The sequence below is a fragment of the Pseudomonas sp. NFPP07 genome, from assembly GCF_900115645.1.
Taxonomy (GTDB): domain Bacteria; phylum Pseudomonadota; class Gammaproteobacteria; order Pseudomonadales; family Pseudomonadaceae; genus Aquipseudomonas; species Aquipseudomonas chlororaphis.
In genome coordinates, this window is sequence record NZ_FOXG01000004.1 from 303,114 (window position 1) to 385,897 (window position 82,784).

Here is an 82,784-nt window from a genome sequence, read left to right on the forward strand (position 1 = left end):
CCGGTCTACGCGCCGACTACGAAGAAGCGGTGCGCCGCGGCATGGGCGATGAGGTCAGCCTGCTGGACAAGCAACAGCTGCGCGAGGTGCTGGACAGCCCGCTGTACCACGGCGCGATCAAGAACACCCGCAACCTGCACCTGCATCCGCTGAACCTGTGCATTGGCGAAGCCCGCGCCGCCGAGAGCCTCGGCGCGCTGATCTTCGAACACAGCGAGGTGCTGCAGATTGTCCACGGCGAGCGCCCGGCGGTGATCACCGCCCAGGGCCGCATCGACGCCAGGCAGGTGCTGCTGGCCGGCGACGTCTACCACAAGCTGGAGCCGAAACAGCTCAAGGGCAAGATCTTCCCGGCCATGGGCGGCATCGTCACCACCGCGCCCCTGGGCGACCTGGCCAAGCGCCTCAACCCCCAGGACCTGGCGGTCTACGACTGCCGCTTCGTGCTCGACTATTACCGCATGACCGCCGACGGCCGCCTGCTGTTCGGCGGCGGCGCCAACTACAGCGGCAAGGATTCGCGGGACATCGCCGGCGAATTGCGCCCCTGCATCGAACGCACCTTCCCGGCGCTCAAGGGCGTGGCCATTGACTTCCAGTGGAGCTGCGCCATGGGCATCGTGATCAACCGCATCCCGCAGCTGGGCAAGCTCTCGGACAACGTCTGGTACTGCCAGGGCTACTCCGGCCACGGCATCGCCACCAGCCACATCATGGGCGAGATCATGGCCCAGGCCATCACCGGGCATCTCGAGCACTACGACACCTTCGCCGCCTGCCAGCACATCCGCGTGCCCTTCGGCGACCAGCTGGGCAACCCGATGCTGGCGGCGGGCATGTGGTACTACCAGATGCTCGAACGGTTGCGCTAAGGCCTCGTACTCCTCGCTTCTGTAGGAGCGAAGCTTGCTCGCGATGGCGCCCTCAAGACCGCCATCGCCAGCAAGCCTTTCGCCCGCGGAACCTGCCCGGTAGCGATCTGTAACCATTGAAAATCGTCGACCCTGGAATCGGGTAGTACGCTTGCGCGGCACCCTGAATGCTCAGTGCCAGAACCGACCGGGCACTCCTACTCAAGCGCACGCCCAAGCGGGTGCCAGGGCAACACATAAACCGGCCTTCGTGGCCCTCCAGTTTCAATGAACAAGGATCGCTCAAGCATGAAATTCGCCTACACCATTTTCTATGTCCCGGATGTCAGCACCTCGCTGGCTTTCTTCAATCGCGCCTTCGGCCTGCCCACCCGTTTCCTCCATGAATCCGGTACCTATGGCGAACTGGAAACCGGCGCCACCACCCTCGCTTTCGCCGCCCATGAACTGGGCGAGATGAACTTCAGCGGCGGTCACGTCGAGGCCCATAGCTCGGCCAGGCCGCTGGGCATGGAGATTGGTCTGGTCTGCGAAGACGTGCACGCAGCCCATCAAAAGGCGCTGGATGCCGGCGCCAGCGAACTTAGCGCGCCCAGCGAAAAACCCTGGGGGCAGACCGTGTCCTACGTGCGTTGCCCCGACGGCCTGCTGGTGGAGTTGTGCACGGCGGTGCAGTCCTAGACCCCTCGACCCGCCTTGCTCGCGATGGCCTCCTTGAGATCGCCATCGCCGGCAAGCCAAGGCGGGTCAGGCGGGGGTGCGCGGCAAGGCGCGTTTGTGGGCGGTGCGGTGGTAGGCGGTTTCGATCAGATGGCGCACGGCATCGGACACCGGCTCGCCCATCAGGTAGGCGTCGATCTCGGCGTAGCTGCAGCCATAAGCCGTTTCGTCCAGCTTGCCCGGCGCCAGTTCTTCAAGGTCCGCCGTGGGGGCCTTGTGCACCAGGTGCCCGGGAGCGCCAAGCGCCTCGGCCAGCGCGCGCACCTGGGTCTTGGTCAGGCCCGACAGCGGAGCCAGGTCGCAGGCACCGTCGCCGTACTTGGTGAAAAACCCCATCAGGGCCTCGGCCCCGTGGTCGGTCCCCACCACCAGGCCGTTGCTGAAGTTGGCGACCGCATACTGCGCCAGCATCCGCGCCCGCGCCTTGACGTTGCTCTTGGCGAAGTCGGTCAGTTCGGCCGACGGCCGCAAGCCATCGATCCGCACCTGGTTCATCAGACCGTCGACACTCTCGGCAATGTTGCAGGTGCTGACCGAGTCCGGGCGGATAAAGTCCAGGGAGGCCTGGGCATCGCTTTCGTCAGCCTGGCTTTTATAGGGCAGGCGCATGGCGATGAAGCGGGTGTCGTGCCCTGCCCCGCGCATCTGCTCCACCGCCAACTGGCACAGGCGGCCAGCGGTCAGGGAATCGACGCCACCGCTGATGCCCAACACCAGGGCCTGGCCGCCGGACTCGCGCAACACCTGCTGGATGAAGTCCACGCGCCGGATGATTTCCGCGGCTTCGTCTCCGCGCGCCAGTTGCCGATCGATGCCCAGCTCCCGGGCAATTCGTTCTTGGGTTTGGCTGCTCATATCAGGCCTCCAGGGGCGAGTTACTGAGGTTGACGTTGAACACCTGCGCCGCGTACCTGAGGAACGACGGGTCTTCGCAGACGTTCTTGATCGGGTCATCGGAAAACTTCACCACCGGTTCGCCATGCACTCGCACCAGCTTCATCACAATGCTCAGCGGCTCGACGTCTTCGACGTCGCAGGCCAGGCTGGTGCCCATGCCGAAACCGAACCGGGCCTGGCCACGCACATGGCGCAGGATCGGCAGGCATTTCTCGAAGTTCAGGCCGTCGGAGAACATCAGGTCCTTGGTCCGTGGGTCGATGCCCAGTTCCCGGTAGCGGGCCAGGACCTTGTCGGCCCAGGCAATCGGGTCCCCGGAATCCTGGCGCAGGCCGTCGTAGAGCTTGGCGAAGTACAGGTCGAAGTCCTTGAGGAAGAAGTCGGTGCTGATGCAGTCGGTCAGGGCAATGCCCAGGCGTCCGCGGTATTCGTGCACCCAGTTTTCCAGGGCCGAGTTCTGGCTCTCGCGCAGCCGTCCCAGTTGCTGGTGCACCATCAGCCACTGGTGGGCCATGGTGCCGATCAGCGGCAGGTCGAACTCATAGGCCAAGTGGGCGTTGCTGGTGCCGACGAAGACCCCGGGGAAGTCGCTGCGCATGATCTTCACCACCTCGCGCTGGGCCTTGAACGACAGACGCCGACGCGTAGAGAAGTCCGAGACCCGCAGCTCGGCGAGCTCTTCGCGGCTGGCGTTTTTCTCCAGCCATTCGAATTTCCGATAGAGCCGGCGGGTGACGTCCGCAAGCTCCACCTCCGGATACCTGTCGCGGTTGCGCAACTCACTGACCATGGCCAGCACCGGCTGCTCGAACATGATGCAGTGCAACATCGGGCCGCGGACGCGGATGCTCAGTTGGCCATCGACCGCCGCCACGTGGATGTAGCGCAGGTTGAAACGGAACAGGCCGAGAAACTGCTCGAAGTCCGGGGTCAGGTACTCGCGAAAACGCTTGTTGAACAGAAAGCGCTGTTCGCCTTCGCGCATCTGCAGACTGGCGAGCTTTTCCAGTTCCTGGCGGATCTGCGGGATCAGATGCACCAGGGACTCTCTGGAGCGGACGATGAACTGGTATTCCACATCGACATTGGGGTGCTGGTGCAGCACCGCCTGCATCATGGTGAAGGTGTAGTAGTCGGTGTCCAGCAGGCTCTGGATCACGCCATTGTTACGGTCAAATGCACTTTCCATGGTGACTCCTCAGGCACTGGCCAATCTGGCGGTTTCTTCGCGGGTCGCGGCCACCGCGATACCCGCTTGTTGCATCTCGTCGATCGCCTGGGTGGCGCCCTCTGCGCTGATGGCGCGGCATGCCGGCAGATGGATGATCACCTTGAAGCCGGCGGCGGCCAGTTGCAGGGCGGTGGTCTTGACACAGAAATCCAGGGCCAGGCCGCCGACGATGACCCGTTGCACACCCTGGCTGTCGAGGTATTCGATGACCCCGGTGGACAGCTTGCCGTGCAGGTCGTGGTAGCAGGCGCCGTAGGGGTGCAGGTCCGGCTCCACGCCCTTCCACACGAAGTAGTCGTAGTCATAGGGCGTCGGCAATTCGTCCAGCAGGGCGAACCCTTCGGTGCCCGGTACGCAGTGGCTGACCCAGGTCAGGTCGGCATGCTCCAGGCCGGTGGGCTGGAGCATCTGCCCGGGCTCGGCCACCACCCAGGGGGCCTGGGGGCTGTGGGCGTCCTTGCTGCCGATGCGCAGGCTGGCCAGGGTCGCCATGAAATTCAGCTCGCCACCGATGCGGTCGCCCTCGGCCACGGGCAGTTCGTCCGGGCACAGCGGGGTAAAGCTCTTTTGTGCATCGACATCGAAGGAAGCGGTCTTCATCGTTTGGCTGTTCATGCTGGTCTTCTCCTTTGCATGGGACTTAAAGTACATGTCATGTACTTTAAAGACAACCCCCTTTGACTCCGTTTTTTATTTCACCGATCCGAACCAAACAATATAAATAGCGCATGACATGCCGATTCCCTGCGCACACAAGCAATGATAAGGTACACGTCATGTACCAATAAGGAGATGCAGATGTTTGAACTGGCCCTCTATGGCGGTGCCTTCAACCCGCCCCACGCCGGTCACGCCCGGGTCATGCTTGAAGCCGCCCGCCACGCCCGGCGCGTGCTGGTGGTCCCCAGCTTTCGCCATCCGGACGGCAAGCGCATGGCCGACTTCGAGCAACGGGTGGACTGGTTGCAGGCCATCACCCGGCACCTGCAACCCGAGTGCCCAGCCGAACTGGCAGTGAGCCGCCTGGAGCAGCGACTGGGCCTGGCCGATCCCGCCCCGGTCTACAGCTACACCCTGCTGCAACGGCTGGCGGACGACCTGGCTCTGGACGGCAAGCGCATTGCCTTGGTGGTGGGTGAGGACGTGGCGCGCCAGTTGCCCGGGTTCCATCGCGGCGAGGAGCTGCTGCAGCGCTTCTCCATCCTGCGGATCGAAGAACAACCGGGGGTGCGCAGCAGCGTGTTGCGCCAATGCCTGGCCCGCGGCGAAACACCGCCAAGCCAATGGCTGGCACCGGGCATGAATCCGCTAAACTACGGCCTCTACGCCGTCCACGGAAGTTGATATGCCCGACCGCCCCCTCTCCCCCAGCGCCTACCTGCACACCATCGACCTGTGCCTGCTGCGCTATAACCGCGAACGCTCCGAGCTGGAAATCCTCCTCCATCAACGCGACGGCGAGCCCTTCGCCGGGCACTGGGCCCTGCCGGGCATCGTGGTCAACGGCGATGTCGAGGACCGCAGCCTGAATGATGCGGTGCAGCGGCTGCGGCGCTCCAGCAAGGTGGACATGCCCCTGGCCTGGCTGGAGCAGGTGGGCACGGTCGGCGACGCCTTTCGCGACCCGCGCTGCTGGTCGTCCTCGACCTTCTACCTGGGGATCGTCAGCGAGCCGGTGGAACCCGGCCCGCAGCAGGGTTTCTTTACCCTCGGCGACGTGGCCAGCGGCAGCTTCAAGCTGCCCTTCGACCACAACAGCCTGGTGGCCCAGGTGCACGAGCGGCTGTTTTCCAAATCCCTGTACAGCAGCCTGCCGTTGATGTTTCTCGGCAGCGAATTCAGCGCCCCCGAAGCGGTGAACATCTTCTCCCTGGTGCTGCAACGGCCAGTGCTCAAGACCAGCATCCGCCAGCGCCTGTTGAAGATGAGCGAAGCCGGTTACCTGCGCGAAACCGGACGCAAGAAAAGCGGCGACGGCGGCCGGCCGCAAGCCACAGTGGAAAATCTCAAGCCCGCCGAGCTGTACCTGTTCGATCGCTGTTTTCTGGAGTGATACCCCCCATGAGTTCCATCGCCGACAACCAGTGCCTGCTGGAAACCCCGTATTTCAAGGTGGTCCGTGAGCAGGGCTACTTCATCATCAAGGAACCCCGGGCGGTGAACGGCGTGGTGGCCGTGCCGACCCTGGCCGATGGCCGGCTGATGCTGGTCAACCTCAAGCGGCGGGCCATCGGCGGCCAGTCCATCGAGTTTCCCCGCGGCGCCATCGATGCCGGGGAAAGTGCCGTTGACGCCGCGGCCCGCGAATTGCTGGAGGAAACCGGCTGGCAGGCGTCGCACGTTCGCGAACTGGGCCTGCTGCACAGCAACACGTCGCTGATCGCCAGCGCGGTGGCGGTGTGCCAGGTGCAGATTGCCGAGCAACAGGCCGCCGCCACCGATGGTGAAGTGGACCATCTGCTGTGGGTCAGTCGCCAGGAATTGATGACGCTGATTGCCACCGGCCGGATCACCGACGGCCACACCCTGTCGGCGGCGATGATGCTGCTGGCCAGCGAGTCGGCCTAACGCCAGCCAGCCCTGCTGCCGGTCCTCCGGCACCAGGGCATCGGGCATCAAGTCCTCCTCTCACGCTCTTGCGCTGCTGCCCCGCGCGGGCACAACCCCCGCCCGACCCTATGCATCCCGGAATCTGTTCTAGGCTTGGACCTCTGGCGACTATTGATTTAGAGCCATCGAGCAAGTGGAAACACATGGAAATGACTTTCAAGGAGAAACCCCATGTCTGCGATTCCTTCCAGAACCAACCGCTCTCCCCTGCGCATGAACAAGGATGTCACCGCGCTGATTCCGGACTTCCCCTTTCACTACGCCGACTTTCTGCAGAAAGCACAGGGCAGCCCCTTGGGCCATGTCGCCCCGGAGAACTACGGGAAACAGGTGCTGATCGTCGGTGCCGGCGTCGCCGGCCTGGTCGCCGCCTATGAGGCCATGCGCATGGGCCTGCACCCGGTGGTGGTCGAAGCCTCGGAGCGCATCGGCGGGCGGCTCTACTCCAAGGTCCAGGGCGACCCCGAAAACCCAGGCGACCAGGTGCTCTGCGAACTGGGCGCGATGCGCTTTCCGGTGTCCGGCAAGGCGCTGTTCCACTACTTCCGAAAGGTCGGCATGACCGAAAACTCGGCGGACTTTCCCAACCCGGGCACCGCCGCGGCGATTAGCACCGTGGTCGATTACCGCGGGGAAAAAACCTATTACGAAGTGGACGGCAACCCGGACTTTCCAAAACCACCGGAATACACCGACCTGGAAAACCAGTTCTTCGATAAATTCCTGGAAACCTACGATTTCACCGCCATGGAAAAGGCCATGACTGAAGGCTCCATCAGTCAACAGACGATCAAGAAGCTGTGGAACGCCATCATCAACCCCACGACCGGCACCAGCGGCGACGATGTCAGCTTCTACGCCGCGCTCCTGGAAAACTCCGGCTGGAGCAAGGCCGATATCGACCTGTTCGGCCAGATCGGCTTCGGCACCGGCGGCTGGAACACCGACTACCCGAACAGCATCCTTGAACTGCTGCGCGTGCTGTACACCGGCCTGGACGCCGACCACCAACTGATGTTCGACGGCTCTTCCAGCCTGCCGCAACGGCTCTGGTCGAAGACCCCGCAAGAGCTGGGCGACACGATGAAGCATTGGTCCGCGGGAACCACGGTCGAAACCCTGGCCCGCGAGGTATTCACCGACCCGTTCCACCAGGAGGTTCGACACATCGAACGCCAGCGGGATGGCTCCTTCCTCGTCTCCATCACCGACACCCGCAACCAAAAAACCCAGCAACGCTACTTCCCCAGCGTCATCTACACCCCGCATGTGCGGATCCTCGACAAACTGCGCTACTCGGGGAACCCACGAAGCCTTCCCGCCATGAACAGCCTGCTGCCCATCGATACCTGGGAAGCCATCATGTACACCCACTACATGCAGTCGGCGAAGATTTTCGCCGCCACCCGGCGCCCGTTCTGGAACGACCCGGTGGCAGAGGGCGAGCAACGCAAGATGAGCATCACCCTGTCCGACCGGCTGACCCGCGGCACCTATCTGGTGGACTACTCGGCCAGCAAGGGCGACTACAAAGGCAGCGGGATCTTCCTGTCCTACACCTGGAACGACGATGCCCTGAAGTTCCTCGGCGACCGCCCCGCGCCGCTGCCGCAGCATGTCGATCTGTGTACCAACCTGCTGGACAACCTCTACCCGCAGATCAACCTCAACGAGCAATACAGCACGGTCGATGCGTTCGTGGAGCACAACTGGGAGGACCAGCCGCTGTACCTGGGCGCCTTCAAGATGAACCTGCCGGGGCAGTACGAGTATCAGCGGCGGATCTTTTCCCAGTTCATGAGCGACGTCGGCACGGACAATCCCGACCGTTTCATCCTGGCCGGCGATGACGTGTCCTGGACCGCTGGCTGGGCCGAAGGCGCGGTCACCACCGCGATCAACGCGGTGAACAAGCTGGCGGTGTGTTTTGGCAGCGGCAGCCTGCCGGGCAACCCGGGGCCGGTGGAATCCTGGGACAGCCTCAAGCCTGTCGAACTGGCTTGACCGAACCTGCGTGAACCCCGACCCCGTCGCTGCCAGACCGGCACGACGGGGTCTTTGCTTGATGGCCCGACGCCGATCAGCGCCCCCACTTCTCCAAGGCGAATTCGACGAAGCTGCGCAGCTTGGGCAGGCGGTAACGGTCCTGGGCGTACAGCAGGTGCATCGCTCGCAAGGGCAATTGATAGTCCTGCAACACAGGCACCAGCCGCCCCTGTTGCAGGTCCTCCTCCACCAGGGCATCGGGCATCATCACCACCCCCAGGCCACCCCGCGCCGCGCGGTGCAGGCCGGATGAAGTGTTGGTCAGCAGCGAACCGGACACCGGGATCAGTACGTCCCCCTCGGGTCCGCGCAGTGGCCACTGGGTGGCGGTGGAGCTCCACTCGTCGCCGGCCGGATAGGCGAACGCCAGGCAATTGTGGTGCTGCAGGTCCTCCGGGACTTGCGGCGTGCCGCAGCGCTCCAGGTAATCCGGCGCGGCGCAGATGGTCAGGGTGTAGTCCTCCAGGGGCCGGGCGATCAGCGACGTGGTGTCCAGGTTGCCCAGGCGAAAAGCCACGTCGAAGGCACCATCGATCAAATCGAAGCGCTGGTTGGCCAGGGTCAGTTCCACCTTGACCTGCGGGCAGCGCTGCTGGAATTCGCTCAACGCCGGCGCCAGGCGCTCGGTGCCGAAGGTCAGCGGCGCGGTGATGCGCAGGGTGCCGGACGGCTCGCCCTGGACCTGTTCCGCCATGCGCTCGGAGTCCGCCACCAGCCCCAGCACCGCCAGGCAACGCTGGTAATACTCGGCACCGAACTCGGTCAGGCGCTGGCGCCTTGTGGTGCGGCTGAGCAGGCTGACCCCGAGGCGCTGCTCCAACGCCCGCAGGTGATTGCCGACCATGGTGGTGGACAGGCCGCACTCACGGGCGGCAGCGGTCATGTTCCCCGCCTCCACCACCTTCACGTACACCGTCATCGCCTGGAACAGATCCATTATCAACCCTGACTTGAAGATGATTAAAGAATTGACGAGTTTATCTAGCCAGGGTGGCTAACGATACTGCCAGCACACCACACTCGATGGAGCTACCCGTCATGACCGCCACCTGCCTGATGAGCACCTATCAACCGCTGCCCCTGAGCTTCACCCACGGCCTGGGCACCCGCCTCTGGGACCAGGCGGGCCGCGAATACCTGGATGCGGTGGCCGGCGTGGCGGTGACGGGCATCGGCCATTCCCACCCCAAGCTGGTCAGCGTCATCCGCGAACAGGCCGGCCTGCTGCTGCACACCTCCAACCTGTACAGCATCGATTGGCAACAGCGGCTGGCGCAGCGGCTGACCCAGCTGGCCGGCATGGACCGGGCGTTCTTCAACAACTCCGGCGCCGAAGCCAACGAAACCGCGCTGAAGCTGGCACGGCTGCACGGCTGGCACAAAGGCATCGAGCGGCCGCTGGTGATTGTCATGGAGAACGCCTTCCACGGCCGTACCCTGGGCACCCTGGCGGCCAGCGACGGACCGGCGGTGCGCCTGGGCCTGAACGCACTGCCCGGGGATTTCCTCAAGCTGCCCTTCGGCGACCTGGCCGCCCTGGAGCGGGCCGCGCAAGCCCACGGCCCGCGTATCGCCGCGGTGCTGATGGAACCGATCCAGGGCGAAAGCGGCATCCGCCTGGCCCCGCCCGGCTACCTGAAGGCCGTGCGCGAGCTGTGCAGCCGGCGCAACTGGCTGCTGATGCTCGACGAGATCCAGACCGGCATCGGCCGCACCGGCCAGTGGTTCGCCTGCCAGCACGAGGGTGTAGTCCCGGATGTGATGACCCTGGCCAAGGGCCTGGGCAACGGCATCCCCATCGGCGCCTGCCTGGCCCGGGGCAAGGCCGCGCAGCTGTTCACCCCCGGCAGCCACGGCAGCACCTTCGGCGGCAACCCGCTGGCCTGTCGGGTGGCCTGCACCGTGCTGGAGATCATCGAGGAACAAGGCCTGCTGGCCAACGCCAGGCGCCAGGGCGAACGCCTGTTGCAACGCTTGCGGGTGGAGTTGGCGGATCACCCGCAGGTCCTGCAGGTGCGCGGCCTGGGCTTGATGATCGGCATTGAGCTCAAAGCCCCGCAGCGCGAGCTGGCGCTACGGGCGGCGCAGGATCACGGACTGCTGATCAACGTGACCCGGGGCACCACCATCCGCCTGCTGCCAGCGCTGATCATCGATGAACGGGAAGTCGAGATGATAGTGCGCGGGGTCAGCCGGACACTGCAAAGCACTGAAGGTGATGGCGGTGCAGCAAAAGAGGCAGAAATGCTGGCAGTGTCGTGACCGATGCCTGATGGTCAGCTGAACTCAGGCGAGGTGAGTTAGAACGCCATCGCGAGCAAGCTCGCGCCTACAGGAGCCCGTATGTTTCTGCAGGAGCGAGCTTGCTCGCGATGCGCTATCAGGAAACGGTGATGGCCAGACTCAGTCGTCCAGCGGCTTGGGTGGTGCCGCAGGCTTGCCCGATTTGGCGGCCTTGCCGGCGTGGGCTGCCTTGACTTCCGAGACCGGCGCTAACGTCGGCGCAACGGCTTCCTTTTCCGCCGCCGGCAGTTGGTCGATGGTGCTGAAGACTTCCTTGAGTTCGATGGCCCCGGAATGCTCGAGCTTCTTCTCGCCGTCCTTGCCCACCAGGATCACCTTGGTCTGCGCCCCGGCGCCGAGCTTCAGGCTGCGGATCAACGCCATGGTCGATTGCGGGTCCAGGTCCTTGCCGTCGCGCTGGCCGATGGTGTTGATCACCGTGTAGAGCACCATGTTGCGTTCGCTGAAGGCCTGGCGGTTGGCCGGCTCCTCGAGGGACTTCTTCAGCGCCACCAGGGTCGGGTCCACGGTGCTGGGAGCGATGACGATCAGTGGGCGCGCCTTGCCCTGATCCTGGGCCAGAGGGCCTTCGTTGTCGGCCGCCATTGCGGGGCCGACGACAGCGAGCAGCGTTGCGAGGGTCAATGACCGAATGAACATGCGTCTCTCCTTTGGGTATCCACGTCCTAATGATTGCGCATCAGGGGAAAAGGTCCAGACCCGGACTCAAATTCTGACATTTTATTGAGCCTTTCCCCTGGTTCGAGGCGTAGCAACGAGCGCTGCGTACTCTCGTCCTCGCCACTACAGATCGACACTCTCATAAACGCCAGTGATAACCGAACCCTCTTGTTCGGCATGATCGACCCGCCTTGGCGCCCATGACAACCGGCATGGCCTATGCCGTTCTGGCATGGGCCCATACGAATTCGTCATCATTTTCGCCGCGGCGGCGTGATAGCCTTCATGGCGGCCATAACAAGAGCGCCCGCCTGGCTTTTTCCATCCGGTGCGGCGTCACCCGCCGTTTCATACCTGCTTGCTTCGTCTTCATCTGCCCAGGTTTTCGCAGCGAACCTTTGACACAGGCGCGCTGGACAACCGATTGCATTTTTGACTCGACGCTATCGTCGGCATCTCTTTTACCTCCTTCCGGGAGTTCGTATGTCCAGGCTGTCTCATCAAGATTTACGCCGTAGTTTTCGCGAGTTGATCGCTTCAGACTCCTGCTTTCACACCGCCTCCGTCTTCGACCCGATGTCGGCGCGGATCGCCGCCGACCTGGGTTTCGAAGTGGGCATTCTTGGCGGCTCCGTCGCCTCGCTGCAGGTGCTGGCCGCGCCTGACTTCGCCCTGATCACCCTGAGCGAATTCGCCGAGCAGGCCACCCGCATCGGCCGCGTCGCCCAGTTGCCGGTGATCGCCGACGCCGACCATGGCTACGGCAACGCCCTCAACGTGATGCGCACCGTGGTCGAACTGGAGCGCGCCGGCGTCGCCGCCCTGACCATCGAAGACACCCTGCTGCCGGCCCAGTTCGGGCGCAAGTCCACCGACCTGATCTCGGTCGCCGAAGGCGTGGGCAAGATCCGCGCGGCCCTGGAAGCGCGGGTCGACCCGGAACTGGCGATCATCGCCCGGACCAACGCGGCGATCCTGCCGATCCAGGAAATCATCAGCCGCACCCAGCAATACGAGCGTGCCGGCGCCGACGGCATCTGCATGGTCGGGATCAAGGATTTCGAGCAGCTGGAGCAGATCTCCGAGCACCTGTCGGTCCCCTTGATGCTGGTGACCTACGGCAACCCGGCGCTGCGCGACGATGCGCGCCTGGCGCAACTGGGCGCGAAGATCATCGTCGACGGCCACGCGGCGTACTTCGCGGCGATCAAGGCCACCTACGACTGCCTGCGCGAACAGCGGCAGATCTTCACCCAGGCCTCGGACCTCAGCGCCACCGAGCTGGCCCACACCTACACCCAGCCCGAGGAGTACATCGTCTGGGCCAAAGAGTTCATGAGCGTCAAAGAGTGAGCCGCTAGCTCACCCGCCTTTGCGATCACCGAGGACCCGAGGTCCTGGGTGGTCGAAAGCCGCTTCGCTCCTCATCTCGCCAGCGCCCCGCCCAGTTACCTATTCCCCGCCTTGTTCAACGCCTCATCGACACTGTCGAGGATCTGCCCGATGGTCCAGGGTTTACGGATGAACGACACCGGATAGCGGATGCCGGAACTCTGCGGCGTCTCATAGCCGGACATCACCAGCACCGGCATTTCCGGCCAGCACTCGCGCACCCGATTGGCCAGGCCCGCGCCGTTCAGGGTGCCCGGCATATTGATATCGGTCAGCAGCAAACGCACCTGGTCCGGGTGGCTTTCCAGGAACTGCAGCGCCTCATCCGCGCGGAGCATGGCCTGGGTGGCGAAGCCCTCGTCCTGCAGGATCTCGCAGAGAAACTCCAGGATCATCGGCTCGTCCTCGACCACTAACAGCAGGCGACAAGGCTGGCCTGGATTGACAGATGAAACCGGGCTCATGTGGATGCCGCTCCCTGACTGCGTACACAACCCTGGCGCGATTACGCCATTTAGAGTTATGAGCAGCGCCTGGCCGATAAATTCACTCGGCCTGCCGAGGTGCTGGGCAAGACCGTGCAGGCACCGTCGGTTGCGCCGGCGGCAACGGGATCGCCGCCAGGGGCGCCTCGCTCCCACACCTGCCCCAAAGCCGCTCTGCGCACCCGCCAAGAGCCCCGCTAGCCACCCTGAGTAACATCGATCACCCTGACGTCCATCTTCCCTGAGTTGTTCCGGTAGAAGCCGGGCACGTCGTTGGCGCAGAACTGCAGGCGCCCCGGTGGCAGGTCCGACCAGACGTCGTCGCCGCGCCCGAGCAGGCGCCAGGGCGACTTGCCCTTCGGGCCCCTGGTCCGCACCAGCAGCGCCATCCAGGCCGCCTCGGGCAAGCGCTTGGCCCAGCCGAAGCCCTCGCGGATGCCGCCCGGGTGCGCCACGCCCTCGGGCCCGGTCGGCGGGTCCGTGGCATCGGCCCACTGGCCTTCCACCAGGAAACGGTAGCGATGCCCGACTTCGATTTCGAACTCACTGGCAACACAGGACTGGTCAGCCGGCACCTCGATGGGGCGGATCGGCGAAGGAATGCTCATGGTTGCCTCCGGCCAATGCTGCTGGCCAGGTCCAGCTGGCGCCGCCGTTGCGCCCGCTCGGCGATGGGTTGCGACAACACCAGGGCTTGCCGCGCTCCGCCTTGCCCGAGGATCCGCGCCAGGGTCGCGCGAACCGTGGTTTCGTCGTTGTCGAAATCGCCGTGGTGACGGGCCCCGGAGGCATTCTGACTGCCCATCGGCAAGTCGTTGGGCGCGCGTACCCAATCGGCGTTCGGGGCATTGGAGAACAGCTGCGCCAGATCGCTTTCGCCGGTGACGAACCGCTCCATGCCGAGGATCGGCTCACCGTCGGGTCGAATCAACGGTATGCGTACCTTGTCCTCGAAGGCATCGGAGACCAGGTACAGCAAGGACTTGTTGTAGATATGCGCGCAATGGTCGTCACGTTCGGCCTGGTCGGTCAGGGTGAACAGGCCGAACTTCTGGATGCGCTTGTCGCGAATCGGCGCCAAATAAGTCTCGCGAAACAGCTTGACGGTGCAGGCCGGCGCCCACAGGTGGCAACTGGCGATCTTCACCTCCAGCCCCTTCAACTGGCTGCGCGCCATCGGCCCGCCGTTCATCTCACCCTTGGATACCAGGTACTGCACCATCGGCGCCAGCAGGATGCTGCCCGCGCTGTGCCCGACGATGTGGATCTCCACCCCCTGGGCAGCCAGGCGCGCCAGGGCCCTGGCCACCACCCGCGCCCCGCCGTTGGCATTGACCATGGCACGCAGGCCGTTTTCCTTCATTTCGTCCCACTCGGCCTTGCCGGTCAGCAGCCGGGCAATGGGCTCCAGCGCATCGTCCAGGCGGTCGAGCATGAAGTCCTTGGTCGCGTCCAGCACCCCTTCGGAGCGCCGGCGCCGGGCAGCATCGGCTAGCATGTTGCCCAGGGTGCTCCAGTAATCGGTCTTCCAGATGAACGCCAGCGGATAACACTCGGCCTGCAACATGGCCGCGCGGTAGCCGGCCACGGTTTCGATGGCCCCGGCCTGCGCCACCAGGCCGCCGTGGGCATACACCACGATGCGTTTTTTCGCCCAGCCGGCGGTGATGCGCGGGAAGTCCACGGCGAATATTTCCTCGACGCTGGCCGCGGTGGTCGCCAGGTCGCCACGCGGGTCGAAGGCGCCGTCGTTGCCCAGGCTGATGACATGCGGGCGAATCTCCCGCAGGGTCTCGCTGGACGAAGCCGCCGCCACCGCCTTGGCCTGCGATGCCGCCTGCAGCGACACGCGCAGGGTGATCGGCGCGCCGAGCCGAGCGACCCAGGCATCCGCGCCGTTGGCCAGCCAGTCGTCGTAGCGCAGGTGGGCAAACCCCTCATACCCCCACGTCTCGCCCCAGGAATTCTGAATCCAGAAACCGTCCTGGTCATAGGCGACGATCGCGAAGGCATGGCCGCCGAGAATGTTCGCCGAGGGCTGGATATGGCCATCCCCACCGACCGCATGCCAGCCCTCGTGCACGCTGGCGCTGGCGTACAGTACACCGACTTCGGCAATCGCCGCGTGCATGGCGACGATGTCGGTATGGTTGACCCGGAAGTACGCCCCCAGCGGACGCAGCGCCGCCTCCTCGGCCAGCACCTGGGTCAGGGTCGTGGCCTGGTTATTGGCCTGCCACCGCGGTGCCGGGCACACCCCGTGCTTGTACCAGCCCTTCATCGCCCCGCGACAACTGGAACCTTCGTCCACCTCGCCGGCCCATTCGTCATAACGACGGGCCAGGTCGTACAACATGTGCGGGCTGACGAGCGTGGCGTCGGACTGATAGCGACGGGTGCGCAGCAGGTAATGCGCCACCGTCGCCAGGCCATAACCGGTGCAGGCGTTTTCCTGGCCCTGGTCGAGTACCGGTACTCTGGTCTTGCGGTAGTCGCTGAGTTCGCGGCGTACCGGGACTTCCACCAGGGTCGGGATATACATGGTGTCGCGAAAATCCAGGCCGTCCGGTCGCACGTTCAGGACCCGCACAGGGGCCGTGGCGGCCTTGCGGCGGGCGATCTTCTTGCCAGCCCTGGCGGCCGTTGCGGCGGTTTTTTTCGTGGTTTTTTTCTCGGCTTTTTGGGCTGTAGCCGCAGCCTTGCCCTTTTTGACCGCGGACCGGTCGGATGCAGATGCCATGCTCACGCGCTCCCGATGTCGTGACGAGACTGGCACTGCCAGCGCCTGGTTGCGCTCCCCAGCCCTATGGGTGACTGGGCTGAGCATAGCCAAGGGCGATGCACGCCGCTTTCGCTTCGGACCACCAGCTGTGAGAAAGTAGCGTGGCGGACGCGCCGCACGTTCCGGTGGTCCCGTTTGCCTTCGCGTGGTGAAGCCCGGGAGAATGTTTTTCCCGGCGTCCCGCCCGCCGCTCACTATTCTTAAGCCATGGGCCCGCATGGGCCGGTGGTCTCGCTTTCAAGGAATCCAGAATGCATTCAAGACACGTCATCAACGCTTCGGTCAGCCCCAAAGGCAGCCTGGAGACTTTGTCCCAACGTGAAGTGCAACAACTCAGCGAAGCCGGTTCCGGCAGCATCTATGCCCTGTTCCGCCAGTGCGCCCTGGCCATCCTCAACACCGGCGCCCACGTCGATAACGCCAAGACCATCCTCGACGCCTACAAGGATTTCGAAGTCCGCATCCACCAGCAGGACCGCGGCGTGCGCCTGGAACTGCTGAACGCCCCGGCCGATGCCTTCGTCGATGGCGAGATGATCGCCAGCACCCGGGAAATGCTGTTCAGCGCCCTGCGCGACATCGTCTACACCGAAAGCGAACTGGCCAGCCAGCGTATCGACCTGGAAAGCTCCCAGGGCATCACCGACTACGTCTTCCACCTGCTGCGCAATGCCCGCACCCTGCGTCCGGGCGTGGAACCGAAGATGGTGGTGTGCTGGGGCGGCCACTCGATCAGCACCGAGGAATACCAGTACACCAAGAAGGTCGGCCATGAGCTGGGCCTGCGCAAACTGGACGTCTGCACCGGCTGCGGCCCGGGCGTGATGAAAGGCCCGATGAAGGGCGCGACCATCGCCCATGCCAAGCAGCGCATGAGCGGCAGCCGTTACCTGGGCCTCACCGAGCCGGGCATCATCGCCGCCGAGGCGCCGAACCCGATCGTCAACGAACTGGTGATCCTGCCGGACATCGAGAAGCGCCTGGAAGCCTTCGTCCGCGTCGGCCACGGCATCATCATCTTCCCGGGCGGCGCCGGTACCGCCGAGGAGTTCCTGTACCTGCTGGGCATCCTCATGCACCCGGACAACCGCGAGCTGCCGTTCCCGGTGATCCTCACCGGGCCGAAAAGTGCCGCGCCGTACCTGGAGCAACTGCACGCCTTCGTCGGCGCGACCCTGGGCGACGCGGCCCACAGCCTGTACCAGATCATCATCGACGACCCGGCCGAGGTCGCCCGGCAGATGACCGAGGGGCTCAAGGAGGTCAAGCAGTTCCGCCGCGAACGCAACGACGCCTTCCACTTCAACTGGCTGCTGAAAATCGACGAAGGCTTCCAGCGTCCGTTCGACCCGACCCACGCCAACATGGCCAGCCTGCAACTGGACCGTGCACTGCCGTCCCACGAGCTGGCGGCCAACCTGCGTCGCGCGTTCTCCGGCATCGTCGCCGGCAACGTCAAGGACAAGGGCATCCGCCTGATCGAGAAGCACGGCCCGTACGAAATCCACGGCGACACGGCGATCATGCAGCCGCTGGATCACCTGCTCAAATCCTTCGTCCAGCAGCACCGGATGAAACTGCCGGGCGGCGCGGCCTACGTGCCGTGCTACCGGGTCGTCAGCTGACAACCCGTTGACCATAGCCCCCGGCGCAATGCCGGGGGCTGCTGGCTGCCCCACAGAAAACGCCCGGCCAGCGGCCACCGCGAGCGCCCGGGGAACTCCCGGGCAGTGCCGCGCATCCTAGATTGTGTAGTACTTCCTTTTCGCTTCACGCTGTCGGAGGACGCCCCCATGCGCCGCCTATTACTCGTTTCTTCGTTGTTGCTCTGTCTGCCCGCAGGTTCAGCCATGGCCCGTGTCGATGCGGGTGATGTCGCCACCTCCGCAGGGGTTTCCGCCTCACTGTACTCGACCTTCAAGGACGACAAGATGGTGATTCCCGCCCGTGACGACGCCTCCAGCTTCGTCGCCAGCGGCGGCGCCATCCGTGGCGTCTACCTGGAGTCGGTGCTGCAGAAAATCCGTCAGGAAAACCCAGGCCTCAACGCCAGCGATGAAGAACTGGCCAGGGCGATCCTCACTCAACAGGCGCAGCCCGCCGGGCACTGACGGCCGAAGCCGTCCTGCGCTCCGCGACCGGGACGTCGCGGAGCCTTATCCCCTCATCCCGCCTGAACCGCCGCGGCGGCGCTGGCGCGGCTGAACAGATCGCGACCGATGGCCCGGGCCGTGCGCAGATGCAGCGCCGGATCCTGGCTTTCCGATTCCAGCAGCAGCTCCGAGGTCAGCACCCGCGCCCCGCAGTAGTCGAAGATCCCGTGGTCGATCTGGGTCTTCATCGCCGTCTCGTAGCCGTGGCGCCCATAGGTGCCGGCATCGGCCCCACCGACGCCGAGCAGATGCACCCGCAGAGACCCGAGTTTCTTCTCAAAGCGATTGGCTTCGAGGTTGAAATCGAACGCCCAGCCGTTGGCGAACACCCGGTCGATCCAACCCTTGAGCAGCGCCGGCATCGACCACCAGTACACCGGATAGACCAGCACCAGCGCATCGGCGCGGTCGATGCGCGCCTGCTCGGCCAGCACATCGGCCGGCGGCAATTCCTGCCGGCGATGGACCGCGTGGTCGGCGGCGTTGAAACACGGGTCGAACGCCTCGGCGAACAGGTCGGCGATCTCGAACGAGTGGGACGGCCCAAGCCCCTGGGCAACCTGGGCCGCCAGGCTGTGGCTGAGGGAGCGGGGATCATGGTGGGCGACAACGATAAGCGCATGCATGGCGAAGACTCCTGCCGATGGAGGCAAATTGGATTGAGGGCGGCAACCAAGCCCTATATACTTTTGGTAAGTTTGGTATATAAGCATGTCAAGCACCCCCTCCGAGGCTTCACCCCCCCGTCGCCGCCTGTCCCGCGAAGAGCGCCTGCAACAGTTGCTGGAAGTGGCCTGGCAATTGATCGGCGCGGAAGGCACCGAAGCCCTGACCCTGGGCCGCCTCGCCGAACAGGCCGGGGTGACCAAGCCGGTGGTCTATGACCATTTCGTCACCCGCGCTGGATTGCTGGCGGCGCTGTACCAGGACTTCGATGCCCGCCAGACATTGCTGATGGACGCCGCCCTGGACCGCAGCGAAGCAACCCTGGCCAGCCGCGCAGCGGTCATCGCTGGCTCTTATGTCGACTGCGTCCTGACCCAGGGCCGCGAGATCCCGGGGGTGATCGCCGCGCTGGCCAGTTCGCCGGAACTGGCGCGGATCAAGGAGGAATACGAGCTGATCTTCCTGGAAAAATGCCGCGCCGCCCTCGCCCCCTTCGCGGCGCCCGGGACCATAGCCACGGCTGGCCTGCGGGCGATGCTCGGGGCCGCCGAAGCGCTGTCCCATGCCGCGGCCACCGGAGAAATCAGCCGCGAGCAGGCCCGCGACGAGCTGTTCGACAGCATCGTCGCCATGGTCGAGCGCAGTGCCCGGCGTGGCGCCGGCCCGGTCTAACCGGCTTCGCCTGCCACCGCCACGGCAGGTTTCATCGAGCCGAACCACCAGGTGACCAGAGCGCACAGGGCCATGACGCCGCAGGTGCCGACAAACACCGTGCGCATGCCGAAGTGCCCACCGAGAAAGCCCCCGGCCAGGGGGCCGAGCACCTGCCCGACGTACTGGCTGGAGGTCGAGTAGCCGAGCATCCGCCCGGCGATGTTTTCCGGCACCGAATGGCGAATGATGCTGGAGATGCAAGGCAACAGCCCGCCCAACGCCAGGCCCATGAGAAAGCGCAGCAGCACCAGTTGCCAGGGCGCGCTGACCAGCGCCTGGGGAATCAGCAGCAGTGCCGCGGCGGCCAGGCACACAGTCAGCACCCGCCAGTGGCCGATACGGTCGGCCAGCTTGCCCAGCTGCGACGCGGAAATAATGCTGCCCAGGGCCGCGGCGGACATCACCAGCCCCGCCATCAGGGTGACCTTTTCCGCCCGCAGTTCCTGCAGATACACGGTGATGATCGGCTCGATGGACATGGTCGCGAACATCAGCAGGCAGGCCACCGCGAACATGCTCAATACCGTTTTTTTGTCCGCTACGGACGCCCAGGAGTTGTCCGGCGCCTGTCCCTTTTGCGTGGCCGGGCGCGGCTCGCGCGGCGCCTCCTTCAGCAGAAAGGTGGTGGCCAGGAAGGTCACGAAGATCACCGCCCCGGCGATGAAGAAGGTGTTGCGGATGCCGATCAACGGCGGCAGCAGGCCACCCACCAGCGGCCCGGCCAGGCTGCCGGCCATGATCCCCGAAGACAGCACGCCCAGGGCCCAGCCGGAGCGCGCCTTGGGGGTTTGCGTGGCGACCAGGATGGTTGCCCCCGAGGCATAGCCGCCGAGCAAGCCCGCCAGCAGGCGCAACAGCACCAACTGCCAGACGTTCTCCGCCAGGCCGATCAGCGACATGGCCACGGCCATGCCGAGGCTGGCACGGATCAGCATCAGCTTGCGCCCATAGCGGTCACCCAGGCGGCCCCACAAGGGCGCGGTGATCGCTGCCGACAGGAAGGTCGCGCCAAACGCCACGCCGGACCACTGGACGATGGCTGCCGGGTCGCTGACCCCCAGTTGCTCGACGTACAACGGCAGGAACGGCAGCAGCAGGGTCATCGCGACAATGGTGGTGAACGCCCCCAGGGCGCACACCGCGAGGTTGCGCTGCCAGTGGCGTTCGGCGGGAGACGGCGGCTGCGGGGTGGACATTGGGGCGCTCCATCGGTCAGGGACGGGGCCACGCTACAGGCTCGAATTCGATAAATAAAATTCATGTTTTTTATGCAGTGGATTCCTTTTAGGAATCCGTGCAACACCTATGGTGATGTCGCGAGCCTGATGGATTCAGTCGCGCTTCCAGCGCTTGCGGGCATGCAGGTACGCCGCGAGGTCGCCGTAACCCAGCTGGGCCGCCATCTGGGCGCGGCTCTCGCCGAGAAACTCCAGTTGCTGCTCCAGCTCGGCGCGGACCTGATCGAGCAACTGGCGAAAGGTCATGCCCTGCTCCTCCAGGCGCCGACGCAAGGTGCGCGGGCTCTGGTACAGCGCCTCGGCCTGGTTCTCCAGGCTCGGCACCACGCCACGGGCCAGGCTGTCGCGCATGCTGGCCGCGACCTTGCCGGTCCAGCCGGCCAGTTGCAGGCGCTGGGCCAGGCGGCGGTCCAGCTCGCTGCGCAACAACGCCTGCATGCCGGCGTGGCGCGTCAGCAGCGGCAGGCGCAAGGTGGCCTGGTCGTAGTACAGGCAGTTGTGCGGGCAGTCGAATTCGAGGTTATCGCCGAACCACTGGCGATATTCCTCGTGGTAAGCCGGTCGCGGATGGCTGAAGCAGGCGCGTACCGGTCGCACAGCTTGCCCGGTGCCGTGGCGGATCTGGGTCAGGGCCATGACGCAGTAGTGCTCGACCACGTAGCGGGTCAGCCTCGCGGGCGCGTCGATGCACAGTTCGACGCCGAGCAGCTCGCCGTCGCTGACCAGCTTCAGGCTGTCCATGTCCGAGGCCAGCGCGGCGTAGTCGGCCCAGCATTGCATGGCGCCGCGCACGTCCGGGCAGTACAGGCAGATGTAGGCCAGTACGTGCAGGTCCTGGGGGGTGAATTCGCCGAACAGATGCAGACCGATGGCCGGGTCGCGCTCCGCCGCCAGACGCCACAACTGTTCCAGTTCCAGCAGGTTGTAATCCTGGCGGTCGCCCCGGGTCTGGCGTTGCAGGACCCGTTCCAGCACCCGGCCGAGCTGGCCCCGGTGAAAACGACGGACCGGCTGATTGGCCTCTTCGCCAGTGTTTTTGTCCAGTTCGCGCATAGGGTCCGGGCGGCTCTTGGTTTCTTATTGTTCGGGCAATGCCCATGTCGGGCCTGACTCGAGATTGCCATGAATACAACAATGCTCGCCAACAATCCAATCCTGGTCGTGGCCGGGATTTTCCTCGGTTTCATCCTCCTGGAAATCGCCTGTACCTGCTTTCGCCAACCCAAGGGTCAGCGTCGCGATGTGCTGATCGAGATCATCGGTTCGTCGCTATTGCTGGGCCTCACCTTCCCCCTGGTGATGTTCCTCAGCACCCTGCTGCTCGATACCTTCGCGCCGTCCCTGAAGAACAGCCTGGGCGACTTGCACTGGGTGGCGGGCGCGGCGCTGTTCCTGCTGCTCGATGACATGACCCAGTACTGGTGGCATCGCCTGACCCACCGCCTGCCGTTCCTCTACGCGCTGCACCGCGCGCACCATTCGGCGCCGTACATGAGCATCCGCATCGTCTACCGCAACAACAGCTTCTATTACCTGCTGATGCCGGGCATCTGGCTCTCCGGCGTGCTCATCTACCTGGGCCTGGCGCCGGTCTACTACGGCTACCTGATCGTCAAGATGACGGTGATCTTCGCCGCCCACAGCAGCGTCGCCTGGGACGACAGGCTCTATCGCATCCCCGCCCTGCGCCCGCTGATGTGGCTGCTGGAGCGGACTATCTCGACCCCTTCCACCCACTCCGCCCACCACGGCCTGAACGCCCATGACGGGGTGACCCACTACAAGGGCAATTTCGGCAATCTGCTGTTCTTCTGGGATGTGCTGTTCGGCACCGCGAAAATCACCCGCCGCCGCCCCACCGCCTATGGCATCGAAGATTTGCGTCCCATCAGCTGGCAGCAGGAACTGTTCTGGCCGCTGGTGCGCTCGCCCAAACCCGCGGCGCGTTCCGAAAAAACCACGCAGGAGGTGGCGCAATGAGCCTGCATATCGTGCTGATCGCCGGCTCCAGCCAGCCCGACAGCCAGTCGGCCAAGGTTGCCCATTACCTGGGCCAACGCCTGCGCCAACTGAAACTCTGCGAGCAGGTCACGCTGCTCGACCTCGGGCGCTCGCCCTTGCCGCTCTGGCCAAGCCCGGACTCGAACAGCGCCTGGAGCCAGTACTCGGCCAGCTTGCTGCAGGCCGACGCGCTGGTGGTGGTGACGCCGGAGTGGAACGGCATGGCCTGCCCGGCCATCAAGAACTTCTTCGTGTATGCCGGCCACACCGAGCTGGGGCACAAGCCGGCGTTGCTGGTCGGGGTCTCGGCCGGCGTGGGCGGCGCCTACCCGCTCGCCGAGCTGCGGGCCTCCAGCTACAAGAACTGCCGGATCTGCTACCTGCCGGAACAGCTGATCGTTCGTCAGGTGGAAGGCGTATTCAATGCGCATTCCGAGCCCACGCCTGAAGAACGCCACCTGCGCGCCCGCGCCGACTGGAGCCTGGAAGTCCTGGCCGAATACGCCGGCGCGCTGAAGCACCTGCGCTCGCGCATCGATATCCGCGCCGTGCCCTTCGCCAACGGAATGTAGCCACGCAACACAGGAAGTGACCGCTCCGGCGAGGCGCCCTGCCTCCCCGGCGCCGTGAAGAAATTCGCTTTCGCCAGGGCCCTTCCCCGCCAAACTGTGGCTACAGTCTTAGGAGCCGTCACGGGCTTGGGCGCCCTGCTGCACGCGGGCAAGTCCATGAGCGGCCTGACAAAGACACGGGCAAGGGTGAACCTTATCGCCGCCTGCCCGGTCGATAGATGCAATCTGGCCAGGTTTGGCGATCAGCCCCCGTTTCTTCCAATGGGGCGTCGCACGGCTGGTTTCATTTCCTGGAGAACGCCCGTGATAACGACCCGACACATCGCCAGTCTCAAAGCCTGGGGCGCCCATGGTTTCACCGCGACCGGCGTGGTCACGGCCTTTCTAGCCACCCTGGCGCTGTTCGACAACCAGCCCAAGGCCTGCCTGCTGTGGCTGGGCGTGGCGCTGATCGTCGATGGGGTCGACGGCTCGCTGGCGCGCAAGGTCAATGTGCAGTCGGTGCTGCCGCATTTCGACGGCTCGGTGCTGGACCTGGTGATCGACTACCTGACCTATGTGTTCATCCCGGCGCTGTTCATCTATCGCTACATCCCGCTGCCGGACTACAGCGCGCTGCTGGCGACCTCGGTGATCCTGGTGTCGTCGCTGTTCTGCTTCTGCAACGTCAACATGAAGAGCAAGGACAACTATTTCGTCGGCTTTCCCGCGGCCTGGAACGTGGTGGCGCTGGCGCTGTACATCCTTGCCCCGACACCCTGGCTAAGCCTGTCGAGCATCGTGGTCCTGGCGCTGCTGACCCTGACCCGGATGAAATTCCTGCACCCCTTCCGCGTGCGCCGCTTCATGCCGGTGAACATCGCGGTGACCGCCATCTGGCTGCTGTGCAGCCTATCGCTGGTGATCAACCATCCCTACAATGGCCCGTGGGTGATGGGCTTGTGGCTGGCCATGTCGGCGTACTTCCTGGGCATCTGCATCTGGCGCACCGCGCTGGGCTGGTTCGACCGCGCGCGAACCTGAACCCCTGCTGTATCCCTGACCGCAACGAGACTCGACATGCTCTACCGCTTCGCCGCTGACGCCCTGGTATCGCTGCACCTGGCCTTTATCCTGTTCGTACTCTTCGGCGGCCTGCTGGTGCTCAAGTGGCCGCGCCTGGCCTGGCTGCACCTGCCCGCCGCGACCTGGGGCGTGGCGGTCGAAGTTTTCCACCTGCCCTGCCCGCTGACCGAGTGGGAAAACCGCCTGCGCCACGGTGCCGGCCAGCAGGGGTATGGCGACGGTTTCATCGAACACTACCTGATCCCGCTGATCTACCCGGCCGGGCTGACGCCGCAGATCCAGCTGGGCCTCGGCGCGCTGGTGCTGCTGATCAACGTCCTGGTCTACGGGCGCCTGTTGTGGCGGCGCCGGCAGCCTTGAAAAAACCGACGGCGTGGCTGGCGAATCCCGCGCCACAGCCTGCCCCGTCTGTGTATATTTCCAGGCAACCCCATGGGCAACGGCGATCCGCGATCGCTTCGAGTGGAGTCCATAGATGCCCGATTTCCAGATCCGCCAGCCCTGCCCTCCCGGCGCCTGCGATTGCGAGCGCGAGCGCCTGCTGCAAACCCCTGGCACCGACCTGCGCATCCTCGGCCTGACCCGCCAGGAAGAAAAGCGCCTGCTCGAGCGGCTGGAAAACCTGCAAAGCCTGAGCGACCTCGAACACATGCAGCGGCGGATGTACGAACTGCTGGGCATCCGCGTACAGATCGCCCCCAGTTTCAACGAAGTGCGCAGCATGCGCGGCATCGCCATCCAGCTCGACGAGCTGCCGGGCCTGTGCCGCAAGACCCGCCAGTCGATCCCCGCCGCGATCCGCCGCGGCCTGGAAAAGAACCCGGAAATCGCCTACCGCCTGCTCGACGCCCACGACCTGTTGCGCGACGCCTGAACTGGAATGTTCCCTATGAAACCCGCCGTCACGGCCAGCCCCTTGATCGTTATCAGCGACACCATCGACAGCACCTTCGAAACCCTGCTCGGCCAAGGCCTCGCCGCCTTCAACGAGCAGATGACCGGCTACAACGATCGCCAGCCGCTGGCCGTGGAACTCAAGGACCCGGAGACCGGCCAGGTCCTGGGCGGCATCAGCGGGCGCACCTCCCTGGGCCTGCTGTTCATCGACCTGTTCTACCTGCCCGACAGCCTGCGCGGCGCGGGCCTCGGCGCCCGACTGCTGCAAGCCTGCGAAGACGAAGGCCGGCGCCGCGGCTGCCGCTCGGCCGTGCTCTACACCCTGAGCTTCCAGGCGCCGTCGTTCTATGAAAAACACGGCTGGCAACGCTTCGGCGAGGTCGCCTGCGATCCCGAAGGCAGCAGCCGGGTCTTTATGAGCAAGGCCTTGTAGGCGGCCAGGGCTGCCTAGGCCCGCGCTGGCCACGCCGCCGAACGCCTGCCCCATCGCGTTAGCGTTCTTCGCGCGCAAGCTGCGCTCCTACAGAAGCGCAAGCTTCGGCACTCGCCTACGAATCAACTCGCACCGGCCTGGAACTTCTTGCGGTACGCCGCCGGCAGCAGGCCGACCCGTTGCTGGAACAGCCGGCGAAACGAGTTGCTGTCTTCGTAGCCCACCTTGTAGGTGATGCTGTCCAGGGTCATGCGCGTGGATTCCAGCAGCTCCTTGGCCTTTTCCAGGCGCAGGGTCTGCAGATAGGCCAGGGGCGTGTAGCCGGTGGCCTCCTTGAAGCGGCGCTTGAAGTTCCGCACGCCAAAGCCGAAGCGCCGGGCCGTGTCGTCGATCAGCAGCGGCTGGTCGAAGTGTTCCTCCAGCCAGTCCTGCACCCGCAGGATCTCGCCATCGCCATGGCTCTTGGGCAACGACCACATGACATAGACCGACTGCTCGCTGCGCACCTTGTCGATCAGCAGGTACTTGCCGCACTTCTGCGCCAGCTCCAGGGAGGCGAAACGCCGCACCAAATGCAGCAGCAGGTCCATGGCCGCGCTCGCGCCGCCGCTGGTGATCAGGCGATCGTCCTCGCAGAGAAGCTGCCCCTCATCCAGCTCGACCCCGGCATAACGCCGCCGGAACAGCTCGGCAAAAGCCCAGTGGGTGGTGGCGCGGGCGCCCTTCAATAGGCCGGCTTCAGCCAGCAGGAAGGTGGCGGTGCACATCGAGGCCAGCACCGCGCCTTGGGCATGCTGTTGCCGCAACCAGGGCCCATGCCTGGCAAATGCCGGCAAGGCTTCCTTCAAGGTGAAGAGAAAACCGGGGATCAGCACCAGGTCGGTCCGGGCGATCTCGGCCACCGAACGCTGCACCCGCAGCGCCTGCCCGCCCCAGGCGCTGACATCGGCGCCATCGAGCGAAGCGACCACCACCTCGAACGGCGCGCTGGCGCTGTCGGCGAACAGGTTGGCGGCGCTCAGCACTTCCAGGGCCAGGGTGGCGCTGGCGGCGGAACAGTGATCGGCCAGGAGCAAGGTGACGTGCATAGTGGATTCCGTTGCGCTTTTCGCATGAAAAATGTCATTTGCGCACCTAGCTTAGCCGATCCCCCTTGCCTAAAGTGCGGCCATCCTTTCAATCATCGGTGTACTCATGAATCTCTGGTTCCGCATGCTGCTCATGCTGTTTCGTCGTCCGTGGCGCAAGCCGGTCGAAGGCCTGGCCACCACCGTCGTGCGCATGCGCGTCTGGCCGCTCGACCTCGACCTCAACCGCCATGTCACCAATGGCCGCTACTTCACCCTGGCCGACCTCGGGCGCATGGACTTCGTCCTGCGCAGCGGCGCCTATCGCGTGGCCCTGCGCCATAGGGCCGTGCCGATCGTTGGCGATGTGTGGGGCAAGTTCCGCCGTGAACTGAAGCTGTTCGAAGCCTTCGAGATCCATAGCCGGATCCTCGGCTGGGACGAGAAATGGAGCTTTATGGAACACCGCTTCGTGAGCAAAGGCCGGGTGATCGGCGTGGTGGTGATGCGCGGGCTGTTCCGCTCGGCCAAAGGCACCATCGCCCCCGGCGAGTTCGTCCACGAACTGGGCATAGACATCTCGCCCGAGTTGCCACAGTGGCTGCAAGACTGGTCGCAAAGCTGCGACGACATGAGCGTTCAGTTGCGCGCCGAGGAAGATCCAGCGCGTTAAGGCGGTTCGCTGAAACAACAACGCCATTGCCGACCCAGGTCGACAATGGCGTTGTTGCGCGACAGCCAGCGCTTGAGCGAGCGCGACGCCGAGGCACCGCGCCCGCCCGCCACTCAGTGCGGGGCGCGAGGGATGGTCTTGAGCAGGTCTTCGGGGCTGATATGGCCGACCACGCTGCCCGGTTGCGGCATGTTGAGGATGTGGCCTTTCATCTTGCCGATGATGTGCATCTCGCACGGTTTGCAGTCGAACTTCAGGGTCAGCACTTCGTCACCGTGAATCAGCTGCATCGGCGCCACCTTGGTGCGCACGCCGGTGACCCCCTTGGCCTGTTTCGGGCACAGGTTGAAGGAGAAACGCAGGCAGTGCTTGGTGATCATCACCGGCACTTCGCCGGCCTCTTCGTGGGCCTCGTAGGCCGCATCGATCAGCTTCACCCCATGGCGGTGATAGAAATCGCGGGCCTTCTGGTTGTAGACGTTGGCCAGGAACGACAGATGCGATTCCGGGTACACCGGTGGCGGCGTGGTCTCGGCCTTGCGGCTGCCACGCGGGTGAGCGGCGATCCGCGCGGCGGTCAAGGCTTCGATCACTTCACGGCGCAAGGCCTTGAGCTGCGAGTTGGGGATGAAGAATGCCTGCGGCGCATCGAGCTTGATGTCGATAGCGTGGTACTGCGTGGTGCCGAGCTGGCCGAGCAGGTCGCGCAGCTGCTCCAGCGCCTGTTCCGGCTTGTTGGCGACGCCGAACGGGCCGTTCAGGGTCACGCTGGCGCTGATGCCTTCTTCGCTGGTCGCGGTCACTTTCAGCTGTTCTTCGCGCAGGCGCGCGACCCAGCTCAGGGCCACGCGGCGCTCGGACGAAGTCTTCTGCAGGGCCTGCTGCCAGTTGTGATCGAGGTTTCGGTTCAGCGGGTGGTTCGGCCGCAGCTTGTACAGGCCTTCCGGCATCTCGTTGGGCTCGACGCGATAGCGATAGCGCTTCTCGCCGTCCTCTTCGAACTCGCCCTTGGGCTCGGCGATGTTGGCGCGGAAACCCACCACTTCGCGCTTGACCAGCACGTTGAGGCCGTCGCCGTTGGACAGCGGCTCATGGGTCACCACGTGCAGGTCGCGCTTGGCGACCTTCTCGACCACGCCCACCGGCAAGCCGGTAAAGGTCGGCGAGTCGAAGGCGCCAATGTCGATCTTGCGATCGGTGACGAAATAATCGGTGCTGCCGCGGTGGAAAGTCTTTTCCGGGTCGGGCAGGAAGAAGTGCGCGGTGCGGCCGCTGGAAGCGCGGGCCAGGTCGATCCGGTCTTCGAGCACGTCGTCCAGGCGCTGGCGGTAGTAGGCGGTGATGTTCTTCACATAGCCCATGTCCTTGTAGCGCCCTTCGATCTTGAACGAACGCACGCCGGCTTCCACCAGGGCGCGGATGTTGGCGCTCTGGTTGTTGTCCTTCATCGACAGCAGGTGCTTCTCGTAGGCGATCACCCCGCCCTTTTCGTCCTTGAGGGTGTACGGCAGGCGGCAGGCCTGGGAGCAGTCGCCACGGTTGGCGCTGCGGCCGGTCTGCGCATGGGAGATGTTGCACTGGCCGGAGAAGGCCACGCACAGCGCGCCGTGGATGAAGAACTCGATCGCCGCGTCGGTCTCGTCGGCGATGGCGCGGATTTCCTGCAGGTTCAGCTCGCGGGCCAGGACCAGTTGCGAGAAGCCGGCCTGGTCGAGGAACTTGGCCCGGGCCAGGGTGCGGATATCGGTCTGGGTGCTGGCGTGCAGCTCGATCGGCGGAATGTCCAGCTCCATCACGCCCAGGTCCTGGACGATCAACGCATCGACGCCCGCGTCGTACAGCTGGTGGATCAGCTTGCGCGCCGGCTCCAGCTCGTTGTCGTGGAGGATGGTGTTGATGGTGGTGAAGATCCGCGCGTGGTAACGGCGGGCGAACTCCACCAGCTCGGCGATTTCGCTCACTTCGTTGCAGGCGTTGTGGCGCGCGCCGAAGCTCGGGCCGCCGATGTACACGGCGTCGGCGCCGTGCAGGATGGCCTCGCGGGCGATGGCGACATCGCGGGCAGGGCTGAGCAATTCCAGGTGATGCTTGGGCAAGGACATATTTTTTTAGTCAGGCTCGTCGAGGCGCGCATTGTAGCGGCGAAACGCCTGACCGGCACCCGTGTACTGCCCGGTGGCGCCCACTCGCCGAGCGGCACCACCGGATAACGCCGCAAACTCAGCCCTTGGCCGCCATCGCGGTGACTTCCACACGCATGCCTTCGACCGCCAGGGACGCCACGCCAACGGCGGCGCGCACCGGCCAGGGCTTGGCGAAGAAGCGCTGGTAGACCTCGTTGAACGCCGCGCGCTCGGCCATGTCGGTGAGGTAGATGGTCAGGTGCAGGACCCGGTCCATGGAGCTGCCGGCCTTTTCCAGGGCCACCTTGAGCGCCTGCAGGGTGCACTCGCTCTGCGCAGTGATGTCGCCCAGCTCCAGGCTGCCGTCGGCACGGGTGGGGATCTGGGTGGAGACCAGGATGCCGGCGAAACCGGCAACGTCGGAAGAGATGGAGTCCGCGTCGGGATCGGGAATGAAATCGATATCGTGATTGGCCATGGGGCTCTCTTGTTCGAGGGGATAAAGGGCGCCAGTTTACAGCCCCGGCGCCGGGTCGTGCGGGAATCGGCGGGAAAACCCGGCCCGCCCTCCTCGCCCGCTGGCAGCCTGTAACACTCCAGGGCGAGGGCGACGCTGCTGCCCGACTATTATCCCTGTCAGGCATTTATCGCCGACAGGCCCTCGATATCCTGCTGGCCATTCGCGCATCAATACGGAGAACAAACCCATGAAGATCGTCATCACCAGCGTGGTCGTCGACGACCAGGCCAAGGCCCTGGCCTTCTACCGGGATGTGCTGGGTTTTCAGCTCAAGCACGACATCGCCATGGGCGAGCATCGCTGGCTGACGCTGACCTCGCCCGGCGACCCCGACGGCGTCGAATTGCTGCTGGAGCCCGACGCCCACCCGGCCGCCAAGCCATTCACCTCGGCGCTCAAGCAGGACGGCATCCCCTTCACTTTCTTCGGGGTCGAGGATGTGCACGCCGAATATGCCCGGCTGAGCGCCCTGGGCGTGCAGTTCACCCGGCCGCCGACGGTCGCCGGCCCGGTGACCCTCGCGGTCTTCGACGACACCTGCGGCAACCTGATCCAGATCGTCCAGCAAAACTGAACAGCCCCAGCGCGGCGAGCTGAAAACAAACGGGTCCTCTCCCTTGCGGGAGAGGACGGGTGAAGACCTTCAGGTGTGGTGAATATCCCGGTCCTTGGTTTCCGGCAGGAACAAGGTGCCCAGGATCGCCGTCATCACCGCGATGACGATCGGGTACCAGAGCCCGTAGTAGATGTCCCCGGTGGCCGCCACCATGGCGAACGCCACCGTCGGCAGGAAGCCGCCGAACCAGCCGTTGCCGATGTGATATGGCAGCGACATCGAGGTGTAGCGGATGCGCGCCGGGAACAGCTCCACCAGCCAGGCGGCGATCGGGCCGTAGACCATGGTCACGTAGATCACCAGCAGGGTCAGCAATGCCAGCACCGCCGGGTAGTTGGTCTTGGCCGGGTCGGCCTTCTCGGGGTAGCCGGCGTCCTTGAGGGCGCTGCCCAGGGTGGCGACGAAGGCATCGTTCTGCGCCTTGAAGTCGGCGGCCGGCATGCCGGTGCCTTCGAAGCTCGGCAGCACCTTGTCGCCGATCCGGATCCGCGCCACGGCGCCGGGCTCGGCCTTCTCGTTCGCGTAAGGGATGGCTTTCTTTGCCAGCACGCTCTTGGCCAGGTCGCAGGAACTGGTGAATTTGGCCTTGCCCACCGGGTCGAACTGGAACGAGCACTGGCTAGGATCGGCGATCACCGTGACCGGGTTGCGCTCCTGGGCGCTGAACACCTCGGGGTTACCGTATTCGGTCAGCGCCTTGAAGATCGGAAAGTAGGTCAGCGCCGCGAGGACACAGCCGGCCATGATGATGCCCTTGCGACCGATGCGGTCCGACAGGCTGCCGAACAGGATGAAGAACGGCGTGCCGATCAGCAGCGAGCCGGCGATCAGCAGGTTGGCGGTCTGCGGGTCGATCTTGAGCGTCTGCAGCAGGAAGAACAGCGCGTAGAACTGCCCGGTGTACCAGACCACCGCCTGGCCGGCGGTGCCGCCGAGCAGCGCCATGATCACGATCTTGAGGTTGTCCCAGCGGGCGAAGGACTCGGTCAGCGGCGCCTTGGACGACTTGCCTTCGGCCTTCATCTTCTGGAACACCGGCGACTCGCTCAGCTGCAGGCGGATGTACACCGAGACGATCAGCAGCAGGATCGACAGCAGGAAGGGAATCCGCCAGCCCCAGGCCTCGAAGGCTTCGGTGCCGAGAATCGTGCGGCAGGCGAGGATCACCAGCAGCGACAGGAACAGGCCCAGGGTCGCCGTGGTCTGGATCCACGACGTGAAGTAGCCGCGCTTGCCCTTGGGGGCATGCTCGGCCACATAGGTCGCCGCCCCGCCGTACTCACCGCCCAGGGCCAGGCCCTGCAGCAAGCGCAGGCTGATCAGGATGATCGGCGCCGCCACGCCGATGGTCGTATAGCTGGGCAGCAGCCCGACCACGGCGGTGGAGACACCCATGATCACAATGGTGATGAGAAAGGTGTGCTTGCGCCCGATCATGTCGCCCAGGCGGCCGAACACGATCGCGCCGAACGGTCGCACGGCAAAGCCCGCGGCGAATGCCAGGAGGGCGAAGATGAAGGAGGTGGTTTCGTTGACGCCAGCAAAGAAGTGCTTGGCGATGATCGCGGCGAGAGAGCCGTAGAGGTAAAAGTCGTACCACTCGAATACGGTGCCCAGGGACGAGGCGAAAATGACCTTGCGTTCCTCCCTGGTGATCCCGCGGTTGGGCGCGCTGCCCGTGGTTGTACTGTCGATTGCCGGCATGAGGGTTCTCCGTCTTGTTCTTGTTATAGGCCGGAGTGCCTTACTACCCTTGCCGCACCCAGGCCCTGGGCTGATGTCATCGAACTGAAGCTCATTGAACAGATGTTCACCGAACTGATGTCACCGAACTGAAGCTCATCGAACTACGGATTGCACAAAGCATGGAAACAGACTGACGGCCTCGCATCGCTGCCAGGTTTCCCTGAAGCATAATCAGCTTCACGCAGATATCCACTCGCCCGCTGCCTAAGGGCCCCCCTGCCACGCCGCCGCCAATCATCACGGCCGTCGATCATTCAAATCATGAAAGCGGATTTTTCATTTTCCGCCGATGCCTTCAGAATGGCGCCACCTTCAATACCGTCGGACAAGTACGTCATGAATATCAATTTTGCGGTCGCCTGCATGATCGTGGTTTCCTTTGCCATCGCCCTGTTCCACACCTGATCGGCAGCCCCGCTCGACATAGCCCCGGCCATCGGCACGGGTGCCGGCCACTGACTTGCCGCGTTCCCCACGCGGCATTTGTGTTTAAAATGCCCGCCCTTTTATTGCCGGCCCTCCTTCGATGAACCCCGACGCCCTCTCCATCCTGCACCACCACCTGCTGACAGCCCTGGCCTGCGCTCCGGCGGAAACCCGGCGCCTGTTCCATGGCCGCGGGCGTTGCTGGCCAGGGCTGGAGCAACTGACCGTGGACTGGCTGCAGGGCGTGGTGCTGGTGGCGCTGTTCAAGGAGCCAGAGCCGCAGCAGTTGGAGGCGCTCAAGCAGTTGCTGCTGGCACTCAGCACCTCGCCCGAGTGGCAGGCCTGTGGCGCCCATACCCTGCTGCTGCAACACCGTTATCAGCTGCAAAGCCCGGTGGACTGGCTGGTGGGCGAACCTATCGAGGAATGGACCCTGGTCGAGGAAGGCCTGCGCTATCGGGTGGACCTGGGCCAGAAGCAGAACAACGGCCTGTTTCTCGACATGCGCTACGGTCGCAACTGGGTGCGCGCCAATGCCCGGGGCAAGCGCGTGCTGAACCTGTTCGCCTACACCTGCGGCTTCTCGGTGGCGGCCATCGAAGGCGGCGCGACCCATGTGGTCAACCTCGACATGTCGCGCGCGGCCCTGAGCCGTGGCCGCGACAATCACCGGCTCAACGGCCACGACCTGGGCCGGGTGAGCTTTCTCGGCCACGACCTGTTCAAGTCCTGGAGCAAAGTGAAAAGCGGCGGCCCCTACGACCTGGTGATCATCGACCCGCCGTCCTTCCAGAAAGGCAGCTTCCTGCTGACCAAGGACTACGCCCGGGTGCTGCGGCGCCTGCCGGAATTGCTCACCGCCGACGGCTGCGTGCTGGCCTGCATGAACGACCCGGCCGTCGGCTCGGACTTCCTGATCGACGGCGTCACCCGCGAGGCCCCGGGCCTGCGCTTCGAGCAACGCCTGGACAACCCGCCGGAGTTTCCCGATAGCGATATCGAGAGCGGCTTGAAGGCCCTGGTCTTCCGCCGGGTCGAATAAGCCCGCGGCGGTTCAGGCCGGGCTTGCCGCAGGTCCGCCCTCGCAATCCACCGCCCCAGGCCCTGGGGGCGCGTCATGATGAATGCGCGGATGCCAGGTCATAAAGCCCGGCACCTCCCGCTGCCGTCACACCGGCGCCTGCACCACCTCGATGCCCAGGCGCCGGTAGTCCTCGATGCTGCCCGAGGCCAGGTGCTGCTCGGTGATCAGCGTATGCAGGCGATTGCATGGCGCCACGGCGAAGGGTTCCACCGCGCCGAGCTTGTCGGCGGTGGTCACCGCGATGACCTGGGACGCGCTGTCGAGCAAGGCCTGCTTCACCGGTACCTCATCGAAGTGCAGCGAGGTGATGCCGACCTCCGGGTGAATCGCGCACACCCCGGTGAACAGCAGGTCGGCGCGGATGCCCTGGATCAGGCGTACCGCCTCATGGCCGCCGGAAGACAGGGTCGCCGGGTTGAGCCGGCCGCCGGCGAGAATCACCTGGCTGCGCGGGTATTCGGCCAGGGCGACGGCGATCAGCGGCGAAGCGGTGACCGCGGTGATGCCGATATCGGCAGGTAGCGACTGGGCGATCAGCAGCGTGGTCGAGCCCGAGTCGAACATCACGATCTGCCCTTCCTGCACCCGCTGCGCGCCGAGCCTGGCCAGGTGGCGCTTGACCTCGCTGCTTTCGCCCAGGCGGGTGAACACATCCTTGCCGGTGTCCTTGGGTCGTGGCAGCGCGCCGCCGTGCACCCGTTGCAGCAGCCCGGCATCGGCCAGTTCCGCCAGGTCGCGGCGGATGGTGTCCTCGGAGACCGCGAAATGCTGGCCCAGCTCGGACGCCATGACCTTGCCGTCGCGTTCGAGCAGCAACAGGATCTTCTGCCGGCGCACATGGGGCAGTTCGGCGATGGAATGCTGGTTTTGCATGGTTATGCCTGCTTTTGCGTGTTTATGCGAGATTAGCCAAGGCTTTGCCCAAACACAACGCCGGCCCTGCGCATTGGCCGCCCGGGCCCAGGCTTGCTTTACTGAGGCAACCGGGGCGAATTCGTCCCGCCCACCAGTCATGTGGCACCCGGACGCCCATGAGTGAGGAGATAACGCGCGATGCAACGTCTCAGTGCCAAAGACTTCGCCCCCGAGCTGCTTGAGCTCTACGACTACTACGCCCACGGCAAGATCAGCCGCCGCGAGTTTCTCGACCGGGCGGCGGCCTTCACCCTGGTCGGGCTGACCGCCAGCGCCACCCTCGCCGCCCTGACGCCGAACTACGCCCTGGCCGAACAGGTGTCATTCACCGACCCGGCGATCGTCGCCGAATACATCACCTACCCCTCGCCCAAGGGCCACGAGCAGGTCCGGGGTTATCTGGTGCGCCCGGCGAAAGCCGAAGGCAAGTTGCCGGCGGTGGTGGTGGCCCATGAAAACCGCGGGCTCAACCCCTATATCGAGGACGTTGCGCGACGCCTGGCCAAGGCCGGTTTCCTCGCCCTGGCCCCCGACGGCCTGACCTCCCTCGGCGGCTACCCCGGCAACGACGACAAGGGCCGCGAGCTGCAACTGAAGATCAATCCGGAAAAGCTGATGAACGACTTTTTCGCCGCCGTCGAATGGCTGCTCGAGCACGACGCCAGCACCGGCAAGGTCGGCATCACCGGCTTTTGTTATGGCGGTGGCGTGGCCAATGCCGCAGCCGTGGCCTACCCGGAACTGGCGGCGGCCGTGCCCTTCTACGGGCGCCAGCCGGACAGCGCGGAAGTCGAGCGGATCCAGGCGCCGCTGTTGCTGCACTACGCCGAACTGGACACCCGCATCAACGAAGGCTGGCCGGCCTACGAGCAGGCGCTGAAAGCCGCGGGCAAGACCTACGAGGCCTACATCTACCCCGGGGTGAACCACGGTTTTCACAACGACTCGACCCCGCGCTACGACGAGGCGGCGGCCACCCTGGCCTGGGACCGGACGCTGGCGTGGTTCCACAAGTACCTGGTCCAGGCCAGCGGCTGACAGCGGTTTGCAGGCGACGGCGCGAGGGCGCCGTCGCTTGTGCTCGGCGGCTCAGCCCTTGTTCAGCAACGCGGTGGCGATCACCGTGCCCATGGGCGTCGGTTGCGGGTCGTTCTGGTGCGCGACCGCGTTCACCGCCCAGTCCTCCAACTGCACCCGGCCCTTCTGGAAGATCATCATGTGGGTCGAACCACCGAACTCGAAATGCCCGATCTCGGTGCCACGGGTGATGTTCACCGGTGCCGCGCCTTCGTCGACGATGAACGGCGGCTCGATCACGCAGGTCGAGACCTCGACCATGCCGATGCAGATCAGCGCGACATAACCGCAGGTCGGGTGCTCGAAGACAAAGATCGCCCGGGCGGCGACATGCCCCAGGTACGGCTGCGACTCGGTGCCCTCCCAGGTGCCCTCGCCTTCGCCCTGGGCCGGACGCTGGGCAAAGTAAGTGCCCGGCTGCACCCAGGAGCGCACCAGCTTGCCATCGAGCGGGGCGTTCCAGCGGTGATAGTGGGTCGCCGACAGGAAGCCCTGGTAAGCCTGCCCACCCTGGAACGGCGCGGCCCACTGCTCCTGGCCGCCGAACAGATCGAGTAGCGAGTAATTGACGTCCTTGATCCAGAACTCGGTCTCGAACGCCACATCGTTTTCGTACTGCCAGGGCGTGGTCTCGCAGCCGATATCGATCTGGGTCAGCGGGTTGCCCTGGAACGGCCGCGCGCCGGGCACGAACCTGCGGATGAAAAACGCGTTCCAGGAATCGAAGCCGTAGCCGGGCAGGTTCGGGTCATGCTCCATCTGCTTCCAGACCCCGGCCTCATGGGCCGCCGCGGAGATCCACGAGCCCTCTTTTTCCGGGTCGTTGATGTCCAGCTTGTCGAGGGAAGCGCTGCTCTTGAGGAAGGCGTTCCAGGCATTGAGCACCTTCTTGAACTGCTGGTTGAAGGTCGTGTCATGGAACAGCGCGACACCCGCCTCGGTGCCCATCGACACCGCCAGGAAAGCGTTCATCGGCGTGCCGACCTGGGCCGTGGTGTTGAACGACGAGGAGGTGCTGATGATCTCGTTGAGAATCTCGAAGAAGCTGTCGTAGCCGGCGATCCACAGCGCATCGCCGTCCGAGTCCTTGATCTGCTCCTTGGTCGCCTCGTCCAGGGTCGCCACGTAGGCGTTCGACTGTTCGATCATCGAGTTGACCCACATGCGGTACACGCTGTTGTGGGTGACCCAGGTCTTGAACTCGATGATTTCCGCGCGCATCGGGGTCAGGGTGCCGGCCTTTTTCTTCTCGGCGATCAGGTTGCGCAGCGGCACCAGGAACTTGGCCGTGGCCCATACCCGGTTGGGCACCCAGAAGCCCATCTGGATCGGCCCGGCGTTGGCCAGCGTCAGGCGTTCGGCGCCGGTGCTTTCCAGGCGTGCCTGGCGCGACGGCTGTTTGGGGTTGTTGAGCTGTTTGTCGTACTGAGTCATGTCTTTACTCCTTTAAAGAGGCGGCGCCCGGGCTGCGATGGCCCGGGCGCGACCAGACCGCGATGAGGTACTGGCCAGCAAACGACTGCTCCAACAGGCGTTCATGTCAGGGGGGCGACAAGGGTTTTGTACGGGGTTGAACGACACTCCGTGTCCTTCTCGCAATGCCGGTCCCGGGCAGAATGCGGCGGCCGAACGGCCATCTACAGGCGCGACTTGCCTGGACAAGTAAAGCTGCTCTGGCGAGATTCTGGGGGGCGCCCAAAAAATTCATGTAACCGGTCGCTTCACGCTCCCGCTCGGCTGGCGATGGGCGCATGTCGGGCCATCAGCTCGGCGACCCAGTCGATAAACACCCGCAGCTTGATGCTGATATGCCGGTTGGGCGGGAACGCCACGTAGATTGGCATCGGCTCGAGCCGCCAGTCCTCGAACAGACGCACCAGCTCGCCCCGTTCCTGATGCGCCCGGGCCATGTAGTCCGGCAGCCAGAGCACGCCCAGGCCCGCCAGGCCGGCGGCGAGGTAGGCATTGCCATCGTCGACCGCCAGCACGTAGCGGCCCTTGATCTGCAGACTTTCGTTGTGGTTGCGCATGACATAGGGCAAGGCCTTGCCGGTGCGCGCCCAGAGAAAACCGACGATGCGATGCAACGAATCCTCCAGCTCGCGCGGATGCGCGGGCGTGCCGAGGCGCTCCAGGTAGCCGGGCGCCGCATACACGCCCAGCTGGAGGTCGCCGACCCGCCGCGCCATCAGCGACTGGTCCGTCAACTCGCCGCCGCGCACCACGCAATCCACGTTCTCGCCGAGCACATCGACGATGCGGTCGCTGACGCCCAGGTCGATCTGGATGTCCGGGTAGCGGGCATGAAACCCGGGCAAGGCCGGCACCAGGATCATGCTCGCCAACGGGCTGGGCACATCCACCCGCAGGCGTCCCCTGGGCAGCGCCGAAGCACTGGACAGGCTGGTCTCGGCATCGTCGAGGTCGGCCAGCAGGCGCACCACACGCTCGTAATACACCGCGCCGTCGGCGGTCAGGTGGACCCGGCGCGTGGTGCGGTTGAGCAACTTGACCCGCAGGCGCGCCTCCAGCTGCTGCACCAGTTGCGTCACGCTGGTCTTGCTCATGTGCAGCGTGTCGGCGGCCTTGGTGAAGCTGCCCGCCTCCACCACCCGGGCAAAGGCCTGCATCGCATCAAATCGGTCCATCTCCACTCCGGCTAACCATTGGATTGTTTGGATGCCACAAACAGTGATGGCTACGGTTGCTGGTTTATCGGCCCGGCGCAAGTGCCTAGAGTCAGCTTCATCGTTCATTCCAGGCCGGCTTCGGCCCTTATCGATGGAGGCAACACATGACTCAGCGCGACGTGGTTTTTCCGCCCGGACGCCAGGCGCTTTACCAGCGCAACCGCTACTCGCCGGCGATCCGTTCCAATGGCTTTCTGTTCGTCTCGGGGCAGGTCGGCAGCACCGCCGACGGCTCGCCCGAGCCGGACCTCGAGGCCCAGGTCCGCCTCGCCTTCAACAACCTCAACGCCATCCTGGCGGCCGCCGGCAGCTCCTTTGACGAGGTGATCGACGTCACCGTGTTTATCGTCGACCCCGAGGACAAATTCGAAACCATCTGGAAGGTGGTGCCGGAGTTCTGGGGCCAGGCGCCGCACCCGACGCTGACCGCCGTGGGCGTGACCTGGCTCTATGGCTTCGACTTCGAGATCAAGGTCATCGCCAGACTGCCGGAAAGCACCGCCGGCTGACTCACACCCCTCGACCGGGTCACGCCCGTGGCCCGGGATTCCACGGCCAGACCGGCCTCGCGGCTCCCATTCCCAAGCCCATTCCCACGCCTGACCCAGCATCACCCATCTGCTGAGCAATGATCTTTTGTCAGCCCCGCGCGGCCGAGCGTTAACTCTCGCCCCGCGAAGTCCTTTGACGGACCCCGTCACAAAATCAATAAGAGGGTTGGCCGATGCAAAGCAATGGCGCGTTGCTGTGGGTGTTATTGGCCGCGATCGTGATGATCGTGGTGTTGATTGTCAGGTTCAGGGTGCATGCCTTCCTGGCGCTGATCGCCGCCTGCGGCCTGGTGGGGATGGGCTCGGGGATGCCCTTGAATGCCATGCTCGAATCGTTCCAGAAGGGCCTGGGCGATACCCTGGGGTTTCTCGCCGCGATCATCGGGCTGGGCAGTATCCTCGGCAAGATGCTCGAGGAATCGGGGGGCGCCGAACGCATCGCCCGGACCTTGCTCGACACCCTGGGCGAGCGTCGCGCCTCCTGGGTGATGATGCTGGTGGGGTTCATCGCCGGCATCCCGGTGTTCTTCGAGGTCGGCTACATCCTGCTGATTCCGCTGGTGTACGTGGTGGCCAAGGCCACCCGCCTCAACCTGCTGCACCTCGGCGTGCCGCTGGCGGTGTCGCTGATGTGCGTGCACTGCATGCTGCCGCCGCACCCGGCGGCCATGGCCATTACCCACTTGCTGGGGGCCGACGTCGGCAAGGTGATCCTCTACGGCCTGATCGTCGGCCTGCCCACCGCCATCGTCGCCGGGCCGCTGTGGATCCGCCTGGTGGCGCGCAGCCAGGCCGAACCCTGGCAGGCGGCCTTCCTCGAGGAGCGTTGCGAGGCCCGTGGCGAACGCGTGCTGCCGGGCTTCTGGCTGACGTTGCTGACCATCCTGCTGCCGCTGCTGCTGATGATCGGCAAGACCTTCGCCAGCGCCCTGCCCGCCGGCTCGACGCTGTCCGGGCTGCTGTCGTTCTTCGGCAACCCGCTGGTGGCGCTGCTGATCGCCGTGGTCTTCGCCTACTGGTCCCTGGGCCTGCGCCGTGGCCTGGGCATGCAAGACCTGCTGGGGCACACCCAGAAAAGCCTGCCGCCGCTGGCCAGCATCCTGCTGATCATCGGTGCCGGCGGCGCCTTCAACGGTATCCTGATCGACAGCGGCGTGGGCAAGGTGCTGGCCGACTCCCTGACCCGGCTGGACATCAACCCCGTGGTGCTGGCCTGGCTGGTGGCGGGCCTGATGCACTTCGCGGTGGGCTCGGCGACCGTGGCCATGATGAGCGCCGCCGCCATCGTGCTGCCGACCCTGGGCGTCGACTCCGGCTACAGCAAGGAGATCATCGTGGTCGCCATCGGCGCCGGGGCCATCGGCTGGACCCACGTCACCGACTCGGCCTTCTGGGTGGTCAAGGAATACCTCGGGGTGTCGCTGGCCGATGCCCTCAAGACCTTCACCAGCGCCACGGTCCTGGCCTCGGTGGTCGCCCTGTTGCTGACCCTGGCCCTCTCTCATTTCGTTTAAACCTTTGCCACAGGAGACTTCCCCATGATCGCAGGCCAGCCACTCGCTACCTGGACCCGCCGCTTCCCGCTGCTCGAAGAGCTGATGGCGTTGCGCGAAACCACCTGGTTCACCCCCACCCGCGCGCCCCTGGCCGATGGCCTGGGCGATCTTGCGCTGAGTGCCGCCGACGTGGCCGACGCCAGCGCCCGCCTTGCGCGTTTCGCCGCGTATTTTCGCGTGGCCTTCCCCGAGACCTTGGCCAGCCACGGCATTCTCGAATCGCCGATCCAGCCGCTGCCGGCCTTGCAGGCGGTGCTGGCCAGCCGCTATGACCAGGCCCTGCCCGGCGCGCTGTGGATCAAACAGGACAGCCACCTGCCGATCTCCGGGTCGATCAAGGCCCGCGGCGGTATCTACGAGGTGCTCAAGCACGCCGAACGACTGGCCCTGGAGGCCGGCCTGCTGCGCCCGGACCAGGACTACAGCGTGCTCGACTCGCCCCAGGCCCGGGCGTTCTTCAGCCACTACCGGATCGCCGTCGGCTCCACCGGCAACCTGGGCCTGTCCATCGGCCTGATGGGCGCCCGGCTGGGCTTCCAGGTCACGGTGCACATGTCCGCCGACGCCCGCCAATGGAAGAAGGACAAGCTGCGCGCCCACGGTGTGAATGTCATGGAATACCAGAGCGACTACAGCATCGCCGTGGCCCAGGGGCGCCGGCAGGCCAGCGCCGATCCGGCCTGCCACTTCGTCGATGACGAAAACTCCACCGACCTGTTCCTCGGCTACGCCGTGGCCGCCGAACGCCTGAGCCGGCAACTGGCGCAGGCCGGGGTCCGGGTCGATGCCGAGCATCCGCTGTTCGTCTACCTGCCCTGCGGCGTCGGCGGCGGCCCTGGCGGCGTGGCGTTCGGCTTGAAGCTGGCGTTCGGCGACGCCGTTCACTGTATATTTGCCGAGCCCACCCATTCGCCGTGCATGCTGCTGGGGGTGCACACCGGGCTGCATGACGAGGTGTCGGTGCAGGACTTCGGCATCGACAACCTCACCGCCGCCGACGGCCTGGCCGTCGGCCGCGCCTCGGGTTTTGTCGGCCGCGCCATGCAGCGGCTGATCGAGGGTTACTACACCGTCAGCGATGACGAACTGCATGCCCTGGTCTGGCTGATGGCCAAGCACCAACAGCTGCACCTGGAGCCCTCGGCGGTGGCCGGTGTCCCAGGCATCGCCCGGGTGCAGGCACAGCGTGACCAGTACCTGCAGCGCAGCGGCCTGAGCGCCGCGGCTTACGCCCGGGCCACCCACCTGGTCTGGGCCACGGGCGGCAGCATGGTCCCGGACACCGAGATGCAGGCCTACCTGGCGCAAGGTGCCCGGGTGCTGCAAGGCTCATAACCGACCGACAGGAGAAGCGCCGGCTTGTACAACCTACCGCCCCGACTGGATGCCAAGCTCAACAGCAGCCAGTTCTCGAACCTGTTCACCTTCCAGGTCGCGGCCCGCCACCTGAGTTTCAGCAAGGCCGCCGATGAGTTGTGCCTGACCGCCAGCGCGGTCAGCCATCGCATCGCCCGGCTGGAGGCGGAGCTGTCGATCCAGCTGTTCCGCCGGCTGACCCGGCGGGTCGAGCTGACCGAGGCCGGCGAACGGATTTTCGCGATCCTCCAGCAGACCCTGGGCGAACTGTCCGAAGTCCTGGCCCAGCCGGTCGACGCCGACCTGGCCGGGCCGCTGACCCTGTACGCCCACCCGTCCATCGCCCATGCCTGGCTGGTGCCGCGCCTGGCCGAGTTCGGCCAGCGCTTTCCCGGGGTCAGGCTCGACCTGCGCGTAGGCAACGACCGCATCGACTTCCGCACCCGGCAGATCGACCTGGCGCTGTACTACGGCAATGGCGAGTTCCATGGGCTGGTGGCGCACAAGCTGATGCAGGAGCGGGTCGCACCGGTGTGCAGCCGGCAATACGCCGAACGCCATGGATTGACCGGCGCGGTCGAGCAACTGCAGCACTGCACCCTGCTGCATGACTCGCTGGCCTGGGACCATGCCACCTTCGATTCCGAATGGGCGCTGTGGATTCGCCAGCACGGCGATGATGTGGCCATGCCGAAGCGCGGGGTGACTTTCGATCGCTCGGACCTTTGCGTCACCGCCGCCATCCACCATGCCGGCGTGGCGATCGGGCGCGAGCATCTGGTCAGCGAGGCGATCGGGCAAGGCCGGTTGGTGCTGCCGTTCACGGGGTTTACCCGCAGCGGCGAATACGATTACTACATCGTCCACCCGGCCCTGGAGGCCCTGCCGCGACGGGTCTCGGCCTGTATCGCCTGGTTACGGGAGTGTGCGGCGCAGACGCCGGGAACCTGAAGGCCGGCGCTGGAGGCCGGCTGGGGGGAGATCAGCGGCTGGCGCCGCCGCCCTTCTTGCGCAGCGCCTTCAAGCGCTGGCTCGCCCGCTGCACCGCCGCCATCTTTTCCGGGCGCTTCATGCGCTTCCATTGGCGGATGTCGTCCTTGCTGCGCCCGCAACTCAGGCACAGATCGCCGCTCAGCTGGCAAACGGCGATGCAGGGGTTGTCGATTTCCTTGGCCATGCTTCAGCCTGGCTGCCGGTCGTCGCAGGTTCTGCCAACCATCAATGCTGCATCTTGCTGTGGTCGGGCATGTTCAGCGCGCGGGCCTGGGCCTCGACCTTGATCGACTCTTTTTCGCCCTTGGCATTTTCCACCACCAGGGTCAGCGGCACCTTGTCGCCTTCCTTCACCTGGGCCACCAGGTCGATCAGCATCACGTGATAACCGTGGGGGTCCAGGGCCACGGCCTTGCCGGCCGGCAACGCGACGAAGTCCGCCGGGCGCATGCTCATCACATCGTTGTGCATGCTCGACTGGTGAATCTGCACGATCTTGGCCACTGGCGACTCGACGCTGAGCAGCTTGCTGTCGTCGCTGGCAGTCAGGGTCATGAAGGCCCCGGTCGCCTGTTGCCCGGCGACGGTGGCGCGTACCCAGGCGTCGTCGACCTGGGTCTGGGCCGCGGCCTGGCCCGCCAGGCCCAGCAGGGACAGGCCGATCAGGATGCGTTTGGCGCGTTGGGCGATAGCGGTTTTATTCAGGGCCGGGTACATCAGCAGACCTCCATGACGGTCAGTAGATCTTCCGCGCACTCTTGCGCGGTAAGCGATTGGGACAAGCCCAGGCGCAACGTGCCCCGGGAGTCGTAGACAAAACTGGTGGCGGTGTGGGACAGGGTGTAGGTCGAACCGCTGGGGATCTTCTCGTAGAACACGTCGAACTCCTTGGCCGTGGCCGCGGTCTGCTCCAGCGTGCCGTACAGCGCGACGAACGACGGGTCGAAGGCCTTGACGTAGGCATCGAGAACCTCCGGGGTATCCCGCTCGGGGTCCAGGGTGATGAAGATCACCTGCAGGCGGTCGCCGTCGCGGCCCATCAGTTTCTTGGCCTGGGCCGCGCGCGCCAGCGTCGTGGGGCAGATCGCCGGGCACTGGGTGAAACCGAAGAACACCATCGGCATCAGGCCGCTATAGCTCGAGAGCGTCCTGACGTTGCCCTCGGTGTCCTTCAGCTTGAAGGTACGGCCCATGATCTTGTCGCTCAGATCCTTGCCATATTTGTACGACAGCTGGCCCCGGGTATCGCAGCCGGCCAAAAGACCGAGACCCAACACCCCCATACCTGCAATCACCTCGCGGCGACTCAACAAAACACTCATTCGTTACCGCCCTTTGAGGAGCCGAAAGTCCAGACGACCCGCCAGGCGGCCCATCCGTAAAAGCCACGCATGGTAGCAAAACGCGGCGCCCCGCTTCCTGCCAAATGGATGACAGGTTGTGTGCGACCTTGGTCGGGTGCGGCGTTTAGCCGCGCTTGCCAGCGGCGCTCAGCCCAGCCGCGCCAGGCGTTGTTGCCAGTTGCCGCCGTTGATGCGCTGGCACTGTTCTTCGCTGTCGTAGCGCACATGGGCCGCCAGCGCCTGCAACTCCACGCCGGCGTCATGCAGCGCCACGGCTGTCAGTTCGAGCATGCGCTCGCCCTGCCCGCAGGCCAGGGCCAGGGACTTGCTGGCCTGGGTGTCGAACACCCATACCACCCTCAGGCTGGCGGGAAACGCCGCGTAATCGGCCACATGGGTCAGCCAGGAGAACCCGACGATTTCCGCCTTGGCGGTTTCGCAGGCGTCGGTGAGGCTGGCGACCAGGCGGCGTTCGAGACGCGCCTGCTCGCGTTTGCTTGATGGCATGGTGGCTCCTTGGCTGCCCGGTATTAAGCGCCGGGACCACGCAGTCTTGCCGCGAGCGCCCATCAATACAAGCCCCACGGCTGGCTGGCGCGGCGGTTATTCCGTAATATTCGCCGCCTTTCGACAATCCCCCGCAACCCCGGCCGACCCTGGCCACCCTCTCAGGTAAACCATGAAACCCGCTCGCCTTCGCGCCGACATCCTGGCCGGACTCACCACCTCTTTCGCCCTGGTGCCCGAGTGCATCGCCTTCGCTCTGGTCGCCCACCTCAACCCGCTGATGGGCCTGTACGGGGCCTTTATCATCTGCACCCTGACCGCGCTGTTCGGCGGCCGCCCGGGGATGATTTCCGGCGCCGCCGGGTCGATGGCGGTGGTGATCGTCGCGCTGGTGGTGCAGCACGGCGTGCAGTACCTGCTGGCCACGGTGCTGCTCGGTGGCCTGGTCATGATCGCCTTCGGCCTGCTGCGCCTGGGCAAGCTGGTGCGGATCGTGCCGTACCCGGTGATGCTCGGCTTCGTCAATGGCCTGGCGATCATCATTGCCCTGGCCCAGCTGGAGCACTTCAAGGCCGATGAACGCTGGCTCGGCGGCACGCCCCTGTGGCTGATGCTCGGGCTGGTGGCGCTGACCATGGCCATCGTCCATCTGCTGCCACGCTTGAGCCGCGCGGTGCCGCCGGCGCTGGTGGCGATCCTCGGGGTCGGCCTGCTGGTCTACCTGCTGGGCCTGCCGACCCGCACCCTGGGCGACATGGCCCATATCGCCGGCGGCCTGCCGCGCCTGGTGCTGCCGGACATTGCGTGGAACCTGGAGACCCTGGGCATCATCGCCCCCTACGCGTTCCTGATGGCCATGGTCGGCCTGCTGGAAACCCTGCTGACCCTCAACCTCACCGACGAAATCACCGAGAGCCGCAGCTTCCCCGACCGCGAATGCGTGGCCCTGGGCGCGGCCAATATCGCCTCCGGCCTGTTCGGCGGCATGGGCGGTTGCGCGATGATCGGCCAGACCGTGATCAACCTCAGCTCCGGCGGCCGTGGCCGGCTGTCCGGGGTGGTCGCCGGGACGATGATCCTGCTGTTCGTGCTGTTTCTCTCGCCCCTGATCGAGCGCATTCCGCTAGCGGCGCTGGTCGGGGTGATGTTCGTGGTGGCCCAGCAGACCTTCGCCTGGGGCTCGCTGCGGGTACTGCACAAAGTGCCGTTGAACGACATGCTGGTGATAGTCGCGGTGACCATCATCACCGTGTTCACCGACCTCGCCATCGCGGTGCTGTGCGGCATCGTCATCGCCGCCCTCAACTTCGCCTGGCAGCATTCGCGCGAGCTGTACGCCGACAGCCACGAAGAAGCCGACGGCAGCAAGCTGTACCGGGTCCACGGCACCCTGTTCTTCGCCTCGACCACCTCCTTCCTCAACCACTTCGATCCGGCGGGCGACCCGGCCCAGGTGACCCTCGACTGCCGCCACCTGAGCTTCGTCGACTACTCGGCCATCGCCGCCCTGAAAACCCTGCGCGAACGCTACGGCAAGGCCGGCAAGCACCTGCGGGTGACCCACCTGTCCGAGCGCTGCAAGCAGTTGCTCAAGCGTGCGGGCATCCAGCACGGCTGAGCCCAGGCTCACGGAACGGCCGCCTTCAGCGGCACGTCTGTTCTCGACAAATGCCTTTACACCCCTTCCCGGCTTTCTTACTGTCGGGCAGCCCCGGATTCAAACGGGGCTGCTTGATCCATAAATGTCATACACGGAGTGAGTCATGCCAGGGAAAGACCTGTTGCTTAACAGCATCGAGACGCTGAAAGAAAGCTTGATGCTGGGGCACAAGCAATCGCAAAAGTACCCTTCGACGGTTATTGGAAATGAACGGGAACTGATCATTGAAAGCCTGTTGGCCCGGGTTCTGCCGCAGAACATTCGCTATGGCTCTGGCGTCATCATGGACTGCTACGGCCAAACCACCGGCCAGGTGGATATCGTCCTTGAGTGCGAGCAAAGCTTCAGCCTGCCGATTACCTCCGGCAAGCAACGGCTGTACTTTGCCGATACCGTGGCGGCGGCCATCGAAGTGAAGTCCGACCTGCGGGTCCAGAAGGTCCAGGCGTTCGAACAGAGCCACGCCGTCCAGCGGCTGCAACGGAAAAAGTCGCAAGAAAAATTCATTTTCAGAAGTGAATACCTTGTTCCTTCCTACATCATTGCTTTCAAAGGACCGAACGAAGACACCATTGCCAAATGGCTATTCGAAGAGTGCAGAGAGAAAGGCCAGCATTACCCCACCGGAATCCTCTGCCTGGAACCCGCTTACTTTTTCAGCTTCGAACCCTCTGGAAACTTCGAAGCATCCGGGGACAGCGCGGTTTTCGCCTTTCTTTGCAGCCTCTCCAATTGGCTTTCCTTCAATAGAGACAGCCGCTTCGACATCAAGAGCTACGTCTCGCTCCTGGATGAAGCCGAGAGTGACTGACGAGCTCCGACGGTCCCCGCAAGCACTGTGAAAAACAAAAGGCGAGCTGCAGCTCGCCTTTTTCATCAGCCAAACACAGGTTGCTTCGGCCAAAAAAGCGACATCACTGTGATATCATCGCCCCCTCTCCGGCCAGGGTCCGCACGACCCCACCCACCCCGGAAGACCCCATAAAAGAAGGCGCCACGATGCGCCTCCCGCCTGTCTTGCCTGCAAGAACCGACGACGCCCCGGAGCCTTTCCGAGCGCGCGCCGCTTTGCTGCGAACCTGCCGGATGCCGCGCAGGTTGTGCCTTTTGCCGCCACAAGGAACACAGTCATGCTTTTACGATCGATGAACATTTCCCGCCGTGCAGGCCTCAGTTTTGCCCTGATCGCGTTGCTCGCGGTTGCGCTCGGGGCGTTCTCCCTGCTGGAAATGCGGCGCATGAACGAGCAGTCGCTCGAGGTCGACAGGAACTGGCTGCCCTCGATCGTCGCGGCCAATGCCGTGGCCCTGACCAGTACCCAGATCCGTACCCTGACCCTGCGCCTGCTGGTCGTACGCGACAGAACCGAAGTCGAGGCCCTGCTGGACCGGGTCAAGCAGCTCGACGAGCAACTGTCGGCCCAGCAACTGGCCTACGAAAAACTCAGTATCGACCCCGAGGAAAAGACGGCGTACGCGCGCTACCTGGGGGTCAGGGCGCTGTACCTCAAGGACCAGCAGCGCGTCCTCGACCTGGCGCGCCAGGGGCGCAAGGACGAGGCGATCGCCATCGTCGACGGCGGGCCGTTCCTGACCAATGCCGACGCCATGCTCAAGGAGCTGCTGAGCGTGGTCGAGGTGAACACCCACGGCGGCGAAGCAGCGGCCGCGCGCAGCAACGAAGTGTTCCAGAGCGCGGTCGGGCTGGTGTTGGCGATCCTGGCCATCGTGCTGGTGCTGACCGTCGGCCTGGCCATCGTGCTCACCCGCAGCATCGTGCGGCCGCTGAGCCAGGCCGTGGCAGTCGCCGAAACCATCGCCAGCGGCGACCTGTGCCATGCCATCAGCGTGACCGGCAACGACGAACCGGCGCGCCTGCTGCACGCCCTGCAACGCATGCAGAACAGCCTGCGCAGCACCCTGCAGAAGATCGCCGATTCCTCCAGCCAGCTGGCGTCGGCCGCCGAGGAACTGCATGCGGTGACCGAGGACTCCAGCAAGACCCTGCACCAGCAGAGCAACGAGCTGGAGCAGGCCGCCACCGCGGTCAACGAAATGACCGCGGCGGTGGAAGAAGTGGCGCGCAACGCCGTCAGCACCTCCGAGGCGTCCCGGGAAACCGACGCCACCGCCCACCACGGCCGGCAACAGGTGCAGCACACCGTCGACTCCATCGGCGAGCTGGCTGACGAGGTGACCCGCACCTGCGGGCAGGTCGAGCACCTGGCGGTGGATGTGCGCAATATCGGTCAGGTCCTGGAGGTGATCCGCTCGATCGCCGAACAGACCAACCTGCTGGCCCTCAACGCGGCCATCGAGGCCGCCCGGGCCGGCGATGCCGGACGCGGTTTCGCCGTGGTCGCCGATGAGGTGCGGGCCCTCGCCCATCGCACCCAGCAGTCGACCCAGGAAATCGAAAGCATGATCAACACCATCGAAGAAGGCACCGAAGGCGCGGTCAGCGCCATGCGCCACAGCAACGAACGCGCCCACCTGACCCTGGAAGCCGCCCGCGCTTCGGGCCTGGCTCTGGACCAGATCACCCAGGCCATCACCTCGATCAACGAACGCAACATGGTGATCGCCAGCGCCAGCGAAGAGCAGGCCCAGGTCGCCCGCGAGGTGGACCGCAACCTGGTGAACATCCGCGACCTGGCGACCCAGACCTCGGCCGGAGCCAACCAGAGCAACGCCGCCAGCCAGGACCTGTCGCGCCTGGCGGTGGAACTCAACGGCCTGGTAACCCAGTTCAAGGTCTGACGGCCAACGGGCTCCCGCGCCTTGCCGCGCGGGGCCTTCAGTAGGCGTATTGAGCAATCACCTTGCGCACCCTTTCCAGCGCCACCCGCAGCTGATCCATATCGACCGAGCCCAGGGCCAGACGGATCGCGTGGGGCACCGGCGCGGCGCTGACAAAGGGCGCGGCGGTGGACACCGAGACATTCTCCCGCAGCAAGGCCATGGCCACCTGATCGGCACGCACCTCCTCGGGCAGCGGCAGCCAGAGAAAATAGGACGCCGGATGCCCGATGTACGCCAGGCCGGCCAGCACCTCCCTGGCCAGCGTCTGCCGGGCTTGCGCGTCCTGGCGTTTCTCGGTTTCCAGGCGCGCCACGGTGCCGTCGTCGATCCAGTTGCAGACCAACGCCGTCATCACCCCGGGGGTGTTCCAGGTGGTCGCGCGGATCACCCGTTCGATCAGCGGCACCCAGGCCGGCGGCGCGACGACAAAACCGACCCGCAGCCCGGTGGCGACATTCTTGGAAAAGCCCGACACATACACCGTCAGTTCCGGCGCCAGGGCCGCCAGCGGCGCGGGCGGATCCTCGGCGAGAAAGGCATAGGCGGCGTCCTCGATAATCAGCAGGCGATGCTGCCGGGCGATGTGCACCAGACGCTCGCGCCACGCCAGGTCCAGCACCCAGCCCATGGGGTTGTGCAGGGTCGGCATGGCATACACCGCCCGCACCCGCCGACTGCGGCACAACTGCTCGAAAGCCTGCAGGTCGGGGCCGTGCTCGGTCAGGGCAATCGACACCAGCTCCACGCCGTGGGCGTCGGCCACCACCTTGAACCCCGGGTAGGTCAGGGCATCGGTGGCGACCACATCGCCGGGCTTGAGCAGCGCCATGACCGTGGTCGCCAGGCCATGCTGGGCGCCGCTGACGATCGACACCTGCTCGGCGTCTACCCGCAACCCGCAAGAGACCAGATACCGCGCCACCGCGGCCCGCTCGTGGCTGCGGCCACTGTGGGGCTGGTAGCGCAGCAGCGCCTCCAGGTCACCGGCGGCCGCCAGTTGGCGCAGGCCGCCGCGCAACACTTCGGCCTGCCCGGGCAACGCCGGATAGTTGAAATTCAGATCCAGGGTGCCCGCCGCCGTGGCCTGCTGGTCGATACCCTGGCCCGGCGGCAATGCGGTCTCGCGGACAAAGGTGCCGCGCCCGGTTTCGCCACTGATCAGGCCCATGGCCTCCAGCTCGGCATACACCCGCGAGGCGGTCACCAGGGCCAGCCCTTCCCTGGCGGCCAGCTCGCGGTGCGTCGGCAGACGGGCGCCGGGCGGCAGTGCGCCGCCACGGATATCGGCGGCAAAAGCATCGACCAGTTGTTTGTAGCGGGCACGGGCCATAGCGGAATGTATCCATGACAATATTTTGATTGTATTGCTTAGCGCTCCTAGGATGGGGCCTGAGCAGCCCAGGCGCAATCTCGCCCTGCAGCGCGGCGCTTACCCTTGAACAGAGCTGAGCCCCTGAATGGAACGGACATCCCCCCTGCCACACCCCACCACGCAAAAGGCCGCGAACGGCTGGCTCAACGGTTTTATCGGCGTGCTGATTTTCAGCGGCTCGCTGCCGGCCACCCGGGTCGCCGTGCTGGAATTCGACCCGCTGTTCCTGACCATGGCCCGCGCCAGCATCGCCGGGGTCCTGGCCTTGTGCCTGTTGCTGCTGTTCAAGGAAAAACGCCCGAACAGAAACCAGCTGTGGCCCTTGGCGATAGTCGCCCTGGGCGTGGTGGTGGGCTTTCCGCTGCTGACCGCGCTGGCCCTGCAGTACGTGACCTCGGCCCACTCCATCGTCTTTCTCGGCTTGCTGCCACTGGCCACCGCGGTGTTCGGCGTGCTGCGCGGCGGCGAGCGGCCGCGGCCGGTGTTCTGGCTGTTCTCGGTGCTGGGCAGCCTGCTGGTGGTGGGGTTTGCCCTGTCCCAGGGGCTGAGCGCCGCGCCGGCCGGAGACATCCTGATGCTGCTGGCGATCCTGGTCTGCGGCCTGGGTTACGCGGAAGGCGCCAAGCTCTCCCGTACCCTGGGCGGCTGGCAGGTGATTTCCTGGGCTTTGGTGCTGGCGCTGCCGGTCATGGCGCTGCTGAGCCTGTTGCGTGCCCCGCCGTCGTTTAGCGGAATTACCCTGCCCGCCTGGCTGAGCCTGGGGTACGTCGCGCTGTTCAGCATGCTGATCGGCTTTGTCTTCTGGTATCGCGGGCTGGCCCAGGGTGGGATCGCCGCCGTCGGCCAGTTGCAATTGCTGCAACCATTCTTTGGCCTGGCCCTGGCGGCCACCCTGCTGCATGAACAGGTCAGCCTGGGCATGCTGGGAGTGACCGTGGCGGTGATTTTGTGCGTGGCCGGGGCGAGGAAGTTTTCCAAATAGCAGTTCGGCCGCCTCGGCGAGACGGGGCTGGCCTGAGGTTTTCCCCTCAGACCGGAGAGATGGTCGCCAGCAGACCGATCGCGATGGTCAGCGCCAAGAATCCAAACAAGAAAATAGCCATCTTCGCCATAAAGGCCTCCTGAACAATTAGGTTTTCGCCAACGCGAAAAGCAGAACGCAGCCTCAGGCTCCAGCCGGCGGGCCGGTGCGCCTGAGGGGTGCGTTATTGTCAGGCCAGATCTGATCCCGATACAGACGCAGGTGACGAAGAAAAATACGGATCAGATGGCCGCGGACGCTGTCGGCCCATGGACCAAAGGTCCGGGTACATGAGGCAAAGCCGACATGCCTCGACCCAGGATCGCCGGCGCCCACGCCAGCATGGCAGCCCGGGCAACCGGCAATTCCGTGTGCCTTCCCGGGTTATTTGCGCGCCAGCTTGTAGCGTACGCAATCGTCGTAAAAACTCTGCCGCACCGTCGCCGGCTTGGCCCGCGAGGGGCTGTCGTAGGTCTGTTCGGTAATGCCCAGGGCCAGCATGCGCATCCAGCCCTTGCTGAACTTGTAGGTCTGCAGCTTCTGCCGCGCGGCATACAGCGAAACGCCCGACAGTTTCAGTTCCTGCGCCCGCGCCGCCGTCCCCGCGCCCCAACTGCACACATACCGGTCATTGGCCGGCAACTCCTTGCCCTCGGCCGCGACAGCCACGCTGACCAAGGCGAACGAGGTCAGCGTCATCCACACATTGCGCATTTTTCGATCTACCTAACCACCTGAAATTAAAGTGATTTTGGCGGTGATTGAGTGAGCGCGGGGCCAGCATCGGGCCTTATTGGAGAAGGCAATGTGCCTCTCTTTTACTGGCCACTTGTTCACTACGGGCGCCAGGCTCGGCAACAGCCGCCGGTCCAGGTTCCTGGCGCAGGGTTTCTCGCCACCTCCGGGCAGAAAATTACCCCTGCAAGCGTCCGGCTGGTATTGTGCGGCCCTGTCAAAACACGCCGCATGACTTGAGGAAATGGACGTTGAGCACTGAAGAAAAACTGACCGGGGATCTGTTCGAAGTCGACAAGCGCCTGGGGCTCAAGCCCGTGGTGGACTTCAACACCTATCTGCGCACGGCCTTCGGCGACGGCAAATGCACCTGCGGTCGTTGTGTCGCCAGCGCGGGCGTCGAGAGCGGTTATGCCTACCAGCACAGCTTCGATTTCGACGGTAAAGTCACCCACCGCCGCTTCGCTACCACCGCCGGCAGCGACGTGCTGCTGGTGCTGAAGAAGGCCTGGCTGTCCTACACCAAGGCCGAGCTGGAAACCAGCGGCAACCTGGCGCTGGACACCGTCAAGGAATTCGTCGAGCCGCAACTGCACCAACGCCTGCTGCCGCTGTTGCTGGCCAGCGGGCTGGTCAAGGACGTCGACGGCGACCTGCAGATACAGGCACAGGCAGCCTGAGGCTTTCCTTCTCCAACAATAAAAAAGGTAAGACACATGCACCCACTCTCCCTGCAAGACAGCACCGCGCCGGACGGCGTTTGTTTTGGCTGCGGCAGCCGCAACCCCCATGGCCTGCACATCAAGAGCCACTGGCATGAGGATGGGGTGCATGTGATGGCCGAGCACCTGCCGGACAGCCAATACTGCGGCTGGCCCGAGCTGGTGTACGGCGGCCTGATCGCCATGCTGGTGGACTGCCACTCGAACTGGACCGCCATGGCCTACCACTACCGCGCCGAAAAACGCGCCCTGGACAGCCAGCCGCGGATCAACTGCGTGACCGGCAACCTCGGCATCAAATTCATCAAGCCCACACCGATGGGCGTGCCCCTGACCTTGCGCGCCAAGGTCGAAGGCGAAGTCGGGCGCAAGAGCCGGGTGATCTGCGAGGTCTACGCCGGCGATGTGCTGACGGCGATTGGCGACTCGATCTTCGTGCGGGTCGATACCGAGCAACTGGCCGCGGCGGCCCATGGGCAGGAAGCCTGAGCCGGATCAGGCTCGCTCACGATCTTGAAACCTTTGGGAACCACGATCTGAAGCAGGTAAAACCAGCTTACAAGGGGGACGCCTAGTTCTTGCTCGCGATGGCGGTTAACGATAACGCGTGTCGAGTGGATGAACGCGGCGCTCTCAAGTCCATCGCGAGCAAGCTCGCTCCTACACCAGCCCCCACTCTCGTCCTTAACGGATCGGCATTAGCCAGAATCGTCCTGCTTGTCAGCCCGTAAAAGTAAAGATTTGCCCTTCAAACCTTTCAGATTCCTCCCGCAGTAATGCCTGTCCATAGCCAATAGGGTTGATGCCATCCCGCCTCCGGCTGGAAAACCGCACTGGATGGACAGGCAGAACCCTCGATGGCGCGCAACAGACTCCTCCCGATCAAGAATCCCCCTTCCGGCGACGGGCACCACGTCACCTATCGAGACATGACCCCCAGCGAACAGGCGGAACAAGAGGCCAGGCAACACGCCTATGAGCGCATGCTGGCCCGCCAACAAACCCATGCGGACAGCCTCGCCAGCCCACCCCGCAAGCAACAGGCGATGGCCGGCTGCACCTTCACCAAATCCTGCAAGCTGCCCGACGGGGTCATGGACTACCTCAGCCCATCCGGGGCGATTCCCACCGACGCCATCAAGGACTATGGCGAGCTTGTCTTACTGGGGGGCCGTGGCGCGGACGCGACGGGGAATATCCCGCTCAAGAAAATCAGCGGCGCCCTTCCCGCCGCGCTGGGCAGCCTTGCGCTGGGTGGCGAGGCCGTGGCGTCCGCCGGGGTCGGCGGCGTGGTCGCGGGTGCCCTGGCTGGCATGGTGGCCATGCTCTGGCCTTCGAGCCTGGGCGATAGCGCCTTGTACACGCCCGAGCAACTCGACGCGCTGAAAGAAGGCCGCACCCGCGTCCGCCTGCATCTCGAACAACGGCCCGACGGCACGCTCAAGGGCTATGGCTACAACACGCAAAAGCAGCGTGGCTGGGAAATGGTCCCGGTGGTGCACTTTGCTGCCGAAGGCCAGCAACAGGTGGCCGACTTCGGCGACGGCGTCACCCTGATCTGGACGCCCGCGGAGGACCCGTCCAGCACCTCCGGCATCCCCCCACTGGAGGCCGCGCCCCAAGCGCCGCACATCTGGATCTTTCCGCCCACCGAACAGGCGGACACCCTCATCGTCAACCCGATCTACCCACCGGAGTACAAGGACTTCATCCTGGTGTTCCCGCCGGGGTCCGGGGTTCGGCCGCTCTATATCGTGTTAAATCTGCCCAGAGGCCAGAACTATCATCCCAAACCCCAAAATCTCCCCGCTTTCCCTGGCCTCAAATGGTCAAAGCCTAAAACCCCCAAAAAAGGTGGCGGCTTGCGTGATCGATGGAAAGACAAAGACGGTACGATCTACGAATGGGACTCCCAACACGGCAGGCTGGAGAAGTACAACAAACGCGGCAAACACTTAGGCGAGTTCGACCCAATAACCGGCCAGCAAACCAAACCAGCGGATAAAACCAGAGTGATTGAGCCATGAAGTACAACCTGAAATTCGAGATACACGGCGCACCTACAAATAGTGACGACGCTGTATTCGAGACAAAACTACCGACTCTCACTACAGAAATGCTGATGCCGATTATGGGTTGGCAGAGCGAAGCAGACGCCGTACATAGCTACCTCCTCACCCGAGAGCAAGCCAGTGCCATAGAACGCCTTACAGCCATCCCACTCCCCAAAGATCTGGAGCTGTACATCAGCTGCCACTGCTGACCGACTCTATATGGTCGGCCTGGCACGCCCCTCATGAAGGAAAAACCATGTCCATTCTGGATATTGGCCTTGAGTTTTTACTCAAAGAAGCGTGACCACTCAGAGCCAGTAAGGCGGCACGGCTCATGAAATAGATGATTTACAAATCCCCAAAAAAACACATAGCCAACCCCCGGTAACCATCATGGAGAAAAGCATTCCCGACTACACAGAAGCTGAGTTCATTCGCTTCATGCAGGAAATATTCACTGCAAATGGGAACGGCACTTCCGATGAAGTGCTGGATGACCTTCTGGACGAGTTCAGGCGGCTTACCGAGCATCCAGACGGCTCCGACCTGATCTACTGGAGGATGAAGCGCAATGCACCCCAGAAGGTATAACCAACACCGTTAAAGAGTGGCGCAAGACTAATGGCTTGCCAGAATTCAAGTCGTGATGGCGTTTAGTGATGAGATTTACGACTGAGATGACCAAGCTCCCGGGCTCTCTACCTGAGTACACCGAAAGCGATTTTCTTAAACTGCTCGACGAAATATGCAATGCGGTGGGCACCGAGAAATATCAGGATCAGTTGCTAGAGCACTTTATTAAAATAACTGGCAATCCCGCCGCATCTGACTGGATTTACTATCCCGAGAATGGCGAAGACGATTCGCCAAAGGGAATCTTGAAAACCGTCAAAGACTGGCGCTCGGCCAACGGTTTTCCGGGTTTCAAAGAACCCTAAATCAATGGCCTTGAAGCGCCATTCCAATAAACCCACCAAAGCTGAATCAAGGACGATATGAATTTTTTCAGCCGTATCGCAGGTCTTTTTGACCGCCCCCCCAAGGAGCAAATTGCGGGCTATTCCCTGTCAGAACTCCGAGCGGTTTTCACCGAGCCCCTTAAACACACCACTCCTGCCCTACCCCTTCCACTGCGCGCGGTTTCTCTGGAAGGCACAGGCGTACCGGCTTATTACGGGGCCTTGCTGATCGATGGAAGCGACAGGGATTCTTTCCAGGCCCTTATCGAATCCAGCTTCACCCTGGCCGACGAGCGCAGCTTCAACGACCTCCCCGTCAGGCAGTATGAAAACCTCCAAAACCACCAGCACCTGATCTGTTTTATATCCACCCGGGAATTCAACGCCGTCACGGTACGCCTGGTAACCAACAGCACTGACTTTCTCGAAGCCATTCAGCGCCAGCGTTTCGCCGTTCCGCCGCCCTGGGTAGCCTTCGAGGGTTACGACCCTGCATGGTGGGGAACGCAGTTGCAAGGTGCCCAGGGTTACTACAACGACCAGTACTTCCTGCCGTTTTTTACCGGCTTGGGCGAGACCGAGAAGCAGGCCTATTTCGCTCGCTACACTGCCAGCCAAGCGTGGGCCGCCAGCCTGATGTCAATCGGTGATGAGTGAGAGGAGCTGATGCCGCAGGCCGCGACCACCTCCCCCAACCACCTGGCCCGCTTGCCGAAAAGCGCAAGACTTCGCGCTGAAAAACCGGATAATGGCCGCCATTTCGTTTTGCTCGTTATTCGGTGTGCCCCATGGAAATCAAGGTCAACTTTCTCGACAACCTCCGACTTGAAGCCAAGTTCGATGACTTCACGGTGGTGGCCGATCAACCCATCCGCTACAAGGGCGATGGCTCGGCACCGGGTCCGTTCGACTATTTCCTGGCGTCATCGGCGTTGTGCGCGGCGTACTTCGTGAAGTTGTACTGCGACACCCGCAATATCCCCACCGATAACATTCGCCTGTCGCAGAACAACATTGTCGATCCGGAAAACCGCTACAACCAGATCTTCAAGATCCAGGTCGAGTTGCCGGCGGATATCTCCGACAAGGACCGCCAGGGCATCCTGCGCTCCATCGACCGTTGCACGGTCAAGAAAGTGGTACAGGCCGGGCCTGAGTTTGTGATCGAGGAGGTGGAAAACCTCGACGCCGATGCCCAGGCCCTGTTGATGCCGAGCGCCGAGGCGCACACCACCTACATCGCCGGCAAGGATCTGCCGCTGGAACAGACCATCGCCAACATGTCCGGCATCCTGGCCGGCCTGGGCATGAAGATCGAGATCGCTTCGTGGCGCAATATCGTGCCCAACGTGTGGTCGCTGCATATCCGCGACGCGCAGTCGCCGATGTGCTTCACCAACGGCAAGGGCGCGACCAAGGAAGGTGCCCTGGCCTCGGCCCTGGGCGAGTTCATCGAGCGCCTGAACTGCAATTTCTTCTACAACGATCAGTTCTGGGGCGAGGAGATCGCCAACGCGCCATTCGTGCATTACCCGGACGAGCGCTGGTTCCAGCCAGGCCCCAACGACGAGCTGCCGAGCGAAATCCTCGATGCGTACTGCCGGAAGGTCTACAACCGCGAAGGCGAGCTGCGCGGTTCGCACCTGTTCGACACCAACTCCGGCAATGAAGAGCGCGGCATTGTTTCGCTGCCGTTCGTGCGCCAGTCGGACGGCGAAGTGGTGTACTTCCCGTCGAACCTGATCGAAAACCTCTACCTCAGTAACGGTATGAGCGCCGGCAACACCCTGGCTGAAGCCCAGGTGCAGTGCCTGTCGGAGATCTTCGAACGCGCCGTCAAACGCGAAATCATCGAAGGCGAATTCGCCCTGCCGGATGTACCGGCAGAAGTCTTGGCCAAATACCCGGGGATTCTCGCCGGCATCCAGGGCCTGGAAGCCCAGGGCTTTCCGGTACTGGTCAAGGATGCGTCGCTGGGCGGTGAGTTCCCGGTGATGTGCGTGACCCTGATGAACCCGCGTACCGGCGGGGTGTTCGCCTCGTTCGGCGCGCACCCAAGCATGGAAGTGGCGCTGGAACGCAGCCTCACCGAGCTGCTGCAAGGCCGCAGTTTCGAGGGCTTGAACGATTTGCCGCCGCCGACGTTCGAAGGTCAGGCGGTCACCGAGCCGAACAACTTCGTCGAGCACTTCATCGACTCCAGCGGCGTGGTGTCGTGGCGTTTCTTCAGCGCCCAGTCGGATTACCAATTCGTCGAGTGGGACTTCTCCGGCCAGGGTGAAGACTCCAACACCCAGGAAGCCGCGACCTTGTTCGGCATTCTCGAAGGCATGGGCAAGGAGTCCTACATGGCCGTGTACGAGCACCTGGGCGCCACCGCCTGCCGCATCCTGGTGCCGGACTACTCGGAAATCTACCCGGTGGAAGACCTGATCTGGGACAACACCAACAAGGCGCTGTTCTTCCGCGAGGATATCCTCAACCTGCACAGCCTCAACGAGGAAGAATTGCAGGCGTTGCTCGAGCGCCTGATAGAAAGCGAACTGGACGACTACACCGATATCACCACCCTGATCGGCATCGAGTTCGACGACAACACCGCCTGGGGCCAACTGACCATCCTGGAGTTGAAACTGCTGATCTTCCTGGCCTTGCAACAATATGAAGAAGCCAAGGAGTGCGTGGAGATGTTCCTGCAGTACAACGACAACACCGCCGAGCGTGGCCTGTTTTACCAGGCGATGAATGCGGTGCTGGAGATGGAACTCGACGAAGATCTGGACCTGGCGGATTACGAAGCCAATTTCCGCCGCATGTTCGGCAACGAGCGGATGGATGCGGTGATTGGCTCGGTGAATGGCGATGTGCGCTTCTATGGCTTGACACCGACCAGCATGAAGCTGGAAGGGATCGACCGCCACCTGCGCCTGATCGACAGCTACAAGAAGCTGCACGCGGCGCGGGCCAAGGTCGCGGCACTTTCCAGCTGATGGCCAGGCCGGGGAACAGCGCCCGCCGTTGAATCGACAGGCGCTGGCCCCACAGGCATAGGAAATGGCCCGGGCGATCAGCGGGCCAACCCGCCGGCCCCACGCCGCTGCCGGCTCGAACCAGCTACTTTTCAGCGACCTTCCAACCCCTTCCCTGCTAACCCCCGGCGACACCTTCCTCCCCCGGCGCCGTATTGCCGGCAATGGCAGCCCCGAGGAAGTACAGCATCCCGCCCGCGACGATAAACAGCATCAGCATGTAGAAGATGTATTGGGGCGGCTGCACCGCCAAGACCGCCCCGCACAATACCGGCCCCAATGCAGCGCCCAGGTTGTTCAGGTTCTGCGCCCCGTAATACATGCCCCGCAGATGGCTGGGGGCGATGTTGTCGATGAACATATATTCGGCGGGAAACACGATAATCTCGCCGAGCGTGAAAATGACCATGGCGCCGACCCAGAACACCAGGGTGGTCGACAGGGCGAAGCCCGCCAGCCCCAGGACAAACATAACCAGCCCGCCGGCGAGCCACAGGCTCAAGTGTTCCTGGGAGATCTTCCTGCCGATGAGGTATTGCAGGCTGATCACCGTCAGGGCATTGGTCGCCACGATGCTGCTGATAATCCGGTAGGCGGTTTCGGCTGTGGTAGTCACCACCAGGTACTGCGAGAGATAGGCGCTGAACTGGCCGAAGACCACGGCGCTGAGCAGCCCGCCCAGGGTAAAGCACACCAGCCGGCGATCGCTCAGCAACAGCTTGCCCACGGCCAGGAACGGCGCGCGGGGCTGGCTTGGCTCAACGCCCGCCAAGCCCCTGTCGCCCCACACGAAGTAGATAAACAAGAACCCTGCGCCCAGCCCCGCGGACAACAGAAAAGGCAGGCTGATATCCAGCCCGGCCAGCCCCGCGCCGAGAAAGGGGCCGACGGCATAACCGATATTGGTCAGCGTGTATTTGATCGAAAACACCTCGCCCCGGCCAGCGACGGGGAGCAGGCTGCCAAAGCCCGATTTCACGGCGATATCGATGACCGCGTAGGCCAGGTTGATCGACACCAGGCACAGGTAGAACAACCAGAGATCGCGCGCGACAAAGGTGCCGAGGAAACCCGCGGTGAACACGCCACTGCAGATCAGGATCAGCCTGTAGCTGGACATCCGGTCCACCAGGAACCCGCCATACAGGCTCAACAGCGAGCCAATGATCAGCGTGCTGCCGATGACCAGGCCGACATCGGCGATGCTCAAGTGGAAGTGGCCCGATAAATAAATGACCAGATAAGGCAGGGTGATCGCGCGGGCGAGGGTCAGGATCAGGGACGCTGAAAGCAGCAGGTTTACCGTGGTCGGATAGTTTCTTAGCGTGGCCAGCATCCTTGCCTCATCGTGATCGCCATTATTTTTGTCGGGTTCGCGCTGTGGCAATCGCAGGAAAGCCGGCGCGGATCAAGCATACTGCTGAACCCGATTCTCATTGCTGATGGTTTTTACCGGGTGTGTGGAGTCAGATTCACGAATAAGGAATGTCTATGTTTTCCTCCGAACGCTTGAAGGGCATCGATGTATTTGTCTGCGTGGCCGAATCTGGCAGCTTCACCGCCGCCGCCGAGAAAATGCACCTGACAGGCTCCGCCGTCAGTAAAAGCATCGCGCGCCTGGAGGGCCGGCTGGGCACTCGCCTGCTGCATCGGACCACGCGACGCGTGGCGTTGACCGACGCGGGAATGACCTTCTATCGCACCTGCACCGGCGTGCTGGCCGACCTGGAAGACGCCGAGCTTGCACTGAAGGCCGAAGCCAGCGAGGTCTGCGGCAGCGTTCGCATCGACCTGCCAGGGGCTTTCGGTCGCGCCCAGGTGCTGCCGATCCTCCTGCGCCTTGCCCAGGATCATCCGGCGCTGACGCCGCATATTTCCTTCTCCGACGGTTTCGTCGACCCGTTCAAGGAAGGCGTGGACATCGTTGTGCGTATTGGCGGCGCGGATGCCTGGCCCGATACGCTGGGGCAGCGTTGCCTGGCCCGCGAGCGACACCTCTTCTGTGCCTCCCCCGCCTACCTGGCCAGGCAGGGCGTGCCGTTGACCGAAAGCGATCTGCAACAGCATCAGTGCATCGCCTATGGCTGGGTAGATGGAAGAATCAATCCCTGGAACTTCACCGACGATCAGGGCGCCACGACGCGCCGGCAGGTCGCCGCCCAGCTCGTGGTGGGCAATGGCGAAGGCATCGTGTTGGCGGCCATGGCCGGTTGCGGTATCGCACAGTTGCCGTCCTGGCTCGTCCAGCGGCAGCTGGACGAAGGAACCTTGGTGGAGGTGCTCGCCCATCGGGCAAGCGAGGGGATGCCGATCAACCTGGCCTGGGTCAAAAGTCGTGAAACGCTGCCCAAAGTCAGGGTCCTGCTGGAGGCCCTGGTCACAGGGCTGACGCCGATAGACGACGGCGACCTGGCCGCCAGCCCTGCCCGGTGACAGACAAGGATCGGCCAGCGCCTGCCGCCGGCCGATAGCCCCCGCCCTGCCCTCAGAACTTCGTCAGCACCCCCACCCGCAGCGTCCGCCCCGGCGCCGGCATGAAGCTCTGCGCCAGCGGGTCCAGGTAGTAGCGATCGGTCAGGTTCTGCAGCGAAACGTTGAGGTGGGTGTGCTCCTTCAACTTGTAGTTGAGGAACAGATCGAACAGCGCCACCTCGCGGTAGACCAGCTGCGGCGTGGTCGCACCGGTCTGCCAGTTCTCGTCGGCCTTGACCGTCGGCCCCGAGCTGTAGGTGGCGCGCCCGCCGACGGTCAGGGACTGGTCAAAAAAGCGCAGGCCCGAGGTCAGGTTCGCCGAGAACCGTGGCGGGTTCTGGGTGTTGGAGTACGAGCCCATGAAGCTGCCCGGCGTACAGTCCGGCGTATTGCTCAAGTCCCGATAGCGATTGCTGCTGGCCCGCAGCCGTGCGGCGAAGGCCGAGTCGCAGGTTTCGGTCTTCAGGTAGTAGGTGGACGAAAAGTCCGCGAACACCCGACCCGCGTCGTAGTGCGATTGCAGCTCCAGGCCGCTGGTCTTGTAGCTGTCGGTATTGCTGAAGCGCATCTGCCCCATCAGGCCCGGGCTCGGGTCGTAGTAGCGGGTGATGTAGTGCTTGATGCTGTTGTTGAAGTAGGCCAGCTTGATCGCCGCCGAGTCGTTGTCCAGCAGCAGGCCCTTGTGCATCGTGCTGGCGCCGATTTCCCAACTGCTGGAGCGCTCGGGCTTCAGGCCTTTGCCCGGCGTGGTCTGCAACACGCCCTGGCTGGTTTCGAACAGCGAGGGCATGCGCAGGCCCTGGGTGTAGGACGCATAGACGAAGGTGTCTGGCAGCACTTCGACATTGATGCCGAAGGCCGGTGCAAAGGCGCCGCCGCTGTTGCTCTGCTTGCCGGAATAGTCATAACCGCTGACCACCTCGCCCACCTGCGACGGATAGACCGTCGAGTCGGTCGCGCCGAAGTCGTTGTAGCGAATGCCCTCGAACGGATAGTTGGTGTTGTTGAAGACAATGCCGTTGTTCAGGCGCGGGTCGGTGGCGTCGGTGTACTGCCCGTTCTGGTCCGGGAACCACATCATGTTGCCGTAGCTGTGCGCGTTGGAGACGCTGAGGTAGCGCAAGTCGCGTTCTTCCCGACGCGCCGTCGCATGGGCGACGTGGTCCTGGGTGCGGTAGTAGGTATAACGGCCGCCGCCCCACAGGGTCAGGCTGTCGACCGGCTGGTATTCCAGCTTGCCATTCAGGCTGAACTCCTGCCGCGCCCCTTCGCGCAGCATGCGGTTGGCATTGATGTCGTGCTGGGTGGTGACCACGTTTTTTTGCGGGCGCAAGTCCTCGACCTGGAACGAGCCGCCCAGGTCCAGCTTGAAATCGCCATAGTCGCTCTGCAAATGCGAGGTGTTGGCCAGGTCGCCGCCGATGCGGCGATCGGCCTGGCGGCTCCAGCTGCGGTCCGAGCGATAGGCTTGCGAAGCCGGGGCCGCCACCGAGGTCAGCTGGCTGGTTTGCGCGTCGGTCATCCACAGGCTGGCCGTCAGGTCCACCAGCGGATTGCCGTCCGGCAGGTAGTGGTAGCGCGCGGTGTAGGTGTCGATCTTGGTATGGCCCAGCGGGTACTGGTAGATGCCGCCGGTGCCGAAACGGAAAATGTCCGACGGCATGATTTCGCCGATACGCCCGTCGTAGCGGCGGTAACCCAGGTCGAAGGTGTGGCCGTCCGCCGGGCGCAGGGTGGTCTTGAGCAAGAAGGACTCAGTCTCCGAAGAGGAGTTCAGCACCTCCTCGCCGGCGTTATAGGTGGTGGCCACACTCGTCTCTTCGTCGCCGTAACGGTCATAGGTGCGATAGCGGTCCTGGCCCTTCTTGCCGGCGAAATAGTTGCCCTGGTTGCGGTGGGCGTAGGCCGCCACCACGTCGAAAAACTCATGGCTATAGGCGAACGCGGCACTGCCGGACTCGGCCTTCGAACCAAACAGTCCACCACGGCTGCGATGCGGCTCCGAGAACAGCTCCTCGGTCATCGAATGGCTATCACGCGAGGCGGGAGCGACGCCGTTGTTCCACAGGTCGCCCTTCAAGCGCAGGCCGATGTTCTTGCCGTCCTGCAGGATGTCCTCGACGCCGAGGGTGCGCATCTTCACCGTGCCGCCGATGGCGCTGGAGGTCAGGCTCGGGCCCTTGTCGATGGCGATGTCGCTGATCAGGTCCGGGTCGATGTAGCTGCGTTGCTGGGTGCCGGCATACCCGCGATAGACATCCAACGCCTGTTGCGAGCCATCGACCGTCACCGCCACCCGGCTCTGGCCCTGGATGCCGCGGATGTTCACATCCAGGCCGCCGCCGTTGCGGCTGTCGCCGACCTGCACCCCAGGCTGGCCCTTGAGCATGTCGCCGACCGAGATCACGCCAAAGCGCTGCATGTCCTCGCCGGAGATGTACACCGAGGAGCGCGGCGCCGAATACACCTCCTTCTGCTCCAGGTCTTCGCCGACGACTTTCTGCGACGGCAGCACCATATCCCCGCCCGCCCGATACAACTCGAAGCTGCCGTCAACCTGGCGCTGATAGCCCAGGCCGGTTCCCGCCAGCAACCGCGCCAGGCCCGCCTCGGTGCTGAAATCGCCTTGCAGGCCCTGGCTGCGCTTGCCTTCTGTCAGCGTGGCGCTGCCCGCCATATTGATCCCCGCCTGCACGCCGAAACGCGACAGCGCCTGGTCCAGCGGACCGGCGTCGATGCTGTAGTGCTGGCGCTCGCCAGCCGCGAACACGGCCGCGCCGCACAGCGGTTGCAGGCTGAGGAAAAGCAGGCCAAAGGTGCGGGCACACAAGGCTCGGGCGGGGAAAATCATGCAAGGCTCCTAGGGGTTGGCACCCACCTGTCCCGGTGGGTCATACCTGAAGGCCAAGCCAGATCGAAAAAACTGCGCCCCGGGGAAAAAATATTTTCAGGCTGGCACCACAGTCACCCAGTAACGGGTTCGTCGCTCGATGCGCACCGGCAGCGTATTGGCCACCAGCGCCAGCGCGGCATCGGTGTCGTCCAGCTGGAAACTGCCGGTCACGCGCAAGGCCGCGACCGCTTCGCTGCAACGCAAAAAGCCCGGGCGATAACGCGAGAGTTCAGCCAGCAACTGGTCCAGGCGCATGCGTTCGGCCGGCAAGATGCCACGCAGCCAGGCCTGGGCCATAAACGGATCAACGCGGCTCGGTGCCGCGACGCCCTGGCTGTCGATCCGGGTTTGCCAACCAGCCTGCAGCGGCACCGGTAGCCAATGGCGCCGCGCACTGACCTGCGCCAGGCCGCGCAGCACCGTGACCTGGGTGCCCTGGCGGTCGTGGCGCACCAGCAGATTGGCGCCGCGGCCGTACAGCACCGCGTCCGGGGTCAGCAGTTGCAGCGACGCCGATTCCGCCGGCGTATCCAGCGCCAGCTCGCCCTCGACCAACTGCACACTGCGCCGCTGTGCGGTCAGCTCCAGGTTCACGGCGCTGGCGGTGTTCAGCCACAGCGAGCCACCGTCCGCCAGGGCCCAGCGCCGACGCTCGCCGATACTCGTGCGGTAAGTCGCCAGGGCCGAACGCACCAGGGTGGAATCCGCGCCTTGCCAGGCCACCCCGCCGAACAGTCCCAGGGCGAGCAGGCACTTGAGCACCTGCCGACGCCGCTGCGGATCGGCCCCGGCCGACTCCAGTGCCCGCCGCGCCGTGGCATCGGCCAACAGATTGGCCCCGGGCTGCAGCATCAGCGGCAAGCTGCTGACCCGCTGCCAGGCGTATTCATGCTCGGCGCTCGCCTGCCGCCACTGCTGCAAGGCCTGATGCTCGACATCACTCATCAACCCGGACTGCGCGCGGACCATCCAGTCGATGGCGCTATCGCGCACCCGCGGATCAACCACGGCGCCACTCATTCAAAACGGCTCGCGTAACAGACACTGAACGCCTTGCCCATGGCCCGCTGCACCTGGGCCACGCTCAGGTTCAACCGCGCGGCGATCTGCGGGTAGGTCAAGCCGTCGAGCTGGGACAAGAAGAAAATCTGCCGCACCCGCGACGACAGCCCCACCAACAGCGAATCCAGCTGCAACAGGGTTTCGATCATCACGTGCCGCTCTTCCGGCGAAGGCTCCTCGGCCACCGGCCGCGCCGCCAGCGCTTCCAGGTAAGCCCGCTCGATCGCCTGGCGCCGCCAGCGGTTGATCAGCAAGCCATTGGCAATGGTCGCGAGAAACGCCATGGGCTGGCGCAGCTCGCGCACATCCTCCTGCGAGCGCATCACCCGGACAAAGGTGTCGTGGGCCAGGTCCTCGGCATCGGCACTGTGCCCCAACCGCCGATGCAACCAGCCGCGAAGCCAGCCGTGATGGTTCGCATACAACCGGGCGACGGGCGAGGCAAAGCTGTCGTCGTGCATGTCAGATCCGCATTAATGATAATGCTTCTCATTTTAGAGTTTGGCGACAGGCGTTGTACAGCACCGAGGAAATGGCTCGGGTTTTAGCAGAGCCCTGAAATGCCCTCGGCATAGCACATTTGCCCTATATGCCCCCCTCCAACGCCATGCTGAAATAAATCCCCCTATTGAGTCAGATTTAACAGGGGCCGGCCGTGCCAGATTCCCTGACTCCACGTTTTCTGACGTGCCCCGTTGAGGATCGCTGATAACCAGGGCGAAACACTATTAAGGAAGATATGCCATGAACAAAAACTACCTCTTTGCCCCCGCGTTACTGCTTCTGGCGGGTACCTTGGCCGGTTGCTCGACCAATCCCAATGTCTTGCAAATACACAAAGTCACCGCGGAAACGATCGGCCTGGCCTCCACCGATGAACTCACCATGGGCCCCGTCACCAAAGGCAAGGAAGACTTCCTCGGCGGCTCGGAACTGACCTTCAAAGCCACCACCGCCAAGGGCCGCGTCTTCAACTGCTCGACCTTCATGACCCCGGGGATCCTGCTCGATCCGCCGAAGTATTCGCGGCTTACTTGTACTAACTGAGCGGGTGGCAGCGGCTTGAAGCAAAAGGCCCCGACTTGTCGGGGCCTTTTTGTTTTAGTCGGCAAGAGAAATAACAGTTATCCGATTCAGTCGAACAACTGTTCCTAGCGTCGGTTTCATACAAGTCTGATACAGTCGACCCCGGCAAATTTGTTGACCGGGAGTCAAGCATGGCGAAGCCAGCGGCATGCATCACACAACTATTGCAACCACCTTCCTCATGAAATTACTGTTTATCATTCTCTCGATCTCACTTGTCGCCGTTCTCTACATCGGCTTCTACGAAAAGATGGAAGACGCCGACCCAGAAAAAGTATTGTTCATCAAGAAAGCCCCGACATTTCAAATAAAGTTTGAAAACATTTTCGCGTATGAATCAGATGACAAAAATCTGAGTGAGCTAAGTGATATGGAACGGCAGTTGGTTATCCAATACTGCAAGTATCGGCTAGGTATAACTACAACCTTAAAAAGCCAGAACGAGCTTGAGGAATGCAAAAGAAAATAACTCAACCTCCGCTGCTCGCGATGCCTCCTATCCAAGTCACGACCGGGCTTGCTCTGCCCGGTCGTTGGTTGTCGAGATTAAGCGTTCAGTGCCTGAGACTTATCGCCCAGGGTACGCAACAGATCACAGCCGTCGCTAAGCAGCAGGCCGATGGCAAAGCGGATCTGGGCGACATCTTGAGCACCGGAAGCGCAGTCGAGGATTTCCAGCAGATTGCGGGCAGCGCCGATGCGTTGCTGGGCGCAGGTGTAGAGATCGGAGAGCGAGGCGTTGGCGTCCAGGTAGAGGACGGGGTGGTCGGTGTCGTTGCGGGTGAGTGGAACGGGGTTGCAGACGTGCGAGCTAGTCATTGAGTCATACCTTCCTTAGTTTGGTTGACTGCCACATTCGCCGCGAAACGAATAAGGGTGGCAGCTGTGCGCGGGTTCGCGGACCGGAAACTAAGGAACCGGCACACCCGAAGGTGTCCCACACACAGCCGCCATAGCACGATGCCAGGCAGCAAAAAGCGCCTACATGTGATGGGCGCTTTGTGCGCTTAGTTTTTTCAGACCGCGACGTCCGGTCGCCGATGTGCGGCGACGGGGCGAACTATATGAGCATTTTTCTTATAGAGCAAGCATATGGAGGACGTATTCAGAGGTATTTTAATTTCAAAAAAATACTACCCCAACAAAAGCAAAAACTAATATTCACAAACAACCTCACCTAGCAACTTAAAACAATTCCAACATGCTAGAAAACTCAACCAGACATACTATCACCACTAGCAGGAAGTGATAAAAACCTGTAAAACAATACACCCATCGCTTTGAAGTAAATTCTAAAAATCACACTAGAAAACCAGCACCAGACAAGAAAAAATTCAGCCAAAACCTAAATCTACCCTCTACCCTCTACCCTCTACCCAATACAAGCAGACTTCACACCATGAAAAAACCTGTCATAGATGAAATATTTGAGCTAATAGTTCGCGGAGACCTAGAGAAACTTGAAAGAATCTCAAGACCAGAAGATGCCATCCACATTAGATCTATAATTTCCACAAACAATACCGGAGGAGTCAATCTAGCAATCGACCTAGAAGAAATTACAAGTTTAGCCCCCTGGATCACACCTATTTTCCACGGACCAAAACTATATCTAATGTCAGCATCCACTGCACTTCAAGGTTCAATATCAGGAGGAAAATCAAATATCACAATAGACTGGTCCTTCTCTTTTGATTCCAACGTAGCAGAAAGAGTTAGAGCATATGTAAACCACGAAACCATCAACAGCGCAGACCAAGAACGAGTGATCACACTTATAAAACTTAAAAACAAATATTCTTTACAGACAGACCTGATACCGTTTTTATTCGAGAATCTTCGACTATCAAGAAACGACACAAAAAATGACCGTCCACTAAACACCATACTTGCCTTTAAAAAACTTGATTACTTAGATTGGAGAGAATTTGAAAAAAATCCTAAAAAACCAATTTTTCAGTGCAACGAAGAAGATCTCATCAAGAGCTCACTAAAAACCTATGAAGACCTAGTAAACGCAAAAGAGGTAAAAAACAGAGAACACAAAGCATTATTCACACAAACAATCTTATTTGAACTCGCAATTATTTGGCTAAAAAGACCTTCAAGCTCCGAGGCAGCATTTAGAAACCTAATAGACTTCTGCGTACTATATTTAAAAAAACTACCAAAGTATGAACTACTACTTTCTTTGAAATTTCTTGAAAACCCCACTAAAATAAGATTTTTTGGGCCGCTGAGCGGCGTATCAAAAAAACTTACCAAGGAGCTACGTGGCATGGCCTGGGACATATCACATATGAGGTCCCTTGAAACACTATCAACATCATCAAATCATGGTTCTTTTTTTATTCCTTTCTTTGTTTCTTTCGATGAGAGATTCTCAGAAATCCTCAAGCAACACCAAATACAATTTCTTCTTATGGATGACAGATTAAAAAGAATGCAAAGTGCAACACCCAGCGAAATGTATCTTCAGCAAAAAATAAACTCCTGCATGTCTCAAAAAGTCCTCCAAGAAATGACCCACTTAAAATCAGAGGAGCGAAGACAACATAAAATCTCAACATTTGAGCTTGAACACATACTTTACCAGCAAGAAAAAATATTAGAACGGCTAGTAGAAGACACTAGAGCGAACAGAGCAAAAACCTAAAACACATATACTAAAAAACATCAAGTTCAAAAAATAAAACCTCTTAAAATAGGTAAAATCCAATTTACCCATTCTAAAACCTCCAATATAATATCAATCCGACATCACTTACAACTCAACACCCTGGCAAGATTTTTTAAATCACCAAATTTTAAGGAGTGCGACTCATGGTTGACGATGAGCAAAAGATAAGGATTTCAGGGCTATGGGACAATCTAAAAAGATACGACTCATACATTAGTGCTGTAAACTTTAGGAGCGGACTTTTAACTTCATTTGCCGCAGCAGTTTTCGGTGGAGTCATACTTAAAGCCGACCAATTAATCCAGGCCAGCCAAAATCTAAAAATTGCCATAACAGTATCATTGCTAGGGATAGGAATCTCCTCACTACTTATCATCTACTGGGTGATAAAAAGCATATGGCCAAATTTAACAACCAACAAACACAAGCTCAATAAGCCTTCAATATTTTTCTTTGGGTCAGTATCAAAAAACTTCAACGCAAAAACCTATGCAGAAACTCTTCACGACATACCAATAGATGAGTTCGAAGCGGATCTAGCAATACAAGTACACGAAGTAGCCGAAGTTACGCTCCTCAAGTTTTCAACAATTTCAAAAGCTGCCAATTGCGCAAAATTGAATTTATTATTACTTATGATTCTATTAGCTTTGGTCCTGGCAGATAGCATAGGAATTCATATATGCGCAGCGTAAAAGACATCTACAGCAAAGTAAATTTTTCAAGATCAATCAAAAAATCAACCAATTTCACTGCAATAGATGGGACAAGTCCAATATTTGAAAGAACAATTGCAACCGAGTCCTTTGAGTCAGTTGCAGCAACAGTAGGGAGTGACTTTGGAATACAAGAGCAGATCAGACAGCTATTCGGGAAACGTGGCCTTCCAAATGCAAAAATTGGAGGGCACCCTCACTTCAACAATCTAGAAGTAGAGAAACGCCAATCATATGGCTATGCCGTCTCCCTTTTTATGGATATAAAAGGTTCTACTAAACTAGGACTTATTTACCCTCCTGAAGATGTTTTTTTCATAAAGAATGTCATAATCAAATGCGCTATCGAGACAATCCAAGCGTTTGATGGACACGTCCATAGAATTATGGGTGATGCTGTCCTTGCTTTCTTTCGGTCAGATGGTCTTTCAGCTAGAAACTCAGCTATTGACGCAATCAACTGCGGAACGTATCTAGTTGAGTTCATGCGACAAAAAGTTGCGCCGGAACTACAAGCCAATGATCTTCAAGAGGATATTGGCATTAGAGTAGGGATCGATTATGGTACGGATGACAATGTATTATGGGGGATGTATGGATACCCCGGATTCTCGGAGGTAACAGCAACATCTTTTTATGTCGATGTTGCAGCAAAGCTTCAACAAACTGCACCAAGAAATAGAGTTATGATAGGCAACTCAATCAAAGAGTTCCTAGACCTGCATGATGACGTAGTTGAGCAAAAGTTAATAACCGTCGACAACACCCGACAGCCAGAGCCATTTTTACTTCCCAACTACAGCTTGGACGACGGTAAAAAAATCAACTATCGAAAATATGTAATATCACACAAAAAATACTTTAACTTATTGCCAAAACCTGAAAACGCAAGCAAGCCCATTTCGATAACAAGCAGTTTGAAGGCAAAAGAAGGTATACAGTCGAATGATGAGTACTATGCCTGCTCAAGATCAATCGAAAAACCTTTTGGCATCGAATTTAAAGCTCACTTCAATCTTCCTCAGCCTTTTGAAGAAGTTAAAGTTAGATTTAGAGTTGAAAACTATGGAAAAGACGCCGAAGAGCATGGCGGCGATGACCGTGGCAACCATGAAAATTTCGTAGCCGCCCGACAAAGAGACGATGGTTCATACTTTGCAAAACACTGGGAAAACACCAACTATATCGGACTTCACTACATGTACATATCTGTATGGACCAACGAAACGATGTACTATAGCGAACAATGCTTTGCCGTATATATAGGCCCAAGCAAATAGATATTTTTCCTTCCTATATCAGCCCATATCAGGGTTGATATAGGGACACAGAAAAACTTAATAACGCCCATCAAAAATTCGCTGGCGTATTCGCACTAATAATCTCCGCCTCATCCGCCCCAATATTCCTAAACTTATGCGGCAACGTAGTCGGAAAATAATACCCATCCCCCGGATTCAACACGCTCACCTGCCCATCCACCGTCAGTTCCACGGTGCCACGGGTGACGAGGCCGCACTCCTCCCCTTCCGCATGCACGATCGGCTCGTCGCCGGAGCTCGCGCCGGGGGCGTATTGTTCGCGCAAAAAGCGCATCTGGCGGGTGGGCAGGGCGGCGCCGATCAGCAGCAGGCGGGCGCCGTCGCGGCCGAGGTCGGGTTGTTCGTTGGCGCGGAAGACGTATTGGTGTTCGCGCGGGGGCTGGTCGAAGGTGAAGAAGTCGGCCAGAGACATGGGGATGCCTTCGAGCAGCTTTTTCAGGGAGCTGACGGAGGGGCTGACGCGGTTCTGTTCGATCAGGGAGATGGTGGCGTTGGTCACGCCGCTGCGCCGGGCCAGCTCGCGCTGGGACAGTTTGTAGCTTTCGCGAACGAGTTTGAGTCGAGTGCCCGTGTCCATAGCAGCCTTGTGTGAGGTGTACGTGAGGGTGTTGCGCGTTGGAGTGCGGCCGGGGACTTTTAGTTGCGAAATTCGCCGATCCAGTGGCCCCGGAACCTGAAAGGCGGCTATTAAATCACGTTTGTGGGTGGAGCTGTAGCGGTGGGCGACGGTGGTAACCGGCCTTGCCGTGGGTGGTGCCAGGCGTTGAAAACCGGCAGTGTTTTTTCCGGTGCTGGAAGGGCCTGCGGCCCTTATCGCAGCCTGCGCCAGCGGCTACAGGTGAAGTGGTTGCGGCTGCGAATTCGGCTGGAAAAAAGCCCGCGCGAACGCGGGCAAACGCAGGAACAGGGTCGCGATCAGATACCGAAGCGATCGCGCAGTGCGTAGTACGCGGCGCCCATGGCGGTCAGCGGGGCCTGGAAGGTGCGGCCGCCGATCATCGGCATGTGCGGCAGCGAGGCGAAGGCGTCGAAGCGCTCGGCGTCGCCGCGGATCATTTCCGCGATCAGCTTGCCGGCCAAATGCGAGCAGGTGACGCCGTGGCCGCTGTAGCCCTGCATGTAGTAGGCGTTCTTTTCGATACGGCCGAATTGCGGCATGCGCGACATGGTCAGCAGGAAGTTGCCGGTCCAGCGGTAGTCGATCTTCACGTCCTTGAGCTGGGGGAAGGTCTTGAGGATCTTCGGCCGGATCAGTTGCTCGATGTCGTTCGGCTCGCGGGCACCGTAGACCACGCCGCCGCCGTACAGCAGGCGGTTGTCGGCGGTGAGGCGGTAGTAGTCCAGCAGGTAGTTGCAGTCTTCGACGCAGTAGTTGTTGCGGATCAGGCTGCGGGCGACTTTTTCCGACAGCGGTTCGGTGACCACGATCTGCGAACCGCACGGCATGCTCTTGCGGGTCACCCGCGGGTCGAGGTCCTGCTGCAGGTAGGCGTTGCCGGCGATCAGCAGGTACTTGGCGCGCACCACACCCTTGGCGGTGCGCACGATGTTCGGTTCGCCGTAGGTGATTTCCAGCGCCGCCGACTGCTCGAAGATCTTGCCGCCCAGGCCGATGATGGCGCTGGCTTCGCCCAGGGCCAGGTTCAGCGGGTGAATGTGCCCACCCTGCATGTCCAGCAGGCCGCCGACGTAGGCGTCGGAACCGACTTCCCGGGCGATCTGCGCCTGGTCCAGCAGCTTCAGGTTGTTGTTGCCGTAGCGCTCCCAGCTGGCCTTCTGTTCGGCCAGGCCCTTGAGCTGCTTCTTGTTCATGGCGGCGAAGATGCCGCCCGGGCGGTAGTCGCACTGGATGTCGTAGTGCTGGATACGCTGGCGAATGATATCGGCGCCTTCGAAGATCATGCTGCCCAGCACTTCGGCGCTTTTCTCGCCGTAGCGCGACTCGATCACGTCGACGTCGCGGCTGTAGGAGTTGACCAGTTGCCCGCCGTTGCGCCCGCTGGCGCCGAAGCCGACCTTGGCCGCTTCGAGCACGGTGACGCTGTAGCCCGCCTCGGCGAGGAACAGCGCCGAGGACAGGCCGGTGTAGCCGGCGCCGATCACGCAGACGTCGCAGTCCAGCTGTTCTTCCAGCACCGGAAAGTCGCTGGTCGGGTTGCGGGTCGCGGCGTAGTAGCTGTTTACGTAGGTTTGCATTATCGAATTCCCCAGCAGGTGCGGGTCGTAGCCCGCCCCGCCGTTGTTATAGGTAGTCGTCTTAACGACAACTGTCTGCGCGTCGATCATGCTGCGTTAAAAACAGGCTCGGAATGCTCATGTAGGCCCCTACAGTCGAACGCGACCCCGGCCGTTCCTCGCCTGTTTTTGCCTTGCCTGATCGCCGCTCGACGAGCTTTCGTAAAGCGCCTAGAGCTTGATCCAGGTCGCTTTCAGCTCGGTGTACTTGTCGAAGGCGTGCAGCGACTTGTCGCGACCATTGCCCGACTGTTTGAAGCCGCCGAACGGCGCGGTCATGTCGCCGCCGTCGTACTGGTTGACCCACACGCTGCCGGCGCGCAGGCCACGGGCGAAGCGGTGGGCGCGGCTGAGGTTGCTGGTCCAGACCCCGGCGGCGAGGCCGAAGATGCTGTCATTGGCGATCCTCAGCGCCTCTTCCTCGGTGTCGAAGCTGATCACCGACAGCACCGGGCCGAAGATCTCTTCGCGGGCGATGGTCATGGCGTTGGTCACGCCGTCGAAAATCGTCGGCTCCACATACAGGCCGCCAGTGCTTTCCAACGTCCGCGCGCCGCCGGCCAGCAGTTGGCCGCCCTGCTCCTTGCCGATGCCGATGTAGCGCAGCACGTTCTCCAGCTGGCGCTGATCCACCAGCGCGCCGACGCGGGTCGCAGGGTCCAGGGCGTGCCCCGGTTTCCAGGCCTTGAGGGCTTCGACCAGCAGCGGAATGAACTGCTCGCGAATCGAACGTTCCACCAGCAGGCGCGAGCCGGCGGTGCAGACTTCGCCCTGGTTGAAGGCGATGGCGCTGGCCGCCGCTTCTGCCGCGGCGCGCAGGTCCGGCGCGTCGGCGAACACCACGTTGGGGCTCTTGCCGCCCGCCTCCAGCCACACCCGCTTCATGTTGCTCTGCCCGGAATACACCAGCAGTTGCTTGCCCACCGCGGTGGAGCCGGTGAAGGCCAGCACGTCCACGTCCATATGCAGGGCCAGGGCCTTGCCCACGGTGTGGCCGTAGCCCGGCAGCACGTTGAACACGCCCTTGGGGATGCCGGCATCCAGCGCCAGCTGGGCGATGCGGATCGCGGTCAGCGGCGACTTTTCCGAAGGCTTGAGGATGAACGAGTTGCCCGCCGCCAGGGCCGGGGCGAATTTCCAGCTGGCCATGATCAGCGGGAAGTTCCACGGCACGATGGCCGCCACCACGCCCGAGGCTTCGCGAGTCACCAGGCCCAGTTGATCGTGGGGCGTGGCCGCGACTTCGTCGTAGATCTTGTCGATGGCCTCGGCGCTCCAGCGGATCGCGTTGGCGGTGGCCGGCACGTCGATGCTCAGGGAATCGCCGATGGGCTTGCCCATGTCCAGGGTTTCCAGGAGCGCCAGTTCTTCCTGGTGCTCGAGGATCAAATCGGCGAAGCGGATCAGCACGCGCTTGCGCTCGGCCGGGGCCTTGCGCGACCACACGCCGGACTCGAACGCCCGGCGTGCCACCTGCACCGCCCGGTTGGCGTCGGCCTCGTCGGTGCTGGCGACGTTGGCCAAAAAGCGCCCGTCCACCGGGCTGATGCACTCGAAGGTGGCCGCGCTGGCGGCGTGGCAATACTGGCCGTCGATAAAGGCGCGACCTTCGAGGGTCAAGGACTGGAAGCGCTGCTCCCAGTCGCTGCGGGATTTAGTCATGGCAAATACTCAACGCAGGATGAGGAACGGCTGTCAGACCGTGTGCAGGTACCAGTTGTATTCGAGGTCGGAGATCGAGTTTTCGAACTCGGCCAGCTCGCTTTCCTTGCAGGCGACGAACACGTCGATGTACATCGGGTCGATGTACTTGGCCATCACCTCGCTGTCGTCCAGCACGCGCAAGGCGTCGCGCAGGTTGGTCGGCAGGCTCTGCTCGTTCTGCTCGTAGGAGTTGCCTTCCACCGGCGCGCCGGGCTCGATCTTGTTGGTCAGGCCGTGGTGAATACCGGCCAGTACCGAAGCCATCAGCAAATAAGGGTTGGCGTCGGCGCCGGCGACACGATGCTCGATGCGCACCGCATCCGCCGAACCGGTCGGCACGCGCACGGCCACGGTGCGGTTGTCGATGCCCCAGCTCGGCGAGTTCGGCACATAGAACTGCGCGCCGAAGCGGCGGTAGGAGTTGACGTTCGGGCAGAGGAACGCCATCTGCGCCGGCAGGGTTTCCAGCACGCCGCCGATGGCGTGGCGCAGGGCGTCGTTGGTTTCCGGGTCGTCGCTGGCGAAGATGTTGTTGCCTTGCTTGTCGAGAATCGAGATGTGCACGTGCAGGCCGTTGCCGGCCTGGCCCGGGTAAGGCTTGGCCATGAAGGTGGTGTCCATCTCATGGTCGTAGGCGATGTTCTTCACCAGGCGCTTGAGCAGCACCGCGTAGTCGCAGGCTTTGATCGGATCGGAGACGTGGTGCAGGTTGACCTCGAACTGCGCCGGGGCACTTTCCTTGACGATGGCGTCGGCGGGGATGCCCTGCTCTTTCGCGCCTTCGAGGATGTCTTGCAGGCAGTCGACGTATTCGTCGAGGTCGTCGATCAGGTAGACCTGGGTCGACTGCGGGCGCTTGCCGGAAATCGGCGAACGCGGCGACTGCGGGCGACCGTTCACGTTGTCCTGGTCGATCAGGTAGAACTCCAGCTCGAAGGCCGCGCAGATGGTCAGGCCCAACTGATCGAACTTACTGACAACTTGCCGCAGCACTTCGCGCGGGTCGGCGAAGAACGGCTGGCCTTCGATTTCGTGCATGGTCATCAGCAGTTGCGCGGTCGGGCGCTTCTGCCAGGGCTCGACGCTGAGGGTGCCGGGGATCGGGTAGCAGATGCGGTCGGCGTCGCCGATGTCCAGGCCCAGGCCAGTGCTTTCCACGGTGGAGCCGTTGATGTCCAGGGCGAACAGCGAGGCCGGCAGGTTGATGCCCTTCTCGTACACCTTGTGCAGGGCGGTACGTTCGATGCGCTTGCCGCGCACCACGCCGTTCATGTCTGCAATCAGCAGGTCGACGTAGAGGATCTCGGGATGGTTCTTCAGGAAGGCGTTGGCTTCGTTGAGCTGAACGGCACGCAGTGGGACCGACATGATGCACCTATGTGTTAATTATTATGTTCAAAGCGGTTTCGTGGCAGCAGTCAATCCGAAAGGAAAAGTGAAGTCAATAGCGAACACAGGGCCCACAGCGTTAAATATTTTGCCCTATATGGCCGCACAAGCAGGCAATAGGCGCACAGATACCGAATATCCGACGAGCTGCGTTTAGAATTTTTTACACGGAAGTTGTTAATTAAAATCAACGAGGATAAGCTCTGGAAAAACTCGTTCCAGCGTGAATTTCGAGGTGATAAAAATGGCATTCAAGCCATTGATCGGCGTTACTGCGTGCGTCAAAGAGATCGGGCTGCACCCCTACCACGTCAGCGGCGACAAGTACTTGCGTGCTGTCAGCAGCGCGGCCGAGGGCCTGCCCCTGATCATTCCTTCCCTGGCGGACCTCATCGATACCGAGGCTCTGCTGCAGAACCTGGACGGCCTGCTGTTCACCGGCTCGCCGTCGAATGTGGAGCCCTTCCACTATCAGGGCCCGGACAGCGAACCGGGCACCGCCCACGATCCCCAGCGCGATGCCACCACCCTGCCCCTGCTGCGCGCGGCGATTGCCGCCGGCGTGCCGGTGCTGGGCATCTGCCGCGGCTTCCAGGAAATGAACGTGGCCTTCGGCGGTAGCCTGCACCAGAAGGTGCATGAGTTGCCGGGCTACCTCGATCACCGCGAAGCCGACCATCCGGACCTGGCCGTGCAGTACGCCCCCGCCCATGCCGTCAGGGTGCAAGCGGGCGGCGTGTTCCAGGCCCTGGACCTGCCCCAGGAATTCCAGGTCAACTCGATCCACAGCCAGGGCATCGACCGCCTGGCCCCCGGCCTGCGCGCCGAGGCGCTGGCACCGGACGGGCTGATCGAAGCGGTGTCGGTGGAACACAGCACGGCCTTTGCCCTGGGCGTGCAGTGGCATCCGGAATGGCAGGTGCTGTCGAACCCGGTCTACCTGCGGATCTTCCAGGCCTTCGGCGATGCCTGCCGGCAACGGGCGGCGCAGCGCAACGGCCACTGATCAAAAGCTTCACCCACGAAATTGACTGCCACGCCCCCGGCCGGCGGCGGCGCGCCTTTGTGCGCCCGCCTCGGGCCGTGGGGCGGTTCAAGCCACACCCAGCACTACGAGAACCTGCTTTTAACAACAAGAACCAGCGTCAGGCCGCCAGGACGGCAGCGCCGAATAAACCCGCCGCCGCGGGTTTGTCATCCATCTATTAAGCCGGGCCGTTTTGGCCCGACGACTGACATCTGTTGGGAGTTCCACATGGCAAACGCCTCCAGCACGTACAGAAAGGCTCTGGAAGGTCACCCGCAACCGCAGAAGGTGCTGGTGAGAGTCGACCGCGTGACCAAGAAGTTCGATGAAACCGTGGCCGTGGACGATGTGTCCCTGGACATTCACCAGGGCGAGATCTTCGCCCTGCTCGGTGGCTCGGGTTCCGGCAAGTCCACCCTGCTGCGCATGCTGGCGGGCTTCGAGCGGCCGACGGAGGGGCGTATCTATCTGGACGGCGTGGACATCACCGACATGCCGCCCTATGAGCGGCCGATCAACATGATGTTCCAGTCCTACGCGCTGTTCCCGCACATGACCGTGGCGCAGAACATCGCCTTCGGCCTCAAGCAGGACCGCCTGCCGGCCAGCGAGATCGACGCGCGGGTCGAAGAGATGCTGCGCCTGGTGCACATGACCCAGTACGCCAGGCGCAAGCCGCACCAGCTGTCCGGCGGCCAGCGCCAGCGCGTGGCCCTGGCCCGCTCCCTGGCCAAGCGGCCGAAGTTGCTGCTGCTCGACGAACCCATGGGCGCCCTGGATAAAAAGCTGCGCTCGCAGATGCAGCTGGAACTGGTGGAGATCATCGAGCGCGTCGGCGTGACCTGCGTGATGGTGACCCACGACCAGGAAGAGGCCATGACCATGGCCCAGCGCATCGCGATCATGCACCTGGGCTGGATCGCCCAGATCGGCAGCCCGATCGACATCTACGAAGCCCCGGTCAGCCGCATGGTCTGCGAGTTCATCGGCAACGTGAACGCCTTCGACGGCACCGTCATCGAAGACCTGGAAGGCCACGCGGTGATCCACTGCCCGGAGCTGGAACAGCAGATCTACGTCGGCCACGGCGTCAGCACCTCGGTGCAGGACAAGTCGGTGACCTACGCCATCCGCCCGGAAAAGATGCTGGTCAGCACCCGCCAACCGGAGCACCGCTACAACTGGTCCCGGGGCAAGGTGCATGACATCGCCTACCTCGGCGGGCATTCGGTGTTCTACGTCGAGCTGCCCGGCGGCAAGATCGTCCAGTCGTTCATGGCCAACGCCGAACGCCGCGGCGCGCGGCCGACCTGGGACGACCAGGTGTACGTGTGGTGGGAAGACGACAGCGGCGTGGTACTGCGCGCATGAGTACCTCCAGCATGACTCTCAATCAGCGTTTGTCCCGTGTGCTGCCCAGCGGTCGCAAGCTGGTGATCGGCATTCCATTCCTCTGGCTGTTCCTGTTCTTCATGCTGCCGTTTTTCCTGGTGATGAAGATCAGCTTCTCGGAAGCGGCCCTGGCCATTCCGCCCTACTCGGAGATCTACAGCTTCGCCGAACAGAAATTCCAGCTGCTGCTCAACGTCGGCAACTACGCGCTGCTGGTGGGTGACGAGCTGTACATCTCGGCCTACCTCGGCTCGCTGAAAGTCGCCCTGCTCAGCACCCTGATGTGCCTGGTGATCGGCTTCCCCATGGCCTACGCAATCACCAAGGCCAACAAGGAAACCCAGAACGTCTTGCTGCTGCTGATCATGATGCCGACCTGGACCGCGATCCTGATCCGCGTCTATGCCTGGATGGGCATCCTCAGCAACAACGGTTTGCTCAACGGTTTCCTGATGTGGAGCGGCCTGACCTCGGAGCCGATCGAGATCCTCAACACCAATACCGCGGTCTATATCGGGGTGGTGTACGCGTATTTGCCGTTCATGGTGCTGCCGCTGTACGCCAACCTGGTCAAGCACGACCAAAGCCTGCTGGAAGCCGCGTCGGACCTGGGTTCGAGCAACTTCAACAACTTCTGGAAAATCACCGTGCCCCTGGCCAAGAACGGCATCATTGCCGGTTGCATGTTGGTGTTCATTCCAGTGGTCGGCGAGTTCGTGATTCCCGAGCTGCTGGGCGGCCCGGAGACCCTGATGATCGGCCGCGTGCTGTGGCAGGAGTTCTTCAACAACCGCGACTGGCCGGTGGCCTCCGCCCTGGCGGTGGTGATGCTGGCGATCCTGATTATTCCGATCCTGCTGTTCAACCGCAGCCAGGCCAAAGAGATGGAGGGACGGGCATGAAACGTTTCGGATTTTCCAGCCTGATGCTGGTGCTCGGCCTGGTGTTCATTTACCTGCCAATGCTGATCCTGGTGATCTACTCGTTCAACGCTTCCAAGCTGGTGACGGTCTGGGGCGGCTGGTCGGTGAAATGGTACGTCGGCCTGCTGGATAACCAGCAGTTGATGGGCTCGGTGGTGCGCTCCCTGGAGATCGCCTGCTACACCGCGATCGCCGCGGTGGCCCTGGGCACCCTGGCGGCTTTTGTGCTGACCCGGGTCACCCGCTTCAAGGGCCGCACGCTGTTCGGCGGCCTGGTCACCGCGCCGCTGGTGATGCCGGAAGTGATCACCGGCCTGTCGCTGCTGCTGTTGTTCGTGGCCATGGCGCAACTGATCGGCTGGCCGCAGGAGCGTGGCATCGTCACCATCTGGATCGCCCACACCACATTCTGCGCGGCCTATGTGGCCGTGGTAGTCTCCGCGCGCTTGCGTGAGCTGGACCTGTCCATCGAAGAGGCGGCCATGGACCTGGGGGCGCGGCCATGGAAGGTGTTTTTCCTGATCACCATCCCGATGATCGCCCCGTCGCTGGCGGCCGGCGGCATGATGTCCTTCGCCCTGTCCCTGGACGACCTGGTGCTGGCGAGCTTCGTCTCCGGCCCGGGTTCCACCACCTTGCCGATGGAGGTGTTCTCGGCGGTGCGCCTGGGGGTGAAACCGGAGATCAACGCCGTGGCCAGCCTGATCCTGCTGGCGGTGTCGCTGGTGACCTTCCTGGTCTGGTACTTCGGCCGGCGCGCCGAAGCGGCCCGCAAGCGGGCGATCCAGGAAGCCATGGACTACACCGCCAACGAATCCTGGCAGCCAGCGGCCGCCAGCAAACCTGCTGCACCAGCGCCTGCGACGGCCTAGGCCATCGCGTTCACGACACACGGCAGCGCCTGGATCGCGAGCAAGCTCGCTCCTACAGACATGCACCGTCCCTGTAGGAGCCAGCTTGCTGGCGATGGCGCCCACCCTGACACAGCGCATTGCGAATGCAGCAATTCTGCACAATAAGAAATGGAGTTGTAGTGATGAAAATGCTTGGCAGGACTCTGCTAACACTGTCCTTGATGGGCGCGATGGTGACCGGCGCTCAAGCCAGCGACAAGGAGCTGCGGGTCTACAACTGGTCGGACTATATCGCCCCGGACACCCTGAAGAAGTTCGAGGCCGAGACCGGCATCCACGTCATCTACGATGTCTTCGACAGCAACGAAACCCTGGAAGCGCGCCTGCTCACCGGCAAGTCCGGCTATGACATCGTGGTCCCGTCCAACAGCTTCTTGGCCAAGCAGATCAAGGCCGGGGTCTACCAGGCACTGGACAAGTCGCGGCTGCCGAACTGGAAGAACCTCAACCCGGTGCTGCTGCAGAACGCCGCCGCCAGCGACCCGGACAACGCCCACGCCTTCCCGTACATGTGGGGCTCGATCGGCATCGGCTACAACCCGGACAAGGTCAAGGCGGTGCTCGGTAGCGATGCGCCGACCAACTCCTGGGACCTGCTGTTCAAGCCGGAGAACGCCGAGAAGCTCAAGGCTTGCGGCATCAGCTTCCTCGACTCGCCGACGGAAATGCTCCCCGCCGCCCTGCACTACCTGGGCTACCCGGTGACCAGCAAGGACAAGGCGCAGATCCTCGAGGCCGAGGCGCTGTTCATGAAGATCCGTCCTTCGGTGACCTACTTCCATTCCTCCAAGTACATCTCCGACCTGGCCAACGGCAATATCTGTGTGGCCGTGGGTTACTCCGGCGACGTGCTGCAGGCCCGCTCGCGCGCCGAAGAGGCCGGTAACAAGGAAAAGGTCGCCTTCAGCATTCCCAAGGAAGGCGCCGGCAGCTTCTACGACATGATGGCCATGCCCAAGGACGCGGCCAACGTCGACAACGCCTACCTGTTCATGAACTTCCTGATGCGCCCGGACATCATCGCCGAGGTCACCAACAGCCTCGGCTACAGCAACGCCAACGCCGCCGCCACGCCGCTGGTGGACGAAGCCATCCGCAACGACCCGGCCTCGTACCCGCCGCAGGCCGTGCTCGCCACCCTGTACGCGGTACCGGACCAGCCGATCGCCATCCAGCGCGTGATGAACCGCGGCTGGACGCGGATCAAGCTCGGCAAATGACACCCTCCGCGCCCGCCATCGCGGCGGGCGCCGCTGCCCTCTTCCGTTCAGTCGCGCCTTACCACCGCGACACCTCTGCGAACTGGCTCGCCTGGCTCCCTCGGCTCAGGTGACTCCTTGGCGCCCTCCTCGGGCGCCTTTTTTCTGTAGCCGCTGCCGCAGGCTGCGATCGCCCCGAAGGGGCGCGGCGATCTCAAGCCCCATGAAGGCCCTGCGGGCCTTGTCGCAGCCTCGCAGGCTCGGCAGCGGCTACAGGGCCGCTGCCAGGCTTCGTGTAGCCGCTGCCGCAGGCTGCGATCGCCCCAAAGGGGCGCAACGACCTCAAGACCCATGAAGGCCCTGCGGGCCTTATCGCAGCCTCGCGGGCTCGGCAGCGGCTACAGGATCGGGGCATGGCTTCATGTAGCCGCTGCCG

81 protein-coding genes and 1 pseudogene (1 of these 82 only partly in view) are annotated in these 82,784 nt (G+C 62.9%); 48 read left to right on the forward strand and 34 right to left on the reverse strand.

What is annotated here, in order from left to right:
* Together BM019_RS12530 and BM019_RS12535 are read left to right on the forward strand one after the other, a co-directional pair.
* On the forward strand, positions 1-872 hold the 3' portion of the coding sequence (locus BM019_RS12530) for an NAD(P)/FAD-dependent oxidoreductase (protein ID WP_092418435.1). Its footprint begins 442 nt before the window's first position; 872 of the gene's 1,314 nt are visible here — the last part of the coding sequence; its start codon lies beyond the left edge, outside the window; its stop codon occupies positions 870-872.
* A gap of 288 nt (positions 873-1,160) precedes the next feature.
* On the forward strand, positions 1,161-1,553 hold the full coding sequence (locus BM019_RS12535) for a VOC family protein (protein ID WP_062825417.1): 393 nt from the start codon (positions 1,161-1,163) through the stop codon (positions 1,551-1,553).
* A gap of 66 nt (positions 1,554-1,619) precedes the next feature.
* On the opposite strand, the gene nadE is transcribed toward BM019_RS12535, so the two are convergent.
* From nadE to BM019_RS12550, 3 genes are read right to left on the reverse strand one after another with little or no spacing between them, the layout of a single operon-like run.
* The gene (gene nadE, locus BM019_RS12540) at positions 1,620-2,447 is read right to left on the reverse strand and encodes an ammonia-dependent NAD(+) synthetase (protein ID WP_092418436.1); all 828 of its coding nucleotides are present in this window, start codon (positions 2,445-2,447) and stop codon (positions 1,620-1,622) included.
* 1 nt (position 2,448) lies between these two features.
* Entirely contained in the window at positions 2,449-3,678 is a 1,230-nt protein-coding gene (gene pncB, locus BM019_RS12545) for a nicotinate phosphoribosyltransferase (protein ID WP_092418437.1), read from the reverse strand.
* Between the two features lie 9 nt (positions 3,679-3,687).
* Positions 3,688-4,335: a nicotinamidase gene (locus BM019_RS12550; RefSeq protein WP_085530483.1), complete on the reverse strand. Its 648-nt coding sequence runs from the start codon at positions 4,333-4,335 to the stop codon at positions 3,688-3,690.
* Positions 4,336-4,518: 183 nt separating this feature from the next.
* Here BM019_RS12550 and BM019_RS12555 point away from each other — a divergent pair, with 183 nt between their 5' ends.
* The 4 genes from BM019_RS12555 (at position 4,519) to BM019_RS12570 (ending at position 8,334) form a co-directional block, all read left to right on the forward strand.
* The gene (locus BM019_RS12555; protein WP_062825413.1) at positions 4,519-5,064 is read left to right on the forward strand and encodes an adenylyltransferase/cytidyltransferase family protein; all 546 of its coding nucleotides are present in this window, start codon (positions 4,519-4,521) and stop codon (positions 5,062-5,064) included.
* 1 nt (position 5,065) lies between these two features.
* Positions 5,066-5,773, forward strand: a complete 708-nt coding sequence (locus BM019_RS12560; protein ID WP_092418438.1) for an NUDIX hydrolase — start codon at positions 5,066-5,068, stop codon at positions 5,771-5,773.
* 8 nt (positions 5,774-5,781) lie between these two features.
* Positions 5,782-6,288 carry an NUDIX hydrolase gene (locus tag BM019_RS12565; RefSeq protein WP_092418439.1) on the forward strand — a complete coding sequence of 169 codons (507 nt, stop codon included), beginning with the start codon at positions 5,782-5,784 and terminating at the stop codon, positions 6,286-6,288.
* Positions 6,289-6,501: 213 nt separating this feature from the next.
* Positions 6,502-8,334: a flavin monoamine oxidase family protein gene (locus BM019_RS12570; protein WP_092418440.1), complete on the forward strand. Its 1,833-nt coding sequence runs from the start codon at positions 6,502-6,504 to the stop codon at positions 8,332-8,334.
* Positions 8,335-8,410: 76 nt separating this feature from the next.
* On the opposite strand, the gene BM019_RS12575 is transcribed toward BM019_RS12570, so the two are convergent.
* A complete protein-coding gene (locus BM019_RS12575) occupies positions 8,411-9,313 on the reverse strand; it encodes a LysR family transcriptional regulator (protein ID WP_092418441.1) in 903 nt (300 codons plus the stop codon).
* 101 nt (positions 9,314-9,414) lie between these two features.
* Here BM019_RS12575 and BM019_RS12580 point away from each other — a divergent pair, with 101 nt between their 5' ends.
* The gene (locus BM019_RS12580; RefSeq protein ID WP_092418442.1) at positions 9,415-10,638 is read left to right on the forward strand and encodes an aspartate aminotransferase family protein; all 1,224 of its coding nucleotides are present in this window, start codon (positions 9,415-9,417) and stop codon (positions 10,636-10,638) included.
* Between the two features lie 141 nt (positions 10,639-10,779).
* Here BM019_RS12580 and BM019_RS12585 read toward each other — a convergent pair whose 3' ends face one another.
* The gene (locus BM019_RS12585; protein ID WP_092418443.1) at positions 10,780-11,319 is read right to left on the reverse strand and encodes a DUF4174 domain-containing protein; all 540 of its coding nucleotides are present in this window, start codon (positions 11,317-11,319) and stop codon (positions 10,780-10,782) included.
* Between the two features lie 504 nt (positions 11,320-11,823).
* Here BM019_RS12585 and BM019_RS12590 point away from each other — a divergent pair.
* Positions 11,824-12,693 carry an isocitrate lyase/PEP mutase family protein gene (locus tag BM019_RS12590; RefSeq protein WP_009043268.1) on the forward strand — a complete coding sequence of 290 codons (870 nt, stop codon included), beginning with the start codon at positions 11,824-11,826 and terminating at the stop codon, positions 12,691-12,693.
* Between the two features lie 95 nt (positions 12,694-12,788).
* Here the strand turns inward: BM019_RS12590 and BM019_RS12595 are convergent, their stop codons facing one another.
* The 3 genes from BM019_RS12595 to BM019_RS12605 all read right to left on the reverse strand — a co-directional run bounded on the left by BM019_RS12595 (position 12,789) and on the right by BM019_RS12605 (position 15,957).
* Positions 12,789-13,196: a response regulator gene (locus tag BM019_RS12595; RefSeq protein WP_007924986.1), complete on the reverse strand. Its 408-nt coding sequence runs from the start codon at positions 13,194-13,196 to the stop codon at positions 12,789-12,791.
* A 218-nt stretch (positions 13,197-13,414) separates the two neighbouring features.
* A complete protein-coding gene (locus BM019_RS12600) occupies positions 13,415-13,825 on the reverse strand; it encodes a hypothetical protein (protein ID WP_092418444.1) in 411 nt (136 codons plus the stop codon).
* Positions 13,822-15,957 carry a C1 family peptidase gene (locus BM019_RS12605; protein WP_092418445.1) on the reverse strand — a complete coding sequence of 712 codons (2,136 nt, stop codon included), beginning with the start codon at positions 15,955-15,957 and terminating at the stop codon, positions 13,822-13,824. Before BM019_RS12605 ends, BM019_RS12600 begins: the two co-directional genes overlap by 4 nt.
* A 293-nt stretch (positions 15,958-16,250) precedes the next feature.
* On the opposite strand from BM019_RS12605, the gene ppnN reads away from it, so the two are divergent.
* Positions 16,251-17,624, forward strand: a complete 1,374-nt coding sequence (gene ppnN, locus BM019_RS12610) for a nucleotide 5'-monophosphate nucleosidase PpnN (protein WP_007924984.1) — start codon at positions 16,251-16,253, stop codon at positions 17,622-17,624.
* Between the two features lie 168 nt (positions 17,625-17,792).
* Entirely contained in the window at positions 17,793-18,110 is a 318-nt protein-coding gene (locus BM019_RS12615) for a DUF2388 domain-containing protein (RefSeq protein WP_007924983.1), read from the forward strand.
* 53 nt (positions 18,111-18,163) lie between these two features.
* Here BM019_RS12615 and BM019_RS12620 read toward each other — a convergent pair whose 3' ends face one another.
* Positions 18,164-18,778: an NAD(P)H-dependent oxidoreductase gene (locus tag BM019_RS12620; RefSeq protein ID WP_092418446.1), complete on the reverse strand. Its 615-nt coding sequence runs from the start codon at positions 18,776-18,778 to the stop codon at positions 18,164-18,166.
* Between the two features lie 85 nt (positions 18,779-18,863).
* Here BM019_RS12620 and BM019_RS12625 point away from each other — a divergent pair, with 85 nt between their 5' ends.
* Positions 18,864-19,490, forward strand: a complete 627-nt coding sequence (locus tag BM019_RS12625; RefSeq protein ID WP_009043262.1) for a TetR/AcrR family transcriptional regulator — start codon at positions 18,864-18,866, stop codon at positions 19,488-19,490.
* On the opposite strand, the gene BM019_RS12630 is transcribed toward BM019_RS12625, so the two are convergent.
* Positions 19,487-20,728, reverse strand: coding sequence for an MFS transporter (locus tag BM019_RS12630; RefSeq protein ID WP_092418447.1), 1,242 nt, complete (start codon positions 20,726-20,728; stop codon positions 19,487-19,489). The two genes, BM019_RS12625 and BM019_RS12630, sit on opposite strands and share 4 nt — an antisense overlap.
* 135 nt (positions 20,729-20,863) lie before the next feature.
* A complete protein-coding gene (locus tag BM019_RS12635; RefSeq protein WP_092418448.1) occupies positions 20,864-21,823 on the reverse strand; it encodes an AraC family transcriptional regulator ligand-binding domain-containing protein in 960 nt (319 codons plus the stop codon).
* A gap of 69 nt (positions 21,824-21,892) precedes the next feature.
* Here BM019_RS12635 and BM019_RS12640 point away from each other — a divergent pair, with 69 nt between their 5' ends.
* The 6 genes from BM019_RS12640 to BM019_RS12665 all read left to right on the forward strand — a co-directional run bounded on the left by BM019_RS12640 (position 21,893) and on the right by BM019_RS12665 (position 25,738).
* Positions 21,893-22,750 carry a sterol desaturase family protein gene (locus BM019_RS12640; protein WP_092418449.1) on the forward strand — a complete coding sequence of 286 codons (858 nt, stop codon included), beginning with the start codon at positions 21,893-21,895 and terminating at the stop codon, positions 22,748-22,750.
* Positions 22,747-23,343 (forward strand): NADPH-dependent FMN reductase, encoded by a 597-nt coding sequence (locus BM019_RS12645; RefSeq protein WP_092418450.1) that lies wholly within the window; start codon positions 22,747-22,749, stop codon positions 23,341-23,343. Before BM019_RS12640 ends, BM019_RS12645 begins: the two co-directional genes overlap by 4 nt.
* A gap of 303 nt (positions 23,344-23,646) precedes the next feature.
* The gene (pcsA, locus tag BM019_RS12650) at positions 23,647-24,366 is read left to right on the forward strand and encodes a phosphatidylcholine synthase (protein ID WP_007924962.1); all 720 of its coding nucleotides are present in this window, start codon (positions 23,647-23,649) and stop codon (positions 24,364-24,366) included.
* Between the two features lie 36 nt (positions 24,367-24,402).
* Positions 24,403-24,768: a DUF2784 domain-containing protein gene (locus BM019_RS12655; protein ID WP_092418451.1), complete on the forward strand. Its 366-nt coding sequence runs from the start codon at positions 24,403-24,405 to the stop codon at positions 24,766-24,768.
* Between the two features lie 115 nt (positions 24,769-24,883).
* Positions 24,884-25,282, forward strand: a complete 399-nt coding sequence (locus BM019_RS12660) for a hypothetical protein (RefSeq protein WP_007924960.1) — start codon at positions 24,884-24,886, stop codon at positions 25,280-25,282.
* A 15-nt stretch (positions 25,283-25,297) separates the two neighbouring features.
* The gene (locus BM019_RS12665) at positions 25,298-25,738 is read left to right on the forward strand and encodes a GNAT family N-acetyltransferase (RefSeq protein ID WP_092418452.1); all 441 of its coding nucleotides are present in this window, start codon (positions 25,298-25,300) and stop codon (positions 25,736-25,738) included.
* A 122-nt stretch (positions 25,739-25,860) separates the two neighbouring features.
* On the opposite strand, the gene BM019_RS12670 is transcribed toward BM019_RS12665, so the two are convergent.
* On the reverse strand, positions 25,861-26,826 hold the full coding sequence (locus tag BM019_RS12670; RefSeq protein WP_009043243.1) for a GlxA family transcriptional regulator: 966 nt from the start codon (positions 26,824-26,826) through the stop codon (positions 25,861-25,863).
* A 106-nt stretch (positions 26,827-26,932) separates the two neighbouring features.
* On the opposite strand from BM019_RS12670, the gene BM019_RS12675 reads away from it, so the two are divergent.
* Positions 26,933-27,478, forward strand: a complete 546-nt coding sequence (locus tag BM019_RS12675) for a thioesterase family protein (protein WP_009043242.1) — start codon at positions 26,933-26,935, stop codon at positions 27,476-27,478.
* A gap of 113 nt (positions 27,479-27,591) precedes the next feature.
* On the opposite strand, the gene BM019_RS12680 is transcribed toward BM019_RS12675, so the two are convergent.
* Both BM019_RS12680 and BM019_RS12685 read right to left on the reverse strand, forming a co-directional pair.
* Positions 27,592-29,580: a peptidase U32 family protein gene (locus BM019_RS12680; RefSeq protein WP_092418453.1), complete on the reverse strand. Its 1,989-nt coding sequence runs from the start codon at positions 29,578-29,580 to the stop codon at positions 27,592-27,594.
* 118 nt (positions 29,581-29,698) lie between these two features.
* A complete protein-coding gene (locus BM019_RS12685) occupies positions 29,699-30,079 on the reverse strand; it encodes a RidA family protein (protein WP_009043240.1) in 381 nt (126 codons plus the stop codon).
* 229 nt (positions 30,080-30,308) lie between these two features.
* Here BM019_RS12685 and BM019_RS12690 point away from each other — a divergent pair, with 229 nt between their 5' ends.
* A complete protein-coding gene (locus BM019_RS12690) occupies positions 30,309-30,695 on the forward strand; it encodes a VOC family protein (RefSeq protein WP_092418454.1) in 387 nt (128 codons plus the stop codon).
* A gap of 69 nt (positions 30,696-30,764) precedes the next feature.
* On the opposite strand, the gene BM019_RS12695 is transcribed toward BM019_RS12690, so the two are convergent.
* Both BM019_RS12695 and BM019_RS31180 read right to left on the reverse strand, forming a co-directional pair.
* Positions 30,765-32,441 (reverse strand): MFS transporter, encoded by a 1,677-nt coding sequence (locus BM019_RS12695; protein ID WP_062825395.1) that lies wholly within the window; start codon positions 32,439-32,441, stop codon positions 30,765-30,767.
* A gap of 296 nt (positions 32,442-32,737) precedes the next feature.
* Complete coding sequence (locus BM019_RS31180; RefSeq protein ID WP_256596225.1) at positions 32,738-32,869, reverse strand: hypothetical protein; 132 nt, start codon at positions 32,867-32,869, stop codon at positions 32,738-32,740.
* A gap of 140 nt (positions 32,870-33,009) precedes the next feature.
* On the opposite strand from BM019_RS31180, the gene BM019_RS12700 reads away from it, so the two are divergent.
* Positions 33,010-33,951 (forward strand): class I SAM-dependent methyltransferase, encoded by a 942-nt coding sequence (locus BM019_RS12700; RefSeq protein WP_092418455.1) that lies wholly within the window; start codon positions 33,010-33,012, stop codon positions 33,949-33,951.
* Positions 33,952-34,077: 126 nt separating this feature from the next.
* Here BM019_RS12700 and BM019_RS12705 read toward each other — a convergent pair whose 3' ends face one another.
* A complete protein-coding gene (locus BM019_RS12705; protein ID WP_007924902.1) occupies positions 34,078-34,866 on the reverse strand; it encodes a DeoR/GlpR family DNA-binding transcription regulator in 789 nt (262 codons plus the stop codon).
* 180 nt (positions 34,867-35,046) lie between these two features.
* Here BM019_RS12705 and yghX point away from each other — a divergent pair, with 180 nt between their 5' ends.
* Positions 35,047-35,946 (forward strand): YghX family hydrolase, encoded by a 900-nt coding sequence (yghX, locus tag BM019_RS12710; RefSeq protein WP_092418456.1) that lies wholly within the window; start codon positions 35,047-35,049, stop codon positions 35,944-35,946.
* Positions 35,947-35,997: 51 nt separating this feature from the next.
* Here the strand turns inward: yghX and BM019_RS12715 are convergent, their stop codons facing one another.
* Positions 35,998-37,419: a phosphatidylserine decarboxylase family protein gene (locus BM019_RS12715; protein ID WP_092418457.1), complete on the reverse strand. Its 1,422-nt coding sequence runs from the start codon at positions 37,417-37,419 to the stop codon at positions 35,998-36,000.
* 287 nt (positions 37,420-37,706) lie between these two features.
* A complete protein-coding gene (locus BM019_RS12720) occupies positions 37,707-38,633 on the reverse strand; it encodes a LysR family transcriptional regulator (protein ID WP_092418458.1) in 927 nt (308 codons plus the stop codon).
* A 146-nt stretch (positions 38,634-38,779) separates the two neighbouring features.
* Between BM019_RS12720 and BM019_RS12725 the strand changes: the two genes are divergently transcribed.
* The 4 genes from BM019_RS12725 (at position 38,780) to dsdC (ending at position 43,089) form a co-directional block, all read left to right on the forward strand.
* Positions 38,780-39,184 (forward strand): RidA family protein, encoded by a 405-nt coding sequence (locus tag BM019_RS12725; protein WP_009043231.1) that lies wholly within the window; start codon positions 38,780-38,782, stop codon positions 39,182-39,184.
* A gap of 215 nt (positions 39,185-39,399) precedes the next feature.
* On the forward strand, positions 39,400-40,740 hold the full coding sequence (locus tag BM019_RS12730; protein WP_007924894.1) for a GntT/GntP/DsdX family permease: 1,341 nt from the start codon (positions 39,400-39,402) through the stop codon (positions 40,738-40,740).
* Between the two features lie 24 nt (positions 40,741-40,764).
* Positions 40,765-42,117, forward strand: coding sequence for a D-serine ammonia-lyase (locus BM019_RS12735; protein WP_092418459.1), 1,353 nt, complete (start codon positions 40,765-40,767; stop codon positions 42,115-42,117).
* 24 nt (positions 42,118-42,141) lie between these two features.
* The gene (gene dsdC, locus BM019_RS12740; protein ID WP_092418460.1) at positions 42,142-43,089 is read left to right on the forward strand and encodes a DNA-binding transcriptional regulator DsdC; all 948 of its coding nucleotides are present in this window, start codon (positions 42,142-42,144) and stop codon (positions 43,087-43,089) included.
* Between the two features lie 31 nt (positions 43,090-43,120).
* On the opposite strand, the gene BM019_RS12745 is transcribed toward dsdC, so the two are convergent.
* The 4 genes from BM019_RS12745 to BM019_RS12760 form a co-directional block, all read right to left on the reverse strand.
* Positions 43,121-43,315, reverse strand: a complete 195-nt coding sequence (locus BM019_RS12745) for a DUF1289 domain-containing protein (protein ID WP_007924891.1) — start codon at positions 43,313-43,315, stop codon at positions 43,121-43,123.
* Positions 43,316-43,356: 41 nt separating this feature from the next.
* Positions 43,357-43,848, reverse strand: a complete 492-nt coding sequence (locus BM019_RS12750) for a copper chaperone PCu(A)C (RefSeq protein WP_007924890.1) — start codon at positions 43,846-43,848, stop codon at positions 43,357-43,359.
* Complete coding sequence (locus tag BM019_RS12755; RefSeq protein ID WP_007924889.1) at positions 43,848-44,453, reverse strand: SCO family protein; 606 nt, start codon at positions 44,451-44,453, stop codon at positions 43,848-43,850. The genes BM019_RS12750 and BM019_RS12755 overlap by 1 nt, the downstream gene beginning before the upstream one ends.
* A gap of 168 nt (positions 44,454-44,621) precedes the next feature.
* Positions 44,622-44,981 carry a hypothetical protein gene (locus tag BM019_RS12760; RefSeq protein WP_092418461.1) on the reverse strand — a complete coding sequence of 120 codons (360 nt, stop codon included), beginning with the start codon at positions 44,979-44,981 and terminating at the stop codon, positions 44,622-44,624.
* 172 nt (positions 44,982-45,153) lie between these two features.
* On the opposite strand from BM019_RS12760, the gene BM019_RS12765 reads away from it, so the two are divergent.
* The 3 genes from BM019_RS12765 (at position 45,154) to BM019_RS12775 (ending at position 49,400) form a co-directional block, all read left to right on the forward strand.
* Positions 45,154-46,599 (forward strand): SulP family inorganic anion transporter, encoded by a 1,446-nt coding sequence (locus BM019_RS12765; protein ID WP_092418462.1) that lies wholly within the window; start codon positions 45,154-45,156, stop codon positions 46,597-46,599.
* Positions 46,600-46,744: 145 nt separating this feature from the next.
* Positions 46,745-47,452: a DUF6602 domain-containing protein gene (locus BM019_RS12770; protein ID WP_092418463.1), complete on the forward strand. Its 708-nt coding sequence runs from the start codon at positions 46,745-46,747 to the stop codon at positions 47,450-47,452.
* Between the two features lie 319 nt (positions 47,453-47,771).
* On the forward strand, positions 47,772-49,400 hold the full coding sequence (locus tag BM019_RS12775) for a methyl-accepting chemotaxis protein (RefSeq protein ID WP_092418464.1): 1,629 nt from the start codon (positions 47,772-47,774) through the stop codon (positions 49,398-49,400).
* A gap of 37 nt (positions 49,401-49,437) precedes the next feature.
* Here BM019_RS12775 and BM019_RS12780 read toward each other — a convergent pair whose 3' ends face one another.
* A complete protein-coding gene (locus tag BM019_RS12780; protein ID WP_092418465.1) occupies positions 49,438-50,772 on the reverse strand; it encodes an aminotransferase-like domain-containing protein in 1,335 nt (444 codons plus the stop codon).
* A 127-nt stretch (positions 50,773-50,899) separates the two neighbouring features.
* Here BM019_RS12780 and BM019_RS12785 point away from each other — a divergent pair, with 127 nt between their 5' ends.
* Positions 50,900-51,796 carry a DMT family transporter gene (locus BM019_RS12785; protein WP_092418466.1) on the forward strand — a complete coding sequence of 299 codons (897 nt, stop codon included), beginning with the start codon at positions 50,900-50,902 and terminating at the stop codon, positions 51,794-51,796.
* Positions 51,797-52,219: 423 nt separating this feature from the next.
* Here the strand turns inward: BM019_RS12785 and BM019_RS12790 are convergent, their stop codons facing one another.
* Positions 52,220-52,549, reverse strand: coding sequence for a hypothetical protein (locus BM019_RS12790; RefSeq protein ID WP_007924875.1), 330 nt, complete (start codon positions 52,547-52,549; stop codon positions 52,220-52,222).
* Positions 52,550-52,821: 272 nt separating this feature from the next.
* Between BM019_RS12790 and BM019_RS12795 the strand changes: the two genes are divergently transcribed.
* The 8 genes and pseudogenes from BM019_RS12795 to BM019_RS12830 all read left to right on the forward strand — a co-directional run bounded on the left by BM019_RS12795 (position 52,822) and on the right by BM019_RS12830 (position 59,295).
* On the forward strand, positions 52,822-53,250 hold the full coding sequence (locus BM019_RS12795; RefSeq protein ID WP_085530455.1) for a hypothetical protein: 429 nt from the start codon (positions 52,822-52,824) through the stop codon (positions 53,248-53,250).
* Positions 53,251-53,286: 36 nt separating this feature from the next.
* Positions 53,287-53,781, forward strand: coding sequence for a PaaI family thioesterase (locus tag BM019_RS12800; protein ID WP_092418467.1), 495 nt, complete (start codon positions 53,287-53,289; stop codon positions 53,779-53,781).
* Positions 53,782-54,149: 368 nt separating this feature from the next.
* The gene (locus BM019_RS12805; protein ID WP_092418468.1) at positions 54,150-55,319 is read left to right on the forward strand and encodes a colicin E3/pyocin S6 family cytotoxin; all 1,170 of its coding nucleotides are present in this window, start codon (positions 54,150-54,152) and stop codon (positions 55,317-55,319) included.
* Positions 55,316-55,555: a pyocin S6 family toxin immunity protein gene (locus BM019_RS12810; RefSeq protein WP_053260569.1), complete on the forward strand. Its 240-nt coding sequence runs from the start codon at positions 55,316-55,318 to the stop codon at positions 55,553-55,555. Before BM019_RS12805 ends, BM019_RS12810 begins: the two co-directional genes overlap by 4 nt.
* A gap of 184 nt (positions 55,556-55,739) precedes the next feature.
* Positions 55,740-55,993: pseudogene (locus BM019_RS12815) on the forward strand (bacteriocin immunity protein).
* Positions 55,994-56,023: 30 nt separating this feature from the next.
* Entirely contained in the window at positions 56,024-56,284 is a 261-nt protein-coding gene (locus BM019_RS12820; RefSeq protein ID WP_092418581.1) for a bacteriocin immunity protein, read from the forward strand.
* Between the two features lie 57 nt (positions 56,285-56,341).
* Positions 56,342-56,962 (forward strand): hypothetical protein, encoded by a 621-nt coding sequence (locus BM019_RS12825; RefSeq protein ID WP_085530451.1) that lies wholly within the window; start codon positions 56,342-56,344, stop codon positions 56,960-56,962.
* 131 nt (positions 56,963-57,093) lie between these two features.
* Complete coding sequence (locus tag BM019_RS12830; RefSeq protein ID WP_092418469.1) at positions 57,094-59,295, forward strand: OsmC domain/YcaO domain-containing protein; 2,202 nt, start codon at positions 57,094-57,096, stop codon at positions 59,293-59,295.
* Between the two features lie 157 nt (positions 59,296-59,452).
* Here BM019_RS12830 and BM019_RS12835 read toward each other — a convergent pair whose 3' ends face one another.
* Positions 59,453-60,670: an MFS transporter gene (locus tag BM019_RS12835; protein WP_092418470.1), complete on the reverse strand. Its 1,218-nt coding sequence runs from the start codon at positions 60,668-60,670 to the stop codon at positions 59,453-59,455.
* 155 nt (positions 60,671-60,825) lie between these two features.
* On the opposite strand from BM019_RS12835, the gene BM019_RS12840 reads away from it, so the two are divergent.
* Positions 60,826-61,767, forward strand: coding sequence for a LysR family transcriptional regulator (locus BM019_RS12840; RefSeq protein ID WP_092418471.1), 942 nt, complete (start codon positions 60,826-60,828; stop codon positions 61,765-61,767).
* A 52-nt stretch (positions 61,768-61,819) separates the two neighbouring features.
* Here the strand turns inward: BM019_RS12840 and BM019_RS12845 are convergent, their stop codons facing one another.
* The 3 genes from BM019_RS12845 to BM019_RS12855 all read right to left on the reverse strand — a co-directional run bounded on the left by BM019_RS12845 (position 61,820) and on the right by BM019_RS12855 (position 66,222).
* On the reverse strand, positions 61,820-64,657 hold the full coding sequence (locus BM019_RS12845; RefSeq protein ID WP_092418472.1) for a TonB-dependent receptor: 2,838 nt from the start codon (positions 64,655-64,657) through the stop codon (positions 61,820-61,822).
* A gap of 96 nt (positions 64,658-64,753) precedes the next feature.
* Positions 64,754-65,719, reverse strand: a complete 966-nt coding sequence (locus BM019_RS12850; RefSeq protein ID WP_092418473.1) for a FecR domain-containing protein — start codon at positions 65,717-65,719, stop codon at positions 64,754-64,756.
* Positions 65,716-66,222: a sigma-70 family RNA polymerase sigma factor gene (locus BM019_RS12855; protein ID WP_009043211.1), complete on the reverse strand. Its 507-nt coding sequence runs from the start codon at positions 66,220-66,222 to the stop codon at positions 65,716-65,718. The genes BM019_RS12850 and BM019_RS12855 overlap by 4 nt, the downstream gene beginning before the upstream one ends.
* Before the next feature lie 283 nt (positions 66,223-66,505).
* Between BM019_RS12855 and BM019_RS12860 the strand changes: the two genes are divergently transcribed.
* Together BM019_RS12860 and BM019_RS12865 are read left to right on the forward strand one after the other, a co-directional pair.
* The gene (locus BM019_RS12860) at positions 66,506-66,808 is read left to right on the forward strand and encodes a hypothetical protein (RefSeq protein ID WP_009043210.1); all 303 of its coding nucleotides are present in this window, start codon (positions 66,506-66,508) and stop codon (positions 66,806-66,808) included.
* Between the two features lie 220 nt (positions 66,809-67,028).
* On the forward strand, positions 67,029-67,316 hold the full coding sequence (locus tag BM019_RS12865) for a hypothetical protein (protein ID WP_092418582.1): 288 nt from the start codon (positions 67,029-67,031) through the stop codon (positions 67,314-67,316).
* A 77-nt stretch (positions 67,317-67,393) separates the two neighbouring features.
* Here the strand turns inward: BM019_RS12865 and BM019_RS12870 are convergent, their stop codons facing one another.
* Positions 67,394-67,666, reverse strand: a complete 273-nt coding sequence (locus BM019_RS12870; RefSeq protein ID WP_007922923.1) for a hypothetical protein — start codon at positions 67,664-67,666, stop codon at positions 67,394-67,396.
* 580 nt (positions 67,667-68,246) lie between these two features.
* Between BM019_RS12870 and BM019_RS12875 the strand changes: the two genes are divergently transcribed.
* The 3 genes from BM019_RS12875 (at position 68,247) to BM019_RS12880 (ending at position 71,523) form a co-directional block, all read left to right on the forward strand.
* A complete protein-coding gene (locus BM019_RS12875) occupies positions 68,247-69,503 on the forward strand; it encodes a hypothetical protein (RefSeq protein WP_092418474.1) in 1,257 nt (418 codons plus the stop codon).
* 167 nt (positions 69,504-69,670) lie between these two features.
* Positions 69,671-70,222 carry a Pycsar system effector family protein gene (locus BM019_RS30490; protein WP_124350480.1) on the forward strand — a complete coding sequence of 184 codons (552 nt, stop codon included), beginning with the start codon at positions 69,671-69,673 and terminating at the stop codon, positions 70,220-70,222.
* A complete protein-coding gene (locus BM019_RS12880; RefSeq protein ID WP_092418475.1) occupies positions 70,210-71,523 on the forward strand; it encodes a nucleotide-binding domain-containing protein in 1,314 nt (437 codons plus the stop codon). Before BM019_RS30490 ends, BM019_RS12880 begins: the two co-directional genes overlap by 13 nt.
* Positions 71,524-71,593: 70 nt before the next feature.
* On the opposite strand, the gene BM019_RS12885 is transcribed toward BM019_RS12880, so the two are convergent.
* The 4 genes from BM019_RS12885 to BM019_RS12900 all read right to left on the reverse strand — a co-directional run bounded on the left by BM019_RS12885 (position 71,594) and on the right by BM019_RS12900 (position 76,872).
* The gene (locus BM019_RS12885) at positions 71,594-72,142 is read right to left on the reverse strand and encodes a cupin domain-containing protein (RefSeq protein ID WP_085530442.1); all 549 of its coding nucleotides are present in this window, start codon (positions 72,140-72,142) and stop codon (positions 71,594-71,596) included.
* A 338-nt stretch (positions 72,143-72,480) separates the two neighbouring features.
* Positions 72,481-73,761, reverse strand: a complete 1,281-nt coding sequence (locus BM019_RS12890; RefSeq protein WP_175510640.1) for an NAD(P)/FAD-dependent oxidoreductase — start codon at positions 73,759-73,761, stop codon at positions 72,481-72,483.
* 210 nt (positions 73,762-73,971) lie between these two features.
* On the reverse strand, positions 73,972-75,462 hold the full coding sequence (locus BM019_RS12895; RefSeq protein ID WP_092418476.1) for an aldehyde dehydrogenase: 1,491 nt from the start codon (positions 75,460-75,462) through the stop codon (positions 73,972-73,974).
* A 33-nt stretch (positions 75,463-75,495) separates the two neighbouring features.
* Positions 75,496-76,872: a glutamine synthetase family protein gene (locus tag BM019_RS12900; RefSeq protein WP_092418477.1), complete on the reverse strand. Its 1,377-nt coding sequence runs from the start codon at positions 76,870-76,872 to the stop codon at positions 75,496-75,498.
* A gap of 265 nt (positions 76,873-77,137) precedes the next feature.
* Between BM019_RS12900 and BM019_RS12905 the strand changes: the two genes are divergently transcribed.
* The 5 genes from BM019_RS12905 (at position 77,138) to BM019_RS12925 (ending at position 82,369) form a co-directional block, all read left to right on the forward strand.
* Entirely contained in the window at positions 77,138-77,899 is a 762-nt protein-coding gene (locus BM019_RS12905) for a gamma-glutamyl-gamma-aminobutyrate hydrolase family protein (RefSeq protein ID WP_087089293.1), read from the forward strand.
* A 249-nt stretch (positions 77,900-78,148) separates the two neighbouring features.
* Entirely contained in the window at positions 78,149-79,291 is a 1,143-nt protein-coding gene (gene potA / locus BM019_RS12910) for an ABC transporter ATP-binding protein (RefSeq protein ID WP_007922906.1), read from the forward strand.
* A 41-nt stretch (positions 79,292-79,332) separates the two neighbouring features.
* Entirely contained in the window at positions 79,333-80,214 is an 882-nt protein-coding gene (locus tag BM019_RS12915; RefSeq protein ID WP_162270021.1) for an ABC transporter permease subunit, read from the forward strand.
* Complete coding sequence (locus BM019_RS12920; RefSeq protein ID WP_092418479.1) at positions 80,211-81,107, forward strand: ABC transporter permease subunit; 897 nt, start codon at positions 80,211-80,213, stop codon at positions 81,105-81,107. Before BM019_RS12915 ends, BM019_RS12920 begins: the two co-directional genes overlap by 4 nt.
* Positions 81,108-81,271: 164 nt before the next feature.
* Positions 81,272-82,369, forward strand: coding sequence for a polyamine ABC transporter substrate-binding protein (locus BM019_RS12925; protein WP_092418480.1), 1,098 nt, complete (start codon positions 81,272-81,274; stop codon positions 82,367-82,369).
* Positions 82,370-82,784 lie beyond the last annotated feature (415 nt).

What these genes read in the sequence shown, in the direction of transcription:
- BM019_RS12535 (WP_062825417.1), top strand. Translation starts at nt 1,161, where the DNA reads ATGAAATTCGCCTACACCATTTTCTATGTCCCGGATGTCAGCACCTCG.
- nadE (WP_092418436.1), bottom strand. Translation starts at nt 2,447, where the DNA reads ATGAGCAGCCAAACCCAAGAACGAATTGCCCGGGAGCTGGGCATCGAT.
- pncB (WP_092418437.1), bottom strand. Translation starts at nt 3,678, where the DNA reads ATGGAAAGTGCATTTGACCGTAACAATGGCGTGATCCAGAGCCTGCTG.
- BM019_RS12550 (WP_085530483.1), bottom strand. Translation starts at nt 4,335, where the DNA reads ATGAACAGCCAAACGATGAAGACCGCTTCCTTCGATGTCGATGCACAA.
- BM019_RS12555 (WP_062825413.1), top strand. Translation starts at nt 4,519, where the DNA reads ATGTTTGAACTGGCCCTCTATGGCGGTGCCTTCAACCCGCCCCACGCC.
- BM019_RS12560 (WP_092418438.1), top strand. Translation starts at nt 5,066, where the DNA reads ATGCCCGACCGCCCCCTCTCCCCCAGCGCCTACCTGCACACCATCGAC.
- BM019_RS12565 (WP_092418439.1), top strand. Translation starts at nt 5,782, where the DNA reads ATGAGTTCCATCGCCGACAACCAGTGCCTGCTGGAAACCCCGTATTTC.
- BM019_RS12570 (WP_092418440.1), top strand. Translation starts at nt 6,502, where the DNA reads ATGTCTGCGATTCCTTCCAGAACCAACCGCTCTCCCCTGCGCATGAAC.
- BM019_RS12575 (WP_092418441.1), bottom strand. Translation starts at nt 9,313, where the DNA reads ATGGATCTGTTCCAGGCGATGACGGTGTACGTGAAGGTGGTGGAGGCG.
- BM019_RS12580 (WP_092418442.1), top strand. Translation starts at nt 9,415, where the DNA reads ATGACCGCCACCTGCCTGATGAGCACCTATCAACCGCTGCCCCTGAGC.
- BM019_RS12585 (WP_092418443.1), bottom strand. Translation starts at nt 11,319, where the DNA reads ATGTTCATTCGGTCATTGACCCTCGCAACGCTGCTCGCTGTCGTCGGC.
- BM019_RS12590 (WP_009043268.1), top strand. Translation starts at nt 11,824, where the DNA reads ATGTCCAGGCTGTCTCATCAAGATTTACGCCGTAGTTTTCGCGAGTTG.
- BM019_RS12595 (WP_007924986.1), bottom strand. Translation starts at nt 13,196, where the DNA reads ATGAGCCCGGTTTCATCTGTCAATCCAGGCCAGCCTTGTCGCCTGCTG.
- BM019_RS12600 (WP_092418444.1), bottom strand. Translation starts at nt 13,825, where the DNA reads ATGAGCATTCCTTCGCCGATCCGCCCCATCGAGGTGCCGGCTGACCAG.
- BM019_RS12605 (WP_092418445.1), bottom strand. Translation starts at nt 15,957, where the DNA reads ATGGCATCTGCATCCGACCGGTCCGCGGTCAAAAAGGGCAAGGCTGCG.
- ppnN (WP_007924984.1), top strand. Translation starts at nt 16,251, where the DNA reads ATGCATTCAAGACACGTCATCAACGCTTCGGTCAGCCCCAAAGGCAGC.
- BM019_RS12615 (WP_007924983.1), top strand. Translation starts at nt 17,793, where the DNA reads ATGCGCCGCCTATTACTCGTTTCTTCGTTGTTGCTCTGTCTGCCCGCA.
- BM019_RS12620 (WP_092418446.1), bottom strand. Translation starts at nt 18,778, where the DNA reads ATGCATGCGCTTATCGTTGTCGCCCACCATGATCCCCGCTCCCTCAGC.
- BM019_RS12625 (WP_009043262.1), top strand. Translation starts at nt 18,864, where the DNA reads ATGTCAAGCACCCCCTCCGAGGCTTCACCCCCCCGTCGCCGCCTGTCC.
- BM019_RS12630 (WP_092418447.1), bottom strand. Translation starts at nt 20,728, where the DNA reads ATGTCCACCCCGCAGCCGCCGTCTCCCGCCGAACGCCACTGGCAGCGC.
- BM019_RS12635 (WP_092418448.1), bottom strand. Translation starts at nt 21,823, where the DNA reads ATGCGCGAACTGGACAAAAACACTGGCGAAGAGGCCAATCAGCCGGTC.
- BM019_RS12640 (WP_092418449.1), top strand. Translation starts at nt 21,893, where the DNA reads ATGAATACAACAATGCTCGCCAACAATCCAATCCTGGTCGTGGCCGGG.
- BM019_RS12645 (WP_092418450.1), top strand. Translation starts at nt 22,747, where the DNA reads ATGAGCCTGCATATCGTGCTGATCGCCGGCTCCAGCCAGCCCGACAGC.
- BM019_RS12655 (WP_092418451.1), top strand. Translation starts at nt 24,403, where the DNA reads ATGCTCTACCGCTTCGCCGCTGACGCCCTGGTATCGCTGCACCTGGCC.
- BM019_RS12660 (WP_007924960.1), top strand. Translation starts at nt 24,884, where the DNA reads ATGCCCGATTTCCAGATCCGCCAGCCCTGCCCTCCCGGCGCCTGCGAT.
- BM019_RS12665 (WP_092418452.1), top strand. Translation starts at nt 25,298, where the DNA reads ATGAAACCCGCCGTCACGGCCAGCCCCTTGATCGTTATCAGCGACACC.
- BM019_RS12670 (WP_009043243.1), bottom strand. Translation starts at nt 26,826, where the DNA reads ATGCACGTCACCTTGCTCCTGGCCGATCACTGTTCCGCCGCCAGCGCC.
- BM019_RS12675 (WP_009043242.1), top strand. Translation starts at nt 26,933, where the DNA reads ATGAATCTCTGGTTCCGCATGCTGCTCATGCTGTTTCGTCGTCCGTGG.
- BM019_RS12680 (WP_092418453.1), bottom strand. Translation starts at nt 29,580, where the DNA reads ATGTCCTTGCCCAAGCATCACCTGGAATTGCTCAGCCCTGCCCGCGAT.
- BM019_RS12685 (WP_009043240.1), bottom strand. Translation starts at nt 30,079, where the DNA reads ATGGCCAATCACGATATCGATTTCATTCCCGATCCCGACGCGGACTCC.
- BM019_RS12690 (WP_092418454.1), top strand. Translation starts at nt 30,309, where the DNA reads ATGAAGATCGTCATCACCAGCGTGGTCGTCGACGACCAGGCCAAGGCC.
- BM019_RS12695 (WP_062825395.1), bottom strand. Translation starts at nt 32,441, where the DNA reads ATGCCGGCAATCGACAGTACAACCACGGGCAGCGCGCCCAACCGCGGG.
- BM019_RS31180 (WP_256596225.1), bottom strand. Translation starts at nt 32,869, where the DNA reads ATGGCAAAGGAAACCACGATCATGCAGGCGACCGCAAAATTGATATTC.
- BM019_RS12700 (WP_092418455.1), top strand. Translation starts at nt 33,010, where the DNA reads ATGAACCCCGACGCCCTCTCCATCCTGCACCACCACCTGCTGACAGCC.
- BM019_RS12705 (WP_007924902.1), bottom strand. Translation starts at nt 34,866, where the DNA reads ATGCAAAACCAGCATTCCATCGCCGAACTGCCCCATGTGCGCCGGCAG.
- yghX (WP_092418456.1), top strand. Translation starts at nt 35,047, where the DNA reads ATGCAACGTCTCAGTGCCAAAGACTTCGCCCCCGAGCTGCTTGAGCTC.
- BM019_RS12715 (WP_092418457.1), bottom strand. Translation starts at nt 37,419, where the DNA reads ATGACTCAGTACGACAAACAGCTCAACAACCCCAAACAGCCGTCGCGC.
- BM019_RS12720 (WP_092418458.1), bottom strand. Translation starts at nt 38,633, where the DNA reads ATGGACCGATTTGATGCGATGCAGGCCTTTGCCCGGGTGGTGGAGGCG.
- BM019_RS12725 (WP_009043231.1), top strand. Translation starts at nt 38,780, where the DNA reads ATGACTCAGCGCGACGTGGTTTTTCCGCCCGGACGCCAGGCGCTTTAC.
- BM019_RS12730 (WP_007924894.1), top strand. Translation starts at nt 39,400, where the DNA reads ATGCAAAGCAATGGCGCGTTGCTGTGGGTGTTATTGGCCGCGATCGTG.
- BM019_RS12735 (WP_092418459.1), top strand. Translation starts at nt 40,765, where the DNA reads ATGATCGCAGGCCAGCCACTCGCTACCTGGACCCGCCGCTTCCCGCTG.
- BM019_RS12745 (WP_007924891.1), bottom strand. Translation starts at nt 43,315, where the DNA reads ATGGCCAAGGAAATCGACAACCCCTGCATCGCCGTTTGCCAGCTGAGC.
- BM019_RS12750 (WP_007924890.1), bottom strand. Translation starts at nt 43,848, where the DNA reads ATGTACCCGGCCCTGAATAAAACCGCTATCGCCCAACGCGCCAAACGC.
- BM019_RS12755 (WP_007924889.1), bottom strand. Translation starts at nt 44,453, where the DNA reads ATGAGTGTTTTGTTGAGTCGCCGCGAGGTGATTGCAGGTATGGGGGTG.
- BM019_RS12760 (WP_092418461.1), bottom strand. Translation starts at nt 44,981, where the DNA reads ATGCCATCAAGCAAACGCGAGCAGGCGCGTCTCGAACGCCGCCTGGTC.
- BM019_RS12765 (WP_092418462.1), top strand. Translation starts at nt 45,154, where the DNA reads ATGAAACCCGCTCGCCTTCGCGCCGACATCCTGGCCGGACTCACCACC.
- BM019_RS12770 (WP_092418463.1), top strand. Translation starts at nt 46,745, where the DNA reads ATGCCAGGGAAAGACCTGTTGCTTAACAGCATCGAGACGCTGAAAGAA.
- BM019_RS12775 (WP_092418464.1), top strand. Translation starts at nt 47,772, where the DNA reads ATGCTTTTACGATCGATGAACATTTCCCGCCGTGCAGGCCTCAGTTTT.
- BM019_RS12780 (WP_092418465.1), bottom strand. Translation starts at nt 50,772, where the DNA reads ATGGCCCGTGCCCGCTACAAACAACTGGTCGATGCTTTTGCCGCCGAT.
- BM019_RS12785 (WP_092418466.1), top strand. Translation starts at nt 50,900, where the DNA reads ATGGAACGGACATCCCCCCTGCCACACCCCACCACGCAAAAGGCCGCG.
- BM019_RS12790 (WP_007924875.1), bottom strand. Translation starts at nt 52,549, where the DNA reads ATGCGCAATGTGTGGATGACGCTGACCTCGTTCGCCTTGGTCAGCGTG.
- BM019_RS12800 (WP_092418467.1), top strand. Translation starts at nt 53,287, where the DNA reads ATGCACCCACTCTCCCTGCAAGACAGCACCGCGCCGGACGGCGTTTGT.
- BM019_RS12805 (WP_092418468.1), top strand. Translation starts at nt 54,150, where the DNA reads ATGGCGCGCAACAGACTCCTCCCGATCAAGAATCCCCCTTCCGGCGAC.
- BM019_RS12810 (WP_053260569.1), top strand. Translation starts at nt 55,316, where the DNA reads ATGAAGTACAACCTGAAATTCGAGATACACGGCGCACCTACAAATAGT.
- BM019_RS12820 (WP_092418581.1), top strand. Translation starts at nt 56,024, where the DNA reads ATGACCAAGCTCCCGGGCTCTCTACCTGAGTACACCGAAAGCGATTTT.
- BM019_RS12825 (WP_085530451.1), top strand. Translation starts at nt 56,342, where the DNA reads ATGAATTTTTTCAGCCGTATCGCAGGTCTTTTTGACCGCCCCCCCAAG.
- BM019_RS12830 (WP_092418469.1), top strand. Translation starts at nt 57,094, where the DNA reads ATGGAAATCAAGGTCAACTTTCTCGACAACCTCCGACTTGAAGCCAAG.
- BM019_RS12835 (WP_092418470.1), bottom strand. Translation starts at nt 60,670, where the DNA reads ATGCTGGCCACGCTAAGAAACTATCCGACCACGGTAAACCTGCTGCTT.
- BM019_RS12840 (WP_092418471.1), top strand. Translation starts at nt 60,826, where the DNA reads ATGTTTTCCTCCGAACGCTTGAAGGGCATCGATGTATTTGTCTGCGTG.
- BM019_RS12845 (WP_092418472.1), bottom strand. Translation starts at nt 64,657, where the DNA reads ATGATTTTCCCCGCCCGAGCCTTGTGTGCCCGCACCTTTGGCCTGCTT.
- BM019_RS12850 (WP_092418473.1), bottom strand. Translation starts at nt 65,719, where the DNA reads ATGAGTGGCGCCGTGGTTGATCCGCGGGTGCGCGATAGCGCCATCGAC.
- BM019_RS12855 (WP_009043211.1), bottom strand. Translation starts at nt 66,222, where the DNA reads ATGCACGACGACAGCTTTGCCTCGCCCGTCGCCCGGTTGTATGCGAAC.
- BM019_RS12860 (WP_009043210.1), top strand. Translation starts at nt 66,506, where the DNA reads ATGAACAAAAACTACCTCTTTGCCCCCGCGTTACTGCTTCTGGCGGGT.
- BM019_RS12865 (WP_092418582.1), top strand. Translation starts at nt 67,029, where the DNA reads ATGAAATTACTGTTTATCATTCTCTCGATCTCACTTGTCGCCGTTCTC.
- BM019_RS12870 (WP_007922923.1), bottom strand. Translation starts at nt 67,666, where the DNA reads ATGACTAGCTCGCACGTCTGCAACCCCGTTCCACTCACCCGCAACGAC.
- BM019_RS12875 (WP_092418474.1), top strand. Translation starts at nt 68,247, where the DNA reads ATGAAAAAACCTGTCATAGATGAAATATTTGAGCTAATAGTTCGCGGA.
- BM019_RS30490 (WP_124350480.1), top strand. Translation starts at nt 69,671, where the DNA reads ATGGTTGACGATGAGCAAAAGATAAGGATTTCAGGGCTATGGGACAAT.
- BM019_RS12880 (WP_092418475.1), top strand. Translation starts at nt 70,210, where the DNA reads ATGCGCAGCGTAAAAGACATCTACAGCAAAGTAAATTTTTCAAGATCA.
- BM019_RS12885 (WP_085530442.1), bottom strand. Translation starts at nt 72,142, where the DNA reads ATGGACACGGGCACTCGACTCAAACTCGTTCGCGAAAGCTACAAACTG.
- BM019_RS12890 (WP_175510640.1), bottom strand. Translation starts at nt 73,761, where the DNA reads ATGCAAACCTACGTAAACAGCTACTACGCCGCGACCCGCAACCCGACC.
- BM019_RS12895 (WP_092418476.1), bottom strand. Translation starts at nt 75,462, where the DNA reads ATGACTAAATCCCGCAGCGACTGGGAGCAGCGCTTCCAGTCCTTGACC.
- BM019_RS12900 (WP_092418477.1), bottom strand. Translation starts at nt 76,872, where the DNA reads ATGTCGGTCCCACTGCGTGCCGTTCAGCTCAACGAAGCCAACGCCTTC.
- BM019_RS12905 (WP_087089293.1), top strand. Translation starts at nt 77,138, where the DNA reads ATGGCATTCAAGCCATTGATCGGCGTTACTGCGTGCGTCAAAGAGATC.
- potA (WP_007922906.1), top strand. Translation starts at nt 78,149, where the DNA reads ATGGCAAACGCCTCCAGCACGTACAGAAAGGCTCTGGAAGGTCACCCG.
- BM019_RS12920 (WP_092418479.1), top strand. Translation starts at nt 80,211, where the DNA reads ATGAAACGTTTCGGATTTTCCAGCCTGATGCTGGTGCTCGGCCTGGTG.
- BM019_RS12925 (WP_092418480.1), top strand. Translation starts at nt 81,272, where the DNA reads ATGAAAATGCTTGGCAGGACTCTGCTAACACTGTCCTTGATGGGCGCG.